The sequence below is a fragment of the Streptomyces enissocaesilis genome, from assembly GCF_039533765.1.
Classification (GTDB): domain Bacteria; phylum Actinomycetota; class Actinomycetes; order Streptomycetales; family Streptomycetaceae; genus Streptomyces; species Streptomyces enissocaesilis.
Map to the genome: position 1 here is coordinate 1 of NZ_BAAAUD010000051.1, position 114,212 is coordinate 114,212.

Genomic DNA, 114,212 nt, shown 5'->3' on the forward strand with positions numbered 1-114,212 from the left:
CCGACCCGAGGATCGCGGCCGCCCCCGCGGCCCCTGCGGCTCCCGCCGCCCCGCTCGCCGCCCCGGCCCCCGCCGCGAGCGGCAAGATCAACCTCGACAAGGGCCGGGTCAGCCTCCAGAAGAATCAGACGGTCTCCCTGGTCAAGGCCGGCAAGCCGCTGCTGTCCCAGGTCAAGATGGGCCTCGGCTGGGAGCCGGCGTTCCGGGGCAAGGACATCGACCTCGACGCGTCCGTCATCGCCTACGACGGGAACCGCAAGCACCTGGACAGCTGCTACTTCGGCAAGCTGTCGATCCTGAACGGCGCCGTCAAGCACTCCGGGGACAACCTGACCGGCGAGGGCGCGGGCGACGACGAGGTGATCACCGTCGACCTCGGCCGCATTCCCGCGGAGGCGACGGGCCTGGTGTTCACGGTGAACTCCTTCACGGGACAGAAGTTCACCGACGTGGCCAAGGCCTACTGCCGTCTGCTGGACGCGGCGACCGGTGAGGAACTGGTCCGCTTCGACCTGACGGGCGCCGAGCCGCAGACGGGGGTGATGATGGCGAAGCTGATCAAGCAGTTCTCAGGAGAATGGGAAATGACCGCGATGGGCGACTTCGTGAAGAGTCGCACCGTTCGCGGCATGGTCAAGCCGGCAGCCCAGGCCCTCTGACGCTCGCGCGCCGGAGGGACTAGAGCTTGGTCAGTTTGGTGAAGGGACTCAGGATGCGGCCTTGCCGCCCCGCGAAGTCGATGAGAACGGCTGCATCACCTTCGACTGCGATGACCCTCCCGAGTCCGAACTGATCATGCGAGACCCGGTCGCCCACCTCGAAAACCTCGATCGGGGGGGCGTCCGCGGCCGGGACGTTGAAGGGACTGGACGGCAGGTAGCGCCGGGCTCCGGCTGACTTTGTCATTAGTTGAGAGTATGCGCCCCGGGAGGCTGCCACGCCATGCCCGTCCATGATCACTTCACCCGGGGGCATCCGGTACCGGGTCGGCGGACACGTGCCGACCTGGTGTTCCGGACGGAGTGTGACCGGCCCGGCACCCAGCGAGATTCCGGGAGTGGGCCGGAATGTTCTCCGCCGACCGGGCCCCGTACGCGGGTCGCACGCCCTGGCGCCGGGGTTCACGCCCCGCCGTCCGCGACGGCCGCGACGGTGACGGGCAGCCCCTGCGGGGCCGGCCGCGAAGCCGCGGCAACCGACCGGCCCCCGTACGCGTCGCAGACGGTGTCCGGGACACTGGTCACGACCGAGGTGGCGATCACGACCGCGGTCGTCACCACGGGACACTGGACGGACCGGACGACCGGGACCGTACGACCGGGAGGGACCACGGCATGGCCGAGCGCGCGGAGTACCGCACCGTCTCCCTGATCGCAGAGGGCGGTACGGGCCGTGTCCACCTGGCGCGGGACCCCGCCGGGCGGCTGGTCGCCCTCAAGACCGTCCACGAGCACCTGACCGCCGCCCCGCGCTTTCGCGAGCGGTTCCGCCGCGAGGCCGCCGCCGCCCTCCGCGTCAAAGGCCCCTTCACCGCGACGGTGCTCGACGCCGGCCCGGAGGACCAGCGGCCCTGGCTGGCCGCCGAGTTCTGCGTGGGGCCACCGGTCGTCGAGGCCATCACCACGGTCGGCCCCCTGGGCCCCGCGGACCTCGGCACGTTCGGCTCGGCGCTCGCCGTGGCCCTGTCCGCCGTCCACGGCGCGGGGCCCGCCCTCCTCGACCTCAAGCCCGCCCACGTCCTGATCACCCGCCGGGGCCCGAAGATCGTCGACTTCGGTACGGTCGGCCGCTCCGCCGGGCTGAACCCGGCCGGTTCCGGTTTCCTCGGGTTCGTCGCCCCCGAGGAGCTGACGCCGGGCAGCCGGGCGGACACGCCCGCCGACGTGTTCGCGCTGGGGGCGCTCCTCGCGCTGTCCAGCACGGGGCGCAACCCGTTCGGGTCGGGCAGCCCCGAGCAGGTGACCCACCGGACCCTGCACGACGCCCCCGACCTCCTCGGCGTGCCGGGGACCGAGTGGCCCGGCTTCCTCGCCCGCTGCCTGGCCGCCGCCCCCGCGGACCGGCCGAGCATGCCCGAGGCCCTCGCCTGGTGCGCGGAGCGGGCCGCCCCCGTGCCGTGGTGGGAACAGGAACCGGCGGCCGGCCTGGTCCGCGAGCACGAGGAGGACCTGGCCGGGCTCCTCGCGGTCAGCGAGGGCGACGGCGCCGCCACGGACCGGTGATGGCGAGCAGGATGCCCGGCTTCTGGATACTGGCGTAGAGCGTCTTCCCGTCGGGCGAGAAGACGACCCCGGCGAACTCGCTGAACTCGGGCTCGGCCTCGCTCCCCACGTTGAGCTCGTTGCGGGCGATCGGGTACGTACGGCCGCTCTCCGTGGCGCCGAAGAGGTGCTGGCCGCCGTCGCCGTCCTCGGCGACGACCAGGCCGCCGTACGGCGAGACGGTGATGTTGTCGGGGCCGTCGAACCGCCCGCCCGTACCGAGCAGCACCTTCAGCGTGAGCGTGCGGCGCCTGGGATCGTAGAACCACACCTGCCCGTCGTGCGGCTCCCCCGGGCTCTCGTCACGGGCGTACGACGACACGATGTACGCACCGCCGTCGGTCCACCACATGCCCTCCAGCTTCCGGGCGCGCGTGATGTCCCCGTCGTCGAACTGCTCGCGCACCGGGACCGTCCTGCCGTCCCGGTCGGGCACGTCGATCCAGTCGACGCCGTAGACCGTGCCGATGCGCGTGGCGCGCGACAGGTCGTCGACGAACCGGCCGCCGGAGTCGAAGCACCTGGTGGCCTGGAGGGTGCCCGCGTCGTCGGCGAGTTCGCGGAGCTGCCCGCGACCGTGCGTGAAGCCGTGCGGCGGGACCCAGCGGAAGAGCAGCCCGTTGGGGGTCGAGGCGTCCTCGGTGAGGTAGGCGTGGCCGCGCCGGGGATCGATGACGACGGCCTCGTGGTCGAAGCGGCCGAACGCCTTGACGGGCCGGGGGTGGAGGTTCGCGCGGCGGTCGTGGGGGTCGACCTCGAAGACGTAGCCGTGGTCCTTGGTCATGCCGTTCTCGCCGGCCCGGTCGGAGTTCTCCTCACAGGTCAGCCAGGTGCCCCAACTGGTGCGCCCGCCCGCGCAGTTGGTCGAGGTCCCCGCGATGCCGACCCACTCGGCGACCTCGCCGCCGCGGTGCACCTCGACGACCGTGCAGCCGCCGGACGCGGCCGGGTCGTACACCAGGCCCTCGGCGAGCGGCACCGGGTGCTTCCACTGGGAGCGCACGCCCTTGAGCTCGTGGTTGTTGACGAGGAGCGTCACACCGCGCGGCCCCTCGAAGGCCGCGGTGCCGTCGTGGTTCGACGGCGTGTACTCGCCGGACTCCAGCCTGGTGACACCGGAGTGCGTGATGATCCGGTACGAGAAACCCGCGGGCAGGGCGACGACGCCCTCGGGGTCGGGGACGAGCGGCCCGTAGCCGGGGCCGTGCCCGCCCTTTCCGGCCTCGTCGCCGGCGCCCCCGCTCTCCGCCGGGTCGTCGGCGGCGAGGGCCCCGGGGGCGGTGGCGAGCGCGCCGACGCTGCCGACGAGCGCGACCGAGGCGCCCGTGAGCGCGGAGCGTCTGGCGAAGTCCCTGCGGGTGATCGTCATGCGTACCTCCTGAGGCCCGTGAGGGGCACGTGCTTTCGGCCCCAGGCTTCCGCGCGCGTATAAACGAGGGCTGAACAGCGTCCGACGTCCGAGAGGCCACCGTCATGCACGTGCCCCCGCAAGCTCCCCCTTCCGGCCGCCGCGTACTCGTCAGCGGCGCGTCGCGCGGTCTCGGCCGCGCCGTCGCCCACGCCTTCGCGGCGGGCGGCGACCGCGTCGCGGTCCACTACGGCTCCCGGCGCGAGGACGCCGAGCGGACCCTCGAAGGACTCGCCGGTACGGGCCACGTGCTGGTGGGCGGCGACCTGTCCGACCCGGCGGGCGCGGCCGCCGTGGCGGACCTGGCGGCGGAGGGGCTCGGCGGCATCGACGTCCTGGTGAACAACGCCGCCGTCAACGAACGCCACCCCCTCACCGAGACGCCGTACGACGAGTGGGCGGCGGTGTGGCAGCGCCACGTGGCCGTCAACCTGCTCGCCACGGCCAACCTCAGCCATCTCGCGGCCCGCCGCATGATCGACCAGGGCACGGGGGGCCGGATCGTCAGCATCGGCTCGCGCGGCGCCTTCCGCGGGGAGCCGGACCACCCGGCGTACGGGGCGACGAAGGCCGCGGTCCACGCGCTCGGCCAGTCGCTGGCGGTCTCCCTCGCGCCGTACGGCATCGGGGTGGCGTCCGTCGCACCGGGGTTCTTCGAGACGGAGCGGGTGGCGGACCGGTTGAACGGCGCGGAGGGCGAGGCGATCCGGGCGCAGAGCCCGTTCGGGCGGGTGGCGTCGGCGGAGGAGATCGCGGGCGCGGTGGTGTGGCTGGCGTCGCCGGGTGCGGAGTGGTCTTCGGGGGCGGTGCTGGACCTGAACGGTGCTTCGTACTTGCGGACTTGAGGTCGGCGGGGGGGCGGGGGCCCGGGGGCCCGGGGGCGACCCTGCGGGGCTTTCCCCTGTCCGCCCCTTCCCCGGCCGGGGGTCCNCCAGACCCCGCTCCTCAAGCGCCGGAGGGGCTGAGTTTGCCGCGTTGCGGCAACCTTCAGCCCGTCCGGCGCTTGAGGACACGCCCGAAGGGCGTCCGGGGACCTGGGGGCCTGCCCCAGTTTCGGGAAGGGACGGGCAGGGGAACAGCCCCGCAGGGCCCCGCACGCCGCACCCCGACCCGTCACCCGCAAACCCGTCGCCCCCTCAACCCGCCCGGCGCGACCTCGCCTTGAACGCCGCCTTCCGCGCCTCCTTCGCCGCCTTCTTGTCCGGGTGCAGCCGCCCCATCGCCTCCAGGACGTCCGCCGTCGCCGGGTGCTCCACCCGCCAGGCCGCGTCGAAGAAGCCGCTGTGCCGGCCGGTCAGACCCGCCACCAGCCCCTGGAGCTCGTCCGGTTCGCCGTCCGCGTCCAGCTGCGCGGCGATGGTGTCGATCGCGAGCCAGAAGATCATCGTCTCGGGCGGCGGCGGCACGTCCGAAGCGCCGTACTCGGCGAGCCAGACCCGGGCCAGGCCGCCCAGTTCCGCGTCGTCGAGCACCTCGCGGACCGCGCCCTCCGCCTCCGGGCCGACCAGCGACAGTGCCTGCTGGCTGCGGAGCCTGCGCAGCGGCGCGCCGGCGTCGGCGCCGCGCGCGGCGGCGAGCAGCTCCCGTGCCGCCTCTGCCGGTCCGCGGCGGGCGAGCCACAGCTGGGTCTCGGCGCCGGCCGCGGCCTCGGGGAAGTAGGCGATGCCGTCGAGCAGCGCCTCCGCGCCCTTTTCGGTGAGATCGCCGACGGCGGGCGCGTCGACGCCCGCTTCGAGCATGCGGGCCCGTACCCCGTACAGACCGAGCGGGGTGAGCGCGACCATTCCGTACCGGGAGACGTCCTCGTCGTCGACGGGCGGCTCGGGCTCCGCGCCCTCCTCCGCCATCAGCGCCTCGTCGACCGGCCGGTAGGCGACGAGGCCGATCGGCTCCAGCACCCTGAACTGGTCGTCGAGGCGCATCATCGCGTCCGACACCTGCTCCAGTACGTCGTCGGTGGGCTCGCCCATGTCGTCGGGCACGATCATCGAGGCGGCGAGCGCGGGCAGCGGCACCGGCCCGTCCGCCACACCCTCGGAGACGGTCAGCAGATACAGGTTGCCGAGTACGCCCTCCAGGAACTCGGCCTCCGCCTCCGGGTCCCACTCCAGCGCCTCGAAGTCGATCTGCCCGTCCTCGTCGACGATCCCGGCGAGGTCGTCCAGGACGGGCGCGGTGGCGTCGGCGAAGACGGCGTCGAAGGCGTCGAGCCAGACGGCGAGTACGTCCTGGGGGCTCCCGGAGGTGAGCAGCGCCAGGTTCTCGCCGGCCGCGGCGGTTCCGGTGGCCCCGGAGTCGCCCTCGGAGCCATCGGCGCCCTCAGCGGGGTCTGTCACGTCGACAAGTCCCGTATCGACGGCGAGCCGCCAGGCCTCGCTCGCCTCGGCCGCACCGTCCTCGTCGGCGGCGAGGCCGAGGTGCTCGGCGGCCTCGGGCAGCTGCTCGTCGGCGAGTTCACCACCCGCGCCGACCCGGGTCGCGGGCCCCGCCCACCGGGCGAGCCGTGCGGCGCGCGCGAGCAGGGGCGAGGTGAGCGCCTCACGCGCCAGCTCTGCGTCGGAGTGGAGCCGCGCCGGCGGCAGGGTGGGGCGTTCTCCGGACATCTGGGGGTTCTCCTTGGGCGCATGCGGGTCGGGCGGCCCCCAGCGTAGACGTATTTGCCCCCATGCCACCGGGTTCATGTACCCGTCAAGATCCGTACATCCTGAGCCCCTTGACAACCCCCGGGCCCACGCAAGAGATTGACGCGCGTAGAACTTCGATCGGCCCCCTCCTCCCTCGCACCCGGAGCCACGTGATGACAGCCCGTTCCTCCTCCCTCCCGAGATCCGCCGCAGTCGCGGCCGTCGTAGCCACCGCACTGGCGGGCGGACTGCTGGCAGGCTCGACCTCCGCGTCCGCCTCCGCCTCCGCCAACGCGTCCGCGTCCGCCACCGCGGAGGTACGGATCCACGACATCCAGGGCACCACCCGGATATCCCCGCTCGTGGGGCAGCGGGTCACCGACGTGTCCGGCATCGTCACGGGTGTGCGGACGTACGGCTCGAAGGGCTTCTGGTTCCAGGACCCGCAGGCCGACGCCGACGCCGCCACCAGCGAGGGCGTCTTCGTCTTCACCGGCTCCGCGCCGACCGTCGCCGTCGGCGACGCCGTCAAGGTGTCGGGCACGGTCGGCGAGTACGTCCCCGGCGGCACCTCGTCCGGCAACCAGTCGCTCACCCAGATCTCCAAGCCGGTCGTGACCGTCGTCTCCTCGGGCAACGCGCTGCCCGCTCCGGTCACCGTCTCGGCGAAGTCCGTTCCTTCCGCGTACGCCCCCGAAGGCGACCCGGCGGCGGGCGGCAGCATCAACGCGCTGCCGCTGGACCCGTCGGCGTACGCCCTCGACTACTACGAGTCGCTGGAGGGCACCAGCATCCGCATCGGGTCGTCGCGCGTGGTCGGCGCGACCGACCCGCACGCGGAGCTGTGGGTCACGGTGAAGCCCGGGGAGAACGACAACCGGCGCGGCGGCGCGGTGTACGGCTCGTACACCTCCCAGAACACCGGCCGGCTCCAGATCCAGCAGCTCGCGCCGGTCTCCCAGCAGCCGTTCCCCGAGGCGAACGTCGGGGACGTGCTGTCGGGCACGACCGAAGGGCCCCTGGACTTCAACCAGTACGGCGGCTACACGCTCACGGCCCGCACCCTCGGCACGGTCACCGACCGCGGCCTGGAGCGCGAGTCGACCCGGCCGCAGCGCCGCGGCGAGCTGGCGGTGGCGACGTACAACGTCGAGAACCTGGACCCCGGCGACCCGCAGGAGAAGTTCGACGCGCTGGCGGCGGCGGTCGTGGACAACCTCGCCTCGCCCGACATCCTCGCCCTGGAGGAGATCCAGGACGACAACGGAGCGAAGAACGACGGCACGGTCTCCGCCGGGGAGACGCTGGAGAAGTTCACGGCGGCGATCGCGGCGGCCGGCGGCCCGGCCTACGCGTGGCGCACGGTCGACCCGGTCGACAACAAGGACGGCGGCGAGCCCGGCGGCAACATCCGCCAGGTCTTCCTCTTCAACCCCGAGCGGGTCTCCTTCACCGACCGCGGGGCCGGCGACGCCACCACCGCGACCGGTGTCGTACGGGAGAGGGGCCGCGCGGCCCTGACCCACTCCCCCGGCCGGATCGACCCGGCGAACGCGGCCTGGGAGAACAGCCGCAAGCCGCTCGCCGGCGAGTTCACCTTCCGCGGCCGTACGGTCTTCGTGATCGCCAACCACTTCGGCTCGAAGGGCGGCGACGAGGGCCTGACCTCGCACCACCAGCCGCCGGTGCGCAAGTCGGAGGCCAAGCGGCTGGAGCAGGCGCAGTCGGTGAACGCCTTCGTCAAGGACATCCTGAAGGCGCAGCGCGACGCCGACGTGCTCGTCCTCGGCGACATCAACGACTTCGAGTTCTCGGCGACGACGAAGGCGCTGACGGCGGACGGCGCGCTCTACCCGGCGGTCGAGTCGCTGCCCCGCCCGGAGCGTTACTCGTACGTCTTCCAGGGCAACAGCCAGGTGCTGGACCAGATCCTGACCAGCCCGTCGATCGGGAGGTTCAGCTACGACAGCGTCCACATCAACGCGGAGTTCGCCGAGCAGAACAGCGACCACGACCCCCAGGTCATCCGCTTCCGCCCGTAGTCCCGGGAAGCCTCCTACCCGCCCGCGCTCAGGCTGAGCGCGGGCGTGTACCGCTTCACCCCGCCGCCCGTCACACCCGGGTAGCCGTGCACCTTCCGCCACTGCGGCGTCACCGAACCCACTCCGACGGGCCCGCCCAGCGCCTCGATGTGCGCCTCGACGCTCTCCCACTCCGCGTAGTTGAGCACGCGCGTCCCGTCCGTACTCACGTGGAAGTGACCGGCGATTCCGCCGGGGTGGAGGCCCTGATCGGTGCGGAGCGCCTCGAAGACGGTGTCGATCCAGTCCCGTTGCCGGGCCTCGTCGGGCCCGTCGAACTCGACGTCGACGATCACGACGGCTCCCGGCTCGCGCTCCCCGGCGCCGGGCGCGAGCGGCGTGCTCCGGTACAACTCGTACGCGTGGAGCCCGGCCCGCTCGATCCCGGGCACGGCCGCGTCGACCGCGGCGTTGCGGTCGTCCCTGGAGGTACGGAAGAACTCCCGGTAGTCCTCCATGCCGCGCCACTGCGAGTAGTGCAGCAGCGTGTCGCCGTCCTCTCCGACGTAGACGCTGTACGAGAGCAGCCCGGCGTCCGGCCAGGGCCGGCTCTGCCACGCCTCGGCGATGGCCTCGACGGCGGCCCGCTGCCGCTCGGGCGTACCGACCCGCCAGGTACTGGACATGACGACGCCGACGTCCGGCCGCCCCACCCGGGGAAGCGTGTCGACCTGTACGTTCCGCATGTTCCGCACGGACATGGTGGCTCCTCCTCGTCCGACGCACCACCGGGGCGCGTCCTCGTGCCCACCATGCTGAAACCTGAAGTCTGGTCGAGGTCAAGCGAACCGCCCACTACGGCTGTGCCAGAATCCGGGCCATGATCTTCCGCACCGCCACCCGCCAGGACCTGCCCGCCGTCCTGGTCCTCCTCGCCGACGAGGAGAAGGCCGTCGACCCGGCGTCCGTCGTCGTCGACGCGGTGCACGAGCAGGCTTTCGCGGCGATCGACAGCGACAGCCGCAACGAAATGCTGGTGCTGACCGACGGGTCCGGCACGGTGCTGGGCTGCCTCCAGGCGACGTACATACCGGGCCTCGGCAGGCACGGCGACGAGCGGGTCCTCGTCGAGGCGGTACGGATCAGGGCGGACCGGCGCGGGGAGGGGCTCGGGCGTGAGCTCATCACGCGGGCCGTCGAGCGGGCCCGCGAGCGTGGCTGCACGCTGGTCCAGCTCACCAGCCACAAGCGGCGCGGCGACGCGCACCGCTTCTACACCTCGCTCGGATTCTCGCGCAGCCACGAGGGGTTCAGGCTCGCCCTCTGAGGCCGGGAGAGGCCGGAGACCAGGCCGGGGAGAAGCCGGAGGCCGGGCGGCCTGCCGGCGGGCCCGGTCAGGGAACCGCTGCGGCCCGCCGACCTGACCACGGTCGACGGGCTGCTCACGGCGTACGGGGAACTCTCGGAATGCGCGGAACCGACAGGACCGGACCGGCCCCGGGTGCAGGTCAGTCCCAGACGTAGGTCCGCCCGAGGATGGCGGCGTGCTCCAGCACGTCCTCCGCCGGGTCGTCGATCTGGCCGGTGGAGAAGAGCATCACGCGGGGTGCGTTGTGCGAGTTGTTGTGCGTCTCGTCGGCGTGCGCCGCCCCGGCGGGCAGCCCCACCGCCATGAGTACCGCACCGCATCCGGTGATCCACCGGGCCAGCGCCCGTACCTGCCGCTCCTTCATACCGCTCCTTCGCCGTAACTCTTGTCACTCTTGTGACTCTTCGTCCAATGTGCCGACCTGCTTATCCACCCGAACGGCCCGGAAGTCACGCGGGTTCACCCGTCAGAGTGCGGTTCACGGCGGCGAGTACGGCCTACACGGACGCGGTCGGCCCGGAGGTGCCCCGGGCCCGCGCGCCTCGACAGGAGCAGCCCCGTGCCGCGAAGCCCAGGGTTCTCCGCCCTCGGCGAACGAGTCTCACGCAGGCCACTCGCCATCGGGTGTCCGCCGGTCCCCTCACCTCTCGCACCGGTTCGAAACATCCATGACTGACGTCGACGGCGCCCGACAGGGGGGCGATCACGAGCACCCCTGCCCGGTCGTCATGACGGGGGACCACAGCGGCCGGCACCGGCCCCGGCCGGACTCCTCATGCGGTACTCCACGCACGAGCGCCCTCCCGGGCCGTCCTGGGGACGCGGAAGGGCGCTCGATGGTGACCGGCGTCGACAGCCGGCGACAGCTCGGCAGCGGGTCGGAGTGTCGGTCGAAGGGGCGGCCGCAGGTCATGGCCGCCGGTGATCAGTTGTGGCTGTGCAGTACGTCGTTCAGGCCGCCCCAGACCGCGTTGTTCGGGCGGGCCTCGACGGTGCCGGTCACCGAGTTGCGGCGGAAGAGGATGTTGCTCGCGCCGGACAGCTCGCGGGCCTTGACGACCTGGCCGTCGGGCATCGTGACGCGGGTGCCCGCCGTCACGTACAGGCCCGCCTCGACGACGCACTCGTCGCCGAGCGCGATGCCGACGCCCGCCTCGGCGCCGACCAGGCAGCGCTCGCCGATGGTGATGCGGACGTTGCCGCCGCCCGAGAGGGTGCCCATGGTGGACGCGCCGCCGCCGATGTCGGAGCCGTCGCCGACGACGACGCCGGCCGAGATGCGGCCCTCGACCATGGAGGTGCCGAGCGTGCCGGCGTTGAAGTTCACGAAGCCCTCGTGCATGACGGTGGTTCCGGAGGCGAGGTGCGCGCCGAGACGGACGCGGTCGGCGTCGGCGATGCGGACGCCCTTGGGGGCGACGTAGTCCGTCATGCGCGGGAACTTGTCGACCGAGGTGACCTGGAGGTGCAGGCCCTCGGCGCGGGCGTTCAGCCGTACCGTCTCCAGCTGGTCGACGGCGACCGGGCCGAGCGAGGTCCAGGCGACATTGGCGAGGAGGCCGAAGACGCCGTCCAGGTTCTGGCCGTGCGGCTGGACCAGGCGGTGCGAGAGGAGGTGGAGGCGCAGGTACGCGTCGTGGGCGTCCAGCGGCTTGTCGTCGAGCGAGGCGATGACCGTACGGACGGCGACGACCTCCACGCCGCGGCGGGCGTCGGGGCCTGCGGCCTTCGGCGCGGCGGCGCCGAGCAGTTCGGCGGCGCGCTCGGCGGTGAGGCGCTCGGTGCCGGCGGGGCCGGGCTCGGCGACGAGCTCGGGGGCGGGGAACCAGGTGTCGAGGACGGTACCGTCCGCGGCGATGGTGGCGAGGCCGGCGGCGACGGCGCCGGTGGTGCGAGTAGCAGTCGTATCGGTCATGCCCGAACGCTAACCGGGACCGGCACGCCGAGGCGAACCGGTCCCGGATGCCGGGCGCCGACGCCTCCGGAAGACCCGTGGGCGTCGGCTCGCGGGGGGCCCGGCTCCGCCCCGTCCCGGAGTCCTCGGCCGCCGGGCGGGCTCCCCGTCGCCGCGCTGCGCCGCTCGGCCCTCCTGGTGAAGGGCTCCTGGTGGCGGATCTCCGGCATCACCATGCCGGCCTGGACCATCGCCGTGGCCGCGGGCTGCATCGTCCCGTTCCCGCTCACGGTCATCGGCGCGATGTCGAGCATGCCCGGCACGGCGGGCCTCGGCCCCGAACCCGGTGTCACGGAGGTCATCGCCCCGATGGGCACGTACCTGGTGTCCGTCCTGCCGGGCAGCGCCGTCAGCCAGACCGTCGCCACCCCTTTCCCCCAGCCGGTGACCGGTCTGCTCTACGTCGGCCGGCGCATCCGCAAGGAGGACCTGGCCCCGGTCCTCGCCGGGGCCGCGGCGGACCGACGACTCCGCCCGGCCGCTTCCGGCAGCACGCCGAGAGGCCCCCGGCGGAGTCCGCCGGGGGCCTCTCGCCCTGTGTACTGCTGCTGTACCGCTCTCAGACGTTGAAGCCGAGCGCGCGAAGCTGCTCGCGGCCGTCGTCCGTGATCTTGTCCGGACCCCACGGCGGCATCCAGACCCAGTTGATCTTCAGCTCGCTGACGATGCCCTCGGTCGCCGACTTCGCCTGGTCCTCGATGACGTCGGTCAGCGGGCAGGCCGCGGACGTCAGCGTCATGTCGAGCGTGGCGATGTTCGAGTCGTCGATGTGGACCCCGTAGATCAGGCCGAGGTTGACGACGTCGATGCCCAGCTCCGGGTCGACCACGTCGTACAGCGCCTCGCGGACCTCCTCCTCGGTGGCCGGGGCGGTCGTCACGACCTCGGTCCCGGTCTCGGCGGATGTCGCAGCGGTGGGTGTCGCGTTCTCGCTCATGCGGTCTTCCTCTCGGCGCTCTCGCCCAGTGCCTGGGCCGTCGCGTCCTTCCATGCCATCCAGCTCAGCAGAGCACACTTCACACGCGCCGGGTACTTCGAGACACCGGCGAACGCGACCGCGTCCTCCAGCACCTCCTCCATCGCGTCGTCCGGCTCGATCTGGCCCTTGGACTGCATCAGCTCCAGGAAGGCCGCCTGGATCCTCTGCGCGTCGGCCAGCTCCTTGCCGACCAGCAGCTCGTTCAGCACGGAGGCGCTGGCCTGGCTGATGGAGCAGCCCTGGCCCTCGTACGAGACGTCCTCGACGGTGTCACCGTCGTACTTCACGCGGAGCGTGATCTCGTCGCCGCACGTCGGATTGACGTGGTGCACCTCGGCGTCGCCGTCCCGCAAGCCCCGCCCGTGCGGGTGCTTGTAGTGGTCCAGGATGACTTCCTGGTACATCGAATCAAGCTTCACGGTCCCAGCCCTCAGCCGAAGAAGTTCCGGACGTGCTCCAGGCCTTCGACGAGGGCATCGACCTCGGCCGGCGTGGAGTACAGATAGAACGACGCTCGCGTGGTCGCAGGAATTCCGTACCGCAGGCAGACGGGCCGCGCGCAGTGGTGTCCGACCCGGACCGCGATGCCCAGCTCGTCGAGTACCTGGCCCACGTCGTGCGGGTGGATGTCGCCGAGCGTGAAGGAGATCGTCGCCCCGCGGTCCTCGGCCGTCGCCGGGCCGATGATCCGCAGGCCCTCGACCTCCTTGAGCCGCTTGATCGCGTACTCGGTGATCGCGTGCTCGTGCGCGGCGATCTTGTCCATGCCGATCGCGGTGAGGTAGTCCACGGCCGCGCCGAGGCCGACGGCCTGGGCGATCGGGGGCGTACCCGCCTCGAACTTGTGCGGAGCCGGAGCGTACGTCGACGAGCTCATCGACACGGTCTCGATCATCTCGCCGCCGCCCAGGAACGGCGGAAGGTCCTCAAGGAGCTCCTGGCGGCCCCAGAGCACGCCGATGCCGGTCGGGCCGACCATCTTGTGTCCGGTGAAGGCCACGAAGTCGGCCTGGAGCGCCTGCACGTCGAGCGCCATGTGCGGCGCGGCCTGCGAGGCGTCGATGCAGACCAGCGCGCCGACCTCCTGGGCGCGGCGGATGATCGCCTCGACCGGGTTGACCGTGCCCATGATGTTCGAGACCAGCGTGAAGGAGACGATCTTCGTCTTCTCGGTGATGATCTCGTCGATGTCCGACAGGTCGAGGCGGCCGTCGTCGGTGATGCCGAACCACTTCAGCTTCGCGCCCGTGCGCTGCGAGAGCAGCTGCCACGGCACGATGTTGGAGTGGTGCTCCATCTCCGTGATGACGATCTCGGTCTCGGCGTCCACGCGGTAGGGCTCGTCGGCCCAGCCCAGCATGTTCGCCACGAGGTTGAGCGACTCCGAGGCGTTCTTGGTGAAGATGACCTCGTCGCGGCTCGGCGCGTTGATGAAGGCGGCGACCTTGTCGCGGGCGCCCTCGTACAGCGCCGTGGCCTCCTCGGCGAGCACGTGGACGCCGCGGTGGACGTTGGCGTTGCTCTGCTCGTAGTACGCGTTCAGCGCGTCGAGGACCTGGCGCGGCTTCTGCGAAGTCGCCGCGTTGTCCAGGTAAACGATCTTCTTCCCGTCGTGGATCGTGCGATCCAGGATCGGGAAGTCCTTGCGGATCGCCTCGGTGTCGAGAAGGCCCGGCAGCTGTGTCACGCGACGTCCTCCTCCGAGTTCGCCCCGCTCACGGGGCCACCCTTCGTGTACTTCTCGTAGCCCTCGGCCTCGAGCTCGTCGGCGAGCTCCGGACCGCCGGACGCGACGATCCTGCCCTTGGCGAAGACGTGCACGAAGTCCGGCTTGATGTAGCGCAGGATGCGCGTGTAGTGCGTGATCAGCAGCGTGCCGACCTCGCCGCTCGCGTGGACGCGGTTGACGCCCTCGGAGACCTGGCGCAGGGCGTCGACGTCGAGGCCGGAGTCGGTCTCGTCGAGGATCGCGATCTTCGGCTTGAGGAGCTCCAGCTGGAGGATCTCGTGGCGCTTCTTCTCGCCGCCGGAGAAGCCCTCGTTGACGTTGCGCTCGGCGAAGGCCGGGTCCATCTGGAGCTGCTCCATCGCGGACTTGACCTCCTTCACCCAGGTGCGCAGCTTGGGGGCCTCGCCGCGGATCGCCGTCGCCGACGTACGCAGGAAGTTGGAGACCGAGACGCCGGGGACCTCGACCGGGTACTGCATGGCGAGGAACATGCCGGCGCGGGCGCGCTCGTCGACGGACATCTCCAGGACGTCCTCGCCGTCGAGCGTGACGGTGCCGCTGGTGATCGTGTACTTGGGGTGACCGGCGATCGAGTACGCGAGGGTGGACTTGCCGGAGCCGTTGGGGCCCATGATGGCGTGGGTCTCGCCCTGCTTCACGGTCAGGTCGACGCCCTTGAGGATCTCCTTGGTGGAGTGGTCGGCCTCGACGGAAACGTGCAGGTCGCGGATTTCAAGCGTTGCCATGGGTGTCTCAGGACTCCTGGGTGACGGAGACGAGCACATCGTCCCCTTCGATCTTGACGGGGTATACGGGGACGGGGCGCGTCGCGGGAAGGCCGGAGGGCTTGCCGGTGCGGAGGTCGAAGCTCGATCCGTGCAGCCAGCACTCGATCATGCAGTCCTCCACCTCGCCCTCCGAGAGGGAGACGTTCGCGTGCGAGCAGATGTCGTGGATCGCGAACACCTCGCCCTCGGTGCGGACGACGGACACCGGCGTGCCGTCGAGCTCCACCCGTTTCGGGGTGTCGCCCTCCAGCTCACTCAGCGCACAGGCTTTGACGAAGGCCATCAGACGGACGCCTCCAGCTCCGCGTCGATCTTGGCGAGGAGGCGCTCCTCGACGTCGGGCAGACCGATCTGCTGGACGAGCTCCGCGAAGAAGCCGCGGACGACGAGACGGCGGGCCTCACCGGCCGGGATGCCGCGCGACATGAGGTAGAAGAGCTGCTCGTCGTCGAAGCGGCCGGTCGCCGAGGCGTGGCCGGCGCCGACGATCTCGCCGGTCTCGATCTCCAGGTTGGGGACCGAGTCGACGCGCGCGCCGTCCGTGAGGACGAGGTTGCGGTTCATCTCGTACGTGTCGGTGCCCTCGGCGGCGGCCTCGATGAGGACGTCACCGATCCACACGGCATGGGCGCCCTCGCCCTGGAGCGCGCCCTTGTACACGACGTTCGACTTGCAGTGCGGCACGTTGTGGTCGACGAGGAGGCGGTGCTCCTGGTGCTGGCCCCGGTCGGTGAAGTACAGGCCGAACAGCTCGGCCTCGCCGCCGGTGCCGGCGTAGCTCACGCGCGGGTGGAGACGTACCACGTCGCCGCCGAAGGTCACCACGACCGACTTGAACGAGGCGTCGCGGCCGATCAGCGCGTTGTGCTGCGCGACGTGCACGGCCGTGTCGTCCCAGTCCTGGACGGTCACGACGGTCAGCTTCGCGCCGTCGCCGAGGACGTAGTCGACGTTGGCGGCGAGCACGGCGTCACCGGTGTGGTCGATGACGACGACAGCCTCGGCGAAGGCGCCCAGCTCCACGACCTGGTGGGAGAAGACGGTCCCGCCCTCGCCGTGCACGGCGATGCGGATCGGCTCGTCGAGGACCGTGTCCTTGGGGACGGTCACGACCGAGGCCTTCTCGAACGACGAGTACGCCTGGGCGGCGACCCGGTCCACCGGCTTGCCGGCCCTGCCCAGACGCGGGTCGTCACGGTCCACCGTCTCCTGGGTGACGCCCGCGGGGGTGGTCACCTCGACGCGGATGCCGCCGTCGGCGACCGCGGTCCCGTCGTGCAGTCCGCGCAGGCGCTCCAGCGGGGTGAACCGCCACTCCTCCTCGCGGCCGTGCGGGACGGGGAAGGCCGCCACGTCGTACGACGGAGGCGCACTCATGCGCGTGGCGACGGTGGACTCGGCGGCCACCGCGATCGAGCCGGCGGTGGTGGAGCCCACCGGTGGGGGTCCCCCCTGGACCGTAGCTTGCCGAAGGTCCTTGGGGGCGTTCTGAGCCTCAGCCATGGCTGTCGTAGTGCTCTCTCTCTGGGTCGTGAGGTAAGTCGCTGCGGGGGGGGTACGGGGCCTCAGCCGACCGAACCCTCCATCTGGAGCTCGATCAGCCGGTTGAGCTCCAGGGCGTACTCCATGGGCAGCTCCTTGGCGATCGGCTCGACGAAGCCGCGCACGATCATCGCCATGGCCTCGAACTCGGTCATGCCGCGGCTCATCAGGTAGAAGAGCTGGTCCTCGGAGACCTTGGAGACGGTCGCCTCGTGGCCCATGGACACGTCGTCCTCGCGCACGTCGACGTACGGGTACGTGTCCGAGCGGGAGATCGTGTCGACGAGCAGCGCGTCGCAGAGCACGTTCGACTTGGAGCCCGGGGCCCCCTCGCCGATCTCGATCAGACCGCGGTAGGAGGTGCGGCCACCGCCTCGCGCCACCGACTTGGAGACGATGTTGGAGGAGGTGTTCGGCGCCATGTGGACCATCTTGGCGCCGGCGTCCTGGTGCTGGCCCTCGCCCGCGAAGGCGATCGACAGGGTCTCGCCCTTGGCGTGCTCGCCCATCAGGTAGACGGCCGGGTACTTCATCGTCACCTTGGAGCCGATGTTGCCGTCGACCCACTCCATGGTCGCGCCCTCGTACGCCACGGCGCGCTTGGTGACCAGGTTGTAGACGTTGTTCGACCAGTTCTGGATCGTCGTGTAGCGGCAGCGGCCGCCCTTCTTCACGATGATCTCGACGACCGCGCTGTGCAGCGAGTCGGAGGAGTAGATCGGGGCGGTGCAGCCCTCGACGTAGTGGACGTAGGCGTCCTCGTCGACGATGATCAGCGTCCGCTCGAACTGGCCCATGTTCTCCGTGTTGATGCGGAAGTAGGCCTGGAGCGGGATGTCGACGTGCACACCCTTGGGTACGTAGATGAACGATCCGCCGGACCACACGGCCGAGTTCAGCGACGCGAACTTGTTGTCGCCGACCGGGATGACCGTGCCGAAGTACTCCTGGAAGAGCTCCGGGTGCTCCTTCAGCGCGGTGTCGGTGTCCATGAAGATGACACCCTGCTTCTCGAGCTCCTCGTTGATCTGGTGGTAGACCACTTCGGACTCGTACTGCGCGGCGACACCGGCGACCAGGCGCTGCTTCTCCGCCTCGGGGATGCCGAGCTTGTCGTACGTGTTCTTGATGTCCTCCGGCAGGTCCTCCCAGGACTCGGCCTGCTTCTCGGTGGACCGCACGAAGTACTTGATGTTGTCGAAGTCGATGCCCGACAGGTCGGAGCCCCAGCTCGGCATGGGCTTCTTGCCGAACAGCTTGAGGCCCTTGAGCCGCAGCTTCAGCATCCACTCCGGCTCGTTCTTCTTCGCCGAGATGTCGCGTACGACGTCCTCGGAGAGGCCGCGCTTGGCGGCGGCGCCGGCCGCGTCGGAGTCGGCCCAGCCGAATTCGTACGTACCCAGGCCCTCGAGTTCGGGGTGGGCAGTCTCCGTGGGGAGAGTCATGCGGGGTTCCTCCCGGCCGTACTTGCAGATGCTGAATGAGTGGTCTGTGCTGTGCCGCTACGCGGAATGAACGTCGTGCAGACCCCGTCGCCGTGGGCGATGGTGGCCAGACGCTGCACATGCGTCCCGAGGAGTTCGGAGAAGAACTCGGTCTCCGCCTCGCACAGCTGCGGATACTGCTCGGCGACATGGGCGACCGGGCAGTGGTGCTGGCAGAGCTGCTCTCCGACCGGTGCGCTGCGCGCCGTGGCAGCGTACCCGTCGTCCGACAAGGCCCTGGCAAGCGCCTCGGTCCGCTCCTCGGGGGCAGCCGCCCCGACCGCCTCGCGGTACGCCCCGGCCTGGGCGGCGAACCGCGCGCGGGCGAAGGCGGTGACCGCCGCCTCACCCTTTTCGCCGCCGCCCGCCGCCTGGGAGATCCAGTGCAGCGCGTCGGCGGCGAGCTTGTCGTAGGACTGGTCGAAGGCGTCCCTGCCGCAGTCGGTGAGTGCGAACACCTTCGCGGGCCTGCCCCGGGTCCTGGCGCCGTAGACGCGCTGCTCGCGGGGCTCGACGACGTTCTCGGCGACGAGCGAATCGAGGTGACGGCGGACGGCGGCCTGGGTGAGGCCGAGGCGCTTCGCGAGATCGGCGGCGGTGGACGGGCCGTGGTCCAGGACGGACCGCGCGATCCGGTTGCGCGTGGAGCGCTCACCGGTCGCGAGTTCCTCCTGCGGAGCCTCGCCCACGTTTTTCACAACGCCATTGTTGCGTAATTCGGAGGAGGGTGACAACCCACGTCCTGATCAAGCTCCGGTGGGGTGCATCACTTAGGTACACCTAACCTGACCTGCGGAAATGATCAGTCCGGCCTCGGCCGCGCGGTGGCACCGGGGCGCTGAACGCCTGGTCAGAGCGGGTGCTCCGGAGCCCCTCGCAGCGGGACCTGGCCCCCTCCTTAGACTTCACGTCATGAGAAGCGAGCCCGTCGTCCAGGTCACAGGACTGGTCAAGCGGTACGGAACCAAGACCGCGGTCGACGGCCTCGATCTGGAGGTCCGCGCGGGCACCGTCACCGCCGTCCTGGGCCCCAACGGAGCCGGGAAGACCACCACGGTCGAGACCTGCGAGGGCTACCGCAGGCCGGACGCCGGGACCGTACGCGTCCTCGGCCTCGACCCGGTCGCCGACGCGGCGCGGCTGCGTCCCCGGATCGGGGTGATGCTCCAGTCCGGCGGCGTGTACTCGGGCGCCAGGGCCGACGAGATGCTGCGCCACATGGCCGCCCTGCACGCCCACCCGCTGGACGTCGACGCGCTGATCGAGCGCCTCGGGCTCGGCGGTTGCGGCCGTACGACGTACCGGCGGCTCTCCGGCGGACAGCAGCAGCGGCTCGCCCTGGCGATGGCCGTCGTCGGCCGCCCCGAACTGGTCTTCCTCGACGAGCCGACCGCCGGTCTGGACCCGCAGGCCCGCCGGTCCACCTGGGACCTCGTCGGCGAGCTCCGCGAGGACGGAGTCAGCACCGTCCTCACCACCCACTTCATGGACGAGGCCGAACAGCTCGCCGACGACGTCGCGATCATCGACGCGGGCCGGGTCATCGCCCAGGGCAGCCCCGAGGAGCTGTGCCGCGGCAGCGCGGAGAACACGCTGCGCTTCACCGGGCGCCCCGGGCTCGACGTCGCGTCCCTGCTCAAGGCGCTGCCCGTGGACACCCTGGCGGCCGAGCTGACGCCCGGGACGTACCGGATCACCGGCAAGGTCGACCCCCAGCTGCTGGCCACCGTCACCTCCTGGTGCGCCCAGCACGGCGTGATGCCCAGCGGCATCTCCGTCGAGCGGCACTCCCTGGAGGACGTCTTTCTCGAGCTGACCGGTAAGGACCTCCGTTCATGAGCATCGGTACGTACACACCGCGCCCCGGGGCGGCCCCGCTGCCCCGGATGATCGCGGCGCAGACCGTCCTCGAGACGAAGATGCTGCTGCGCAACGGCGAACAGCTGCTGCTGACGGTGGTCATCCCGGCGCTGCTGCTGGTGCTGTTCTCGTCCGTCGACATCATCGACACAGGTACGGGCGAGGCCGTCGACTTCCTGGCCCCCGGCGTCCTCGCGCTCGCCGTCATGTCCACCGCATTCACCGGGCAGGCGATCGCGACCGGCTTCGAGCGCCGGTACGGCGTGCTCAAGCTGCTGGGCACCTCCCCGCTGCCCCGCTGGGCGCTGATGACGGCGAAGACCCTGTCGGTACTCGTCACCGAGGTCCTCCAGGTGGTCCTCCTCACCGCGATCGCCTTCGGCCTCGGCTGGTCCCCGCACGGCAGCCCGTTCGCCGTGTTCCTCCTCCTCGTCCTCGGCACGGCGGCCTTCTCCGGCCTCGGCCTGCTGATGGCCGGCACGCTCAGGGCCGAGGCGACACTGGCCGCCGCCAACCTGGTCTTCCTGCTGCTGCTGGTGGGCGGCGGTGTGATCGTTCCGCTCGACAAGTTCCCGGACGCGGTCCGACCGGTCCTCGGCCTGCTGCCGATCTCGGCGCTGTCGGACGGCCTGCGCGACGTGCTCCAGCACGGCGCGGCCGTTCCGTGGGGCGGCCTCGGCATCCTCGCGGCGTGGGCGGTCCTGGGACTGGGCGCGGCCGCCCGTTTCTTCCGCTGGGAGTGAGAAACGCCCCGTTCCGCACCCCCTCGTGAATTCCTGCACAAGCCCCGTCCTACGATGGTTGCCGTGTTGACCCCCCTCGCCCTCATCGCGCGGCGCTGGACGCCCACCCCCCGCACGCTCCAGCGCGCCGCGCTCGCCGCCGTCGTGATGACCGTCGTCATCATCGTCACGGGCGGCGCGGTACGGCTGACCGGTTCCGGCCTCGGCTGCGACACCTGGCCCAAGTGCACCGACGACAGTCTCTTCGCGACGCCCGCCCAGGGCATCCACGGCGCGATCGAGTTCGGCAACCGCATGCTGACGTACGTCCTGTCGGCCGCGGTCGGCTGGGCGATCGTCGCGGCCCGGTCCACGAAGCCCTGGCGGCGCGGTCTCACCCGCCTCGGCTGGCTCCAGTTCTGGATCGTGATGGGCAACGCCGTCATCGGCGGCATCACGGTCTGGGCGGGCCTCAACCCGTGGTCCGTCGCCGGTCACTTCCTCCTGGCCAACGCCCTGCTCACGGTCGCCGTGATCACCTGGCAGCGCACCCGCGAGGGCGACACCGCCCCCCGGCCGCGCGTCCCGCGCCCCGTCCGCAAGCTGTCCTGGGCGCTCCTCGTCACCTCGGGGCTGCTGATCGCCCTGGGTACGACGGTGACCGGTTCGGGCAAGCACGCCGGTGACAGCAGCGACGTGGCGCGCATGCCGTGGGACTGGATCGACGCCGCTCACGTGCACGCGGTGGCCGCCTGGGTCGTCTGCGCGCTGGCCATCGCCATGTGGTTCGTCCTGCGCGTGGTGGACGCCCCGGGCGACACCCGGGCGCGCGCCCGCGACCTGCTGGTCGTCCTGCTGGCCCAGGGCGCCGTCGGCTACGTCCAGTTCTTCACCGAGGTCCCCGAGATCCTGGTCGGCGTCCACATGCTCGGCTCGTCGCTGATGTGGATCGCGGTACTGCGGCTGGCGCTGAGCCTGCGCGAGCGCCCGCTCGAAGGCGCGGCTCCGCTGCCCGCCGCCGCTCGGCCCGGCTCATCGGTGACCGCCGCCGTCTGACGGCCGCCCCCGGCCGGGCAGCCCCCGGTCAGGCCAGCCCGTAGACGCGGCGGGCATTGCCCGCCGCGATCATCCCCGCCACCCGCTCGGCGTCCGTCCGCGACCACGCCCCGTCGCCGACCCAGCCGCCGAGCACCCTGCCCAGCGCCTCGCGGAACAGCCGGGCGCCGACGACGTGCAGCTCCGGCAGCCCCCGCGCGCCGCTGGAGAAGAGCAGCTTGCCGAAGGGCGCCAGCTCCAGGATCTCCGCGAGTACACCCGCGGCCCGCGCCCCGGTGTGGGCGAGTGCGGGCCCCAGATCGGCGTACACATGCGGGAAGGCACTCGCCAGGTGGGCGGCGTGCCGGTGGTACGGATAGCCGTGCAGCAGCACCAGGTCGGTGCCGAGGCCCGCGGTGGCGGCCGCGAAGTCTGTGAGCAGTACCGGGTCCGTGCGGTCGATGCGCAGACCGGGATCCGCGGCACCCGCGTGCAGCTGCAGGGGGAGCCCGGAGGCGACGGCGATCCACAGCAGGTGCCGCAGCACCACGGGGTCGGTCAGCCGGCCCCCGGCCCGGCGTCCGGCCAGCCAGCGCCCCGCCGCCCCGCGCACCTCGCCGGGGCCCGGCGGATGCGGCGCGAGGGCGAGTCCGTGCCGTACGCCTGCCACGGAGGTGAAGGCCACGGCGGTTCCCGCCGCGCTGTGCACGCCCTCGGCGAGGTTGACGAGGAAGTTCCCGACGGTTCCGGACGTGTCGGCGACCTGCTCGGCGAGCAGTTCCAGGCGCACGATCTCACGGGCCTGGGCCGCGCCGGCCGCCGCTGTCTCGGCGGGCCCCGTGAGGTCCCCCGGCAGCCCGGTGTCCACCAGGTAGGTGGCGATCCCGGTGCCCCTGAGCAGCCGCCTTGCGCTCTCCAGTACGCCCAGCTCCCGGCGGCGCGCGAGATAGCGCGCGGGCGGGCAGTGCGGTTCGAGGCCGAGGAGCGGCGGGCACCAGCGGCGTACGGCGAAGCCCGTCTGGGTGTCGAAGAAGGTGGTGCCGGGTGCGGGTGGCGCGGGGGTCGTGGCGAGGTGGGTCTCGAAGGTGCCGAGGCCCAGCTCCGTACGGAGCACTCCGTGGCAGTACTGGTCCACCAGGGGAGGCGTTTCGATCATCCGGGGCTCCTGTGGTGGACGTACTTCCACAGGCTCTAACGGGTGACCCCCGCGTCAGGTGTTGCTAGGCGCTGCGCGGCAGGTCGTTGGACGGGCCGCCGACCTGGATGCCGGCCATGCGGCTCCACTCGTACGGTCCCGTGCGCACCTTGGCCGCGAAGTCGCCGTCGAAGGACTCGTGGAGCGTGATCCCGGCCTTCTCGGCGGCGCTCCGCGCGACGGCGTGGGAGGGGGCCACGAGGTCGCCCCAGCCGCCGTCCCCGCCGACGAGCACGATGCGGGTGCCCATCTGTCCGAGGTACGCGAGCTGGCCCTCGGCGCCGCCGTGCCGCTTGGCGAAGGCGGTGATCTCCTTGGCGAGCTTCGCCGCCTTGCGCTCTGCCTGCTTCGTGTCTGCCATGCCCACGATGCTACCGACGGGTAGATCAGGGGTCCAGGGCAGGTTCTCTAGCGCAGGAAGGGGTCCACCGCGACGGCGACGAAGAGCAGCGAGACATAGGTGATGGACCAGTGGAACAGCCGCATCTCCTTGAGCTTGCCGCCGGTCACCCCGGACTTCGCGCGGGACTGGAGCCCGTGCGCCTCCTTGAGCCACCAGCCGCCGGACACCAGGGCGACCGTGGTGTAGAACCAGCCGGTGTAACCCAGCGGGGTCAGCAGCAGCGAGACGGCGACCATCACCCAGCTGTAGGCGACGATCTGGCGGGCCACGACCTTGTTGGAGGCGACGACGGGGAGCATCGGGACGCCCACCCGCGCGTAGTCCTCCTTCACCTTCATCGACAGCGGCCAGTAGTGCGGCGGCGTCCAGAAGAAGATGACCATGAACAGGATGACGGCGGCCCAGGACATCGAGTTGGTGACCGCGGACCAGCCGATGAGCACCGGCAGGCAGCCGGCGATGCCGCCCCAGACGATGTTCTGCGCGGTACGGCGCTTGAGGATCATCGTGTAGACGACGACGTAGAAGAGGAGGGCGCCGAGCGACAGCGCGGCGGACAGCCAGTTGACGAGGAGGCCGAACCAGAGGGTCGAGACCACGCCGAGGCCGATGCCGAAGACGAGGCATTCGCGCGGGCTGACCATGCCGGTGACCAGGGGCCGCTGCGAGGTGCGGTCCATCAGGGCGTCGATGTCGCGGTCGATGTACATGTTCAGCGCGTTGGCACCGCCGGCCGACAGGTAACCGCCGAGGCAGGTCACCAGGACCAGCCACAGGTCGGGCACACCCTGTTCGGCCAGGAACATGACCGGGACGGTGGTGATCAGCAGCAGCTCGATGATCCGAGGCTTGGTCAGCGCCACGAACGCCTTGACCCGGGCTCCGAACGGCCGGTGGCCTCCCGGGCTGGGAGTCAAGGCGACCCCTGCGGGTCGGGACTCGACGGCCGTCACGCACACCCCTGACAGAGAAATTCCAGCAAGCTCCGGACGTGAAGGCCCGGTAAAGACTTGCGCGTACCACGCCACTCTAGACGTTGCCCATACGTCGTTCTCCGCCGGGGTGGGGTCGTGTTGGGTGCGGTCTCCACCGGCCTCCCGGCAGGCTGCCCGGCCCGCCGGGAGGCGAAGAACGGGAACGCCCTGCACCCTGGGCCGTACCCGCTCTTTTGGAGGACGCAGGGCCGAAATGAGCGGGTTCTTGCGGGGGTAGGCTCGACATCGCCCGGTGCGCCTATCCAGTACCGGGATTCGACATGTGGAGAGGAGCCCTGACTCAGGGTGAGCACCAAGCCGACCACCACAGATCTCGAGTGGACCGAATTGGACCAGCGGGCTGTCGACACCGCCCGCGTCCTGGCCATGGATTCCGTACAGAAGGTCGGCAACGGCCACCCTGGTACGGCCATGAGCCTGGCCCCGGCCGCGTACGTGCTGTTCCAGAAGCTGATGCGGCACGACCCCAATGACGCGAACTGGACCGGCCGCGACCGGTTCGTTCTCTCTCCCGGTCACACCAGCCTGACGCTCTACATCCAGCTCTACATGGCCGGCTACGGCCTGGAGCTGGACGACCTGAAGGCGTTCCGTACCTGGGGCAGCCTGACGCCGGGTCACCCCGAGCACGGGCACACGACCGGGGTCGAGACCACGACCGGGCCGCTGGGCCAGGGCATCGCCAACGCCGTGGGCATGGCGATGGCCGCCCGCTACGAGCGCGGTCTGTTCGACCCGGAGGCCGCCGCCGGCGCCTCCCCGTTCGACCACACCATCTGGGCGATCGTCTCCGACGGCGACCTGGAGGAGGGCGTCTCGGCCGAGGCGTCCTCGCTCGCGGGCCACCAGAAGCTCGGAAACCTCGTCGCCCTGTACGACGACAACCACATCTCGATCGAGGGCGACACCGAGACCGCCTTCTCCGAGGACGTCCTCAAGCGGTACGAGGCGTACGGCTGGCACGTCCAGCGCATCGAGCAGAGCGCCAACGGCGACTTCGACGTCCAGGCGCTGCACGCGGCGCTGAAGGCCGCGCAGGACGAGACCGGGCGCCCGTCGCTCATCGCGGCGCGCACGATCATCGCCTGGCCCGCCCCCAACGCGCAGAACACCGAGGCCTCGCACGGCTCGGCGCTGGGCGAGGAGGAGATCGCGGCCACCAAGCGCGTGCTGGGCTTCGACCCCGAGCAGCACTTCCAGGTCGACGAGGACGTCTTCGCGCACGTGCGCAAGGCGGCCGAGCGCGGCCGTGAGGCGCACGCCGCCTGGGACAAGCAGTTCCAGGAGTGGCGCAACGCCAACGCCGAGCGCGCCGCCACGTTCGACCGCATCGCCGCGGGCGAGCTGCCCGAGGGCTGGGAGAAGTCGGTCCCGGTCTTCGAGGCCGGCAAGGCCGTGGCGACCCGCGCCGCGTCCGGCAAGGTCCTCCAGGCGCTCGGCGGTGTCATCCCCGAGCTGTGGGGCGGCTCCGCCGACCTCGCCGGCTCGAACAATACGACGATCGACAAGACGTCGTCGTTCCTGCCGGCCGGCAACCCGCTGCCGGAGGCCGACCCGTACGGCCGTACGGTCCACTTCGGCATCCGCGAGCACGCCATGGGCTCGACGATGAACGGCATCGCGCTGCACGGCAACACGCGCGTCTACGGCGGCACCTTCCTGGTGTTCTCCGACTACATGCGCCCCGCCGTCCGCCTCGCCGCGCTGATGAAGCTGCCGGTCACCTACGTGTGGACGCACGACTCCATCGGTCTGGGCGAGGACGGCCCGACGCACCAGCCGGTCGAGCACATGGCCGCGCTGCGCGCCATCCCGGGCCTGAACATGGTCCGCCCGGCCGACGCCAACGAGACCGCGATCGCCTGGCGCGAGATCCTGCGGCGCAACGACGCCCCGCACGGTCTGGCGCTGACCCGTCAGGGCGTGCCGACGTACGAGTGCAACGAGGACGCCGCGCGCGGCGGATACGTGCTCTTCGAGGCCGAGGGCGGCGCCCCGCAGGTCGTTCTGATCGGCACCGGCTCCGAGGTCCAGCTCGCCGTCGAGGCCCGCGAGCAGCTCCAGGCCGCCGGCATTCCGACCCGTGTGGTCTCCATGCCGTCGATCGAGTGGTTCGAGGAGCAGGACCAGGGGTACCGCGACAGCGTGCTGCCGCCGTCCGTCAAGGCCCGGGTAGCGGTCGAGGCGGGCATCGCCCTGACCTGGTACCGCTACGTCGGCGAGGCCGGCCGCATCGTCTCGCTGGAGCACTTCGGCGCTTCCGCGGACGCCAAGGTGCTCTTCCGGGAGTTCGGCCTGACCGCGGACGCGGTCACGGCCGCGGCCCGGGAATCGCTGGCTGCCGCCACCCGCTGACGCCGGTACAACGACAAGTAGGAGATGCAATTCTCATGACAGACGCACTCAAGCGCCTCTCCGACGAAGGCGTGGCGGTCTGGCTCGACGACCTTTCGCGCAAGCGGATCACGTCCGGCAACCTCGCCGAGCTGATCGACCAGCAGCACGTCGTGGGCGTCACCACCAACCCGTCGATCTTCCAGAAGGCGATCTCGCAGGGCGACGGTTACGACCAGCAGCTCAGCGACCTGGCCGCCCGCGAGGTCACGGTCGAAGAAGCCATCCGCATGATCACGACGGCTGACGTGAGGGACGCCGCCGACATCCTGCGGCCGGTCTTCGACGCGACCGGCGGCCAGGACGGCCGCGTGTCGATCGAGGTCGACCCGCGCCTGGCGCACAACACCAAGGCGACGACGGCCGAGGCCAGGCAGCTCGCCTGGCTGGTGGACCGTCCGAACACCCTGATCAAGATCCCCGCCACCGAGGCGGGCATCCCGGCGATCGCCGAGACCATCGGTCTGGGCATCAGCGTCAACGTGACGCTGATCTTCTCGCTGGAGCGCTACCGCAAGGTCATGGACGCCTACCTGACCGGTCTGGAGAAGGCGAAGGCCGCGGGCCTGGACCTCTCCCAGATCCACTCGGTGGCCTCGTTCTTCGTGTCCCGCGTGGACACCGAGATCGACAAGCGTCTCGACGGCATCGGCACGGACGAGGCCAAGGCGCTCAAGGGCAAGGCCGCCCTCGCCAACGCCCGTCTGGCGTACCAGGCGTACGAGGAGGTCTTCTCCTCGGACCGCTGGGCCGCTCTGGACCGGGCCGGCGCCAACAAGCAGCGTCCGCTGTGGGCCTCGACCGGCGTCAAGGACCCGGCCTACAAGGACACGCTGTACGTCGAGGACCTCGTCGCCCCCGGCACGGTGAACACCATGCCCGAGGCGACGCTGGAGGCGACCGCCGACCACGGCAACATCACGGGCAACACGGTCGCGGGCACCTACGAGCAGGCGCGCGCCGAGCTCGACGCCGTCGAGAAGCTCGGGATCGCCTACGACGACGTGGTGCGGCTGCTCGAAGACGAGGGCGTCGACAAGTTCGAGGCGTCCTGGAACGACCTGCTCAAGTCGACCGAGGCGGAGCTCAAGCGCCTCGCCCCTTCGGAGGCCTAAAAATTGTCCAGCAGCAATCCGCTGCGTGACGCTCAGGACCGACGGCTCCCGCGTATCGCGGGGCCGTCGGGCCTGGTCATCTTTGGCGTCACGGGCGATTTGTCCCGTAAAAAGCTGATGCCCGCCGTGTACGACCTGGCCAATCGCGGCCTGCTGCCACCGGGTTTCTCCCTCATCGGCTTCGCCCGGCGCGACTGGGAGAACGAGGACTTCACCCAGATCGTCCACGACGCCGTCAAGGAACACGCCCGCACGCCCTTCCGCGAGGAAGTCTGGCAGCAGCTGATCCAGGGCATGCGCTTCGTCCAGGGCGACTTCGACGACGACGCCGCGTTCGAGACGCTCAAGTCCACCATTCAGGAACTCGACAAGGCGCAGGGCACCGGCGGCAACTTCGCCTTCTACCTGTCCGTGCCCCCGAAGTTCTTCCCCAAGGTCGTCCAGCAGCTCAAGAAGCACGGCCTGGCCGACCAGAGGGAAGGCTCCTGGCGGCGGGCCGTCATCGAGAAGCCCTTCGGCCACGACCTGGCCTCCGCGCAGGAGCTGAACCGGATCGTCCACGAGGTCTTCCCGGCCAACGAGGTCTTCCGGATCGACCACTACCTGGGCAAGGAAACGGTCCAGAACATCATGGCGCTGCGCTTCGCCAACCAGATGTTCGAGCCGCTGTGGAACCGGTCGTACGTCGACCACGTCCAGATCACGATGGCCGAGGACATCGGCATCGGCGGCCGCGCCGGCTACTACGACGGCATCGGCGCCGCCCGCGACGTCATCCAGAACCACCTCCTCCAGCTGCTCGCGCTGACCGCCATGGAGGAGCCCGCCTCCTTCGAGGCGGACGCGCTGGTCGCCGAGAAGACCAAGGTGCTCGGCGCCGTCAAGCTCCCCAAGGACCTGGGCCGGGAGACCGTACGCGGACAGTACGCGGCGGGCTGGCAGGGCGGCGCGAAGGCCGTCGGCTACCTCCAGGAAGAGGGCATCGACCCCAAGTCGAAGACCGACACCTACGCCGCGATCAAACTGGAGATCGACAACCGCCGCTGGGCGGGCGTCCCGTTCTACCTCCGTACCGGCAAGCGCCTCGGCCGCCGCGTCACCGAGATCGCGGTCGTCTTCCAGCGCGCCCCGCACTCCCCCTTCGACCAGACGGCCACGGAAGAGCTGGGGCAGAACGCCCTGGTCATCCGCGTCCAGCCGGACGAGGGCGTCACGGTCCGTTTCGGCTCCAAGGTCCCGGGCACCTCGATGGAGGTGCGGGACGTGTCGATGGACTTCGCGTACGGCGAGTCCTTCACCGAGTCCAGCCCCGAGGCGTACGAGCGCCTGATCCTGGACGTCCTGCTCGGCGACGCCAACCTCTTCCCGCGTCTGGAGGAGGTCGAGCAGTCCTGGCGCATCCTCGACCCGATCGAGGAGTACTGGGACACCCACGGCAAGCCCGCGCAGTACCCGGCCGGTACCTGGGGCCCGGTCGAGGCGGACGAAATGCTCGCACGAGACGGACGGAGCTGGCGTCGGCCATGAAAATCGACCTGACGGACACCACGTCCAGCAAGATCAACAAGGCTCTCGTCCAGGGCCGCCGCGCCATCGGCACGCCGGCCGTGGGCATGGTCCTCACGCTGGTCATCGTCACCGACGAGGAGAACGCGTACGACGCGCTCAAGGCGGCCAACGAGGCCTCCCGCGAGCACCCTTCGCGCACCCTCGTCGTCATCAAGCGGGTCTCGCGCTCGCCGCGCGACCGCGCCAAGGCGCGCCTCGACGCCGAGGTGCGGGTGGGCACCGCGGCGGGCACCGGCGAGACGGTGATCCTGCGGCTGTACGGCGAGGTCATCGACCACGCGCAGTCGGTGGTACTGCCGCTGCTGCTGCCGGACGCGCCCGTCGTGGTGTGGTGGGCGGCCAACGCGCCGCTCGACCCGGCGAACGACCCGCTCGGCGCGCTCGCGCAGCGTCGCGTCACGGACACGTACGCCGCCGAGCACCCGGTCGATGAGCTGAGGGCGCGCGCCGAGGCCTACACACCGGGCGACACCGACCTGTCGTGGACGCGCATCACGCCGTGGCGCTCGATGCTCGCGGCCGCGCTGGACCAGGTGGAGTGCGAGGTCACCTCGGTGGAGGTGGAGGGCGAGGAGTTCAACCCGAGCGTGGAACTGCTCGGCATGTGGCTCGCCGACCGGCTCCACGTACCCGTGAAGCGTTCGGTGTCTTCCGGCCCGGGCCTGACCGGCGTACAGATGGAGACCAACTGCGGCCCGATCAAGCTCGACCGGGCGGACGGCTCGCTGGCCTCCCTGTCCATCGAGGGGCAGCCGGACCGCGCGGTGGCGCTCAAGCGGCGGGAGACCTCCGAGCTGATCGCCGAGGAACTGCGCAGGCTGGACCCGGACGACACGTACGCGTCGACGCTGAGGTTCGGTGTCGACCGGCTCGGTGAGGGGGCGAAGGGCAAGGCGGCCTCGCCGGCGGCGGAAGCGGACGAGCCCGCCGCCACCAAGCCCGCGAAGAAGTCGGCGCCGTCCTCGGCCCCGGCTTCCTCCTCGGCCTCCAAGAAGGCGGCGTCGAAGTGAGGGCACCTCAGCTCGTCGTCCACCACGACAAGGAGCTGATGGCGCAGGCCGCGGCGGCGCGGCTGATCACGAAGGTCGTGGACGCCCAGACCTCGCGCGGCTCGGCGTCGGTGGTGCTGACGGGCGGCCGCAACGGCAACGGCCTGCTGGCCGCGCTCGCCTCGGCCCCGGCCAGGGACGCGATCGACTGGTCGCGTCTGGACCTGTGGTGGGGCGACGAGCGCTTCCTCCCCGCCGGGGACCCGGAGCGCAACCACACCCAGGCGTGCGAGGCACTGCTGGACGCGGTGCCGCTGGACCCCGCCCGGGTCCACCCGATGCCGGCTTCGGACGGCCGGTTCGGGGCGGACGTGGACGCGGCGGCCGCTGCGTACGCCGCCGAACTGGCCGCGGCGGCGGGGCCCGAGGACCACGGCCCCGTCCCGGCGTTCGACGTCCTGATGCTGGGCGTGGGTCCCGACACGCACGTGGCGTCGCTCTTCCCGGAGCTCCCGGCGGTCCGTGAGACGGACCGTACGGTGGTGGGCGTCCACGGCGCCCCCAAGCCGCCGCCCACCCGCATCACCCTCACGCTGCCCGCGATCCGCGCGGCGCGCGAGGTGTGGCTGCTGGCGGCGGGCGAGGACAAGGCGAAGGCCGCGGTCGTCGCGCTGTCGGGCGCCGGGGAGATCCAGGCCCCGGCGGCGGGCGCGTACGGCCGCCGCCGGACGCTGTGGCTCCTGGACGACGCGGCGGCCTCCCAGCTCCCGCGCGACCTCTACCCGCCGGCTTCGGCCTGATCCGCCGCTGCGGCCCGGTTCGCCCTCGGGCGGCCGGGCCGCAGCTTTTCTCCCGTGTCCGCCCCTTCCCGGAGCGGGGGCGGCCCCCGGTGCCCGGACGCCCTGCGGGTGTTGTCCTCAATCGCCGGACGGCATGGGATTCCGGTTCCCGGGGCGGCGCCCCGGACCGGGAGGGGGCGGGCACGGGGAAAACTCCGCGCAGCGGACCCTGCCGCCCGGCCTCCGCTACCCCGGCCGCTCCAGGAACGGCTCCAGCAGTCCCGGCACCGCCGCCTCCGCGAAGGCCAGCGCCTCCGGTTCCCGCGCGTCGTAGACCGAGTAAGCCCCCGCTCCCGCCGCGGTGGTCGCCGTCAGCGTGATCAGGCCGGCCCGGCGCTGGAAGTACGACTGCTTCACCGTCCACCCGACGACTCCGCCCCGCTGGAGCGCGACCGTCGTACGCCGCACCGTTCCCGACCGCGCCACCAGGTAGCCACCGCTGATGGCGTGCCCGAGGCTGCGGTACGCGTCCAGTGCCAGGAGCACCGCGAGCGGCAGCAGCACCACCGCGCACGCCCCGGCGGCGTACAGCAGCAGGACGTCGGTCAGCACCGCGCCGAGGACGGCGAGGGCGAGCACCGGGACCAGTGCCGCGCCCACCGCCCAGCGCAGCCGGCGCGTACGGGCGGCCGGCGGGTGCGGCGTGAGGCCGGCCGCGCCCGTCGGTGAGACGGCCTCGCGCAGGACGTACGCCGCCACCCGCTCCGCGGTGGCCCGGGGCGCGGCCGGCAGCAGCGTCTTGTGGTCGGCGTGCCGGCTGTCCACGTCCGCCGCCAGCCCGGTGGCGACCGCGTCCACCCGCGCCGCCCCCAGCGTCCGCACCCCGAGCGGCTCGACGAGCTCCACACCGCGCAGCCTGCGCTCCTCGATGGAGATCGACCGCGTGGTGAACAGGCCGCGGCGGACCCGCAGCGTGCCTCCCGGCTCGCGCTCCAGCCGGTAGTTCCACCACATCTCGACCCACAGGCCGAGCGCCCCCACGACCCCCGCCGCACACGCTCCGGCGACGAGCACCACGACCATCCAGACGACCGGCGTGTCGTGGAACCGGTCCCGCACCCACTCGATCACCTCCCCCTGCGCGCCGAACCATTCGCTGACCTGCATCAGTCCGCCGGCCGCCGCGCCGCCCAGTGCGGGGGCGACGAAGGAGAGCGGGGCGTACCGGATCCACGCGGGGTCGATCGTGGCCAGTTCACCCTCCCGGTGGGGGCCGGGGCCCGCGGTGGTCCCGCGGTACAGCAGTTCCCTGCGCAGCCGTTCGCCCTCCTCCCGCGTCACCGGCTCGAGTTCGAGCGTGGACTCGCCTCCGCCGGTGTTCTCACCGGTGCCGATACGGACCTTCACGAGGCCGAGGACCCGCAGCAGCACATTGGCCGTCAGGTCGACGCTGCGGATGCGCTCACGGGCCAGCGAGCGGCGCTTGACCAGCAGCAGGCCCGTGTGGAGTTCGGCGCGCTCGGCGCCGATGCGGTACCGCGTCCTGCGCCAGCGCACGTAGTCGAGCGCGGTGCCGCCCGCGATCAGCAGGACGGCTCCGGTCCCCACCCAGGCGAACGCCTGCCCCACCGGCCTGCTCCCCGCCAGCCCGAGGAAGGCCGGCACTCCGGCGCCCACCGCGATGCCCGCCATGACCAGCGCGGCGGCCAGGACGGTGCGCGGGGCCAGTCGCCGCCAGCCGCCGCTCGGCCGCGCCCCATCTCCGGGGGCACCTCCCGGGGCGCTCACGTCGCGTCCCCGGGGGTGGCCCGCGTCATCAGGGTCAGCCGCTCCGCCAGCTCCGCGGCGAGCTCGTGGTCGAGCCCCTCGATCTTCACCGCGCCCTTGGAGGACGCGGTGGTGACGATGACCGTGGCGAGTCTGAACGCCTGTTCCAGCGGCCCGCGCACGGTGTCCACGGTCTGGATCCGCGACATCGGCGCGATCCGCCATTCCTGCCAGAAGAAGCCGGTACGCACGTACACCGCGTCGCCGGTGACTTCCCAGCGGTGCACCCGGAACCACCACAGCGGCAGGAACACCGCGGTGGCCGTGCCGAGCACCGCGAGCACGCCGGCGGACAGCAGCAGCCACGGCCGTGCGGGCACGACGAGCGTGCCCAGCACGGCCAGTACCGCCACCGGGACCGCGGTCAGCAGCAGCCACTGCGTCCGCCACCAGCCGATGACCCGCCGGTCGAGCGTGTTGTTCGGCGGCCTGAGCCGCGCACTCCCCGTCCCCCCGTCCATCGGCCCCGTCTCCCGTCCGTCGGCCGGTCAGCGACCGCGCAGGGTGCGGTACTCGGCGGCCAGGGTCGCGGTCGAGCTGTCCAGCTGCTCGCCGCCTGTGCCTTCCGTCAGGACCGGCTCGATCTTCTTGGCGAGGACCTTGCCGAGTTCGACGCCCCACTGGTCGAACGAGTCGATGTTCCAGATGGCTCCCTGGACGAACACCTTGTGCTCGTACAGCGCGATCAACTGGCCCAGCACGGACGGGGTGAGCTCGTCCGCGAGGATCGTCGTCGTCGGGTGGTTGCCGCGGAACGTCTTGTGCGGCACCAGTTCCTCGGCCACGCCTTCCGCCCGCACCTCCTCGGGTGTCCTGCCGAAGGCCAGTGCCTGCGTCTGGGCGAAGAAGTTCGCCATGAGCAGGTCGTGCTGCGCCTCCAGGCCCGGCATCAGATCGGCGACCGGCCTGGCGAAGCCGATGAAGTCGGCCGGGATCATCTTCGTGCCCTGGTGCAGCAACTGGTAGTACGCATGCTGCCCGTTGGTGCCCGGCGTGCCCCACACCACCGGTCCCGTCTGCCAGTCGACCGGGTTGCCCTCACGGTCCACGGACTTGCCGTTGGACTCCATGTCGAGCTGCTGGAGGTACGCCGTGAACTTCGACAGGTAGTGGCTGTACGGGAGGACGGCGTGCGCCTGCGCGTCGAAGAACTCCCCGTACCAGACGCCCAGCAGACCGAGCAGCAGCGGCGCGTTCTCCTCGGCCGGCGCGGTACGGAAATGCTCGTCGACCAGGTGGAAGCCGTCGAGCATCTCACGGAAGCGGCCGGGCCCGATGGCGATCATCAGGGACAGGCCGATGGCCGAGTCGTACGAGTACCGCCCGCCGACCCAGTCCCAGAACTCGAACATGTTGGCCGTGTCGATGCCGAAGTCCGCGACCTTCTCGGCGTTCGTGGACAGCGCCACGAAGTGCTTGGCGACGGCGCCGCTGTCCGCGCGGAGGTTCGTCAGCAGCCAGTCGCGCGCCGACGTGGCGTTGGTGATGGTCTCGATCGTGGTGAAGGTCTTGGACGCGATGACGAACAGCGTCTCGGCCGGGTCCAGGTCCCGCACGGCCTCGTGCAGATCGGCTCCGTCGACGTTCGACACGAAGCGGACCGTGAGATCCCGGTCGGTGAAGGAGCGCAGCGCCTCGTACGCCATGGCGGGACCGAGGTCGGAACCGCCGATGCCGATGTTGACGACGTTCTTGATGCGCTTGCCGGTGTGGCCGGTCCACTCCCCCGACCTGATCCGGTCGGCGAAGCCGGCCATCTTGTCGAGCACCGCGTGGACGGCGGGGACGACGTTCTCCCCGTCGACCTCGATCACCGCGTCGCGCGGCGCGCGCAGGGCGGTGTGCAGCACCGCGCGGTCCTCCGTGGTGTTGATCTTCTCGCCGCGGAACATCGCGTCCCGCAGCTCGGCGACCCCGGCTCCGCGGGCCAGGTCGCGCAACAGCCCCAGCGTCTCGTCCGTCACCAGGTGCTTGGAGTAGTCGAGGTAGAGGTCCCCGACCTTGACGGTGTATCCGGCACCGCGCCCGGAATCGGCGGCGAACAGTTCGCGCAGATGCGTCTGGCCCAGCTGCTCGCGGTGCTTCGCGAGAGCGGTCCACTCGGGCATCCGGTTGAGCCTGGTACGGCTTTCTGCGTTCATCTCGGACATCAGCCCACTTCTTCTCGTACCTGCGTGCATGCCCCGCTGCTCCTCCAACCTAATTGATCAGGGCGGCCAGCGATGCTGTGGCCGCCGCGAAGAGCGCCGCCGCCAGCAGGGCGGGGGTGTTCAGACCCCAGGCGGAGGCGGCCGCACCGCCCAGCAGTGCGCCGAGCGGCGCGCCGGCGACCGCGAGCGTACGGAAGGCCGAACCGATCCTTCCCAGCATGGCCTCCGGGCTGCGCTCCTGCATCAGCGTCACCTGGTTGGTGTTCCACACCAGCCCCATGAGTCCGAACAGCGCCATCGCCGTGACCGTCACCCACAGCTCGCGGACGAGTCCCAGCGCCGCCAGGCAGCAGATCTGCACGGCTCCGGCCACGAACACACTGCGTACCCGCCCGATCCGCCGGGAGAGCCGGCCGGCCAGCAGCCCGCCCGCCACACTGCCCACGCCGTACGCCGTGATGGCCGCCGCGTAACCGCCGTGTCCGGCGCCGAGCCAGCCGGTGACCTGGAGGACCAGGGTGGCGATGAGCGCGGCCATGCCGATGTTGCACAGCGTGGTGGCGACGCAGAGCCCGCGCAGCACGCGGTCACGCCACAGGGCCCGCAGCCCCTGCGCGATGTCCCCGCGCAGCGTGCTGCCCGGGGGTCTCGGTGCCCGCTCCGGCGCCGTCACCCGCAGCGAGGCGATCAGCACGGCCCCCAGGACGTATGTCGCGGCGTCCGCGGCGTACGGCACGGCCGCGCCCGCCAGCAGCAGCACCGGCACCAGCGGGGCGGCCAGGAAGCCTCCCGCGATCTGCTGTCCGGTCAGCAGCCGGGCGTTGGCGCTGCCCAGGGCGGCCTTGGGCACCAGCGAGGGCAGCAGGGCCGTGGCGGCGTTGTCGAAGAGGGTCTGGAGGGTGGTGAGCGCGAAGGCGAGCGCGACGAGCAGCGCGATCGAGGCGTGGCCGAGGGCGACCGCCACCGCGAAGGCGGCCATCAGCGCGGCCCGCACCAGGTCCACGGCCCACATCGCCCGTCGCTGGTCCACCCGGTCCGCCACCGCTCCGCCCAGCAGTCCGAACAGCAGCCACGGCAGGTAACCGCACGCCGTCACCAGCGCCACCAGCACGGGGTCGGACGTCAGCGAGGCTGCCAGCAGCGGCATCGCGGCCGTACGCAGCGAATCGCCGAACTTCGAGACGACAGCCGCGGTCCACAGCCGGCCGAACCCCCCGCGCCAGGCCGGGGCCCGCGCCTCTTCCACCGCCGGTTGCGCGGCCGCGGCCTCGTTCGTCGTCACAACTCCCCCTTCCGTTCCCGTGATTCAAGGACCGTAGAGGGTGCCACTGACAACCGGCCCGGGGAAGCAGTCCGGGGAAGCAGTCCGGCCGGGCACCCGAAGGTGTCCGGCCGGATCGCAATTCCTAGATCTCGCCCCGCAGTTTCGCGAGCGCCTCGGCGAGAATCGCCTCACCGTCCGCGTCGCTGCGCCGTTCCCGTACGTACGCGAGATGCGTTTTGTACGGTTCCGTGCGCGGCGGGGCCGGCGGGTTGTCCCGGTCCTGTCCGGCCGGGAACCCGCAGCGCGGGCAGTCCCACGTGTCCGGAACCTGAGCGTCATGGGCGAAGCTCGGCTGTGTCTCGTGCCCGTTGGAGCACCAGAAGGAGAGGCGGAGACGGGGTGCGGACTCGCCGCGCTCGGCCTCACCCATCGGCCCCGCTCCGACCCGGCTTCCCCGGATCGCGTTGCCACTTGCCACGGTCGTAACTCCCTGCGTGATGGTGCTGCGCTGCATCAATCAGCGGCTACCGCCGCGGAGTCGTCAAACAGCTCAGCTGCGAGCGCCCCACTCTACGCAGGGCCCAACGCGCGTCCAGGGACTGAAGTTGCGCCCCCGCCCCGCGAACGCGAGCCGCCGGGTCCATGATAGGCCGCGCTCCCGTCTGCGTACCGGACTACGGGTCAGGTGTCCAGCTTCATCAGCAGACCGAGCACGATGATGCAGGCAAACCAGATCAGGCCGATTACCACCGTGATGCGGTCGAGGTTGCGCTCGGCGACCGAGGACCCACCGACGGACGACTGCATGCCGCCACCGAACATGTCGGAGAGACCGCCGCCCTTCCCCTTGTGCATCAGAACCAGCAGCATCAGCAGCAGGCTGAAGACGATCAGGGCGATCGAGAACCCCATAACCACGGCTGGACCAACTTCCTCGGACTTCGGACTTCGGAGACGGACAACGGGGGCCGGACGGCTGTTGCGTAACAGCCCCGGCCCCCGCCAGGGTACGACGGATCGGCTCTACGGCCTACTCACTGGTCGCGGAACCGAATGATCTTGACGAACTCGTCTGCGTCCAGCGCCGCGCCGCCCACCAGGGCCCCGTCGACATCCGGCTGCGCCATGATCGCGGCGACGTTCCCGGACTTGACCGAGCCGCCGTACTGGATGCGGACCTTGTCGGCCAGCTCCTGCGAGTACAGCTCCGCGAGACGGCCGCGGATCGCTCCGCAGACCTCCTGCGCGTCCTCGGGGGTGGCGACCTCGCCGGTGCCGATGGCCCACACCGGCTCGTACGCGATCACGACGGACTCGGCCTGCTCGGCCGGGATGTCCTCGAGGCCGCCGTCGAGCTGGGCGAGCGTGTGCGCGACCTGGTTGCCCGCCTTGCGGACGTCGAGGCCCTCGCCGACGCACAGGATCGGGGTCAGGCCGTGCTTGTACGCGGCCTTCACCTTGGCGTTGCAGACCTCGTCGGTCTCGTTGTGGTACTGCCGGCGCTCGGAGTGCCCGACGGCGACGTACGCGCACTTGAGCTTGGCGAGCAGCACTCCCGAGATCTCACCGGTGTACGCGCCGGAGTCGTGCGCCGAGATGTCCTGGGCGCCGTATTTGATCTTGAGCTTGTCGGCGTCCACCAGCGTCTGCACGGACCGCAGGTCGGTGAAGGGGGGCAGGACCGCGACCTCTACGGAGTCGTAGTCCTTGTCGGTGAGCGCGAAGGCGAGCTTCTGGACGTGCGCGATGGCCTCGAGGTGGTTGAGGTTCATCTTCCAGTTGCCCGCCATCAGCGGGGTGCGGCCTTGGCCGATAACAGTCATTGAGGGTCAGTCCTCCAGTGCGGCGAGACCGGGAAGCGTCTTGCCCTCGAGGTATTCGAGGCTGGCGCCGCCACCGGTCGAGATGTGGCCGAATGCGTTCTCGTCGAAGCCCAGGATGCGGACGGCGGCGGCGGAGTCGCCACCACCGACCACCGTGAAGGCGGGGCTGTCGACGAGGGCCTGGGCGACCGCCTTGGTGCCCTCGGCGTAGTCGGGGTGCTCGAAGACGCCCATCGGGCCGTTCCAGAAGACGGTGGCCGCGTCGGCGAGCTTCGATGCGTACAGCTTGCGGGTCTCGGGACCGATGTCCAGACCCTCCTGGTCGGCCGGGATGGCGTCCGCGGCGACCGTCGTGGGGTTGGCCGGAGCCTTCGTCTTGAGGTCCGGGAACTCCGCGGAGACCAGGACGTCGACGGGGAGCACGAACTCCACGCCCTTGGCCTCGGCGCGCTCCAGGTACTCCAGGACCGTCGGGACCTGGTCCTCCTGGAGCAGCGAGATGCCGACCTCGTGGCCCTGGGCCTTGAGGAAGGTGTACGCCATGCCACCGCCGACCAGGATGCGGTCGGCCTTCTCCAGCAGGTGGTCGATCACGCCGAGCTTGTCGGAGACCTTGGCGCCGCCGAGGACCACGACGTACGGCCGCTCGACGTCCTCCGTCAGCTTCTTCAGGACGCCGACCTCGGTGGCGATGAGGCCGCCGGCGACGTGCGGGAGGCGGGCCGGAAGGTCGTAGACCGAGGCGTGCTTGCGGTGCACGGCGCCGAAGCCGTCGCCGACGTACACATCGGCGAGCTCGGCCAGCCGGTCCGCGAAGGCTCCGCGCTCGGCGTCGTCCTTCGAGGTCTCGCCGGCGTTGAAGCGGAGGTTCTCGATGACGGCGACCTTGCCGTTGCCGAGGCCCGCGACGACGGCCTCGGCGGACTCGCCGACCGTGTCGGTCGCGAAGGCGACCTCGGTACCGAGGAGTTCACCGAGGCGCGCGGCGGCGGGGGCGAGCGAGAAGGCCGGCTCCGGGGCGCCCTTGGGGCGGCCCAGGTGCGAGGCGACGACGACGCGGGCGCCCGCGGCGGCGAGCTTCTCGATCGTCGGCTGGACGGCCCGGATGCGGCCGTCGTCGGTGATGGTGGTGCCGTCGAGCGGCACGTTGAGGTCGGCGCGGACGAATACCCGCTTGCCCTCGACCCCTTCGGCGAGAAGTTCGTCGATCGTCTTCATCTGTTACTGGACTCCTTGGGAGACAAGACACGTGACAGGGCCCGGCCAGCGCCGCGTTGCGCTGGCCGAGCCCTGTGCTCACATCGAGGTGCCTGCCGGACGGGTCAGAGCTGGCTGCCGACGAAGACCGTGAGGTCGACGAGGCGGTTGGAGTAGCCCCACTCGTTGTCGTACCAGCCGATGACCTTGACCTGGGTGCCCTCGGCCATGGTCAGCGAGGAGTCGAAGGTGCAGGACGCCGGCTCGTTGACGATGTCGGAGGACACGATCGGGTCGACCGTGTACTCGATGATGCCCTTGAGCTCGCCCTCGGCGGCCTTCTGGAAGGCCGCGTTGATCTCGTCCTTGGTGACCTCGCGCTCCAGCGTGATGACCAGGTCGGTGACCGAGCCGGTCGGGACCGGGACGCGCATCGCGATGCCGTCGAGCTTGCCCTTGAGCTGCGGGAGGACCAGCGCGGTGGCCTTGGCGGCACCCGTGGTGGTCGGGATGATGTTCTCGGCGGCGGCGCGTGCGCGACGCAGGTCGGAGTGGGGGAAGTCCAGGATGCGCTGATCGTTGGTGTACGCGTGCACCGTCGTCATCAGGCCCTTGACGATGCCGAAGTTCTCGTCGAGAACCTTGGCCATCGGCGCCACGCAGTTGGTGGTGCAGGAGGCGTTGGAGATGACGTGGTGGTTGGCCGCGTCGTACTTGTCCTGGTTGACGCCCATCACGATGGTGATGTCCTCGTCCTTGGCCGGAGCCGAGATGAGGACCTTCTTCGCACCACCTGCGAGGTGCTTCTCGGCATCGGCCTTCTTGGTGAAGATGCCGGTGGACTCGATCACGACGTCGACGCCGAGCTCGCCCCACGGGATGTCCGCCGGGTTGCGCTCGGACAGCACCTTGATGGTGTGGCCGTCGACGGTGATGGTGTCCGCCGTGTGCGACACCTCGGCCCTGAGGCGGCCGAGAATGGTGTCGTACTTCAGAAGGTGTGCCGTGGTCGCAGTGTCACCCAGGTCGTTGACAGCCACGATCTCGATGTCCGCACCCTGCTCCAGCAGCGCCCGGAAGTAGTTGCGCCCGATGCGGCCGAAGCCGTTGATGCCTACGCGGATCGTCACGAAACCGATCTCCTCGTTGGTACGCCGGGTTTCGACGCCGGCGAGATGTATGGGATGTCCCCGACCGCTTCCGACCCTACCTCTACGTGGCGCTGTGGGTGACATCGAGCGGACCCGGACGCGGCCCGGCGGTCCGTACTCCCCAGTAGGAGTACGGACCGCCGGGACCTGCGGTCCTTCCGGGACCGGTTACGCAGAGTCAGCGCACAACCGTTGCGGGGTCAGCGCCGCAGCGAAGCCAGCGCCTTGCCCAGCAGCGCGTTCCGCTCCGCGGCGTCCGGCACGTGCTCCAGGCCGAACCCGAACAGAACGGTGTCACGCGTAGTGACTGCTGCATGGGACTTGAACAGCTCTCCCGACCGGGCCCAGTCGCCCCCGACAGCCGGACTTCCGGCCGGGGCCCCGGGAACCGTCCAGGCGCCGAGCGAGGTCTCGAAGCCCTCGCTCTCCCTGTCGGCCCCGCCGACGGCCAGCCGCGCGTCGTCCACGAAGACGCCGCGGCCGCCGCTGCCGGGGTCGGTGATGGAGCTGAGCGCCAGCTCGACCTTCTTGCCCGCGTAGGCGCTGAGGTCGAAGGAGACCTGCTTCCAGCCGCCGGACGAGCCGGTGAGGCTGTTCCAGGCACCGGTGGTGCCGGTCGCCCTGCAGCCGCCCGCCTCCAGGGTGAGGTAGTGCCGCAGGAAGGGGTGTCCGTTGATGAAGTAGCCCTGCTCGCACTCGGCCGGGACGGTCGTCCTGGTGGCGCCGCCCGCCTCGGGGAGCGTCGTCCAGTCCTCGGCGCCCTCGGTGTGCGCCTCCAGGACCGCGTGGTCGTAGGCGTCCTCGGTGTTCCAGTTGAGGGCGAGACGCAGCTGCGGCTTGTCGGCGGCGCTCACCGCGGTGAGGTCGACCGTACGGGCGAGGCGCTTCCAGTCGCCGTCCTCGTGCGCGGCGGCCGCCATCCACTGGCCCGTGTGCGGGGCGTACGGGTTGGTGATTCCGGCGTACCGGCCCGCCTGCGCGCTCCGGAACTGCGGGAACCGCTCCGCCGGCAGCGTGTCCGAGGTGACGGTGTACGCGCCCGCCGCGTCCAGCGGGTTTCCGGGCGCTCCCGTGAGCGGGCCGGCCGTTCCCGCGAGCGGTCCCGCGCCGGTGAATCCGGTGGCACCGCCGGCGTTCGTACGCCCGTAGGCACCCAGGTAGTACTGGCTGAAGTCGTTGGTGACGGCCGGACCGACGACCGCGTTGCCGCCCGCCATCTCACCGGCCTCGATCAGCTTGCCGCCCTCGTTGAGGAAGGCGCGTACGGCCAGCTGGGTGGGGCCGGCGGGCGCCTTGGCACCGGTGTAGTGGACAGCGGTGCGGAAGTGGGAGAGGACGCCGAGGGCGTGCGGCGCTCCCTGGGCGGCGACGTCCCAGACGGCGGCGGTGCGGCCGTTCGCCCTGAGGGCGTCGACATACTTCTGGGCGTGCTGCGCGGGTGCGCCCTCTTCGGCGATCACCAGGGTGTCCGCGCGGGAACGCTCGGCGACCGTGTACGTGAAGTGCTCGCTGGAGGTGCGCTTGCCCGCCCTGGTGCGGCCGGTGAACCAGACCTCCACCGTGTCGCCCGGTCCGGCGTCCTCGACCTCCGCGCGGTACTCGTCGAACCAGAGGTTGTCCTCGCCGCCGTACGTCTCGCCGCCCTTCCAGCGCTCCAGGTCCTCGTCCTGCGTACGGCCTCCGTTGACGCGGTAGTTGAGCTCCTTGTCGCGTACGGACCTGCGGGCCGTCACGGCGACCTCCTGGTCACCGCCGCGTGTCGCGTAGGAGGTCGTGAAGGTGTCGGGCGTGAAGTCGGGGGCGTCCATGCCGACGGGCGAGGACGGCCGGTCGGGGTGGGCGGCGGTCTCCGCGACGGAGAGGGCGAAGGGGACGTTCTTGGCGAACTCCGCCTGGATCAGTTCCTCGTCGTCGGGGAAGTTGAATCCGGACTGGCATTCCTCCGGCTTCCACCGGTCGTCGGGGTCGATGTTCGACGCCGTCTGGCAGGTGGTCATCTCGGGGGTGAACATCATCGTGCCGTTGACGTTGGCCGCGTGCCCGTCGGCTTCGCCGTTGGTGGTGTAGAGCTCGGAGGAGACCTGCGGGTGGTACCCGGGAACGGCGGGCTTCTCGGGCGTTCCCGCGAGCGCTCTGTAGAGCACGTCGTCGGGGGTCGGGGTGGCGACCTGCCAGCCGACGCCGTAGAGGATCAGTTCGGCGGCGGAGTGGTAGTTGATGCCGTACTCGAAACCGATGCGCTTCTGGAAGCGGTCGAGCGCCCGGGTCTCGGGCTCGGACATGGGGGACGCGCCGCGGTAGGTGGCGCTGGCGGGGTTCGGCGAGGAGCCCTCGTTGTCGTAGCCCCACTTGTACGCGAAGTTGCGGTTGAGGTCGACGCCGTCGCTCGCGGTGTACTTGCCGTCGGCGTCGATGTCGCGCATGTTCTTGCGCCAGAGCCGGTCGCCGTCCGGGTCGTGGGTCCAGTCGTAGCCGTCCGGGTTGGCGGAGAGCACGAACCACAGTTCGGTGGAGTCCACGATCTTCGTGATGCGGCGGTCCTTGCCGTACCGGTCGAGGTAGTGGTGCATCAGCCGCCGGGTCATCTCCGGGGTGATCCACTCACGGGCGTGCTGGTTGGACAGGTACAGCACGGAGGGCTTGGCGCCGTCCTTGGTCTTCTTCGCGCCCTTGGTGAGCTTGAGGGCGAGGATGTCCTTGCCCTGGAGGGTCTTGCCGATGGAGACGACCTGGGTGAGGCCCGGGTGCGCCTGCCCCGTCCTGACGATCTCCTCCTGGAGATTGCCCTTGCCGCTGTACGGGCGGTAGACGCCGTCCCCGGCGGCGGCGAGGCGCGACTGCGTCCTCGCCGAGACCTTGCGCTCGGTGAGGTTCCTGACGCCCTTGGCGGCCAGGTCCTGGGCCTGGGCGTCGGTGAGGAAGAGCTCGACGCGCGCCGTGCCCTTCTCCGGCGCCCGTTCGCCCATCTCGTGGGCGTCCTGACCGGCTGCCAGAAGCAGGGGGATCTGCTCCTTGGTGACGTCCGCGTTGAACACCTTGACCGCGTCGGCGCCGTCCGCTCCGGCGCTCGCCGATCCGGTGCTTCCCGAGCCGGTGTTCCCCGCCCCCTCCGCCTGCGCGACGGGTGCCACCGCCACACCGCCGAGCAGCAACGCGCCCGCTGCGAGGACCGATCTCGCTCTGCGTCTCATGAGCCACCCTTGCTGTTGTCTGCCACGTAAGTGAACAAGCGCCAGGCTCATGACAGTCCATGGTCATGTCAATAGCGCGTCAGGGGTGTGAAAAACCGCTGTCGGCACCCCGTGGGGCGCCGGCAGCGGCCAGTCGTACGGCAGGGGCGGATCAGCCGATCAGCCCGTCGGCCATTTCCTCGGTGATCGTGGACTCCGTACCGGGGATGCCGAGATCCTGGGCCCGCTTGTCGGCCATGGCCAGCAGACGGCGGATCCGGCCGGCGACCGCGTCCTTCGTCAGCGGCGGATCGGCCAGCGCGCCCAGCTCCTCCAGGGATGCCTGCTTGTGGTCCATGCGCAGCCGCCCGGCGGCGGCGAGGTGCTCGGGCACCTCGTCACCGAGGATCTCCAGCGCACGCCCCACCCGGGCGCCCGCGGCGACCGCGGCCCGCGCGGAGCGGCGCAGGTTCGCGTCGTCGAAGTTGGCCAGGCGGTTGGCGGTGGCGCGGACCTCGCGGCGCATCCGCCGCTCCTCCCAGGCCAGCACGGACTCGTGCGCGCCGAGGCGGGTCAGCAGGGCGCCGATCGCGTCCCCGTCCCGTACGACGACGCGGTCCACGCCGCGCACCTCGCGCGCCTTGGCCCCGATGGAGAGCCGGCGGGCGGCGCCGACCAGGGCGAGGGCGGCCTCGGGCCCCGGGCAGGTGACCTCGAGCGAGGAGGAACGGCCGGGTTCGGTGAGCGAACCGTGGGCGAGGAACGCGCCGCGCCAGGCGGCCTCGGCGTCGCAGGTGGCGCCGGAGACGACCTGCGGGGGCAGCCCTCGGATGGGCCGGCCGCGGCCGTCGACCAGGCCGGTCTGGCGCGCCAGCTGGTCGCCGCCCGCCACCACCCGTACGAGATAACGGGAACCGCGGCGCAGTCCGCTCGGCGCCATCACCACCAGCTCCGAGTGGTGCCCGAAAATCTCAAGAATGTCCTTCTTGAGTCTGCGGGCGGCGAAGCTCACGTCCAGCTCCGCCTCGATCACAATCCGGCCGCTCACCAGGTGCAGCCCGCCCGCGAACCGAAGAATCGCCGAGACCTCCGCCTTCCTGCAGCAGGTCCGGGTGACGGGGAGCCGGGAGATTTCGTCCTTCACCGCTGCCGTCATCGCCATGGGCCGATCCTTCCATGCATCCGAAAAATACGGTCGTACGCGGCGGCCAACAGCTCCGGATCGTGAACCGGGGAACCGTCGGGCGCGGCGACCGGCGCCAGCTCGACCGCGGCTCCGAACCGTTTGGCGGCATCGGCGAGGGACTCACGATCGGGCACGGCAGCCTCGTCGGCCAACACCACGTCCAGGGCGAGTTTAGGGGCGTGTCGTCCCAAAACCTCCAAATGACGCTGCGGAGAGAAGCCATCGGTTTCTCCGGGTTGCGGCGCGAGGTTGAGCGACAGGACCCGACGGGCCCGCGTCTCGACGAGGGCGTCGAGCAGCTCGGGCACCAGGAGGTGCGGAATCACGGAGGAGAACCAGGAGCCGGGACCGAGCACCACCCAGTCCGCGTCGAGGACGGCGGCGACGGCCTCCGGGACGGCCGGCGGGCCCTGCGGGACCAGGTGCACGGACTGCACCTCGCCGGGGGTGAGCGCCACGGTCGCCTGGCCGCGGACCGTGTCCACCTCGTCGGGGCGCCGGGGATCGTGCCCCCGTACGAGCGCCTGGAGCTCCAGCGGCACGGCGGACATGGGCAGCACCCGGCCGTGCGCGCCGAGCAGCTTGCCGACCAGGTCGAGGGCCTGGACATGGTCGCCGAGCTGCTCCCACAGGGCGACGATCAGCAGATTGCCGACGGCGTGGTCGTGCAGGTCGCCGCGGCTGGAGAAGCGGTGCTGGATGACGCGCGACCAGGTCTGGCCCCAGTCGTCGTCCCCGCACAGCGCGGCGAGCGCCTTGCGCAGGTCACCCGGTGGCAGTACGCCCAGCTCGTCGCGGAGCCGCCCGCTGGAGCCGCCGTCGTCGGCCACCGTGACCACCGCGGTCAGATCGCCGGTGATGCGGCGCAGCGCCGTGAGCGACGCGGAGAGACCCATGCCGCCGCCGAGGGCGACGACCTTGGGCTGGGCGCCGCGCTTGCGCAACGGCCGCGCGGCATCACTGCCGCGCAGCCGGCGCAGGCGGAAATTGCGTCCGGTCACTCGCGCCCCATGTCCCGGTGGACGAGGACCGTCTCGACGCCTTCGGAGGAGAGCCGGGCCGCCAGCTTCTCGGACATGGCGACGCTGCGGTGCTTGCCGCCCGTGCAGCCGACGGCGATGGTGACGTACCGCTTGCCCTCGCGGCGGTAGCCGGCGGCGATGAGCTGGAGCAGCTCGGTGTACTGGTCGAGGAACTCCTTGGCGCCCGGCTGGTTGAAGACGTAGCCGGAGACCTCTTCGTTGAGGCCGGTGAAGGGACGGAGCTCCGGGACCCAGTGGGGGTTCGGCAGGAAGCGGCAGTCGACGACGAGGTCGGCGTCGACCGGCAGGCCGTACTTGTAGCCGAAGGACATCACCGTGGCGCGCAGCTGCGGCTCGTCGTCGCCCGCGAACTGGGCGTCCATCTTGGCGCGCAGTTCGTGGACGTTGAGGCTGGAGGTGTCGATGACCAGGTCGGCGTCGCCCCGCAGCTCGCGCAGCAGGTCGCGCTCGGCCGCGATGCCGTCGGTGATCCTGCCGTCGCCCTGAAGCGGGTGGGGACGGCGTACGGACTCGAAACGGCGCACCAGGGCGTCGTCCGAGGACTCCAGGAAGACGATCCGGCGGGTGACCTCCTTGGCGTCCAGGTCGGCCAGGGACTCGCGGAGGTTGTCGAAGAAGCGCCGGCCGCGGACGTCCACGACGACGGCGATGCGGGCGACATTGCCCTGAGAGCGGGCGCCGAGCTCCACCATGGTGGGGATCAGCGCGGGCGGCAGGTTGTCGACGACGAACCAGCCGAGGTCTTCGAGGCACTTCGCGGCGGTACTGCGGCCCGCTCCCGACATGCCCGAGATGATCACCAGCTCGGGGATGGCCGGCTCGTTCGTCTCACCGTTGTGCCCGGTCTGCCCGGTCTCCCCGGTCGTGCCCGTACTCACGTGTGCTCCGTCTCCGTCGTGCTCGGTCATTCCTGCTGCCCCCGTTCCGACGGGGAGGCCGCGGATGCGTGCGCGACGGCGCCCGCTGCTTCCCCGACACCTTCCTCGTCGTCTTCAATGATCTCTCCTGTCGCCGTGTTCACGGCGGGCGCGGCCGGCGTGGCCTGCGCGAGGAACGCGGCGACGGTCTCGGCCGTCTTGCGGCCTATCCCCGGAACCTCGCAGATCTGGTCGATTGTCGCGGACCGAAGCTTTTTCACCGAACCGAAGTGCTTGACCAGGGCCTGCTTGCGCGTCTCACCGAGGCCGGGGACGGCGTCGAGCGGTCCTGCCCTGAAGCGCTTGGCGCGCTTGGTGCGCTGGTAGCGGATGGCGAAGTCGTGGGCCGTGTCACGCACTCGCTGGAGGAGGTAGAGACCCTCGCTGCTGCGGGGCAGCACCACCGGATCGTCCTCGCCCGGCAGCCAGACCTCTTCGAGGCGCTTGGCGAGACCGCAGACGGCGACGTCGTCGATGCCGAGCTCGTCGAGGGCGCGCTGGGCGGCGGCGACCTGGGGCTGCCCGCCGTCGACGACGACGAGCTGCGGCGGGTACGCGAAACGCCTGGGCCTGCCGTCGTCCTCCCCGTTCGGTTCCGGTTCGGCGGGGGCCTCCGTGGCCCCGTTCTCCTCGGTCCACTCCCCCGTCTTCTCCTTCTCCTGGAGATAGCGGCGGAAGCGGCGGGTGAGCACTTCGTGCATGGCCCGGACGTCGTCCTGGCCCTCGAAGCTCCTGATCTGGAAGCGGCGGTACTCGCTCTTGCGGGGCAGGCCGTCCTCGAAGACGACCATGGAGGCCACCACGTCGTCGCCCTGGAGGTGGGAGATGTCGAAGCACTCGATGCGCAGCGGGGCGGAGTCCAGGCCGAGCGCCTCGGCGATCTCCTCCAGGGCGCGGGAGCGGGTGGTCAGGTCGGACGCGCGCTTGGTCTTGTGCAGGACGAGGGCCTGCTGGGCGTTGCGCAGGACCGTCGCCATCAGGTCCTTCTTGTCGCCGCGCTGCGGGATGCGCAGCGACACGTTCGAGCCGCGCCGTCCGGTGAGCCACTGGGAGACCGCGGGGGCGTCCTCGGGCAGGGCCGGTACGAGGACCTCCTTGGGCACCGCGTCGCCCTGCTCCTCGCCGTACAGCTGCTGGAGCGCGTGCTCGACGAGTCCCGCGGTGTCCACGGCCTCGACCTTGTCGGTGACCCAGCCGCGCTGGCCGCGGACCCGGCCGCCGCGCACGTGGAAGATCTGGACGGCCGCTTCCAGCTCGTCCTCGGCGACGGCGATCAGGTCGGCGTCGGTGGCGTCGTTGAACACCACCGCGTTCTTCTCCAGGGCGCGGCGCAGGGCCCCTATGTCGTCGCGCAGGCGGGCCGCCTTCTCGTACTCCATGTCCTCGGCGGCCTCGTGCATCTGCTGTTCGAGGCGCTTGAGGTACTGGCCGGTGCGCCCGGCCATGAAGTCGCAGAACTCCTCGGCCAGCTCCCGGTGCTCCCCGGGTGTGACCCGGCCCACACAGGGCGCGGAGCACTTGCCGATGTATCCGAGGAGGCAGGGGCGGCCGGTCCTCGCGGCGTTCTTGAACACGCCCGCCGAGCAGGTGCGCACGGGAAAGACGCGGAGCATCAGGTCGACGGTCTCGCGGATCGCCCAGGCGTGTCCGTACGGGCCGAAATAGCGCACGCCCTTCTTCTTGGGGCCGCGCATGACCTGGACCCTGGGGAACTCCTCGCCCAGCGTCACCGCGAGGGACGGGTAGCTCTTGTCGTCGCGGTACTTGACGTTGAAGCGGGGGTCGAACTCCTTGATCCAGGAGTACTCCAGCTGGAGCGCCTCGACCTCCGTGGAGACCACCGTCCACTCGACGGACGCGGCCGTGGTGACCATGGTGCGGGTGCGCGGGTGGAGGTTGGCCAGGTCCTGGAAGTACGAGGAGAGGCGCGGGCGCAGGCTCTTCGCCTTCCCGACGTAGATCACCCGGCGGTGCTCGTCGCGGAATTTGTAGACCCCCGGCGAGTCGGGGATCTGTCCCGGCTTGGGGCGGTAGCTGGAGGGGTCTGCCATGCCACACACCCTACTTGCGGGCAGTGACAACGCGGTGCGACCGGAGGCCGGGAAGGCGGGTGGGAAAGCGGGTGGGGCGGACGGAGCGGGCGGGGCGGACGGAGCGGTGGGAGCGGGCGTTCGGAGCGGGCGGGGCGGATCAGGCTTCCGGGCCTGCGACGAGCTTGCCGCCCTCGACCTTGACCGGTATCGCGGGCAGGGGCACGGTCGCCGGGCCCTGGAGCACGTCCCCTGTCGTCACGTCGAAGCGGCTGCCGTGGCAGGGACAGTTGCCCTCCTGCTTCTCGATCTTGTCCAGGACGCAGCCCGCGTGCGTGCACTGCGCGCTGAACGCCTTGAATTCGCCCTCGGCCGGGCGGCTGACGATGATCCGCTGCTCGCGGTAGAGCTTGGAACCGCCGACCGGGACCTCGTCCGCCGCGCCGAGGCTCACGGGCGTGGACGGCAGCGGCTCGGCGTGGCCGAGCTTCGACTCGGTGGAGCAGGCCGCCACGCCCAGTCCTGCCGCGCCGGCGAGGACGGCGCCCTTCAGCACGGTACGGCGGGGGGCTGGCTGGCCGGACATGCGATCTCCACTGGTCAGGGGTGTGCGGCAGACGGGTGACAGACCCGACGATACCGGCGGAGACCGGCGGCTCTCGCGCGGGCCGTCCTGCGGTCGTCCTCCGGCTGTCCTGCGGCTGTCCCGCGGTTTCCCTCAAGCTGTTCTGCGGGCTGTCCCGTCGGGCTGCGATGGGTTACGTTCGGGCCCGTGATCGTCGTCGCCGGAGAGTCCCTGATCGACCTGGTGCCCCAGGGGGCGGGCGCGCTGGCACCGCTGGCGCCGCGGCTCGGCGGCGGACCGTACAACACCGCTGTCGCCCTGGGGCGGCTGGGCGCCCGTACCGCGTTCTGCTCCCGGGTCTCGACCGACGGCTTCGGCGAGGCTCTCGTCGAGGGGTTGCGGGCGGCCGGGGTGGACACCTCGCTCGTGCAGCGCGGCCCGGAGCCGACGACGCTGGCGGTGGCGTCGCTGGGCGCCGACGGGTCGGCCGGGTACGGCTTCTACGCCGAAGGCAGCGCGGACCGCCTCTTCGCTCTGCCGGCCGCGCCGCTCCCCTCCGGCGTACGGGCGCTGGCGCTCGGCACGTGTGCGCTGGTGCTGGAGCCGGGGGCGAGCGCGTACGAGGCGCTGCTGCGGCGTGAGGCGGAGCGCGGACTGTTCACCCTGCTCGATCCGAACGTCAGGGCCGGCCTGATCCCGGAGCCGGACGCCTACCGGGCCCGCTTCAGGAGCTGGCTGCCGTACGTCTCGCTGCTGAAGCTGTCGGAGGACGACGCGGCGTGGCTGGGCGGGTCGGTGGAGGAGTGGCTGGCGGCCGGGCCCGCGGCGGTGGTGCTGACGCGGGGCGCGGAAGGGCTGACGGTACGGACGCGGGGCGGGACGGCCCTGGACGTCCCTGCGGTACGGGGCGAGGTGGCCGACACGATCGGTGCGGGCGACACGGTGAACGCGGCGTTGCTGCACCGGCTCTCGGCCCACGGCGCGCTGTCGGCGGGGGCGCCGGCGGCGCTGCCCACGGCCGCCTGGACCGACATCCTGACCTTCGCGGCCCGCGCGGCCGCGGTCACGTGCTCCCGGCCGGGCGCGGATCCGCCGTACGCGACGGAACTGGCGCCGTAAGGGCGGCGCTTCCGAGGCGTCCGACGAGGTTGTCGGAGCCGATGGGGCCAGGAGCCGATGGGGCCGGAGCCCGGCGGCCTTTCCCCCTGCCCGTCCACGCGTGCGGCCCCTCACCCGGGATCGGGCGAGGGGCCGCAGAGAAAACGCGCGTCATGCCTTGCGGGAGCGTGCCGCCTTCGCCGGAGCGGTCGCGCCCGGGGCCTTCTTCGCGGTGCCCGTCTTCACCGTCGCCGACTTCCGCGCCGGGGCCGGTTTCGCCGCCGCCACCGCCCGCTTCGCCGGTGCCTTCTTCTTCGCCGGCGTCGCGTCGCTCACGCGGTCGCCCAGGATGTCCCGGAGGAACTTGCCGGTGTGGCTGGCCGGCTCCGCGGCCACCTGCTCGGGGGTGCCCTCGGCGACGACCAGGCCACCGCCGCTGCCGCCCTCCGGACCCATGTCGACCACCCAGTCGGCCGTCTTGATGACGTCCATGTTGTGCTCGATGACGATCACCGAGTTGCCCTTGTCGACCAGGCCCGACAGGACCTTGATGAGCTTCGAGATGTCCTCGAAGTGCAGACCCGTGGTCGGCTCGTCCAGGACGTACACCGTGCGTCCCGTGGAACGCTTCTGGAGCTCGGAAGCGAGCTTCACGCGCTGCGCCTCGCCGCCGGAAAGGGTCGGTGCCGACTGGCCGAGACGGACGTACCCGAGACCCACCTCGGTGAGGGTCCTGAGGTGACGGGCGATCGTCGGGACGGCCTCGAAGAAGTCCAGGGCCTCCTCGATCGGCATGTCCAGCACCTCGGCGATGGACTTGCCCTTGTAGTGGACCTCCAGGGTCTCCCGGTTGTAGCGCGCCCCGTGGCAGACCTCGCACGGGACGTACACGTCCGGCAGGAAGTTCATCTCGATCTTGATCGTGCCGTCGCCCGAGCAGTTCTCGCAGCGGCCGCCCTTGACGTTGAAGGAGAAGCGGCCCGGCAGATAGCCGCGCACCTTCGCCTCCATGGTCTCCGCGAACAGCTTGCGCACGTTGTCGAAGACACCGGTGTACGTCGCCGGGTTGGACCGCGGTGTCCGGCCGATCGGAGACTGGTCGACATGGACGACCTTGTCGACGAGGTCGTCGCCCTCCACGCGCGTGTGGCGGCCCGGCACCGTACGGGCGCCGTTCAGCTCGCGTGCCAGGTGCGTGTAGAGGATGTCGTTGACCAGCGTCGACTTTCCGGACCCGGAGACGCCGGTGACGGCCGTCAGCACGCCGAGCGGGAACGACACGTCGATGTCGCGCAGGTTGTTCTCACGGGCGCCGTGGACGGTGAGCTGCCGCGCGGGGTCCACGGGGCGGCGGACGTCCGGCATGGCGATGGACTTCTCGCCGGCCAGGTACTGGCCGGTGACGGACGCCTTGTTGTCCAGCAGTTCCTTGAGGGAGCCGCTGTGGACGACCTTTCCGCCGTGCTCGCCCGCGCCCGGACCGATGTCGACGATCCAGTCGGCCACCTTGATGGTGTCCTCGTCGTGCTCGACGACGATCAGGGTGTTCCCCATGTCGCGCAGCCGGACCAGCGTCTCGATGAGGCGGTGGTTGTCGCGCTGGTGCAGGCCGATGGACGGCTCGTCCAGGACGTACAGCACGCCGACGAGGCCGGAGCCGATCTGGGTGGCGAGCCGGATGCGCTGGGCCTCGCCGCCGGACAGGGTGCCGGCCGCGCGGTTGAGCGACAGGTAGTCGAGGCCGACGTCGACCAGGAACTTCAGCCGCTCGTTGACCTCCTTGAGCACGCGCTCGGCGATCTTCTTGTCACGGGCGTTCAGCGTCAGCTTGCCCAGGAACTCCGCGCAGTCGCTGATCGACATCGCCGCGACCTCGGCGATGGACTTCTCCATGACCGTGACGGCGAGGACCAGGGGCTTGAGGCGGGTGCCGTGGCAGGTCGGGCAGGGCACCTCGCGCATGTAGCCCTCGAAGCGCTCCCGGCTGGAGTCGCTCTCGGCCTCGGAGTGGCGCCGCTTGACGAACGGCACCGCGCCCTCGAAGGACGTGGTGTACGCCCGCTCGCGCCCGTACCTGTTGCGGTAGCGGACTTCGATCTGAGTCTTGTGCCCGTGCAGCAGGGCCTTCTTGGCACGCTGCGGCAGTCCCGCCCACGGGATGTCCGTACGGAAGCCGAGGGCGTCGGAGAGCGCGCCGACGAGGCGCGCGAAGTAGTCCTTGGACTGCCCGTGGGACCAGGGGCTGATCGCGCCCTCGTCGAGGGACTTGTCCTCGTCCGGGACGATCAGCTCCGGGTCGACCTCCATGCGCGTACCGATGCCGGTGCAGTCCGGACAGGCGCCGAAGGGCGAGTTGAAGGAGAAGGACCTCGGCTCCAGCTCCTCGAACGACAGGTCGTCGTAGGTGCAGTAGAGGTGCTCGGAGTACATCCGCTCACGCTCGGGGTCGTCGGCGGGAAGGTCGACGAAGTCGAGGATGACCATGCCGCCGGCCAGCCCGAGGGCGGTCTCCACCGAATCGGTGAGCCGGCGCTTGGCGCTGTCCTTCACCGTCAGGCGGTCGATGACCACCTCGATGGTGTGCTTCTCCTGCTTCTTGAGCTTGGGCGGCTCGCTCAGCTGGATGGTCTCGCCGTCGACCCGGGCGCGGCTGTACCCCTTGGTCTGGAGGTCGGCGAAGAGGTCGACGAACTCGCCCTTGCGCTCGCGCACCAGTGGGGACAGGACCTGGAAGCGGCTGCCCTCGGGCAGCTCGAGCACCTTGTCGACGATGGCCTGCGGCGACTGGCGCGTGATCGGACGGCCGCACTCGGGGCAGTGCGGCTTGCCGATACGGGCGAACAGCAGGCGGAGGTAGTCGTACACCTCGGTGATCGTGCCGACCGTCGAGCGCGGGTTGCGCGAGGTCGACTTCTGGTCGATGGACACCGCGGGCGACAGACCCTCGATGAAGTCCACGTCGGGCTTGTCCATCTGGCCCAGGAACTGACGGGCGTAGGAGGAGAGCGACTCGACGTACCGGCGCTGCCCCTCGGCGAAGATCGTGTCGAACGCGAGGGAGGACTTGCCCGATCCGGAGAGCCCGGTGAACACGATGAGGGAGTCACGCGGGAGGTCGAGCGAGACGTTCTTGAGGTTGTGCTCGCGAGCGCCACGAACGATGAGACGGTCGGCCACGCCGGTCCGCACCTTTCTTGAGAGAGGCAGAGAGGACTGAGCCCCCGGTTCTCAGACTATGGGGGTAACCACAGCGAGGTGGTAAGGATTCCTGATGCCTCCGACGAGCCTATAGCACGTGCATTCGATTTACGGCCTCACCCGAACAGCTTCACCCGATCGTGTGGCCGGACTATCGTCGGAGCCATGAACGATCACGTGCGCGACCTGGTCTCTGTACGCGAAGCGACCGACCGGCTCCTCGCCGCGACCGGCAAGCTGGACAACGCCGCTGTGACGCAACCGTCACGGCTGCCCGGCTGGACCCGCGGTCACGTGCTGGCCCATGTCGCCCGCAACGCGGACGCCCTCGTGAACGTTCTCGAGGGCCGGCCCATGTACGCCGACGCCCAGGTCCGCGACGCCGACATCGAGCAGGGCGCCCCGCGTCCGCTCGCCGCACAGCTGGAGGACGTGCGCGACAGCGCGGCGCGTTTCCAGGAGGCGGCCGCCGCTCCTGCCGACTGGTCCCGCACGGTCGCCCTGCGCAACGGCGTCACGGACGCGGCCTCCCGCATCCCCTTCCGCCGTCTCGTCGAGGTCGAGCTGCACCATGTCGACCTGGGGGTCGGCTACGAACTGGAGGACCTGCCGGAAGACTTCACGGAACGCGAGATCGCGTTCCTCGCGGAACGCTTCTCCGGGCACCCCGACGTGCCCGCGATCGCGTTGAACAGCACCGACGGACGGCAGTGGCGTACGGGAAGCACGGAAGGCGGTCCCGTGACCGTCACCGGCACCGCCCCCGGTCTGCTGGGCTGGCTCGCGGGCCGCCGCGACGGGGCCGCGCTCGACGCCGCCGGGGCCCCGCTGCCGGCACTGCCCCCGCTATAGGCTGACTCCATGACGTACAGCGGAGCGGTCAGGGTCGGCGGTCCTGCGGATGTGCACGAGCTCAAGGACCTGATGATCTCCAAGGTCGCGGTCGGGGCCATGCACAACAACGCGTATCTGCTGCGCTGCCGGGAGACCGACGAGCAGCTGCTGATCGACGCGGCCGCCGAACCGCACACCCTCCTCCGGCTGATCGGTGACGACGGCATCACGTCCGTCGTCACCACCCACCGGCACGGCGACCACTGGCAGGCCCTTGCCGAGGTCGTCGAGGCGACGGGGGCGCGTACGTACGCGGGCCGGTACGACGCGGAAGGCATCCCCGTCCCGACCGATGTCCTGCTCGACGACGGCGACACCCTCCAGGTCGGACACGTGAGGCTCACCGCCCGTCATCTGGCCGGGCACACCCCCGGCTCCGTCGCCCTGGTCTACGACGACCCGCACGGACACCCGCACGTCTTCACCGGGGACTGCCTGTTCCCCGGCGGTGTGGGCAACACGTGGAAGGACCCGGCGGCCTTCGCGAGCCTGATCCGGGACGTCGAGGAGAAGCTGTTCGGCCGGCTTCCGGACGAGACCTGGGTCTACCCCGGCCACGGCAACGACACCACGCTCGGCAACGAGCGCCCGCACCTGCCCGAGTGGCGCGAACGCGGCTGGTAGAGCGCGCACCGGCTCGTGAAGTGCCTCACGAACCGGTGGGACTGCTTCCGTTGCTTCCACGCGCCCCGTAACCGCAGTTCGCGGCGGGCAGTTGTGGCCGCATGCACCAAGAACGACCTCCCTCCATGGCCCGCCTCGCCACCGCGTCGCTCGCCGGAACAGCCATCGAGTTCTACGACTTCTTTGTCTACGGAACGGCCGCCGCGCTCGTTCTCGGGCCGCTCTTCTTCCCGACCTTTTCACCGCTCGCGGGAACGCTCGCAGCGTTCGGCACCTTCGCCGTCGGTTTCATTTCACGACCGCTCGGGTCTGTCGTCTTCGGGCACATCGGCGACCGTTACGGACGCCGTCCTGTCCTTTTCGCCTCACTGTTGCTCACGGGAATCGCGACCGTCGCCGTCGGTTGCGTACCGACGTACGGGTCGATCGGAGTCGCGGCGCCCGTACTCCTTCTGGTGCTGCGCTTTCTGCAGGGTCTGGGACTCGGCGGCGAGTGGGGCGGCGCGGTGCTGCTGACCGCCGAGCACGCCCCCGCGAACCGCCGCGGACTGTGGGCGAGTTTCCCCCAGATCGGCCCCTCCGTCGGTTTCCTCCTGGCCAACGGCGTGATGCTGGCCCTCTCGGCCTCACTGACCGACGCGCAGTTCGCGGCGTGGGGATGGCGCGTGCCGTTCTGGGCGGCCGGCCTGCTGGCCGCGGCCGGACTCCTGCTGCGTACGTCCGTACCGGAGACCCCGCAGTTCAAGCAGCTCGCCGAGACGGGGCAGCGCGCGAGTGCCCCGCTCACCGAGGTCGTACGCGGCCACTGGCGGCTCGTTCTGCTCACGGCGGGCGCGCTTGCCGTCGGATACGCGTTGTTCTACGCCGTGTCGACCTGGTCCCTCTCGTACGCCACGGAGCACCTCGGCGTCAGCCGTACGGTGATGCTCACCTGCATCATGGCGGCCGTGGCGGTCAAGGGCGCGGCCACTCCGTTCGCCGCGATGCTCGGCGACCACTACGGCCGCAAACCACTGTGCCTGGCGGGCTGCACGGCGGCAGCGCTGTGGATGTTCCCGATGGTGGCGCTGCTGCACACCGCCGAGCCGCTGCTGATGTTCCTCGGCTTCCTGGGGGCGATGCTGGCCTTCATCACCATGTTCGCGGTGGTCGCCGCCTATCTGCCGGAGCTGTACGAGCCGAGGGTGCGCTGCACGGGCGCGGCTGTCGGCTACAACCTGGCAGGGGTCCTCGGCGGCGCTCTGACCCCGCTCGTCGCGACGGCGATGGCACACGGCGAAGGGCCTCCGTGGGGCGTCGCCGCGTATCTCACCGCCCTCGCACTGCTGAGCCTGGCGTGCTTCGCGCTGTTGCCGGAGACCAGGCCCGTGCCCGCTCCGGTGGTGGAGGCCGCCCCGGCCTGATCCCCCGCGCCCCCTGCACACAGCGGCCGGTGCGGGCGGATCGCTCCGCCCGCACCGGCCGGTGCGGGAAACCCGGGTGTCGCGAGCGGTCAGGACTCGACGCTCTCCTTGTCGGCCGCCTCGGCCGTCCCGGCCTCCGCGGCGCGCTGTTCCGTCTTCTTGTTGGCGATGAGGCTGGTGATCGTGGTGATGATCAGCACGCCGCAGATGACCGTCAGCGAGAAGGGGATGGAGATCTCGGGAACGTGCACCCCGGACTCGTGCAGGGCGTGCAGCACGAGCTTGACGCCGATGAAGCCCAGGATGACCGACAGGCCGTAGCTCAGGTGGACCAGCTTCTTGAGCAGTCCGCCGATGAGGAAGTACAGCTGCCGCAGACCCATGAGAGCGAAGGCGTTGGCGGTGAAGACGATGTACGGGTCCTGGGTGAGGCCGAAGATCGCCGGGATCGAGTCCAGCGCGAACAGCACATCGGTGGTACCGATGGCGAGCATGACGACCATCAGGGGCGTCAGAACGCGCTTGCCGTTGTTCCGGATGAAGAGCTTGGTGCCGTGGTACCTGTCGGCGACACCGAAGCGGTTCTCGATCGACTTGAGGAGACGGTTCTCCTCGAAAGCCTCTTCCTCCTCGTCCGCGCGCGCCTCCTGGATGAGCTTCCAGGCGGTGTAGATCAGGAACGCGCCGAAGATGTAGAAGACCCACGAGAAGTTGGCGATGACCGCGGCACCGGCGGCGATGAAAATCGCACGCAGCACCAGGGCTATCAGCACACCGATGAGCAGCACGCGCTGCTGGAGCTGGGACGGCACCGAGAACTTCGCCATGATCAGGACGAAGACAAAGAGGTTGTCCACGCTGAGCGACTTCTCGGTGATGAAGCCGGCGAAGAACTCTCCGGACGCCTGCGCGGTGCCGAATATCAGCAGCCCCAGGCCGAAGAGCACGGCCAGGACGATCCAGACGACCGTCCAGGTTCCGGCTTCCTTGATCGATACGTCATGGGGCTTGCGCCCGATGAGGAAGTCGACGGCGATCAGGGCGACCAGACCAAGAATGGTCAGTGCCCAAAGGGTCATAGAAACGTCCACTGCGCCTCCGGCAGGTAGCTACGGCAACTCATTCAGCGTCGTCGCTGCCGGAGGTCTCTTCCACCCGGGCGCTTCCCGCGCCCCGGGCCGACGCCCCGGGACCGATGGCGGTCCGTATTGACGAGTACGTCGCAGCCGGGAGTACTCCCCTCCGCTCCTGGAAGGGTACAGGAAAACCCAAGAGAAGGTAAAGGGATGACTAAGGGGAACTCAAAAGCGCTGGTCAGTGGGGAGTTTGCAGTTATCGCCTCGCCGCCGCCACCTGTGCCAGCACCTGCCGTACCACCTGGCTGCCCACTGGCGGCAGCAGCGGTTCGTACGTCCAGGTGTGACCGACCCACGGGTCGATCAGGTGGTCGTCGGGCACCGGTGTGACACGCAGCAGCGCCCGCCACAGCGGGTCGAGCACCGGGCCGTACGCGCTCGCGTCCTCGCGGTCGGCAACCATCATCAGATGCACGCCGACCGACGGCCCCTCGTCGGCCAGATAGCGGAGTTGGGTCACGGCTCGGTCGTCGAAGCCGTGCGGGAAGTCATTGACGATCAGGAGCTGCTCGGCCGTGTCCAGGCCGGGCGGGAGTGAGTCCGCCGCCCCGCCCCGGATCGCCATCTGGACCAGGTCCACGCGCTGCGTGAGCTCGGCCAGCACCGCCGCCACGCCCTGGGCACCGGCCGCGGGCGGCGCGTCGAGCACCCCCGATTCGGTCAGCGGGGCGAGCGCGGGGGCGCCCGTGCCCGCCGGGTCGATGACATGGACCGTGAAGCCATCCGCGGGATACACCGCCAGCAGGCGTGCCGCGTGCGCGACAGCCGACTCCATGGCCGCCCTGCGCAGCTGGTCGGACTCCAGCATCAGCGCGGCCCCGGAACCGGAGCGGCCGCTGTCGATCCACAGGCCGCGCTCCAGCGGCAGGCGCAGCAGCATGGGAATGCGCAGGTCCGGGCGTTCGGGCAGGTGCAGGTCGCCGACGCGCAGCGCCATCGGGATCTCCATGGGGACCCGGTAGCCGTGCCAGACCGGGTTGTCCCAGGAGGCGAAGGCGGGGGGCAGGGCGGGTTCGACGACGTCGGACTCGGCGGCGAGCTGGGACAGGTCGCGCTCCAGTGCGTCGCGGGCCCGGCCGACGAGTTCGTCGTGCTTGGCGCGGGCCGTCGCGCGAGCGGTGTCACCGGCGGTGCCGATCCGGCTGCGCGGGTCGGAGAGGGCCTTGTCGAGCTCCTGCTCCATCCGGGACTCGGCGAAGTCCACCGCGCTGCGGTACGCCGCGGTGGTGCGGGCCAGGTCCTCGAACATGCCCCACACCTGGTTGTACAGCCGCTCGTCCATGGACCAGCCGGCCGCGTCGCCCGCGACGGGCTGCGGGTGCTGTCCCGGCGGGGCCGGCGGCGCGGTGGGCTGCGGGGGCGGGGGCGCGGTGTTCCGGCGGCGCGGATGCGCGTAGTCGATGGGGCTGCCGGGCGCTGTCTGCGGCGCACCGCTGTCCGGGCCGCTCGCCGCCGCGGGCGAGGGGGCGGGAGCGTGCGGCGGCGCGGGAACAGCTGTGGGCGGTGGCGGGGCGTCGGTCTGCGCGTCGTGTCCGCCGTTCGCCGTCCGGGACGGCGTACGGCGTGTCCGGTCACCGTCCTGGGAGCGGGGCGGGGGCGCCGCGACCGAGCGGGCCATACCGCTGCTGACCGCGTCCTGGATGGCGGCGGCGAGCTCGTGGGCCTGTGCGAGGCCCTGGTCGCCCAGCATCTCGGCGAGACCGCCCGCGTAGCCCTGTCCGACGGCGCGCACCTTCCAGATGCCCTGCCTGCGGTAGAGCTCCAGTACGACGACCGCCGACTCGCTGTCCAGCCCGGTCACGGTGTAACTGGCCACCTCGGAGCCGTCGAGCCCGGTGACGGAGACGAAGGGCGCCGCGAGGGCGCCGAAGCGGTCCGGACCGCCCGCGCCCGGGGAAAGGGCGAGCAGGATGGTCACCCGGTGCACGGTCTCGGGCAGTGCGCCGAGGTCCACGGCGAGCCGGTGGTCGGCCGCGGCCTGCCGGGACACTTCGAGCCCGGGGAGGTTCGGCGAGCCGGGGTGGGCGACCCACTCCGTACCGCGTACGGTGCCCTGCTCGTCGCCGAGGGTGGCACCGGCCACGACCGGCTTGCCGGCCGACACCCGGATCTCCAAACGGGCCTGGGGCAGGGGGTGGTTCTGCCCCCGGACCAGCTCGGCCGTCATCGCCTGTCTCCCCCGCGTCACATCGTCGGCGGCCACAGCGGTGGCCGGTGGTGGCAAGTGGTGCAGCTCCCGGCGGCACGGTGCCTCCGGGAGCTGCGTGTACTGCGGCAGAGGCCTGCTTACAGGTGCGGCAGGATCGACGGCATCAGGTCCTGGAAGGTGCGGCCGTTGGCGGGGTTGCCGATGGCCGTCATCTTCCAGCCGGCGCCGGCGCGGTGCACCTTGGCCATGATCTGGGCGGTGTACTGGCCGCCGCCGTCGAGCGTGTAACGGGCCATCTCCTGGCCGTTGGTCTCGTCGACGATGCGGCAGAACGCGTTCTGCACTTCCTGGAACGTCTGGCCGGTGAAGGAGTTCACCGTGAAGACGATCTGGTCGATGTGGACCGGCACACGCTGGAGGTCGACGAGGATCGCCTCGTCGTCCCCGCCCTGACCGGCGCCGCCGACCAGGTTGTCACCGGTGTGCTTCACCGAGCCGTCGTCGCTGACGAGGTGACGGAAGAAGACGACGTCGACCGGCTGCTTGTCCGCGAACAGGACCGCCGAGGCGTCGAGGTCGACCTCCCGGGTGCGCGAGCCGAACAGCCCGCGACGCGGCGCGGCCTGCCACCCGAGCCCCATGCGCACAGCGGTCAGGGTGCCCCCGTCGCTCTTCTGCAGGCTGATGGCCTGACCCTTGGTCATGTTGACCGTCACGCGCTGTCCCCTCTCCACAAACGCCACCGCCGCCCGTGTGTGCGGCTGTCCAGCACCCTACGCAGTCACGCCGAGGCCGACACAACCCGCGGGTACTTCGTGTCGGTCTTGCAACACACCAGGTGCCGTCCCGTCAGGCCTGCCCCGCCTCCCTCATCTGTCGCAGCTCCTTCTTCAGCTCGCCCACCTCGTCGCGCAGCCGCGCGGCCACCTCGAACTGCAGCTCGGCGGCGGCCGCCCGCATCCGTTCGGTCATCTCCTCGATGAGCGCGGCCAGTTCGGCTGCCGGGCGGTCGGTGAGCACTTCGCCCTTCTTGCCCGCCCTGCCGCCGGCCTTGGCCGCCTTGCCGCCGAGCGCCGGGACCGGAGCCTTGGCGCCCTTGCCGTCCTTCGCCTGCCGGAAACCGGAGCCGAGGAGCTCCTCGGTGTCGACCTGTTCGCGCGCGATCGTCGCGACGATGTCGTTGATCTTCTTGCGCAGCGGCTGCGGATCGATCCCGTGCTCCGTGTTGTACGCGATCTGCTTCTCCCGGCGCCGGTTGGTCTCGTCGATGGCCTTCTCCATCGCCGGGGTGATCCTGTCGGCGTACATGTGGACCTGGCCGGAGACGTTGCGCGCCGCGCGGCCGATGGTCTGGATCAGGGAGGTTCCGGAGCGCAGGAAGCCTTCCTTGTCGGCGTCGAGGATGGCCACCAGTGAGACCTCGGGCAGGTCGAGGCCCTCGCGGAGCAGGTTGATGCCGACCAGGACGTCGTACTCACCGGCGCGCAGCTCGCGCAGCAGCTCGACGCGGCGCAGGGTGTCGACATCGCTGTGCAGGTAGCGGACCTGGATGCCGAGTTCGAGGAAGTACTCGGTGAGGTCCTCGGCCATCTTCTTCGTGAGGGTCGTGACCAGGACGCGCTCGTCCTTGTCGGTGCGCTTCCTGATCTCGTGCACCAGGTCGTCGATCTGGCCCTCGGTTGGCTTGATGACCACCTCGGGGTCGATGAGACCGGTGGGACGGATGATCTGCTCCACGAAGCCGTCGGAGCGCGAGAGTTCGTACGCGCCGGGGGTGGCCGAGAGGTAGACCGCCTGGCCCACCCGCTGCTGGAACTCCTCCCACTTCAGGGGGCGGTTGTCCAGGGCGGACGGCAGCCGGAAGCCGTGGTCGACGAGGGTCCGCTTGCGGGACGCGTCGCCCTCGTACATCGCGCCGATCTGCGGCACGGTGACATGCGACTCGTCGATGACCAGCAGGAAGTCCTCGGGGAAGTAGTCGATGAGGGTGTGGGGCGCGGTGCCGGGCGCGCGGTCGTCCATGTGCATCGAGTAGTTCTCGATGCCGGAGCAGCTGCCGATCTGGCGCATCATCTCGAGGTCGTACGTGGTGCGCATGCGCAGACGCTGGGCCTCCAGCATCTTGCCCTGCTTCTCCATCTCGGCGAGCCGCTCCTCCAGCTCCTTCTCGATGCCCCTGACGGCCTTCTCCATGCGCTCGGGTCCGGCGACGTAGTGGCTGGCCGGGAAGACGTACAGCTGCCGGTCCTCGCTGATGATCTCGCCGGTGAGCGGGTGGAGGGTCGAGAGGGCCTCGATCTCGTCGCCGAACATCTCGATGCGGACGGCCAGTTCCTCGTAGACCGGGAAGATCTCGACGGTGTCGCCGCGGACCCGGAAGGTGCCGCGCGTGAAGGCCATGTCGTTGCGGGTGTACTGGATGTCGACGAAGCGGCGCAGCAGCTGGTCGCGGTCGATCTGCTCGCCGACCTTCAGGGGCACCATGCGGTCCACGTACTCCTGCGGCGTACCGAGGCCGTAGATGCAGGAGACGGAGGCGACCACGATGACGTCGCGGCGGGTGAGCAGCGAGTTCGTCGCGGAGTGGCGCAGCCGCTCGACCTCCTCGTTGATCGAGGAGTCCTTCTCGATGTAGGTGTCCGACTGCGGGACGTACGCCTCGGGCTGGTAGTAGTCGTAGTAGGAGACGAAGTACTCGACGGCGTTGTTCGGCAGGAGTTCGCGGAACTCATTGGCCAACTGGGCGGCGAGGGTCTTGTTCGGCGCCATGACGAGCGTGGGGCGCTGAAGCTTCTCGATCATCCAGGCGGTGGTCGCCGACTTGCCGGTGCCGGTCGCGCCGAGCAGGACGACATCCTTCTCACCTGCGCGGATGCGCCGCTCCAGCTCGGCGATGGCCGCCGGCTGGTCGCCGCTGGGCTGGTAGGAACTGACGACCTCGAAGGGCGCCACCGTACGTTCGATCTTGGAAACGGGCCGCATGCATCAACCGTACGGCCCGGCACCGACACTCACGCGGCGATCGGGCCGGGTCACCGGCGCCGCGAGGCCGCGTCCGGGACCGGGCGCAGGGCGTCCGCTCCGGCCGGACGCTGCCGGCCGGGGCGTGCCCTCAGCATCAGCGGATCGAACATCACGACCGCGCCCGCCAGGAACAGGAAGATCACCGGACCGATCAGCATGGGCGCGAGGAGCAGGAGGGACGCCTCGCCGCCGACGGCGCCCGAGGACTCGTGGAGATGGACGCTGAGCGCCGCCATGCCGGTGTAGTGCATGACGCTCACGGCGAGGCCCATGACGAGGCCGGCACCCAGGCCGGGCAGGAGCCCGCGGATCGAAACGGCGGCCCAGAGCGCGGCGGTCGCGGCCACCACCGCGATCACCACGGAGAGCCCGACGGTGAGGGTGTCGTACTCGAGCCGGCCGCGCAGACGCATTCCGGCCATGCCGAGGTAGTGCATGGAAGCGATCCCCAGGCCGGTGACGGCGCCGCCCGTGACCAGGCCCATCGGAGTGGCCCCCTGGTACCCGACGATGAAGACGCCGATGCCGACCATGACGACGGCGACACCGAGACTGGCGTACGTCAGGGAGGCGTCGTAGGTGATCGGGGTCTCCTGCACCGTGAAGCCCGTCATCGCGATGAAGTGCATGGTCCAGACGCCCGAGCCGATGGCGGTCGCACCGAGCGCGAGCCAGCCGGGCTTCCAGCCGCGCTCGTGCATGAGCGAGCGCGCGATGCAGCGCAGTCCGAGCGCGCCGCCGAGGCACGCCATGAGGTACGCCGCGACCGGGGTGACGAGGCCGTGGCTGAATCCGTCGACAGTGCCCTGCATGCCCTGTGTGCCCTTCGGCTGCGGTGGCTGGGGGGAGAGAGCCCTGCCGGTGGTACGGAGGCCCGGTCGGGCGAGAGTAGGCCGGGCCGGGTGGCCCGCACACCTTCTTTCAGCAATTCATGGAGGGCAAGACTGCGGTGCGACGCGACACGGGTGGTTTCGTTCATTTCGTGGCCATCCTTCGCCTGTCCATCGTTGGTCATTTGCTGTCACTCTCGGACTGTCTGTGATCACTCGATGTGAGGAGTCCTTGTGTACGCACGCACCGCCTCGGCCAGGGCCGCCGCACTCCTGGGCGCCGCCGCACTGCTGCTGTCCGGTACGGCCGCACAGACAGCCACTGCCGCCGGCCCCCACGACGAGCCCACCGTCATCGCCCACCGGGGCGCTTCCGCGTACGCGCCCGAGAACACGCTGGCGGCGGTCGACCTGGCCGACCGGATGGGCTTCGCGTGGGTCGAGAACGACGTCCACCGCACCAAGGACGGCGAACTGGTGGTCGTGCACGACGACAGCCTCGCCAGGACCACCAACGTGGAACAGGTGTTCCCCGGCCGGTCGCCCTGGAAGGTCAAGGACTTCACCGCGGCGGAGATCGCCGCGCTGGACGCGGGCAGCTGGTTCGGCCCGCAGTTCACGGGCGCGCGCGTGCCGACCCTGAAGCAGTACGTGAACCGGGTCGAGCACAACCGCCAGAAGCTGCTCCTGGAGATCAAGAAGCCCGAGATCTACCCGGGCATCGAGAAGGACACCCTGCGCGTACTGCGCGAGGAGGGCTGGCTGAACCGCCACCACGTCAAGCACAAGCTCGTCATCCAGAGCTTCGGAGCGGACAGCGTGGAGACGGTGCACGAGCAGCGGCCCGACGTCAGGACGGGCTTCCTCGGTACGCCCCCGGTCGCCGACCTGCCGAAGTACGCGGAGTTCACGGACCAGATCAACCCGACGCACACCTCGCTCACGGCCGACTACGTGGCAGCCGTGCACAAGCTGAAGGGCGCACACGGCAAGCGGCTCCAGGTCAACACCTGGACGGTGAACACGGCGGCGGCCGCGGCGCGGGTCGACGGCTTCGGCGTGGACGGGATCATCACCAACAACCCCGACATCGTCCGGGACGCCGTCGGCCGGTGAGGTCCGGAACCGGCCGGGCTGTCAGTGCCCGGCCGTACCGTGGTGCGCATGGACAGCGACGGGCAGTTCGTGGAATGGGCGGTCGTCGGCAGTGGCGACAGCGGCGTCGGGTCGCTGTTGCTCGCCGCCACCGGTGAGGGGCTGGTGTGCGTGGTCTTCCACGCCGGTCCCGAGGTGCGGGAGAAGACGCTCGGCCGGCTGCGGGCGCGGCTGGGCGCCGAGGTGGCGCAGGCACCGGCCTCCGCGCGGCTGGCCGAGCCCATACGGCAGCTCACGGCGTACTTCGCGGGTGACCTGCGCGACTTCACCCTGCCGCTGGACTGGTCGCTCACCTCCGGATTCAACCGGCAGGTGCTGCGCGAGCTGGCGACCGGTGTTCCGTACGGCACGGTCGTCGGCTACGGCGATCTGGCGGGGCGGGTCGGGCAGCCCGGTGCGGCGCAGGCGGTGGGCGCGGCGATGGGGTCGAATCCGCTGCCCGTGGTGGTGCCCTGCCACCGGGTGGTGGAGAGCGACGGCGGGCTCGGCGGGTTCGGCGGCGGCCTGGAGACCAAACGGGCGCTGCTGGCTCTCGAAGGAGTGCTGCCGCGACCACTGTTCTGAGCCGGGGCGGACTTCGCGGAGGTTTTCTCGGTTCCGTACGTTCGTAAGGGCTGGCACACTGCGGCGGTGACTGCCCTCCCTGCCGCGCACGAGCCAGGATCCGGTTCCTTCGCCGACCGTCTGCCGATCGGTGAGAGCCTGCCGGTCTCCGAGGATTCCTTTGTCACCGGGGACACCTCCCCGGTGAAGGGGGAGATGCGGGTCAAGCCCCTCCAGGCGCCCGTGCTGCCCGAGCCCCCGCGCGACGGCGAGGACGGGCCCGAGGACCGCGGGGTGTGCGGACGGCCGGTGGAGGACGTGCTGGGGGCGGACGAGCACGGGCGGGTGGACATGGCCCCGGGTTCCTCCGGACTGCTCGGACTGCCCGCGCTCGTGATGCTCCAGCCGCGCGGCCCCTACGACCTGTCGGACCTGCCTGCGGGCCGGGCCGCCGGTGTCGGTCCGATGCTCCAGCGGGTGGAGCGCGCGATCATGCCGCTGGGCGGCATCGCGCGCGTACACCTCAGCAAGGGCGGCGGCGGGGCCCGCTTGCGCTTCTGGCTGCCCGGCCGCCCGGCCGGGATGATGCGGCTGCGCAAAACCGCGCTCTCCCTCCGGGAGGGGCTGTTGCCCAAGGTGTCCGACGAGAAGCGGCGCAGCACGAACCGCCGTATCGCCGCAACGCTCGCGGCCGACGGGGGAAAGGCGTGCATACGGTGAGCACGGCCGACAAGACGACCGGCGGGACAGCCGGCACAACAGCCGCGCCAGCGGCCGTGCCCGGGCCCGAGGCACTGCGCGCACTCCAGCGGCGCACCTCGGCCGTACTCGTCGTGAGCCAGATCCTGGGCGGTCTCGGCGTGCCCATCGGCATCGCCCTCGCGCCCGTCCTGGCGGTCGAGGTCAGCGGCACGGAAGCCGTGTCGGGACTCGCTCCGACCGCCTCCGTCGTCGGCACGGCCCTGCTGTCGATCCCACTGGCCTCCTTGATGACCTCGCGCGGCCGGCGCCCGGGACTCGTCCTCGCCTATCTGATCGGCGCACTGGGCGCGGCGCTCGTGGTCGTCGCCGCCGTCATCGGGAGCTTTCCGCTGCTGCTGGTCGGCATGGCCGGATTCGGTGCCGCGTCCTCGGCCAACCTCCAGGCGCGTTTCGCCGCCGCCGACCTGGCGGAGCCGGACCGGCGTGCCCGCGCCATCTCGACGGTGGTCTGGGCCACGACGATCGGCGCGGTGCTCGGCCCCAACATCGCGGCCCCGGCGGGCCGGTCCTTCACCGGCACCTCCATACCCGAGACGGCGGGTCCGTTCCTGTGGGCTGCCGGAACCTTCCTCGTCACGGGACTGGTCGTCGCCGTACTGCTGCGCCCCGATCCGCTCCTCACCGCCAGGGCCCTGGCCCCGGAGGGGTCACAGTCCGCGCAGAGCCGTTCCCTGCGCGCCGGGATCGCGGCGGTGGCCGCGTCACCACGGGCCAGGCTCGCCCTGGTGACGGTGGCCGTCACGCACACCGTCATGGTCTCGATCATGGTGATGACCCCGGTCGACCTGGGCCACCACGGAGCCCGTCTGGAACTCGTCGGCCTTGTCATCAGTGGTCACATCGCCGGTATGTACGCGTTCTCCCCGGTCATGGGCTGGCTGTCCGACCGGGGCGGGCGCCTCGCGGTCATCGGCCTGGCGGCCGGACTGCTGTGCCTCGCCGCCCTGCTGGCCGGCACGGCGGGCCCCAGCCACGCCCAGACCGCCGCCGGTCTCTTCGTGCTCGGCCTCGGCTGGTCCGCGGGCCTGGTCTCGGGCTCCGCCCTGCTCACCGACTCGGTGCCGCAGCCCGCCCGCGCCGCGGCCCAGGGCCTGTCCGACCTGACCATGAACTCGGCGGCGGGTATCGGCGGCGCGGCCGCCGGCCTGATCGTCTCGCAGGCGGGCTACGGCTGGCTCAACGCGATCGGCGCCTGCCTGCTGCTGCCGATGGCCGTGCTCGCCCTGCTGGCGGCCCGCAGCCGCGCGGCCGCCGCCACCGGGACAGCCGACCCGGCCGACCCGATCGACTCCATCGATGGGAGCAGGGGAACCGACCGAACCGGCGGAACCGACCGCTAAAGGCTGATGTGGTAGGCCTTGCGCAGCGTCTCGTGCACGGTCCAGGTCGTACGGTCCCCCTCGCGCAGCACACACGCGTCCCCCGGCCCGATCTCCAGGGTGTCGCCGCCGTCCACCTCGACCGTCGCACGCCCGCTGACCACCACGAACAGTTCGTTGGCCTCGGTGTCGGTGACCACGCCGGGCGTGATCTGCCAGATGCCGCGCAGTTGCTTGCCGTCGGGCGACTCCCACAGCACCTTGCCCGTCACCACCGGCTCGCCGGAGACGATCTGGTCGGGGTCGAGCGGCTCGGGCTGGAGGTCGGCGTCCGGAATGTGTACGGAGAACGAGGCGGGGGATTGATCAATTGTCGTCATGGCGCGCCACCTTAGCGGGCGTCATTGCCGCTGAATTTGTCAGTACCGGTCAGCCGTCCGTACTGGCGGGAGGAAACCCGTACGTACGGTCCGGCTCGTTCCAGGTGTGGGCAGTCCGCCGTAGAAGTGATGTGCCGTGCGTCCATGCGCCGATGCCGGTTCCCCGCCGAGGGCCGACTGTCAGTGGTCGCCTCTACTTTGGGATCAGTGGAGACCGGCCACCACGGACGGTCCTCGGGGAGGGGTGTGCCATGTCCGCTGCTGCGGCGCGGGGAACGCGGGAGACGACGTATCTGGAGCTGTCCCAGGACGGCGGCGGCGCGCACAAGTTCTACGAGATCACCGTGGACGGGACGACCGTGGCCGTGCGGTACGGGCGGATCGGCGCGGACGGACAGCGGCAGACCTCGGCCTTCCCGTGGGGAGTTGTGACACACCGCCACCACGGGGAACGTCCTGTTCGGCTGGCAGGAGGACACCGCCGTGCACGCGGGCACAGGCCGGCACGTCGTCGAGCCGCTGTCCAAGGCGACCGGCCGGGTCGAGGCGACATACCGGTGCGACACGTCGGTGTAGTCCTGTGCCACCTCGCCCGGCGGCCGCTACGTCTTCGCGGGTGACTCGTCCTCGTCCGTGTACTGCTTCGACGCCGACGGCACCCGGCTGTGGAAGCTCGGCACGGGCAGCGGCTCGGCGCTGTCCGTGCAGTACCGCGACGAGAAGCTGTACATCGTCACCACCGACGGCTCACTGGCGTGCGTCGACGCGAGCGAGGCGGCGATCTCGGCGGCCCAGTCCGGTTCGGTGCCGGTCGCCCTCGACATCAAGCAGGCTGCGGCGCTGCCCGCTTATGTGCCGACGGCGACCGTTGCCACGGTCGGTTCCGTACCTTCGCCGGGGGCCGGAGTGGTCGACGAATGCGTCCGGGGGGGCGGGCGGCCGGCTGCGGGTCCACGTGGTGTCCGACGGTTGCGATCCCTCCTGGAACGTCCAGTTCCCGCGCTCCGTGTGCCAGGTCGGTGCCCGCCATGTCGTGGACGCGCTGCACACCTCGCAGGGCGGGCTCTACCGGGTGCGGGGCGAGATGAAGCGCCTGGTGCAGGCCACGCACCAGCCCTTGCTCGTCGCCCTTGCCCGTTGCCCGTCACTCGTCACTCGTCGTAATGGCGGGCCTCGATGATGTTCCCGTCGGGGTCGCGGAAGTAGAAGGAGCGGGGAGCGGCACCACGAGCGCCGAAGCTGTTGTGGGAGTACGGCGAGACGGCGACGCCGCTGTCCGCCAGCCGGCCGTGCAGGGCCTCGAACGCCTGCTTGTCCATGGCGAGGCAGACGTGGTTCACCGGGTGGCCTGCCGTGCCCCCGGCGCCGGGGATGGCGTCCATGGCCCCGGCCATGGTGATCGGGGCGAGGTCGAGCAGTGATTGCGCGGAGACGCGCACGGAGGGGAAGGGCACTTCGCCCTCCGCGAACTCGGCGCCTCGTACGCCTGTCAGGCCGACGGTCTTCTCGTAGAACTCCAGCGAGGCAAGGGGGTCGTTCACCCACAGCACGACGTGATCGAGATGCGTTTCTGTCATCCACACAGGCTGCGGCGTGATCGTCGGCGGACGCAAGGGACGCGCCGCGGGACGTTTGCGGGCCCGGCCGGTGCGCCAGGAATGGGGGCATGCCTGACACCACGCTGCTGCTGTCCGGGGAGGTGCGGGAGGCGCTGGAACGGCGTCGCCCCGTCGTGGCCCTCGAATCGACGATCATCGCGCACGGCCTGCCGCGCCCGCGCAATCTGCGGGTCGCGGAGGAGCTGGAGGAGGTGGTACGTACCGTCGGAGCCGTTCCCGCGACCATCGCCGTCCTTGACGGCAGGGCACATGTCGGCCTGGACAAGGCCCAGTTGGAACAAGTGGCGAACGACGATTCGGTGCGCAAGCTGGGTCATCGCGATCTCGCACCGGCGCTGGCGACGGGGGCGAACGGGGCGACGACCGTGTCGGCGACGGCGTTCCTGGCCGCACGGGCCGGCCTGCGCGTCTTCGCCACCGGCGGGCTCGGCGGCGTACACCGCGAGTGGACCGAGACGCAGGACGAGTCGGCGGATCTGGGGCTGCTGGCGCGGACGCGGATCACGGTGGTGTGCGCGGGGGTGAAGTCGATCCTCGACGTCCCGGCGACGTTGCAGCGGCTGGAGACGCTGGGGGTCGGCATCCTCGGGTACGGCACGGAGCGCTTTCCGGGGTTCTATCTGAGCAGCTCGGGGGAACCGGTCGACTGGACGGTGCGGACGCCCGGTGAGGTGGCTGCGGTGATGCGCGCCCAGGACGCGCTCGGCGGGCCGGAAGCGGCGCTGCTCGTCGCCAACCCCGTACCGGAGGCCGAGCAGCTCGATCCGGCGCTGCACGACCGGGTACTGGCTCAGGCACTGGAGGAGTGCAGGGAGCGCGGACTCGCGGGTCAGGGGGTCACGCCGTTCCTGCTGGACCATCTGGTGCGGGGCACGGAGGGCGCCTCCCTGGAGGCCAATCTGGCGGCGGTGCGCGGCAACGTACGGCTGGCGGCGCAGATCGCGGCCGCGTGGACGCGGGCATGAGCCGGGCAGCGGGAGGAGGTGCCGGAAGGAACGTGGGAGGAGGTGTGAGAGGAGGTGCGAGCGAGGGTGGCGACGAGGACGGGACCGAGGACAAGCGCTTCGGTTCGGGCGGCGCACTGCTGGTGGTCGGCGACGTGGTCACCGATGTCGTGGCCCGCCACCGCGCACCGCTCGCGCCGGCGACCGACACGGCGGCGGACATCAGGACACTGCCGGGCGGGGCGGGTGCCAACGTGGCCTGCTGGGCGGCGTACTCGGGGCTCGCGGACGTACGGCTGCTGGCGCGGGTCGGCGCGGACGCGGGTGCCTGGCACGAGGAACGGTTGCGGCGTGCGCGGGTGCGCCCGCAGGTCGTACTCGACGAGGAGGCGGTGACGGCCACCGTCATATCCCTGGTCGACGCCGCCGCCGAGCGCACGTTCCTCACCGACAGCGGCGCCGCCCTGCGGCTCTCTCCCGCCGACTGGTCCGCGTCGTTTCTGGACGGCGTCGCCCATCTCCATCTCTCCGGCTACCTCTTCTTCGCGGATACGAGCCGGCGGACGGCCCGCCTCGCCCTTCTGGAGGCCCGGAAGCGAGGGGTGACGGTGAGCGTGGACCCGGCGTCGGCGGGGTTCATCGCCGGGCTGGGGGCGGGCCGTTTCCTGGAGGCGGCAGCGGGGGCGGACGTACTGCTGCCCAACGCGGACGAGGCCCGGCTGCTCACCGGACTGCCGGAAGCGGCGGACGCCGCAGCCGAGTTGAGCCGCCGTTTTCCACTCGTCGCCGTCACTCTGGGCTCCGGGGGTGCGCTGCTGGCCGCAGCCGGCAGCGTACGGGACCGCGTCCCGGCCACCCTGGTGGAGGCGGTGGACTCGACGGGCGCGGGTGACGCGTTCAGCGGGGCGTTCCTTGCGGCACGCCTCGCCGGGGCGGACGATGCGCAGGCCGCGGCGGCGGGATGCGCGGCCGGAGCGCACGCCGTGACGGTGGTGGGCGGGCGACCGCCTCTCCCGTGAACCGGCTCTTTTGATGTGACTCGTCGCTCTCGCGGTGGCTTGCTGTGCTCGCGGTGGCTCGTAGCGCTTCCGGTGGCCGTCTGCCGGTGTTCGACTCGGCCGTGCGACCGGCGGGCAGGGCCCTCTTCCGCCCGGTGCCAGAGGTACGGCTGGGAGGACGCCCGTGTCGTGCGCTGCCCGGTCGAGTGAGAGCGAGAGTTATGGACGGCTCTACAGGGTCGGCGTGGAGGCGGAAGTGGAAGTGGACGGACGGACGAACCCCGAACCCCGCACCGCGTCCGCCGCACCCACGGCGCCCCGCACCCCGTCACCCCGTGACGGCCCGCATCACCTCTTCGCGAACCGGGACTCCGACGGACAGAACACGCCCTAACCACGCAGCCCCGTCCACGCCGGATGCCTCGGATCATCGGCCCGTACGAGCACATCGGCGGTCTCCCCCGGCCGCACCTCCCGCTCGTAACGGGCGAAGACGGGCAGTGTCCACTTCGCCCTCTCCTCGGTCCGGCGCTCCAACGCCCCCGCGGACAACCGCACATGCACCGTCAGGTCGAACGGAAAACAGTGCCGCAGAAGCATCGGCCCGTGCAGCAACAGCACACCACCGGCCGGCAGCCGTACGTACGGACTGCGCGTCGCGCGGTCCGTGGCCGGGTCCCACAGGTCGGGCAGAACGCGCCCGGTCCCGCCGGGCTCCAGGGGCCCGAAGACCTCACGCCGCAGGGCGCCGACGTCGAACCAGCCGTCGTAGTACGAGTCGGGGTCCTCCTTGCCGAACTCGTAGCGGAGCGACGCCGGCCGCAGAAATCCCTCCGCGCCGACGACCACGACCGTCCGGCCGCGCAGCCGCAACGCCTCGGCGAGGCGCCCGGCGATCTCGCCGGTACGGGCGGCGGGCGCGCCGTCGACGGCGGCCTTGAGCCACGGCGACGGCTCCCCGCCCGCCGCCGACTCCGGACTGCCCGGGTGGCCCGGATCGCCCGGGTCACCCCCGTGTCCCAGGTGTCCCCTGTGACCCAGATGGTCGGCGAGGGCGTCGGTCAACCGTTCCCAGGTGATCGCTTCGAACTGCACAGCCCCATCATGCAGGCGGCACGGGCCGGCCTGCCTCATCCGCCTCATCCGGCCCGCCCCGCTCGTCGAACCGGTCGGCGAGCACGACACCGCGCTCGGCGATCACGTCCTGACAGGCGCGCAGTCCCGGCCTCGGCGTGACGCCGGAGGAACGTATGGCGAAGACGGCCTGGACCGACCGCCCCTGAACGACGAGTTCGTCGACTTTCTCGCGTACGGCGGCGGGCAGCGAGGCCCAGAGGTCCGAAGTCATACAACCGACCCTAGCCGCAGCCACCACGCCCGCAGTCGCGGCCCCATGAGCAACACCGGGCAGCACCGAGCAGCACCTCCACCACGCGTCGCCTACTCCCCTGCCGTCCCCGTCCCCGTCCCACCCGTCTCGCACGCCGGCGCGTCGGCGTCGACGGAGAGCGGACTGCCGGTGGGCAGCATGTAGGTCACGTACAGCACCACAGGCTCGCTCCCCAGGTTGCGCCCGATGTGCCGGTGCTTGACTCCGGACGGTTCGATGAAGGACTGGCCCGCTGTCGTCGTCTCGACGGAGCAGTCCTCCAGCGTCCGGGACAGCGTGCCCTTCTGCACGACGGCTATGAGCTGTCCGGGGTGGTGGTGCCAGCCGGTGGAGCCGCCCGGAGCAATGGTGATGGTGCGTACGACCACATCGGTGGGCCCCTTGGTCTTCACCTTCATCGTCCCGGCGGAGGTACCGGTGGCGAGCACCGTGCCGCTCACTCCGCTCCCGGGCGTCGCGAGTGCGGCGGACGGCACCATGCCGAGCGCCGCCAGGCACCCGCCAAAGACCATGCCCTTGCGCCCCCGCACCTGCTTACCGCTCCGCATCAACCCCAAGAATCCCAAGAATCCCATGCGAAACCCTCCAACTCCCGGGCAGATTCCAGGGATTCGATCGGAGTCCCCGCCGCCGCGATCACTGAAATCACCGAAATCGCCTCACCGTATCCGAGACCCACCACGCGCCCCAGGGGTTGCGCACGACGGTTTTCGAAAGATCGGGAACACGCTTCGACCGGCCGCGCCTCGGCCCGCCCGAGCCCGAAGGAGGCGGACCCGGGGACATGGCCGGCCCCCGAGCCCTGATCGAAGCTCTGCGGGCCGGAATCGAACCGGCATCTCGACGCGCATGGCCCCGGCCCGGTCGGTACGGCGATCGGCGGCGAATGAGGTGTCCGTCAGCAGCGCCGGCTTCCGGAGCCCGTGGTGGGCTGCCGTCAGGTCCTGCTGCGCCTTGGCCTTGACGCCTTTCTCCACTGCGATGATCTGATTGAGTTTCGCCACGTCCACGACGCCCACAACGTCGCCTGCCCGCACTCGAACGATTATTTGGGACTTCCGGGGAGTACGCACATGGGGACAGCCCTCGTCGCCGTCATAGGCACCCTGCTCGGCTCGGTGGTGACGCACTTCTTCCAGCGTCAGACGGCAGAGCGCACCGCCGCCCTGGCCCGCGCCGAACAGCTCCGTCAGGAGCGGATCTCCGCGTACAGCGCCTTCGCCGGCGCGGTCGTCGACTACCGGCGCGGCCAGAACGACCGCTGGCACCGCCAGAGCGAGGCGCCGGGCAGCGACAGCGCCGAATCGGCCCGCATGGAGTCGTACCGGCTGCGTGTGGCCGCCCGGCAGGCGCTCTACCGCGTCCAGTTGGTGTGCGACGACAACGCCGCCGTGGACCTGGCGGTCTCGGCCTTCGAAGCCACGAACCGCATGCACGAGGCGACGGACGAGGCCGAGCGCTCGCTGCGCTCGGAAGAGGCGCAGGAGGCGGTGCGCGCGTTCATCGCGACCGCGGCGCCGGGGGTCCGCTGACGTGCCCGGCGCCGAGCCGGTGGTCGTCGCTCCCCTCGTACCGCGCCTCCACTGCGCGGAGTGCCACCGGGGCCCACTCCCCCTCCTCGTCCTGGAGCACAACGCCCCGTACTGCCTCGACTGCGCCGACCTGGGCCACCTCGTCCACCTCCCGCGCGGCAACGCGGCCCTCACGCGCCGGGCCCGCGAGTCCAGTTCGCTCTGGGCGGTCGTCGTCCGCCACAACAGGCGCCGCACCCGGTACGAACGCCAGGGCATCCTCGTGGAGGAGGCGGCCCTGGTCCGTGCCGAGGCCGCCTGCCTGGCGGACGCCGACGCCCGCGCCCGCCGCCGCGAACGCGACGCGGCACGCCGCGCGGCCGAGGACGTACGCTTCACCGCCGCCCTGGCCGCCGAGATCCTGCGCCTCTTCCCGTCCTGCCCGCCGTCCCGCGCCCGGGCGGTCGCCACCCACACCTCGGAACGCGGCAGCGGCCGGGTCGGCCGCAGCGCGGCGGGCCGCTCCCTGGACGAGGGCGCGGTGACGGCGGCGGTACGGGCGTCCGTACGGCACGTCGACACGGCGTACGACGCGCTGCTGATGAGCGGCGTACCGAGAGGGAAGGCGCGGGCGAGGGTGGCAGCCGCGACAGACGCGGTCCTCACCGTCTGGCGAACACCGCCGGCGCCGCCGGGACTCACTCGAACGGCCTGTTCCTCCGGCTGACCGAGCGGTTCGTCCACGCGCACGGACAGAAGCAGTGGAGCAGTGCTACGCCGGAGGTGATCTGCGAAAACGCCGCATCGCGCGTCATGCACCCCGACGTGCACCGTGCGCGCGGGCTTTCCGATCCGCGCGAGCGGCTCGCACCCGCCAGCGCCGCCGGCCCGTCGTGGACGTGTGCGCCTCGTCGGCCGCGGGACCACCGCAGGGGCGACTGCGCCGCGCCGTCTCAGGTGTCGAGCAGCGCGGTGAGCGCGTCCACCGGGTCCCTGTCCGGGGTGCCGGTCGGCCACCAGTCGTCCGTGCCGGGGTCCGATTCGTAGGGGTACCAGCGGTCGTCCTGGCCCAGACGGAGCTGGATGCCGCGTTCCGCGTCGCCGAGGCGGTTGCGGTGCGGGCGCAGGCGGGGGAGGCCGGCGGCGGCCAGGGCCGGGCGGGCCCGGTCGAAGGGGCCCGCCGGGGGGTCCCAGGGGGTTTCGAGGACGGACAGGCCGGTCGGGCCGCCCTGTTGCCAGGCGGCCACCGCGCGGGCCAGGTCGGTGGGGGTGCGGCCGGTCGCGCGGGCGAGTGCGGCGTACAGGGTGCGGGTGGCGGCTGTCAGGCCCGAGCCGGGCTGGGCGGCCGCCAGGCGGACCGCGTCCTGCCAGGGGGTGAGCGTCGCGACGGGGTCGGTGCCGCTGGTCAGGAGCGTGTGGGCACGGGCCGCCGCGTCCGTCACCAGGAGGTCCAGGGTCAGCGGGTCGGGTGCGCCCCGGGTGCCCGGGTACGCGCCACAGGCGTGGCCGGGGTGCGGGGGTACGGGCAGCGGGCCCGGCAGCGGCGGGAGTGTGCGCGGGCCCAGGGCGGCGGCGGCCGGGACGCCGGGGAAGGGCGGCGGCGCCGGCTTCTCGCGGACGGAGAGGGCGGCGTTGCGGCGGGCGAGGTCGTCGAGGAGGTCGCGCTCGGCCCGGCCGCGCATCAGGAGCAGGACGAAGGGGTCGGCGTCCAGCAGGCGGGCGGTCTCGTAGCAGAGAGCGGCCGCGTGCTTGCAGGGGTGGCCGCGGTCCGGGCACGAGCAGGAGGGCACCAGGTCGCCGGGGGCCGGCAGCAGGTCCACGCCCGCCTCGGCCGCCGAATCGACCAGGGAGTGCGGCATGTCCTTGTCGAGCAGGGCCGCGATGTGGGCCGGGTTGGCCGCCGCCGTCGCCAGGAACCGTTCCCAGTCCTCGTCGTCGAGTGCGCGCAGGCGGATCTCCGTGCGGTAGGGGCGGGGTCGGCTACCCCGTACGTACGTGACGATCCGGCCCGGCGCCACGCTGATGGCGCCGACGTTGCCCTCACTGGCGTACGTACGGCCGCGGGCGAGGCGGGCCGGGTCGAGCGACAGCGCTTCGAGCGCCTCGGTCCAGGCGCTGCCCCACCAGCTGCTGCCGGGCTTGGCGCCGCTCGCGCTCATGCCGGCCTCCGCAGCGAGACCAGGTCGGCCAGCTCGCGGTCGGTGAGCTCGGTCAGGGCCGCTTCCCCGCCGCCCAGGACCGCGTCCGCCAACGCCCGCTTGGACGCGATCATTTCGGCGATGCGGTCCTCCACCGTGCCCTCCGCGATCAGCCGGTGCACCTGCACGGGCTGGGTCTGTCCGATGCGGTACGCCCGGTCGGTCGCCTGGTCCTCGACCGCCGGGTTCCACCAGCGGTCGTAGTGGATCACGTGGGCGGCGCGGGTGAGGTTCAGTCCGGTGCCGGCCGCCTTGAGGGAGAGCAGGAAGACGGGAACCTCGGCGGACTGGAAGCGGTCCACCATCTCCTCGCGCCGGGCGACGGGCGTTCCGCCGTGCAGGAGCTGGGTACGGACCGCGCGGGCCGCCAGGTGGTCGGCGAGCAGGCGCGCCATGGTCACGTACTGGGTGAAGACCAGGACCGAGCCGCCCTCCGACAGGATCGTGTCGAGGAGCTCGTCGAGGAGTTCGAGCTTGCCGGAACGGCCGGTGAGGCGCCGGGTGTCCTCCTTCAGATACTGCGCGGGGTGGTTGCAGATCTGCTTGAGGGAGGAGAGGAGCTTCATGACGAGACCTCGGCGCGCGATGCCCTCCGCCCCCTCGATGGCCGCCATGGACTCCCGTACGGACGCTTCGTAGAGGGACGCCTGCTCACGGGTGAGGGAGACGGGGTGGTCGGTCTCCGTCTTGGGCGGCAGCTCCGGCACGATGCCCGGGTCGGACTTCTTGCGGCGCAGGAGGAAGGGACGTACGAGACGGGCGAGGCGCTCGGCCGCCTCGTCGTCCTCGCCGCTCTCGACCAGGCGCGCGTGGCGGGCGCGGAAGGACGTGAGCGGGCCGAGCAGGCCCGGCGTCGTCCAGTCGAGGAGGGCCCACAGCTCGGAGAGGTTGTTCTCCACGGGCGTGCCGGTCAGGGCGATGCGCGCGGGGGCGGGGATGGTGCGCAGCGCCTTCGCCGTGGAGGAGTACGGGTTCTTGACGTGCTGCGCCTCGTCGGCGACGACCATCCCCCAGGTGTGCGCGGCCAGTTCGGGGGCGCTGGTGCGCATCGTGCCGTACGTCGTGAGAACGAAACCGCCGCCGGGTCCGCCGGTGTCGTGGAGCGTGCGGGCCGCTCCGTGGAAGCGGCGGACGGGGACGCCCGGTGCGAAACGGGTGATTTCGCGCTGCCAGTTGCCGAGGAGGGAGGCGGGGCAGACGACGAGGGTGGGGGCGCTGCGGGCGCGCCGCAGATGGAGGGCGATGACCGTGATCGTCTTGCCGAGGCCCATGTCGTCGGCGAGGCAGCCGCCGAGCCCGAGGGAGGTCATCCGGTCCAGCCAGGCGAGACCGCGCAGCTGGTAGTCGCGCAGGGTGGCGTCGAGGCCGGGCGGCTGGGGCACGAGCGCCCCCTCGCCGGTGCCGGCCGCGAGGCGGTCGCGGAGGGCGGCCAGGGCGCCCACGGGGACCGCTTCGACCTGCTCGCCGTCGACCTCCGCACTGCCCGTGAGGGCTGCGACCAGCGCGTCCACCGGCTGCAGCAGGCCCAGTTCACGCTTGCGCGCCTTGCGCACGAGCTCCGGGTCGACGACGACCCACTGGTCCCGGAGGCGGACGATCGGGCGGTGCGCCTCGGCGAGCGCGTCCATGTCCGCCTCGCTGAGCGGCTCGCCGCCGACCGCCAACTGCCAGCTGAAGGAGAAGAGTTCCTGCGCGTCGAAGAAGGAGGTGCCGTCGGTCGCGGACCCGGGCGCGGGGCGTACGACCGCGGTGGCCGTGAGCGTACGGGCCAGCTCGCGGGGCCAGTGGACGGCCACGCCGGCAGCGCCGAGTCTGGCCGCCGCCGGGCCCAGGAGCTCGTACAGCTCGTCCTGCGACAGCGGCAGTACGTCGGGGACCGGGCGGCTCAGGAGGCGGCCGAGCGGCGGCCACACACGGGCCGCGCGGCGCAGCGCCAGCACCGCGTCGACGCGGGCTCGGGGACCGAAGCCTTCGCTGCCGCCGTCGGCCCACAGGGCGGCCGCGTCGATGACGTGCGTCGGGTCGGCCAGGCTGTGCACCTGGACCAGGGCCGCGCCCGCCCGGCGCTGCTCGCCGCCGTCCCCGTCGACGGCCCTGTCCGTCTCCTCGCTTCCTCCGCCCGCTTCGTCCGGTGATCCGTGGTCGTGGTCCGTGCTGTCGAAGATCCGGAACTGGGACAGGTCGAGGCGCAGTGACACCCGCACCCCCGCGTCCACCCCGGCCGCGACCTCCGCCGCCCACTCCCGCAGCTCCGGAAGGTGCTGGGCGGCGCGGGCCGCGAAGGGCGCTCCCACGGCGTACGCCGCGGAAGGCGTCCGGGGCAGCATGTCCGCGACCGCGTCGAGGAACGCCTTCACCAAGGTTTCGGGGTCGGGCAGCTGAAGCGGTGTCCGCCCGGCGAGCGGGACCGCGTGCGCCTCGGCGGGCATGGCCGCGGCGATGGCCCGTACCTGCGCGACGTCGTCGGCGTCGAGCGGCCCGGCACGCCAGGCGTCGTGGTCCCCGGAGGTCAGGCCGGGCAGCAGCCGGCCCCGCGCGGCGAGGTGCAGGGCGTGCAGCGCCGCCGCGCCCCAGCAGCGGGCGGCGGGATGGGCTGCGGGATCGTGGCGGGCCCGGACCAGCAGCGGCAGCGCGTCGGAGAGGGGGAGGAGAACGGCGGGCACGGTGTGGCGGCGTACGGCGGTGCCCCGGAGCCCGTGCCGTCGTACGACCGTGATCTCCGTGGAGGTCTCGGGCAACGCGGAAACCTCGGGCAGGGCAGAGGTCTCGGGCAGGGTGCCGCCCTCGGGGTCCCAGAGGGCGATCCTGCCTTCGCGCGGCAGCTCCGCGGGGAGGAAGACCGCGGCGCGTCGTCCCATGCCTGCCATCGCTTCACCCCCCGTCCCGCACATCCCGCGTCCCGCTCGCCGCGCTCGTCTCCGTCCACGTGCGAGTTTACGGGTGGGGTCCGACACTGGTCCCCGGCCGACGCCGCGCGGGCGCGGGAACGGTGTGCGCATGAACCTCACGGGACGAGGCACCCGGCCCGGACCGATCCGGTCGTCCGGGGAAAAGGGGCACCCCCATTGACCGAACACCGCGACAGACCCGCCACCGCCGCCGACGGGTTCGCGGAGGAGATCAAGCAGTCGGGGCCCCACACGGCGGAGAGGGACCCCGCGCGGGGAGGCCGACGGCGAGGGCGGCGACGCCCTGTGGCCCAGTCTGGGCGCCCAGGAGTCCGCCCACCGCCACGACGAGCACGGCAAGAGCGGGAGCCGGCGCGGCCACTGGGGCCACTGGGGCCGAAGGGGGCGCCGCTGAACGAGTGCCGCGGCCCCGCCGCCGTCAAAGCCGTCAGCGCGAAGACCGACGACGCACCAGTGCGACGAGCTCCGCGTTGTGGTGGCGGCGGGACCAGGCGACGGCGACGAGCGGCACCAGCAGGGTCAACGGCGTCGCGGCGTTCCCGCCGTCGAAGACCGTCAGCTGGGTGAAGAACGCCCCGGCCATCAGCGCACCGAGAGCGAGCGCCGCCACCCCGGACAGGACGGGAATCAGCAGCGCGATCGCGCCCGCCAGCTCCAGGCCCCCGACCAGGTACATGAACCAGTCGCCGAAGCCGATCCTGTCGAAGCTCTCCGCCGCCGAGGAGTGACCGACCAGCTTGGGACCCGCGCTGGGCACGGCGAAGAACAGGGCCAGCAGGATCTGAAGGGCGCGCACCGTGATCCGTACGCGTCGGCCCGGCGCGGCCGGTGCGTCACCCGGCCCCCGGGAGGCGGTGGTGGTGGCGGCGACAGTGGTCGTTGCGTCGGACATCGTGGTCTCCCCCGGAAGCGGTGCGGCGTGTGTTCTCACAGATACCGACCGCCCCGCGTCCCGGAACTCATCGCCGGACAGCCTGTGAATCTGCGGACCGGGTACCCGCCTGCGGGGATCGTGGGGAAGAGGCGATTGATCATGATCATGCGTACCGGGAGTGAACCGAGAACCGCACGCAGCCCCCTCCGGCTGCGGCTCTGGCTGAGCCTGTGGGGCCTGCTCTGGGCCGTCGGCGGAACGGTCGCCCTCGCGGCCGCCGGCCGCACCGGCTGGGCCGTCGCCTGTGGCTGCCTCGCCGTCGTGGTCACCGCGGACCTGGTGACGGTCGTACGCCACCTCCGTCAGGGCGCGCACTACCAGCCCGGCCGCGACATCCCGCCGTACGATCCGCCGCACCCGTGAAGACGTCCGCCGCACCCGTGAACGCGCGCGGCCGCACGGCCGCCCACTCGCCTCACTCGTCCGCGTCGAACCGCGCCGCCGCCAGGTACTCCGGCTTCGGGTCGAGCGCCGCCGCCAGCCTGAAGTGGCGTTTCGCCCGGTCCGCATGCGAGGCACGCTCGTACGTGCGCGCAAGGGCGAAATGAGCGAAGGCGTTGTCGGGCTCACGCTCCAGTACGAGCTGGAATTCGAGCTCGGCGGAGCGCAGTTGGGCCGACGCGAAAAAGGCACGGGCGCGCAACAGCCGAGCCGCCGTGTTCTCCGGATGGGCCGCTATGACCGAGTCCAGGAGTTTCACGGCTCCGCGCGGATCACGCGCGGCCAACAGGTGCTCCGCCGCGCGGTAGTCGATGATGTGGGTTTCCGGGCTGCTTTCGGGCACGCTGAAATCCTTCCGCTCGCCCCTCAATCCTTTCCAACGGCCCCGGCAGTATGCTGTATTCCGTCTTCCGCCTTCTGTCAGGGCGCCGGCCGCGCGGCCCGTTCGGTCAGTTCCGCCCAGACCTTGCGCACCTGCGGCTCGAGCGCCGGCAGCGGTCCGTCGTTGTCGATCACCAGGTCCGCGATCGCCAGCCGCTGCTCCCGCGTCGCCTGGGCGGCCATCCTGGCGCGCGCCTCGTCCTCGGTCATGCCGCGCAGCCGTACGAGCCGGTCCAGCTGTGTCTGCGGGGACGCGTCCACCACGGCCACCAGGTCGTACAGGGGCGCCAGGCCGTTCTCGGTGAGCAGCGGTACGTCGTGGACGACGACGGCGTCCGTGCCCGCCCCGCCCTCCAGCTCCGCCGACCGGGCGCCCACCAGCGGGTGGACGATCGTGTTCAGCGTCGCCAGACGGGCGGCGTCGGCGAAGACGATCGAGCCGAGTTTCGGACGGTCCAGGGTCCCGTCCGGAGCGAGGACGCCCTCGCCGAAAGCTTCGACGACGGCCGCGAGCCCCGGTGTTCCGGGCTCGACGACCTCTCGCGCGATCTTGTCGGCATCGATCAGCACGGCCCCGTACGAGACGAGCAGCCGCGACACTTCGCTCTTTCCGGCGCCGATTCCGCCGGTCAGGCCCACTTTCAGCATGCGCGGAAGCCTAGACCAGCGGCCGGGGCGGGCCTAGACGTCGCCCTCCCGCTCCGCGAGAAAGCGTTCGAATTCGAGGCCGATCTCGTCGGCCGACGGCAGATCGACGGGTTCGGCGACCAGGTTGCCCCGCGCCACCGCGCCCGCCACCGCGTCGTACTGGTGCTCCAGGCCCTGCACGAGCGAGACGAGTTCCTCGTCGCCCTCACCGACCTGCCGGTCGATCTCGTCCTGGGTGCGCCTGGCCTCCGTACGCAGCGCGTGGGCGACGCCGGGCAGCACCAGACCGGTCGCCGCCGTGATCGCCTCCAGGGCGGTCAGCGCGGCGTCGGGGTACGAGGAACGCGCGACGTAGTGCGGCACGTGCGCCGCGACACCGAGCACGTCGTGCCCGGACTCCGCGAGCCGGAACTCGACGAGCGCCTCCGCGCTGCCGGGCACCTGCGCCTCGTCGAACGGGCTGCGGTGGCCTGGCATGAGGTCGGTGCGGTTGCCGTGCGGGGTGATGCCGACGGGACGGGTGTGCGGGACGCCCATCGGTATGCCGTGGAAGTTCACCGAGAGCCGCACACCGAGCCGCTCGACGATCTGCCGTACGGCGAGGGCGAACCGCTCCCACTCCACGTCCGGCTCGGGGCCCGAGAGCACCAGGAAGGGCGCCCCGGTCGCGTCCTGGACGAGCCGGACGTCGATCTCGGGTGCCTCGTACTCGGACCACTTGTCGCGCCGGAAGGTCAGGAGCGGGCGGCGGGCGCGGTAGTCCACCAGCCTGTCGTGGTCGAACCTGGCCACGACCTGGTGGGGCAGGGTGTCCAGCAGTTTCCCGACGATCTGCTCGCCGGTCTCGCCCGCGTCGATGTAACCGTCGAAGTGGTAGAGCATGACCAGTCCGGCCGATTCCTGCGCGAGCGCCATGTCGACAGCGGCCACGCCCTTCGGCTCCCACTCGTACAAATCCTGCGGTTCAAGCACGATTACCGCTCCTCCTCGTGTTCCTACGGAAGAACGTGCCGCAGGGCACAGGCATTCCCGTTCACGCCCCCTTCGGTGAAGCGCGCGGTCTGCCGGCTCCCGTACGGCCGTGGTCCGCCTTCCCCGGTCCGTACGCCGCTGCCGGGCCGGCGTGCCCGCGCCGACGTCCACGACCTCGGCCCGGGCATGAGCAAGGCCCGCCCCCCAAGGGGAGCGGGCCTTGCTTTCAGCCGGTTACCAGCTGGAGGTCAGAGCGTCAGCTCTGGCCGCCGGCCAGCTTCTCGCGGAGCGCGGCCAGGGCCTCGTCCGACGCCAGGGCGCCGGAGTTGTCCGCCGACTCCGAGGAGTAGGAACCGCCGCCACCGCTGCCGCCGGAGGCAGCCGGAGCGCTACCGGCCGGGGCGGCAGCGCCCTCGGCAGCAGCGGCCTCGTCGGCCTCGCGGGACTTGATGACCTGGGCCTGGTGCTGCTCGAAGCGCTGCTGCGCCTCGGCGTACTGGGTCTCCCAGGCCTCGCGCTGGGTCTCGTAGCCCTCGAGCCAGTCGTTGGTCTCGGGGTCGAAGCCCTCGGGGTAGATGTAGTTCCCCTGGTCGTCGTACGACGCGGCCATGCCGTACAGCGTCGGGTCGAAGTCGACCGAGGCCGGGTCGGCACCGAAGGACTCGTTGGCCTGCTTCAGCGAGAGGCTGATGCGGCGGCGCTCGAGGTCGATGTCGATGACCTTGACGAAGATCTCGTCGTTGACCTGGACGACCTGCTCCGGGATCTCCACGTGGCGCTCGGCCAGCTCGGAGATGTGGACCAGACCCTCGATGCCCTCGTCGACGCGCACGAACGCACCGAACGGAACGAGCTTCGTGACCTTACCGGGAACGACCTGCCCGATCTGGTGCGTGCGGGCGAACTGCTGCCACGGGTCTTCCTGCGTCGCCTTGAGCGACAGCGAGACGCGCTCGCGGTCCATGTCGACGTCGAGGACCTCGACGGTGACTTCCTGGCCGACCTCGACAACCTCGGAGGGGTGGTCGATGTGCTTCCAGGAGAGCTCGGAGACGTGCACGAGACCGTCGACGCCACCGAGGTCCACGAACGCACCGAAGTTGACGATCGAGGAAACGACGCCGGAGCGGACCTGGCCCTTCTGCAGGGTCGTGAGGAAGGTCTGACGGACCTCGCTCTGGGTCTGCTCGAGCCAGGCACGGCGGGACAGGACCACGTTGTTGCGGTTCTTGTCCAGCTCGATGATCTTGGCCTCGAGCTCCTTGCCCACGTAGGGCTGGAGGTCGCGGACACGCCGCATCTCGACGAGGGAGGCCGGCAGGAAGCCACGGAGGCCGATGTCGAGGATGAGACCACCCTTGACCACCTCGATGACGGTGCCGGTGACGATGCCGTCCTCTTCCTTGATCTTCTCGATCGTGCCCCAGGCGCGCTCGTACTGCGCGCGCTTCTTGGACAGGATGAGGCGACCTTCCTTGTCCTCCTTCTGGAGAACAAGGGCTTCGATCTCGTCGCCGACCTTGACGACCTCGTTGGGGTCGACGTCGTGCTTGATCGAAAGCTCGCGGGAGGGGATGACGCCTTCGGTCTTGTAACCGATGTCGAGCAGGACCTCGTCCCGGTCGACCTTCACGATGACGCCGTCGACGATGTCGCCGTCGTTGAAGTACTTGATCGTCTCGTCGATCGCGGCGAGGAAGGCTTCCTCGTTACCGATGTCGTTGACCGCTACCTGCGGGGTGGTGGTGGCGGTGGTCTCGGTGCTGCTCGTCATGTGGGTAAGGGCTCCGGTACGGACAGTAAGTCGTAGGTACTGCTACGCCGGGAGCCCGTATCGGCACCTGCTGACGCCGGGCAGCCTAGGAGGCGCGATTCCGCGTGACGGAAACGCCTCGACAACCGAGAGGACATACAACCGGTGCAAGCGCAGCCTGCTCTGTCTGAGGTGCGCAGGCTCGCAGCGCAACTTGTAGCATACGGGGGCAGCCGGGCAGGGTCAATGCGCGAAGGCGCACACCCGGGGCGGAACGTCCCATACCCGGCACAACTAAGGTTCGGCGAGGCCACAACGGCCGCACCGCACTCTGCGGCTACCGGTTCGACGGAGCCTACGCAGACGAGACAGACGGGCGCAATGAGCCACAGCAAAGACGCCGCAGACGCTTTCGAGGCCCTCGACACCTACGTCCCGGACGGTGCGGACGAGGGGGAGGCGACCCGGCGCCAGGCCTCGGAGGCCGAGAGCAGCCGGGCCAGCCGGGGCTGGTGGGACCGCAACGCCGACGCGTACCAGAGCGAACACGGAGCGTTCCTCGGTGACGACCGTTTCGTGTGGGGCCCGGAAGGACTGGACGAGGCGGAGGCGGGTCTCCTGGGGCCTGCGGCGTCCCTGAAGGGACTCGACGTTCTGGAGATCGGCGCGGGCGCGGCGCAGTGCTCGCGCTGGCTCGCCGCGCAGGGCGCGCGTCCGGTGGCCCTGGACCTCTCGCACCGCCAGCTCCAGCACGCCCTGCGGATCGGCGGCGGTGTTCCCGGCGTACCCCTGGTGCAGGCGGACGCCGCGACGCTGCCCTTCGGGGACGCGTCCTTCGACCTCGCGTGCTCGGCGTACGGGGCGGTGCCCTTCGTCGCCGATCCGGTGGAGGTCTTCCGCGAGGTACGGCGTGTCCTGCGGCCCGGCGGGCGGTGGGTATTCTCCGTCACGCACCCCGTCCGCTGGGCCTTCCCCGACGAGCCCGGCCCCGAGGGCCTGTCGGTCGCCGCCTCCTACTTCGACCGCACGCCCTACGTCGAGCAGGACGACCAGGGGCGCGCGGTCTACGTGGAGCACCACAGAACGATCGGCGACCGGGTACGGGACGTGGTGGCGGCCGGCTTCCGCCTGGTCGACCTGGTCGAGCCGGAGTGGCCCTCCTGGAACAGCCAGGAGTGGGGCGGCTGGTCCCCGCTGCGGGGAAACCTGATCCCGGGAACGGCGATTTTCGTGTGCGTACGAGACTAGGGGCGTGATCCGCACCGACGCTCTGGGGCAGCTGCCCGTACGTACCGTTGTGCCCGCCCTGGAGCGCGCTCTGGACGCGCACGGAACGGCGGTGCTGTGCGCGCCGCCGGGGACGGGCAAGACGACGCTGGTGCCGCTGGTGCTGGCCGGGCTGCTCGACGGGGGACGGCCCGTGCGGAGGGTCGTCGTCGCGGAGCCCCGGCGGATCGCGGCGCGGGCCGCGGCCCGGCGGATGGCGTGGCTGCTGGGCGAGAGCGTCGGGGGACGCGTGGGCTTCACCGTGCGCGGGGAGCGCGTGGTGGGGCGCGACACGGTGGTGGAGGTCGTGACCACCGGTGTGCTGCTCCAGCGCCTCCAGCGCGACCAGGAGCTCGCCGGGGTCGATGTCGTCGTCCTGGACGAGTGCCACGAGCGGCACCTGGACGCGGACACCGTCGCCGCGTTCCTCCTCGACGTACGGGCCGCCCTGCGGCCGGAGCTGCGGCTCCTCGCCGCCTCCGCGACGACGGACGCCGAGGGCTGGGCGCGGCTGCTGGGCGACGCGCCGGTGGTGGAGGCGCAGGGGGTCTCCCACCCCGTGGAGACGGTGTGGGCGCCGCCCGCCCGTCCGGTGCGGCCGCCGCACGGCATGCGGGTGGATCCGGCGCTGCTGGCGCATGTGGCCGCCGTGGTGCGCAGGGCGCTCGCCGAGCGGGAGGGCGACGTGCTGTGCTTCCTGCCCGGCGTGGGCGAGATCGCGCGGGTGGCCGGACAGCTGTCCGGGGCCGGCGCCGAGGTGTTCCAGGTGCACGGGCGGGCTCCGGCCGCGGTGCAGGACGCCGTACTGGCCGGTTCCGCGGGCGCGCGCAGGGTGGTGCTGGCGACCTCGGTGGCCGAGTCGAGCCTGACCGTGCCCGGTGTACGGGTCGTCGTGGACTGCGGGCTCGCGCGTGAGCCCCGGACGGACCATGCGCGGGGGCTGGGCGCGCTCACGACCGTACGGGCCTCGCAGGCGGCCTCACGGCAGCGCGCGGGGCGGGCGGGGCGCGAGGCGCCGGGTGCGGTCTACCGGTGCTGGGACCGGGCCGACGACGTACGGCTGCCGCGCTTCCCCTCCCCCGAGATCAAGGTCGCGGACCTGACGGCGTTCGCCCTCCAGGCGGCGTGCTGGGGCGACCCCGACGCGAGCGGTCTCGCCCTGCTGGACCCGCCGCCGGGCGGGGCCATGGCGGCGGCCCGTGCGGTACTGGCCGCGATCGGCGCGGTGGACGGTGCCGGCCGCGCGACCGAACGGGGCGTACGGATGGCCCGCCTCGGCCTGCACCCCCGGCTCGCGCGGGCGCTCGTCGACGGCGCGCGGGAGGTCGGGGCGCGCCGCGCGGCGGAGGTGGTCGCCCTGCTGAGCGAGGAGCCCCCGAGGGAGTACGGCGACGACCTGGCCGCGGCCTGGCGCGCGGCCCGCCGCGGCGACGACGCGTACGGGGCCCGGTGGCGCCAGGAGGCACGGCGGCTGGCTTCGGCGGCGGGTGGTTCCGGGAGTGCTGGGAGTGCTGGGAGTGCTGGTGGTTCCGGGGCTTCTGGGAGGACGGGCACAGCCGGGGGTTCCGGCACGGCCGGCGCGGAGGCAGGGGCCCCCGGGGCCGGTGGTGACGACGCCGTTGCCGGGTTGGTGGCCGCCTTCGCGTTTCCCGAGCGGGTCGCCAGGGGCCGGGGCGAGGGGACCTTCCTCATGGCCTCCGGAACCGGGGCCGAACTCGGCGACGGGTCCCGGCTGCGCACCGCTCCGTGGCTGGCGGTCGCCGTCGCCGACCGTCCCGTCCACGCCGCCTCCGCGCGCGTACGCCTCGCCGCCGTCATCGACGAGGACACGGCGAAACTGGCCGCCGAGCATCTGCTCGTGTCCGGCGAGGAGGTGCACTGGGAGGACGGGGACGTCGTCGCGCGGCACGTGGAGCGACTGGGTGCGGTCGAACTGACCGTGCGGGCGCTCGCAAAGCCGGATCCGGAGCGGGTACGGGAAGCACTGCTCGACGGCCTGCGGCGCGAGGGCCTCGGTCTGCTGCGCTGGACACGGGACGCGCGGGGGCTGCGCGAGCGCCTCGCCTTCCTGCACCGGGTGCTGGGCGCTCCGTGGCCGGACGTGTCGGACGCGGCGCTCACGGACCGTACCGACGCATGGCTGGAACCGGAGCTGTCACGGGCGCGCAGGAGAGCCGACCTCGGCCGGATCGAGGCGGGGCAGGCGTTGAACCGGCTGCTGCCGTGGGCGTCCGGCGACGCGGCCCGGCTGGACGAGCTGGCGCCGGAGCAGATCGAGGTGCCGAGCGGGTCGCGGATCCGCGTGGAGTACGGCGGTGAGCAGCCCGTACTGGCGGTGAAGCTCCAGGAGATGTTCGGGCTGGCCGAGACGCCGCGGGCGGCCGGCGTACCGGTGCTGGTGCACCTGTTGTCCCCGGCGGGGCGTCCGGCGGCCGTCACCGCCGATCTGGCGTCCTTCTGGCGGGACGGGTACCGCGCGGTACGGGCCGAACTGCGCGGCCGCTACCCGAAGCACCCGTGGCCGGAGGACCCCGCGACGACGGCGCCCACGCGTCACACGAAGGCGCGGCTCGGGCGGGGTTGAGTCCGGGGAAGCCTAGGCAGAGGACCCCGGTGTACGTGACGGCCGCGATGCGTCCGTCCGGCAGGGGGGCACAGGCACTGCGCTGGCGAGCCCATGAAGTTCCGGCACACCTCACGGTCGTCCCTCATGTCGAATCCAGGGGCGACTCCGCCGGCCGGGTGGCCCGGCGGATCCGGGTGACGTGCCGCCGCCCCGTCCGGAACACGGTCCGGACGGGGCGGCGGCGGCAGGGCCGAGGAGCGGTTACGCGACGGGGGTGGTGGAGGAAGAGGGAGCGGAGGGAGCCGGAGGGGTCTTCGACGGGTCGGTCGTCGGGTCGGTCGACGGCACGGTGGTGGCCGCGGTGACGGTCAGTTCGACCATGAGGACCACACCGTCGGCGGTGGTGAGACGCAGCCTGTACGTCCCCGCGTTGCCGTCGGTGTAGATCTTCGGAAGGGCCACCAGGCCGTTGGCGTCCGTCCTGAGAGCGGTCAGGGTACGGAACGCCTTGCCGTCGGCGCCCTTGAAGTACGGGCCCTTGCCGTTCTCCGCGGACGTGCCGGCGTCGCCCGTGACCATCGTCGCGGTCACTGCGACACCCGCCGCGGCCCTGCCCTTGTACGTCGCCCTCACCTCGACCGGGTCGGCGAAGGAGCCGCCGGCCTCTGCCTTCAGCTCCTTGTCGGAGGTACGGACCAGGGCGTCGGACCGCGGCGCCGGCGCCGGCCTGGCCTTGACGTCGGCGGTGAAGTCCGCGGCGGGGGCGCTGGTGCCCAGCGCCTCGGCGCGCACGGTGAACGTGCCCGTCCGCCGGCCCGCGCCGAGCGTGGGGGCGGTGGCGATGCCGTCGGCGCCGGTGATGACGGTGAAGCGGGTCCGGGCGCCGGGGAAGCGCGCGTCCGTGTCGCCGACGATCCGGAACTGGATCCGGGCGCCCACCGCCGTCTTGCCCGCGGAGGTCTTGGCCCGTACGCGCAGCCGGTCGGTGAACTTCTCGCCCTCGGTGGCGGTCACGGTCGCGGTGCCGAGCCGCTCCAGGGCGGCGACGGGCGCCGGGGCCGGGGGCGGCGTGGGCGGAGACGGAGTCGTCGGGGGCGGAGTCGTCGGCGGATTCGTCACCGGGGGCGGCGTCGTCGGGGGATTCGTCACCGGGGGCGGCGTCGTCGGGGGCGGGGACGTCGGCGGAGTGGTCGTCGGCGGGGTCGGGGTGCCGCCGCCGACTCCCGGAGCGCCCGGGCCGGCCGGCGGAGTCGTCCCGCCGGGAACGCCGGGGAGGGTGCCGCCGCGGCCGTTGTGGTGGCTGTCGGGTTCGCCGCTGCCCGGCAGGACTCCGGAGCCGTCCGGCACCTCGTGGCTGCCGCGCCGGTAGTAGTCGAACCAGGACATGACCGTACGCAGGTACTCCCGCGAGCGGTTGTAGCCGAGGACCGCCTGGTCGAGATCGGCCTGGACGGACAGGTCGCGGTCGTGGGCGCAGAGGTAGCGGCCGGCGGCGAGGGCCGCGTCGTAGATGTTGTTCGGGTCCTTGCGGCCGTCGGCGTTGCCGTCCTGGCCCCAGGTCGCCCAGGTGGACGGGATGAACTGCATCGGACCGACCGCGCGGTCGTGCGTCGAATCGCCGTCGTACGCGCCGTTGTCGGTGTCGGAGATGTTGGCGAAGCCGACGCCGTTGAGCTGCGGGCCGAGGATCGGTGTCAGCGTCGTTCCGTCGTCGTCGACCCGGCCGCCGCGCGCCTGGCCCGACTCGACCTTGCCGATCGCGGCGAGCAGCTGCCACGGGAGGCGGCAGCCGGGGTCGGTGCCCTTGACGGTCCCTTCCGCACGCTTGTACGCGGTCAGGACCGTGGCGGGTATGCCTGCTTCCGCCGGGCCGGTGACGACGGGCAGATCGATCGAAGTGTCCGGTTTATTCGGGGTGTTCAGGGGCGGGAGGGCGGTGAAGTACGGCGAATTGCCCGTCACCGGGGTGCCGGGGGGGTCGGTCGCCTTCGCGGCCCTCTCGTCACCGGGCCCCACAGTGGAGCCCGGCGCCTGCGAGGCGGAGAGCGCCGCCACTACGAGCGCCGCCACCGTGGTGGCTGTCGCTCCTTTGCGCAGCCTGCGACCGAATTGCGCTGCCATACGTCTGGCCCCTCCCGTCAACGGCTGTTCGCGCTCCCCAGCGCGAGGACTCAGGCGACACTACGACAACTCCCCGCGCCGGAACACCGGCCGCCCGCGCCTTATTACCGGTTGTTCACCGAAATACATCTCGAAACACAGGACGGCATACTGATCGTCACCGATCAGAAGCGGGCCAAGGGGGACTTTTGCCGTTCACACTGAGCCATGCCGCGGCCGTACTGCCGGGCATCCGACAGAACGGTACCGCGCGCGGACCGCTGCTCGCATCGGCGCTCGTCGCCGGGTCGTTCGCGCCCGACATGACCTACTTCGCGGCCACCGCCGCCCCGGCCGCGATGGCCTTCGGGGACGTCACCCACTCCCTGCCGGGCCTGGTCACTGTCGACGTGCTCATCACGGCGGCGCTCGTGGGCCTGTGGCTGCTGCTGCGGGAACCCCTGCTGGCCCTGGTGCCGCGCCGCCGGCAGGCCCGCTTCCACGGCTTCGTGCGCGGCGAGGACTGGACCGGGTTGCAACTCCCGTCGCTGGCCTGGCGATTCTTCCTCTCGGCGGTCATCGGCGCGTGCACGCACGTCTTCTGGGACACCTTCACGCATCTCGACCGGTGGGGCACGGAGGTCCTGCCGGTGCTCGGTGAGGTCGTCGCCGGCTTCCCGGTGTACTGGTACGCGCAGTACGGCGGCTCGGCCGTCGCCCTCGCGGTGATCGTGTGGTTCACGGCCTCGGCGCTGCGGCGCCGCCCGGACGGGCCCGCCCCCGCCTCCGTACCGCTGCTGGACGCGCGCGGGAGGTGGGCGGCCGGGGGGCTGCTCGCGCTGTGCGTGCTGATGGGCGTCGTGCACCGGTGCGTGCGCTGGTACGCCGCGCAGACCGTGCGGCTGAAGCCGCTCGACTACGTCCCGACCGTGTGCTTCGGCGCCGGCTCGGGACTCGCCGTGGGGCTGGTGCTGTACGCCGTGGGAGTGCGGCTGTGGCTGCGCGCCGCGCCGGCCCGGGGGCCGGAACAGGGCGCGGCCCCGGGCCCCGGGCCCCAGTCGCCGGACGGAACGGACGGGCCGGGCGTTCCGGCCCGGGCAGGCACGTCAAGCCCGTCCGGCGACTGAGGGCACGCCCGTGGGGCGTCCCGGGGACAGTGCGCGTCAGTGCGCGGCGGACTCCCAGTCGGGGCCCACACCCACCGACACGTCGAGCGGCGCGCGCAGCGTGACGGCGCCGGCCATCTCGCGGCGGACGATCTCCTCCACCGGCTCGCGCTCGCCCGGCGCGATCTCCAGCACGATTTCGTCATGCACCTGGAGGAGCATCCGGGAGGTCATCCCGGCCTCCTCCAGGGCCCGGTCGACGTTCAGCATGGCGACCTTGACGATGTCCGCGGCCGTGCCCTGGATCGGGGCGTTGAGCGCCATCCGCTCGGCCATCTCACGACGCTGGCGGTTGTCGCTGTTGAGGTCGGGGAGGTAGCGGCGGCGGCCGAGCATCGTCTCGGTGTAACCCGTGGCGCGGGCCTCCTCGACGGCGCGCTGGAGGTAGTCCCGCACGCCGCCGAACCGCTGGAAGAAGGTGTCCATCAGGCCGCGGGCCTCACCGGCGTCGATGTTCAGCTGCTGGGACAGGCCGAACGCCGACAGGCCGTACGCCAGTCCGTACGACATGGCCTTGATCTTGCGGCGCATCTCCGGGTCGACCTGGGACTTCTCCACGCCGAACACCTGGGAGGCGACGGTGGTGTGCAGGTCCTCGCCGGACAGGAACGCCTCGATCAGGCCCTCGTCCTCCGACAGGTGGGCCATCACCCGCAGTTCGATCTGACTGTAGTCGGCGGTCATCAGCGATTCGTAGCCCTCGCCGACGACGAAGCCGCGGCGAATGGCCCGGCCCTCGTCCGTACGCACCGGAATGTTCTGGAGGTTGGGGTCGGTGGAGGAGAGCCGTCCGGTGGCCGCCACCGTCTGGTTGTAGGTGGTGTGGATCCGGCCGTCCGGCACGATGGACTTGACGAGGCCCTCGACGGTGACCCGCAGCTTCGCCTGCTCGCGGTGGCGGAGCATGATCACCGGCAGCTCGTGCTCGGTCTGCGCCGCCAGCCACGCCAGGGCGTCGGCGTCCGTGGTGTAACCCGTCTTGGTCTTCTTCGTTCTGGGCAGCGCGAGCTCGCCGAAGAGGATCTCCTGGAGCTGCTTGGGCGAGCCGAGGTTGAACTCCCGCCCCGCCGCGTCGTGCGCCTCCTTCACCGCCTGCTGCACGGCCGCCGCGAACTGCTGCTCCATGGCTTCCAGGTGGGCGCGGTCGGCGGCGATGCCGTGCCGCTCCAGACGGGCCAGCAGGACGGAGGTGGGCAGCTCCACACTGTGCAGCAGGTCGGTGGCGCCGACCTCGTCGAGACGCTCGCCGAAGGCCTCGCCGAGGTCGAGGACCGCGCGGGCCTGCGTCATCAGGGCGTCGGCCTCGGCCCGCTCGTCCGCACCGAACGCGAGCTGCCCGTCCGCGGCGGCCACGGGGGCCAGCTCGCGGTGGAGGTACTCCACGGACAGGGCGTCCAGCGCGAAGGAACGGCGGCCCGGCTTGACCAGGTAGGCGGCGAGCGCGGTGTCCATGGTGACGCCGTCGACCCGCCAGCCGTGCTCGGGGAAGACCCGCATGGCGCCCTTGGCGTTGTGCATGACCTTGGGCTTCGTGGGATCGGCGATCCAGGCGGCGAACGCCCTGTCGTCGGCCTCGTCGAGCTGGGAGGTGTCGAACCAGGCCGCCGCACCGTCGGCCGCGGCCAGCGCGATCTCGCTGACACTGCCGGAGCCCAGCGCCCACGCGTCGACGGTGGCGACCCCCAGCGGCTGCCCGCCGTGCTGCTCCAGCCAGGGCGCGACCTCGCCGGAGCCGAGCACCGTGCCGTCGATCTCCACACCGGCGGCCGGGGCCGGGGCCTCTTCCTCGCCGGCGCCCGGGTCGACGGCGAGCAGGCGCTCGCGCAGGCTCGGGTTGCGGATCTCCAGTACGTCGAGGACACCGGTCAGCGCCGCACGGTCGTACGGGGCGCGCTCCAGGTCGAGCGGCCCCTTGGGCAGCTCGACGTCACGCACCATCTCGGTCAGGCGGCGGTTGAGCTTCACGGCCTCCAGGTGGTCCCGGAAGTTCTGCCCGGCCTTGCCCTTGACCTCGTCGGCGCGGGCCACCAGCTCCTCGAACGAACCGAACTGGTTGATCCACTTCGCCGCCGTCTTCTCCCCGACCCCCGGGATGCCCGGCAGGTTGTCGGACGGGTCGCCGCGCAGCGCCGCGAAGTCCGGGTACTGCTGCGGGGTCAGTCCGTACTTCTCCTGGACCTTCTCCGGAGTGAAACGGGTCAGCTCCGAGACGCCCTTGGTCGGGTACAGCACGGTGACGCGGTCGCTGATCAGCTGGAACGAATCCCGGTCGCCCGTGACGATCAGCACGTCGAAGCCGGCCGCCTCGGCCTGGGTGGCGAGCGTCGCGATGACGTCGTCCGCCTCGAACCCGTCGACCGCGAACCGGTCCGCGTGCATCGCGTCGAGCAGCTCGCCGATCAGCTCGACCTGCCCCTTGAACTCGTCGGGCGTCTTCGAACGGGTCGCCTTGTACTCGGGGAACTCCTCGGATCGCCACGTCTTGCGCGACACGTCGAAGGCCACCGCGAAATGCGTGGGCGCCTCGTCGCGCAGCGTGTTCGCCAGCATCGACGCGAAGCCGTAGACGGCGTTCGTCGGCTGGCCGCTCGCGGTCGTGAAGTTCTCCGCGGGCAACGCGAAGAACGCCCGGTACGCCAGGGAGTGCCCGTCCATGAGGAGCAGGCGAGGACGGTGGTCTGCGGTCTTCTTCGATGCTGTCTCTGACACGTCCCCGATCCTAGGCGCCGCCACTGACAATCCGGCCCCACGCCCTCGCACGGTGTCAGTGGGGCGTGACAGGATCGAAGACGTACGGAACAGAACCGCCCGCTCGAAGGGGAGCGCCATGGCTGCCAAGCCGCCCGCAGGTGACCCGGTCCAGGACGCTCCGCAGGTCGCGGCACCCCGGCACGCCGCCGCAGGGCTTCCCGCCATCGGGCACACGCTGAAGATGGCCCGGCAGCAGATGGGGATCCGCCGCACCGCGCAGACGCTCCTCAAGGTCAATCAGAAGGACGGCTTCGACTGTCCCGGCTGCGCCTGGCCCGAGGAGGACAAGCGGCACACGGCGGAATTCTGCGAGAACGGCGCCAAGGCCGTCGCCGAGGAGGCGACGCTGCGCCGCGTCACACCCGACTTCTTCGCCGCGCACCCCGTCGCCGACCTGGCCACGCGCAGCGGGTACTGGCTGGGCCAGCAGGGCCGCATCACCCAGCCGGTGTACTTGGCGGAAGGCGCCGACCGGTACGACGCGGTGACCTGGGAGCGGGCCTTCCAGATCCTCGCGGAGGAGCTCAAGGCACTCGGCTCCCCCGACGAGGCCGTCTTCTACACCTCGGGCCGCACCAGCAACGAAGCGGCGTTCCTGCTCCAGCTCTTCGCCCGCGAATTCGGCACGAACAACCTGCCGGACTGCTCCAACATGTGCCACGAGTCGTCGGGCTCGGCCCTGACGGAGACCATCGGCATCGGCAAGGGCAGCGTCTCCCTGGAGGACCTGCACCGGGCCGACCTGATCGTCGTCGCCGGGCAGAACCCGGGCACCAACCACCCGCGGATGCTCAGCGCCCTGGAGAAGGCCAAGGCCGCCGGCGCGAAGATCATCTCGGTGAACCCGCTGCCCGAAGCCGGACTCGAACGGTTCAAGAACCCGCAGACCCCGCAGGGCATGATCAGGGGCACGGCCCTCACCGATCTCTTCCTCCAGATCCGCCTCGGCGGCGACCAGGCCCTCTTCCGCCTGCTCAACAAGCTGATCATCGAGGCGGAAGGCGCCGTCGACGAGGAGTTCGTACGCGAACACACCCACGGATACGAGGAGTTCGCGGCCGCCGCCCGCGACGCCGACTGGGACGAGACCCTCGCCGCCACCGGCCTGGAGCGCACGAAGATCGAGCAGGCCCTCGCCATGGTCCTCGCCTCCCGGCGCACCATCGTGTGCTGGGCCATGGGCCTGACCCAGCACAAGCACTCCGTGCCGACCATCCGCGAGGTCGTCAACTTCCTGCTGCTGCGCGGCAACATCGGCCGCCCCGGCGCCGGCGTGTGCCCCGTGCGCGGACACTCCAACGTGCAGGGCGACCGCACCATGGGCATCTTCGAACGCCCCGCCCCCGCCTTCCTCGACGCCCTCGACAAGGAATTCGGGATCAGCTCGCCACGCCACCACGGATACGACGTCGTACGGTCCATCCAGGCGCTGCGCGACGGCGACGCCAAGGTCTTCTTCGCCATGGGCGGCAACTTCGTCGGCGCCACCCCCGACACCGCCGTCACCGAAGCCGCGATGCGCAAGGCGCGCCTGACCGTCCACGTGTCGACGAAGCTCAACCGCTCGCACGCCGTCACCGGCGCCCGCGCGCTGATCCTGCCCACCCTCGGGCGCACCGACAAGGACGTACAGGCCGGGGGCAGGCAGTTCGTCACCGTCGAGGACTCCATGGGCATGGTGCACGCCTCCCGCGGCAACCTCACCCCCGCGAGCCCGCACCTGCTGTCCGAGCCGGCCATCGTCGCCCGGCTGGCACGCGCCGTCCTCGGCCCCGCGTCCGCCACCCCCTGGGAGGACTTCGAGAAGGACTACGGCAGCATCCGCGACCGGATCTCCCGTGTCGTCCCCGGCTTCGAGGACTTCAACGCGCGCGTCGCCCGGCCCGGCGGCTTCACCCTGCCGCACGGCCCGCGCGACGAACGCCGCTTCAACACCCCCACCGGCAAGGCCAACTTCACCGCCGCACCGGTGGAGCACCCGCGTCTGCCCGAAGGCCGGCTGCTGCTCCAGACACTGCGCTCGCACGACCAGTACAACACCACCATCTACGGCCTCGACGACCGCTACCGGGGCATCAGGGGCGGCCGCCGCGTCGTCCTCGTCAACCCGGACGACGCCCGCGAGCTCGGCCTCGCCGACGGGGCGTACACCGACCTCGTCAGCGAGTGGAAGGACGGCGTCGAGCGGCGCGCGCCCGGCTTCCGCGTGGTGCACTACCCGACCGCGCGCGGCTGCGCCGCCGCCTACTACCCCGAGACCAACGTGCTGGTGCCCCTCGACGCCACCGCGGACACCAGCAACACCCCCGCGAGCAAGTCCGTGGTCGTACGTCTGGAACAATCACCCACCGCCTAAGCGTTCGCTCAAGGACGATGGACGCCGTACGACGATCGGAGCCGGGCCCCCATGGGCGAGCAGACAGCTGTGAAGTTCCCGCAAGAGGTCATCGACGAGTACGCCCGGCTGGGCGTCGACCTTCCCGCCCTCTTCTCCGCCGGAGACCTCGGCACCCGCATGGGCGTGCAGATCGTCGAGGCGTCCGCCGAGCGCGTCGTCGGCACCATGCCCGTCGAGGGCAACACCCAGCCCTACGGCCTGCTGCACGGCGGGGCCTCCGCCGTGCTCGCCGAGACCCTCGGCTCCGTCGGCTCCATGCTCCACGGCGGCTCCTCCAAGCTCGCCGTCGGCGTGGACCTCAACTGCACGCACCACCGGGGCGCCCGCAGCGGCCTGGTGACCGGCGTGGCCACCCCCGTCCACCGCGGACGCTCCACCGCGACGTACGAAATCGTCATCACCGACGAGCAGGACAAGCGCGTCTGCACGGCCCGCCTGACCTGCATGCTGCGCGACCTGGGCGGCAACGGCGCCCAGGGCTGACCGCCGGGCGGCCGGGCGGCTCCACACGCCGCACGCGACACGCCGCCGGCCCCGGCCCGGACGCGGAGAGCGTCCGGACCGGGGCCGGGGTGACGATCAGAGGCGACAGCGGGCCCGGGCACGGACACGGCCCGCCCGCACCAGCGACCACCTCACGCGGCCACCTCACCCAGGTACGCCGCCCGGATCCGCGGGTCCGCCAGCAGATCCTGCGCCGGCCCCGAGACCGCCACCGAACCCGTCTCCAGCACATAACCGCGCTGCGCGAGCCCCAGTGCCTGGGTGGCGTTCTGCTCCACCAGGAGCACCGTCGTGCCCTGCTCGTTGATCTCCCGGATGATCACGAAGATCTGCTCCACGATCAACGGCGCCAGACCCATCGACGGCTCGTCGAGCAGCAACAGCTCCGGCCGGCTCATCAGCGCGCGGCCGATCGCCAGCATCTGCTGCTCACCGCCCGACAGCGTGCCCGCGAGCTGGCTCCTGCGCTCCGCGAGCCTCGGGAAGAGCGTGTACACCCGGTCCATGTCGGCCGAGTCCACGCCCTTGAAGCGGTACGCGCCCATCTCCAGGTTCTCGCGCACGCTCATCCGCGCGAACACCCGGCGCCCCTCGGGCACATGACCGATCCCGAAGTCGACCAGCTCGTGCGACTTGATGCCGTCGATCCGCTCCCCGCGCAGACGCACCTCACCCTGACGCGGCGACAGCATCCCCGAGACCGTACGCAGCGTCGTCGTCTTGCCCGCACCGTTGCCGCCGAGCAGGGCCACGATCTCACCCTCGCCGACCGTCAGGTCGATCCCCTTCAGGGCCTCGATCGCACCGTAGGCCACCCGCAGCCCGCGCAGCTCCAGCAGCGGCACCGCGACCGGCCCGCCGGTCTCCTTCTGCAGCTCGGTCGTCGTGCTCACTGAGTGCTCTCCTCGTCCGGCGCCGAACGCTGCTCGGCAATGATGTTCCGCACCGCGTCCGCGTCGGCGGCCGACGTACCCAGGTACGCCTCCACCACCGCCGGATGCTGCTGCACCTCGCTCGGCGTCCCCTCGGCGATCTTCTTGCCGAAGTTCAGGACCATCACCCGGTCCGCCACCGACATCACCAGCCGCATGTCGTGCTCGATCAGCAGCACACTGACACCCATTTCGGTGTTGATGCGCCGGATCAGCCGCTCGAGCTCCAGCTTCTCCGTCGGGTTGGTACCCGCCGCCGGCTCGTCCAGGAGCAGCACCTGCGGCTCCGTGGCCAGCGCCCGTGCGATCTCCAGGCTGCGCTGATCGCCGTAACACAGCGACCCCGCCACCTCGTTGAGCTTGTCCTGCAGCCCCACGAACTTCAGCAGCCGGATCGAGCGCTCGTCGCTCTCCCGCTCCGCCTTCCGCGCGCTCGGCAGCCCCAGCATGATCGACACCGGACCGGCCTTCAGCCGCGTCTCCGCCGCGATCTTCACGTTCTCCAGAGCCGTCAGCGCACCGAACAGCCGGATGTTCTGGAACGTGCGCGCCAGACCGTACCGGTTGACCAGATGCGGCTTGCTGCCCAGCAGGGACCTCTCCCCGCCGTCCTTCGGCAGGAAGGCGATCCGACCCTCCTGCGGGGTGTACGCCCCCGTCAGCGAGTTGAAGAACGACGTCTTGCCCGCACCGTTCGGACCGATCACCGCGAGGATCTCGCCCCGCCGCATCTGCATCTCGACCTTGTCGAGCACGGTCAGCCCGCCGAACCGCAACGTCACGTCCGACGTCCGGAGGACGAGATCCTCCTCGGCGGCCGCAGCCGCCCCGGAACCACCCGCACCATGTGTCACATCGGTGGACATCAGACCTTGCCTCCCACCGGCTCGGACATCGCATCCGCGTCGCCCAAGCCCTCTTCCGCCATCTTCAGCTCCCGCTGACGACGCCTGGACGGCCACACACCCTGCGGCCGGTAGATCATCATGACCACCAGCAGCGCACCCAGGTACATGTACCGGTCCGACGGATCCACGTAGTCACGCAGCACCTCCGGCAGCCACACCAGGATCGCCGCGCCGATCAGCACACCCGGGATCGACCCCATGCCACCGAAGATCACGTACGCCAGAACCAGGATCGAGTTCAGGATGACGAAGTTCTCCGGGTTGAAGTAACCCACCTTGCTCGCGTACACCACACCCGCGATGCCCGACGTCGACGCACCGATCGCGAACGCCATCAGCTTGAACCGCACCGTGTCCACACCGTTGGCGGCGGCCGCCACCTCGTCCTCACGGATCGCCGTCCACGCCCGGCCCACCCGCGAGTGCTCGAGACGCACGAAGACGATGATCAGAACGACGATGACCGTCACCAGCAGATACCAGTACGGCATCCGCTCCAGACCCCACTCGTACCCGAACGCCGAGAACTTCGGAATCTGCCGCGCACCGGCCGAACCGCCCGTGAAACCGTCCGCGTTCTTCGCCACGATGTACACGATCTCGTGGAAGCCCAGCGTCACGATCGCCAGATAGTCACCGCGCAGCCGCAGCGTCGGCGCACCCAGCAGCACACCCGCGATCAGACAGGTGAGCACCGCGACCGGGATCACCAGGAAGTTGTTCAGCACCACCGGCGGATCCACCGGCAGCGCACCGGTCCAGAACGCCGCGCTGTACGCACCCACCGCGAAGAACGCCACGAACCCCAGGTCCAGCAGACCCGCCCAGCCGATCACCACGTTCAGCCCGATGGCCAGCAGCGCGTACGTCGCCACCTGGTCCACCAGCACCGTCTGCCAGTAACCCGTCAGGTTGTACGGGGCGAACAGCGCCAGCAGCAGCCCCGCCACCACCAGCGCCCACTTCAGCTTCGGCTGCGTACGCAGCAGCGTCCGCACCCGGTCCACCGGCAGCGCACGGCCGGCCGCCACCGCGGAACCCGCCGCCTTCGACACGGACGCGCCCGCGAACTCGCGCACCGCCCAGATCGCCACCGCCAGACCCACGCACACCCACAGGTTCACACCCGTGAAGCTGGTCTCCAGCGAGTAGAAGATGTCACGCGTGTTGCCCTGCTCGCCCACCATCATCGTGAGCACCACACCCAGCGCCAGCATCGCGCCGAGCCGCTTCACCCGCGGCTGCTGGTACCACGCCACACGGCGCAGCCGCGCCGCCCTGGCCGCCGGATCCTTCACCGACACATCAGCGCTCATGCCGTCCTCCCCACTCGCTCACCGAGGATGCCGGTCGGCCGGAACATCAGCACACCGATCAGTACGACGAACGCGCCCACGTGCCGCCACTCGCCGCCGAACACCGGCACCGTCAGCGTCTCCACGACGCCCAGCATCATCCCGCCGAGCATCGCCCCACGGATGTTGCCGATACCGCCGACCACCGCCGCTGCGAACGCCGTGATGCCCGGGATGAAGCCCATGTCGAACTTGACCTGCGTGAACGTGCCGTACAGATAACCCGCCGCACCACCGAGCACACCGCCGATGACGAACGTCCGCGAGATCACCTTGTCGATGTCCACACCCATCAGACCGGCCACCTCGGCGTCCTGCGACACCGCACGGATGCCGGAACCGAGCTTGGTGCGGTTCACCATCAGGTCGAGACCGATCATCATGACCACGGCCGCCCCGAGCAGCAGCAGCTGCGTGACGTTCAGGTCCGCCCCGAAGAGCGTGAAGACCTTCTTGTTCTCGTACGCGTCGGGCATCGGCAGCGGGTCGCGCCCGAAGAGCTTGCCCGCCAGGTTGTAGAGGAAGAACGAGGCGCCGATCGCGGTGATCAGGAAGATCAGCCGCGGCGCGCCGCGCCGACGCAGCGGCCGGTACGCCACCTTCTCCAGGCCGTACGCGGTGACGGCTCCGAAGAGCCCGCCCGCCGCGAGGCCGAGCGCCACATAACCGACCGAGGCGAGCGCCGAGGGGCTGTCACCCGGCGCGATGATCGTGAGGGATATCAGGCCGCCGTACGCACCGAGCATGAAAACCTCGCTGTGCGCGAAGTTGATCAGCTGGAGCACGCCGTAGACCAGGGTGTAACCGATGGCGATGACGGCGTAGATCGAGCCGAGCACCACCCCTAGGACCAAATAGTCCCAGAACTCATTGAGGGACATCGAGCTGACTTCCTTGTGGGAGCTGTACCAGACCGGCCGACCGGTGCGATCGGCACCGGAACCGGCCGTGCTGAGCAGACAGGTGCGGTGGGTGACAACGGGCCGCGTCCCCCCACCGGGAAGGACGCGGCCCCGTGCCGGATCAGCTTCCGGCCAGCTCCTCGACGGCGCCCTGGTACTCGATCTTGCCGTCCTTGACCTGGTACAGGTACACGCTCTGGATCTTCAGTTCACCCTTGTCGTCGAAGGAGAACTCCTTGGTCAGACCCTTGTACGTGGCCTTCTGCAGCGCCTGGTGCAGGCTCTCCCGGTCGACCTTGTCGCCCAGCTTCTTCATCTCCTGGATGATCATGTTCGCCAGGTCGTACGCCTCGGCCGAGTACGTACCCGGGTTCACCTTGAACTTCTTCTTGTACTCCGTGGCGAATTCCTTGGTCGCCGACTCGACGTTGGCGTCGGTGCACGGGCACGTCAGGTACCAGCCCTCGGTGGCCTTGCCCGCGAGCTCGATGAACTTCTCGTCCTTCGTGCCGTCACCGGAGATCGCCGCGCCCTTGTAGCCGGCCTCGTCCAGCTTCTTCGCGAACGGCGCGCCGTCCTGGTAGTAACCCGCGTAAATCAGCGCGTCCGCCTTGGAGTTGACGACCTCCTTGGCCGCCGCGCTGTAGTCCGGGGTCTTCGCCGGAACGGACTTCTTGATGACCTTGACGCCCGCGGCCTTCAGTTCCTTCTCGGCCACGGCGGCCAGACCCACGCCGTAGTCCGACTTGTCGTCGAGCAGGTAGACCGTCTTCGCCTTCAGCTTCTTGGCGTAGTACGTCGCCATGCCGGCGCCCTGGGCGCTGTCGTTCGGCACACCGCGCAGGAAGGTCTTGAAGCCCTGTTCGGTCAGGGTCGGGTTGGTGGCCGACGCCGACAGCGCGGTCAGCCCGGCGTCACCGAAGAGCGGAGCGGCCGAGTTCGTCGGACCCGAGAACGCCGGACCCACGACCGCCATCACGTCCGGGTCGTCGATGGCCTTCTGAGCGGCGGCGGTCGCCTTCTCCGGCAGACCCTGGTCGTCGACCGGCAGGTACTCCAGCTTGAACGGCAGATCGCCCTTGGCGTTCGCCTGCTCGATGGCCAGCCGGACACCCTTGTCCTCGTTCTCACCCAGCGCGGTGTTGTCACCGGAGAGCGGACCCTGGAAAGCGATCTTGTACGAGCCGCCGTCACCGGCCTCGGAGTCCCCAGCACAACCAGTCAGCGCCAACGCGCCGATGACCACCGGAATAGCCACCTTGACGATAGTTTTATTCAGCACTACGAACCCCCTGGGGCAGCCACAGCGATCTTGTAAAACAAGGGGAGTTGACCCCCCGTGTGCACGCGTCGGCACAACACCGCGTGATGTGCGGGGAATCTACTCAGCCTTCACGTCACCCGCATAGGTGACGAACGGATGTGTGATCGCCCTGTGACCTCGGTCATGTGCCGGAAAGAGAACACTCCTTACCCGTGAGCGGACATGTCGCTCATGCGGTACAAGATCAGGGCGTCTTGGATCCGGACCGCTCCGAAGGCCGGACACGACGAGAACGGCCTGCTCACCCCCGGTCCGCACCCAAACGAAAAGGGCCCGTACCGCCCACCGGGCGGTACGGGCCCCGACGCACGGGCGCCGCGGAATGCGGAACTACGAGGACTGCTCCTTGGCGGCCTTCTTCTCCTCGGCATCCTGGATGACCGCCTCGGCCACCTGCTGCATGGACAGACGGCGGTCCATGGACGTCTTCTGAATCCACCGGAACGCGGCCGGCTCCGTCAGCCCGTACTGCGTCTGCAGCACCGACTTCGCCCGGTCCACCAGCTTCCGCGTCTCCAGCCGCTGCGTGAGGTCCGCGACCTCGTCCTCCAGCGCCCTCAGCTCCGTGAACCGCGACACCGCCATCTCGATGGCCGGTACGACGTCACTCTTGCTGAACGGCTTCACCAGGTACGCCATCGCCCCGGCGTCCCGCGCCCGCTCCACCAGATCGCGCTGGGAGAACGCGGTCAGCATGAGGACGGGAGCGATGGACTCCTCGGTGATCTTCTCGGCGGCGGAGATCCCGTCCAGGACGGGCATCTTCACGTCGAGGATCACGAGGTCGGGCCGGTGCTCGCGGGCGAGCTCGATGGCCTGCTGCCCGTCACCGGCCTCGCCCACGACCGCGTAGCCCTCCTCCTCGAGCATCTCCTTGAGATCGAGGCGGATGAGGGCTTCGTCCTCGGCGATGACGACGCGGGTCGTCAGCGGCGGGACGTGCGACTTGTCGTCGTCGTCGGCGACGGGCTGGGGCGACTCGGGGGTGGTCACGGGACTCCTCGTTCCACGGCAGGTACAGCTCTCCAAGAGCCTACCTAGCTGCGGTATGGTGGACGCGCAGCGGGTCGAGATCAATCTTCGATTCCCTGAGCCCCGGTAGTCCAATTGGTCAGAGACAATGGATTCAAAACCCATCCAGTGTCGGTTCGAGTCCGACTCGGGGCACTTTTCCTTAGATTCGAAGGCCGCAGAAGAACCGTCGGATTTCACGTAAACGCGTGAACGCGGCGCTGCTCCGACCTTGAGCCGACAAGACCCGGTCAGGCTCGGTCGCATGTACGACCTCGACACGCGCAAGAACGCCCTGGCACTCGTCGCGCAAGGCCACAGCCTCAGCTCCGCGAGCAGGCGGACCGGCATCTCCCGGTCCGCGATCCGTGAATGGCAGGCCCGTGTCGAACCGCTGCCGCGCATGTCCGGACAAGCCGCACCGTGCCTTCGGTGCCTGCCCGTACCGGAAGTTCCGGCCGACACCGCCGCGTACGCGTACCTCCTGGGCCTCTACCTCGGTGACGGCTGCATCAGCCCGCACCGCCGCGGCGGCCACTACCTGCGCATCGCGTGCGCCGATGCCTGGCCGGGCCTGATCGATCTGTGCCGGAACGCCATCACAGCCGTCCGTCCCGAGGACTCCGTCTACGTCCTCCGGCGGGAGGGCTGCGTGATGGTCACCAGTTACGGCCGCCATTGGCCATGCCTCTTCCCCCAGCGCGGGCCGGGCAAGAAGCACGAGCGGGCGATCGTGCTCGAAGCCTGGCAGCAGGCCGCTGTGGGCGACCGTCCATGGGAATTCGTCCGGGGGCTCATCCACTCGGACGGGTGCCGGATCACCAACTGGACCACCCGCCTCATCGGCGGCGAGCAAAAGCGCTATGAATACCCGCAGTACTTCTTCACCAACACATCCGCCGACATCCTGCGCCTCTTCACCGACACCCTCGACGCACTCGACGTCGGGTGGAAGCCGTCACACCAGAGCCGTGCCGCCCAGAACATCTCGGTCGCCAAGCGCGCCTCCGTAGCCCTCATGGACGCGCACGTCGGACCGAAGCACTGAGATCCGGCGACATCCGCACCACGGGGAAGGGCCCCTCCCCGGAGGGGCCCTTTGCGGCGGTCAGCTCGGTGGGGCGTCGTTCTCGCCGATGTGGTGGACGCGGACGAGGTTGGTGGAGCCCGCGACACCGGGCGGGGAGCCGGCGGTGATGATCACGACCTCGCCCTTCTTGCAGCGGCCGATGCGCAGGAGGTGCTCGTCGACCTGGGCGACCATGGCGTCGGTGGAGTCGACGTGGGGGCCGAGGAAGGTCTCGACGCCCCAGGTGAGGTTGAGCTGGGAGCGGGTCGCCGGGTCGGGGGTGAAGGCGAGCAGCGGGATGGGTGAGCGGTAGCGGGAGAGCCGCTTGACGGTGTCGCCGGACTGGGTGAAGGCGACGAGGAACTTCGCGCCGAGGAAGTCGCCGATGTCGGCGGCGGCGCGGGCGACGGCTCCGCCCTGGGTGCGGGGTTTGTTGCGTTCGGTGAGCGGCGGGAGCCCCTTGGCGAGGATGTCCTCCTCCGCGGCTTCGACGATGCGGCCCATGGTCCTGACCGTCTCGATGGGGTATTTGCCGACGCTGGTCTCGCCGGAGAGCATGACGGCGTCGGTGCCGTCGATGACGGCGTTGGCGACGTCGGAGGCTTCGGCGCGGGTGGGGCGGGAGTTCTCGATCATCGAGTCGAGCATCTGGGTGGCGACGATGACCGGCTTGGCGTTGCGCTTGGCGAGTTTGATGGCGCGCTTCTGGACGATCGGGACTTGTTCGAGTGGCATTTCGACGCCGAGGTCGCCGCGGGCGACCATGATGCCGTCGAAGGCGGCGACGATGTCGTCGATGTTCTCGACGGCCTGGGGCTTTTCGATTTTGGCGATGACGGGGAGGCGGCGGCCTTCTTCCTTCATGATGCGGTGGACGTCTTCGATGTCGCGTCCGCTGCGTACGAAGGAGAGGGCGACGATGTCGGCTCCGGTGCGCAGGGCCCAGCGGAGGTCTTCGATGTCTTTCTCGGAGAGCGCGGGTACGGAGACGGCGACGCCGGGGAGGTTGAGGCCCTTGTGGTCGGAGACCATGCCTCCTTCGATGACGAGGGTGCGGACGCGGGGTCCGTCGACGCCGGTGACTTCGAGGGTGACTTTTCCGTCGTCGACGAGGATGCGTTCGCCCGTGCTGACGTCGGTGGCGAGGCCCTGGTAGGTGGTGCCGCAGGTGTGGCGGTCGCCTTCCATGGGTTCGACGGTGATGGTGAACTCGTCGCCTCGTTCAAGGAGTACGGGGCCTTCGCGGAAGCGTCCGAGGCGGATCTTCGGGCCTTGAAGGTCGGCGAGTACGCCGACGCTGCGGCCGGTTTCGTCGGAGGCTTTGCGTACGCGCTGGTAGCGCTCTTCGTGTTCGGCGTAGGTGCCGTGGCTGAGGTTGAAGCGGGCTACGTCCATTCCGGCTTCGACCAGTGCCTTGATCTGGTCGTACGTGTCGGTGGCGGGCCCCAGGGTGCAAACGATTTTGGCTCGGCGCATGGTCCGAGCCTAGGGCTTACCAGTCAGTAGACAATTAGACGCTCGTGACTGCTCAACAACCTTTGCATGAAAGGTTGTTGACAAGTGTTGAATGTGCAGGGGGGTGCTCCGATGAGCAGGTGGAGAGGGGGTGTTCCGGAGTCTCAGAGCTGGGGCGGGGTCATGATGAAGCGGGCGTGCACGAGGGCGTGGAGGGTCTGGCGTTGGGGTTCGAGGTCGAGGGCGGGGGCAGGGGCGTCTTCCGCCCTTTCGAGTACGGCGGAGCGCATCCGGCCGGCGAAGGCGGGTGGTGCGGGGTGGGGGGTTTCGGCGCCGGGGTCGGCCAGTTCGACGAGGGCGGTGAGGCCGGCGTCGAGGGCCTGGGCGTATTCGCGGGCGCGTTTGACGGCTTCGCGTACGGCGTGGCGGCGCACTTCGGCGTATGCGGGTGAGTCGGGGCGCATGGCCCACCAGGGGCCGTCGACCCGGGTGAGTTCGAGGTCGGCGAGGCGGGTGGTGAGTTCGCCGAGCGCGGTGAAGTCGGTGAGGGCGGCGGTGATGCGGACGCTTCCGTGGTAGGCGCGGACGCGTTCGCCGCGGCCGCGTCGGGCGAGTTCGGGGCTGATGGAGAAGGCGCCGGTTTCGAGCTCTTCGACGGCGTCGCCGTAGGTCTTGACGAGGTCGAGGGCGAGGCTGTTGCGGCGGGTGAGGTCTTCGAGTGCGGTGCGGCGGTCCGTGCCGCGGGCGTTGACGGTGATGCCGATGCGGGCGATTTCGGGGTCGAATTCGAGGCGGGCTTCGCCCTGGACGGCGAGGCGGGGCGCTTCGGGGGTGCCGTACGGGGGGTGTGGGGTGTGCGGGGTCGGGGGGCTCGGTTCGTCGGTCACTTTTCCACTGTCGCACCCGGGGGTGACAACGGGCGGTCATCAGATCGAAATGTGAAAGGGGTGTTGCCGGTGTGACGGGCTGGGCCAGAATCTACGCGCGTCACACAGCGCAACGGAACGAGGAGACGACAAGATGCCGCTGAACCGTAGGACGTTCCTGGGCCGCTCGGCCGCCGCAGGAGCCGGTGTTGCCGTGGCCGGCGGGGCCGTCGCCGCCCCCGCCACCGCCGCCGGAGCGCGCGGGAAGGGGCGGGCGCCGAAGCGGTACTCCTTCACCGTGATGGGCACGACGGACCTGCACGGCAATGTCTTCAACTGGGACTACTTCACGGACAAGGAGTTCGACGACAAGGCCCACAACGATGTGGGCCTGGCGAAGATCTCCACCCTGGTGAACCGGATCCGTGAGGAGAAGGGCCGCGGCAACACGCTGCTCATCGACGCGGGCGACACCATCCAGGGAACACAGCTGTCGTACTACTACGCCAAGGTCGACCCGATCACGGCGGCCCACGGCCCCGTGCACCCGATGGCGCAGTCGATGAACGCCATCGGCTACGACGCGGCCGCTCTCGGGAACCACGAGTTCAACTACGGCATACCGGTGCTGCGGAAGTTCGAGGAGCAGTGCGACTTCCCGCTCCTCGGTGCGAACGCCCTGGACGCGAAGACGCTGCGCCCGGCCTTCCCCCCGTACTTCATGAAGAGGCTGCGTACGCCGCACGGCCGTGATGTGCGGGTGGCGGTGCTCGGTCTGACGAACCCGGGCATCGCGATCTGGGACAAGCAGAACGTGCAGGGGAAGATGACGTTCCCGGGTCTGGAGGAGCAGGCGGCGAAGTGGGTGCCGAAGCTGCGTTCCATGGGTGCGGACGTGGTCGTCGTGTCGGCGCACTCGGGCTCCAGCGGCACGTCGTCGTACGGTGACCAGCTGCCGTACGTCGAGAACGCGGCGGGTCTGGTGGCCGAGCAGGTCCCCGGCATCGACGCGATCCTCGTCGGGCACGCGCACACGGAGATTCCCGAGTACTTCGTGGAGAACAAGGAGTCGGGCCGGAAGGTCGTCCTGTCGGAGCCGCTCAAGTGGGGGCAGCGGCTGACGCTGTTCGACTTCGGTCTGGTGTGGGCGAAGGGCCGCTGGACGGTGGAGAGGGTGGGGGCGAGGGTCCTCAACTCCAATACGGTCGCCGAGGACCCGAAGATCGTGAAGCTGCTCGGTGACGAGCACCGGAAGGTCGTGGCGTACGTGAACCAGGTCATCGGTACGTCGACGGCCGCGATGACGACGGCGCAGGCGGCGTGGAAGGACGAGCCGCTGATCGATCTGATCAACCACGTGCAGGTGGAGACGGTGCGGGCGGCGCTGGCGGGCGGGGCGTACGCGGGGCTGCCGGTGCTGTCGCAGGCGTCGTGCTTCTCGCGGACGGCGGCGGTTCCGGCGGGCGAGGTGACGATCAAGGACGCGGCGGGTCTGTATCCGTTCGAGAACACGCTGGAGGCGCGGGTGCTGACCGGCGCGCAGCTGAAGGAGTACCTGGAGTTCTCGGCGAAGTACTACGTGCAGACGCCGGCGGGGGCCGCGGTGGACACGTCGAAGCTGACGAACGCGGGGAACACGCCGGACTACAACTACGACGTGGTGTCGGGTGTGACGTACGAGGTCGACATCGCGAAGCCGGCCGGTTCGCGGATCGTGAATCTCGCGTTCGGGGGTGAGCCGGTGGATGCGGCGGCGGAGTTCGTGCTGGCGGTCAACAACTACCGGGCGAGTGGTGGCGGGGCGTTTCCGCACATCGCGGACGCGAAGCAGGTGTGGGTGAATTCGGAGGAGATCCGGAACACGATCATCACGTGGGTGCAGGCGAAGGGGGTGCTGGATCCGGCGGAGTTCGCTTCGGTGGGCTGGAAGCTGACGCGGGACGGTGTGCCGGTGTTCTAGGGGCGGTGGGCGCGGTCCGCCCTGCGGGGCTCCGTTCCGTACCCCGGTCCCCCGGTCCCTGGATGTCGGATGACGGACGGGCTGGACGTTCTCGCTCAGCGGGAGGGTTCCAGCCCGTTCGGCGTCTCTAGCGGCCCTGGGTCAGCGGGGTGAGGGCCGGCTGCTGGGCGGGGATCCTGGGTGCCTCGCGGCGTTCGAGGCCGAAGCTGGTGAACGCGGTGCGCCTCGGCAGTGGGTAGGGGTCGGTGCCGGTGAGGGAGTTGAGGATCGTCGCGCTGCGCCATGCGGCGAGGCCGAGGTCGGGTGCGCCGACGCCGTGGGTGTGCCGTTCGGCGTTCTGCACGTAGACGGATCCGGTGACGGCGGGGTCGAGGACGATGCGGAACTGGTCGTCGATGCGGAGGCGTTCGGAGGCGTCGCGGCGGATGTAGGGGTCGAGTCCGGCGAGGAGCTGTCCGAGGGGGCGTTCGCGGTAGCCGGTGGCGAGGACGACGGCGTCGGTGGTGAGGCGGGAGCGGGTGCCCTGCTGGAGGTGTTCGAGGTGGAGTTCGACCTTGGTGGTGCCGACGCGGCCGGCGGTGCGTACGGAGACTCCGGGGGTGAGGACCGCGTCGGGCCAGCCGCCGTGGAGGCTGCGCCGGTAGAGCTCTTCGTGGATGGCGGCGATGGTGTCGGCGTCGATGCCTTTGTGGAGTTGCCACTGGCGGGGGCCGAGGCCGTCGCGTACGGACTCGGGGAGGGCGTGGAAGTAGCGGCTGTAGTCGGGGGTGAAGTGCTCCAGGCCGAGTTTGGAGTACTCCATGGGGGCGAAGGCCTCGGTTCTGGCCAGCCAGGTGATCTTCTCGCGGCCCGCGGGGCGGGCGCGGAGCAGGTCGAGGAAGATCTCGGCGCCGGACTGTCCTGATCCGACGACGGTGATGTGTTCGGCGGCCAGGACCCGTTCGCGGTGGTCGAGGTAGTCGGCGGAGTGGATGACGGGGACGGTGGGGGCTTCGGCGAGTGGTTTGAGGGATTCGGGGATGTGGGGCTGGGTGCCGACGCCGAGGGCGACGTTGCGGGTGTAGGCGCGGCCGAGGGCTTCGGCTTCGCCTTCGGCGTCGAGTTGGGTGAAGTCGATCTCGAAGGCGTCGCGCTCGGCGTTCCAGCGGACGGCGTCGACCTGGTGGCTGAAGTGGAGTCCGGGGAGGTGGGTGCTGACCCAGCGGCAGTAGGCGTCGTATTCGGCGCGTTGGATGTGGAAGCGCTCGGCGAAGTAGAAGGGGAAGAGCCGGTCGCGGGTGCGCAGGTAGTTGAGGAAGGACCAGGGGCTGGCGGGGTCGGCGAGGGTGACGAGGTCGGCCAGGAAGGGGACTTGGAGGGTGGCGCCTTCGATGAGGAGGCCGGGGTGCCAGTGGAAGGCGGGGCGCTGTTCGTAGAAGGCGGTGGTGAGGCCGCCGTGTACGCCGTCGGCGAGGGCGGCGAGGGAGAGGTTGAACGGGCCGATGCCGATGCCGACCAGGTCGTGGGGCTGGTCGGGTGCTTGGGGCTGGGGGGAGGCGGTCATCGGTGGGTGCTGCCTTCCGGGAGTGACAGGTGTGAGAGGAGCGAGAGGAGTGCTTCGAGGTCGCTGGGGGTGGTGTGGGGGTTGAGGAGGGTTGCTTTGAGCCAGAGGCGGTCGTCGGCGCGGGCGCGGCCGAGGACGGCGCGGCCTTCGGTGAGGAGGGTGCGGCGGATGGTGGCGATGTCGTCGTCGGTGGCGCGGGTGGGGCGGAAGAGGACGGTGCTGATGGTGGGGCGGTCGTGGAGTTCGAGGCCGGGGGTGTTCTCGATGAGGTCGGCGAGGTGCTGGGCGGCGGCGCAGGTGCGGTCGACGAGGTCGGCGAGCCCTCGGCGGCCGAGGGCGCGGAGGGTGACGGCGATCTTGAGGACGTCGGGGCGCCGGGTCGTACGCAGGGAGCGGCCGAGGAGGTCGGGGAGGCCGGCTTCGGTGTCGTCGTCGGCGTTGAGGTAGTCGGCCTGGTGGCCGAGGGGGGCCAGGGTGGTGGCGTCGGGGACGGCGAGGAGTCCTGCGGCGACGGGCTGCCAGCCGAGTTTGTGCAGGTCGAGGCTGACGGTGTGGGCGCGGGAGAGACCGTGGAGGCGGGCTCTGTGGACGTCGCTGAAGAGCAGGGGGCCGCCGTACGCGGCGTCGATGTGGAGTTCCGCGTGGTGGCGTGCGCAGAGGTCGGCGATGTCGGGGAGGGGGTCGATGCCGCCGGTGTCGGTGGTGCCCGCGGTGGCGGTGACGAGGAGGGGGTGGTGGAGGTCGGTGAGGGCTTCGTCGAGTGCGGCGGGGTCGACGACACCGGTGGGGGCGGGGACGGCCACCGGTTCGGGAAGGCCGAGGAGCCAGGCGGCGCGGTGCAGTGAGTGGTGGGCGTTGGCGCCGCAGACGAGTTGTACGGGGCCGTGGCGTTCGCGGGCGAGGAGGAGGGCGAGCTGGTTGGCTTCGGTGCCGCCGGTGGTGAGGAGGGCGTCGGGTGCGGGTTCCCGGGGGTAGACCTCGGCGGCGAGCGCACGGGCGACGTGGGTTTCCAGGGCGGAGGCCGCGGGTCCCTGGTCCCAGGAGTCCATGGACGGGTTGAGTGCGGACGCGGCGAGGTCGGCCGCGGTGGCGACGGCGAGCGGCGGGCAGTGCAGGTGGGCGGCGCACCGGGGGTCCGCGGGGTCGGCGGCGCCTTCGGCGAGGGCGCGGACGAGGGTGCGGAGGGCTTCCTCGGCTCCGGTGCCGGTGGCGGGCAGCGCGGGTCCGACGGCGTCGAGGAGCCGCTCGGTGACGGGGCCGGGGCCGCCGGCGGGGAGCGGTCCGCCACGGGCGAGGGCGCCCTGGTGGAGGGCGTCGAGGACGGTGTCGAGCAGGGGCCGCAGGGCGGCGGGCCCTCCTGTGCCGCCGGCGAGGGGCGGGAGGGGGGTGCCGGGGGGCGGCGTACTCATGCGTGGTCCTTCGGGTGCGCTGGGCTGGCACACCAGCGTGTACAGGCGTGAGCCGGTGCGTCCGGAGTGCTCGACGATCTCAACCCGAAAGTGGTACTGCCGCGTGGGAGAGCGGAGGTGGCCGCGTGCAGCTGGTATGGGGCCCGGTCCGGTGCTGGTGGGCGGTGGCGGGCAGTGGCGTGGTGCCGGACCGGGCCCCGGTGGGTCAGCTTTCCCGTACGGCGATGGCGCGGCGAAGGTCGTCGAGCTGGTCGACGAGTTTGCGGCGCAGGGCCGGGATCATCTCGGTGTCGCGCAGGAAGTCCTCGCCGAGGCGCAGGGAGTCCGTGTCGACGGCGAAGTGGGGGAAGGCGTGGCGCCCCGCGGCTTCGGCGATGGCGGGTCCGCGGCGGTCGGCGACGGCTTTGGCGTCGCGGTAGTAACGGGGGACGTAGTCGCGTACGAGGGTGGCCTGTTCGGGTTGCCAGAAGCCCTGGGCGGTGGCGGTGAAGAGGTAGTTGGAGAGGGTGTCGTCCTCGAACATGCGGGACCAGGCGGCGGCTTTGGCCTCGGGTGCGGGGAGGGCGGCGCGGCAGCGGGCGGCGCCTTCCTGGCCGGTGGCGCTGGGGTCGCGGCCGAGTTCGGCGGCGATGGCGGTTTCGTCGGTGGCGCCGAGTACGGCGAGGCGGCGCAGGATGCGCCAGCGCAGGGCGGGGTCGAGTTCGGGGCCGCCGGGGACGCCGCCGCTGTGGAGCCAGTCCTGGATGCCGTCGGGCTGGGTGGCGGCGTCGATGAAGTGGCGTACGGCGGTGAGGCGCAGGCCGGGGCTGCTGCCGTCCTCGGTGCGGCGGATGAGGTCGCGGCACAGGGAGGTGAGGGTGGCGAGGCCGGTGGGGCGTTCGGCCGGGGAGAGGTAGCGGTCGGTGATGTGGGTGGCGGCGAAGGCGAGTACGCCCTGGACGATGGCGAGGTCGGTTTCGTCCGGGAGGTGGGCGCGGGCCGTCTCCAGGTAGGCGACGGGTTCGAGCTCGCCGTCGCGGACCATGTCGCGCAGGCAGTTCCACACGACGGCGCGGGTGAGGGGGTCCGGGATGCCGGAGAGGGTGCGCAGTGCGCGTTCCTCGGACTCCTTGTCGAGGCGGATCTTGGCGTAGGTGAGGTCGCCGTCGTTGAGGACGACGAGGGCGGGGCGGCGGCCGGCTCGTACGGTCACGGACTCGGACTCGGACTCGGACCCCGACCCGGAGTCGGAGTCGGAGTCGGGCTGGGTCCGGACCTGGGCCTGGGGCAGGTCGATTTCGAACCGCTCGCGCAGAACGAGGCTCCGGCTGTCGACCAGGTCGTGGTCGTAGACGCCGACGGCGATGCGGTGGGGGCGGCTGCCGTTCCGGCCGACGGTCAGGTGCCAGTGGCCCTCGGCCTCGGCGGGCTGGGGGGTGAGCGTGTCGACGCCGGTGGTGCGCAGCCACGCCCCGGCCCAGGCGTGGACGTCCCGGTCGGTGGCGGAGGCGAGGTTGTCGATGAAGTCGGCGAGGGTGGCGTTGGCGAATTTGTGGCGGGCGAAGTGGGTGTTGATGCCGGTCAGGAAGTCCTTCTCGCCGAGCCAGGCGACGAGCTGGCGCAGGGCGGAGGCGCCCTTGGCGTAGGAGATTCCGTCGAAGTTGAGCAGGGCGGACGCGGTGTCGGGGACGGCGTCCGGGTCGGGGGCGACGGGGTGGGTGGAGGGACGCTGGTCGGCGTCGTATCCCCAGCCCTTGCGGGCGACGGCGAAGTCGGTCCAGGTGTCGGTGAAGCGGGTGGCTTCGGTGAGGGTCTGGTAGCCCATGTACTCGGCGAAGGACTCGTTGAGCCAGATGTCGTCCCACCACTGGAGGGTGACGAGGTCGCCGAACCACATGTGGGCCATTTCGTGGGCGATGACCATGGCGCGGGTCTGGCGTTCGGTGTCGGTGACGGCGGAGCGGTAGACGAACTCGTCGCGGAAGGTGACGAGGCCG

The 114,212-nt window shown here is 71.0% G+C and carries 99 protein-coding genes, 1 tRNA gene and 2 pseudogenes (1 of these 102 running past the window's edge); 37 read left to right on the forward strand and 65 right to left on the reverse strand.

Annotation, left to right across the window (positions count from 1 at the left end; translation table 11 throughout):
• On the forward strand, positions 1-659 hold a 659-nt coding region (locus tag ABD374_RS25820), incomplete at its 5' end, for a TerD family protein (protein ID WP_344498010.1).
• A gap of 19 nt (positions 660-678) precedes the next feature.
• Here the strand turns inward: ABD374_RS25820 and ABD374_RS25825 are convergent.
• Positions 679-906 (reverse strand): hypothetical protein, encoded by a 228-nt coding sequence (locus ABD374_RS25825; RefSeq protein ID WP_214899643.1) that lies wholly within the window; start codon positions 904-906, stop codon positions 679-681.
• A gap of 215 nt (positions 907-1,121) precedes the next feature.
• On the reverse strand, positions 1,122-1,277 hold the full coding sequence (locus ABD374_RS25830) for a hypothetical protein (protein ID WP_344498011.1): 156 nt from the start codon (positions 1,275-1,277) through the stop codon (positions 1,122-1,124).
• Positions 1,278-1,334: 57 nt separating this feature from the next.
• Between ABD374_RS25830 and ABD374_RS25835 the strand changes: the two genes are divergently transcribed.
• On the forward strand, positions 1,335-2,222 hold the full coding sequence (locus ABD374_RS25835; RefSeq protein ID WP_344498012.1) for a protein kinase domain-containing protein: 888 nt from the start codon (positions 1,335-1,337) through the stop codon (positions 2,220-2,222).
• On the opposite strand, the gene ABD374_RS25840 is transcribed toward ABD374_RS25835, so the two are convergent.
• Positions 2,188-3,630 carry an alkaline phosphatase PhoX gene (locus tag ABD374_RS25840; RefSeq protein WP_344498013.1) on the reverse strand — a complete coding sequence of 481 codons (1,443 nt, stop codon included), beginning with the start codon at positions 3,628-3,630 and terminating at the stop codon, positions 2,188-2,190. The genes ABD374_RS25835 and ABD374_RS25840 overlap by 35 nt on opposite strands.
• A gap of 110 nt (positions 3,631-3,740) precedes the next feature.
• Between ABD374_RS25840 and ABD374_RS25845 the strand changes: the two genes are divergently transcribed.
• On the forward strand, positions 3,741-4,514 hold the full coding sequence (locus tag ABD374_RS25845; RefSeq protein WP_425577352.1) for an SDR family NAD(P)-dependent oxidoreductase: 774 nt from the start codon (positions 3,741-3,743) through the stop codon (positions 4,512-4,514).
• A 291-nt stretch (positions 4,515-4,805) separates the two neighbouring features.
• Here the strand turns inward: ABD374_RS25845 and ABD374_RS25850 are convergent, their stop codons facing one another.
• Positions 4,806-6,272: a hypothetical protein gene (locus tag ABD374_RS25850; RefSeq protein WP_344498015.1), complete on the reverse strand. Its 1,467-nt coding sequence runs from the start codon at positions 6,270-6,272 to the stop codon at positions 4,806-4,808.
• Between the two features lie 194 nt (positions 6,273-6,466).
• Here ABD374_RS25850 and ABD374_RS25855 point away from each other — a divergent pair, with 194 nt between their 5' ends.
• Entirely contained in the window at positions 6,467-8,335 is a 1,869-nt protein-coding gene (locus ABD374_RS25855) for an endonuclease/exonuclease/phosphatase family protein (protein WP_344498016.1), read from the forward strand.
• Positions 8,336-8,349: 14 nt separating this feature from the next.
• Here ABD374_RS25855 and ABD374_RS25860 read toward each other — a convergent pair whose 3' ends face one another.
• Entirely contained in the window at positions 8,350-9,075 is a 726-nt protein-coding gene (locus ABD374_RS25860; protein ID WP_344498017.1) for an antibiotic biosynthesis monooxygenase, read from the reverse strand.
• Positions 9,076-9,194: 119 nt separating this feature from the next.
• Between ABD374_RS25860 and ABD374_RS25865 the strand changes: the two genes are divergently transcribed.
• Positions 9,195-9,641, forward strand: coding sequence for a GNAT family N-acetyltransferase (locus tag ABD374_RS25865; protein WP_344498018.1), 447 nt, complete (start codon positions 9,195-9,197; stop codon positions 9,639-9,641).
• Positions 9,642-9,822: 181 nt separating this feature from the next.
• Here ABD374_RS25865 and ABD374_RS25875 read toward each other — a convergent pair whose 3' ends face one another.
• Entirely contained in the window at positions 9,823-10,047 is a 225-nt protein-coding gene (locus tag ABD374_RS25875) for a hypothetical protein (protein ID WP_344498019.1), read from the reverse strand.
• A gap of 561 nt (positions 10,048-10,608) precedes the next feature.
• Positions 10,609-11,598, reverse strand: a complete 990-nt coding sequence (dapD, locus tag ABD374_RS25880) for a 2,3,4,5-tetrahydropyridine-2,6-dicarboxylate N-succinyltransferase (protein ID WP_344498020.1) — start codon at positions 11,596-11,598, stop codon at positions 10,609-10,611.
• Between the two features lie 177 nt (positions 11,599-11,775).
• On the opposite strand from dapD, the gene ABD374_RS25885 reads away from it, so the two are divergent.
• Positions 11,776-12,207 carry a hypothetical protein gene (locus tag ABD374_RS25885; RefSeq protein WP_344498021.1) on the forward strand — a complete coding sequence of 144 codons (432 nt, stop codon included), beginning with the start codon at positions 11,776-11,778 and terminating at the stop codon, positions 12,205-12,207.
• Here ABD374_RS25885 and ABD374_RS25890 read toward each other — a convergent pair.
• From ABD374_RS25890 to ABD374_RS25925, 8 genes are all read right to left on the reverse strand, one after another.
• Complete coding sequence (locus ABD374_RS25890; protein WP_344498022.1) at positions 12,197-12,574, reverse strand: metal-sulfur cluster assembly factor; 378 nt, start codon at positions 12,572-12,574, stop codon at positions 12,197-12,199. The two genes, ABD374_RS25885 and ABD374_RS25890, sit on opposite strands and share 11 nt — an antisense overlap.
• Positions 12,571-13,035, reverse strand: a complete 465-nt coding sequence (sufU, locus tag ABD374_RS25895; RefSeq protein WP_344498023.1) for a Fe-S cluster assembly sulfur transfer protein SufU — start codon at positions 13,033-13,035, stop codon at positions 12,571-12,573. The genes ABD374_RS25890 and sufU overlap by 4 nt, the downstream gene beginning before the upstream one ends.
• Before the next feature lie 11 nt (positions 13,036-13,046).
• Positions 13,047-14,303, reverse strand: a complete 1,257-nt coding sequence (locus ABD374_RS25900) for a cysteine desulfurase (protein WP_344498024.1) — start codon at positions 14,301-14,303, stop codon at positions 13,047-13,049.
• Entirely contained in the window at positions 14,300-15,091 is a 792-nt protein-coding gene (gene sufC, locus ABD374_RS25905) for a Fe-S cluster assembly ATPase SufC (RefSeq protein ID WP_344498025.1), read from the reverse strand. The genes ABD374_RS25900 and sufC overlap by 4 nt, the downstream gene beginning before the upstream one ends.
• A 7-nt stretch (positions 15,092-15,098) precedes the next feature.
• Positions 15,099-15,416 (reverse strand): non-heme iron oxygenase ferredoxin subunit, encoded by a 318-nt coding sequence (locus ABD374_RS25910; RefSeq protein ID WP_344498026.1) that lies wholly within the window; start codon positions 15,414-15,416, stop codon positions 15,099-15,101.
• Positions 15,416-16,636, reverse strand: a complete 1,221-nt coding sequence (gene sufD / locus ABD374_RS25915) for a Fe-S cluster assembly protein SufD (RefSeq protein ID WP_344498027.1) — start codon at positions 16,634-16,636, stop codon at positions 15,416-15,418. The genes ABD374_RS25910 and sufD overlap by 1 nt, the downstream gene beginning before the upstream one ends.
• A 62-nt stretch (positions 16,637-16,698) precedes the next feature.
• Positions 16,699-18,120 (reverse strand): Fe-S cluster assembly protein SufB, encoded by a 1,422-nt coding sequence (gene sufB / locus ABD374_RS25920; protein ID WP_093801406.1) that lies wholly within the window; start codon positions 18,118-18,120, stop codon positions 16,699-16,701.
• On the reverse strand, positions 18,117-18,857 hold the full coding sequence (locus ABD374_RS25925) for a helix-turn-helix transcriptional regulator (protein WP_344498028.1): 741 nt from the start codon (positions 18,855-18,857) through the stop codon (positions 18,117-18,119). The genes sufB and ABD374_RS25925 overlap by 4 nt, the downstream gene beginning before the upstream one ends.
• A gap of 214 nt (positions 18,858-19,071) precedes the next feature.
• Here ABD374_RS25925 and ABD374_RS25930 point away from each other — a divergent pair, with 214 nt between their 5' ends.
• The 3 genes from ABD374_RS25930 to ABD374_RS25940 are packed head-to-tail and all read left to right on the forward strand — an operon-like array spanning position 19,072 to position 21,797.
• Entirely contained in the window at positions 19,072-19,998 is a 927-nt protein-coding gene (locus tag ABD374_RS25930; RefSeq protein WP_344498029.1) for an ABC transporter ATP-binding protein, read from the forward strand.
• Positions 19,995-20,762, forward strand: a complete 768-nt coding sequence (locus ABD374_RS25935) for an ABC transporter permease (RefSeq protein ID WP_344498030.1) — start codon at positions 19,995-19,997, stop codon at positions 20,760-20,762. The genes ABD374_RS25930 and ABD374_RS25935 overlap by 4 nt, the downstream gene beginning before the upstream one ends.
• 54 nt (positions 20,763-20,816) lie before the next feature.
• Positions 20,817-21,797, forward strand: coding sequence for a COX15/CtaA family protein (locus ABD374_RS25940; protein WP_344498031.1), 981 nt, complete (start codon positions 20,817-20,819; stop codon positions 21,795-21,797).
• Between the two features lie 28 nt (positions 21,798-21,825).
• Here ABD374_RS25940 and ABD374_RS25945 read toward each other — a convergent pair whose 3' ends face one another.
• The 3 genes from ABD374_RS25945 to ABD374_RS25955 form a co-directional block, all read right to left on the reverse strand.
• Positions 21,826-22,932 carry an amidohydrolase family protein gene (locus ABD374_RS25945; RefSeq protein ID WP_344498032.1) on the reverse strand — a complete coding sequence of 369 codons (1,107 nt, stop codon included), beginning with the start codon at positions 22,930-22,932 and terminating at the stop codon, positions 21,826-21,828.
• Between the two features lie 64 nt (positions 22,933-22,996).
• The gene (locus ABD374_RS25950; RefSeq protein ID WP_344498033.1) at positions 22,997-23,332 is read right to left on the reverse strand and encodes a hypothetical protein; all 336 of its coding nucleotides are present in this window, start codon (positions 23,330-23,332) and stop codon (positions 22,997-22,999) included.
• 47 nt (positions 23,333-23,379) lie between these two features.
• Positions 23,380-24,333 carry a heme o synthase gene (locus ABD374_RS25955; protein WP_344498034.1) on the reverse strand — a complete coding sequence of 318 codons (954 nt, stop codon included), beginning with the start codon at positions 24,331-24,333 and terminating at the stop codon, positions 23,380-23,382.
• Between the two features lie 321 nt (positions 24,334-24,654).
• On the opposite strand from ABD374_RS25955, the gene tkt reads away from it, so the two are divergent.
• The 5 genes from tkt to pgl are packed head-to-tail and all read left to right on the forward strand — an operon-like array spanning position 24,655 to position 31,236.
• The gene (gene tkt / locus ABD374_RS25960; RefSeq protein ID WP_344498035.1) at positions 24,655-26,724 is read left to right on the forward strand and encodes a transketolase; all 2,070 of its coding nucleotides are present in this window, start codon (positions 24,655-24,657) and stop codon (positions 26,722-26,724) included.
• Between the two features lie 35 nt (positions 26,725-26,759).
• A complete protein-coding gene (gene tal / locus ABD374_RS25965) occupies positions 26,760-27,878 on the forward strand; it encodes a transaldolase (RefSeq protein WP_344498036.1) in 1,119 nt (372 codons plus the stop codon).
• Between the two features lie 3 nt (positions 27,879-27,881).
• Positions 27,882-29,405, forward strand: a complete 1,524-nt coding sequence (gene zwf, locus ABD374_RS25970) for a glucose-6-phosphate dehydrogenase (protein WP_344498037.1) — start codon at positions 27,882-27,884, stop codon at positions 29,403-29,405.
• The gene (gene opcA, locus ABD374_RS25975; protein ID WP_344498038.1) at positions 29,402-30,457 is read left to right on the forward strand and encodes a glucose-6-phosphate dehydrogenase assembly protein OpcA; all 1,056 of its coding nucleotides are present in this window, start codon (positions 29,402-29,404) and stop codon (positions 30,455-30,457) included. The genes zwf and opcA overlap by 4 nt, the downstream gene beginning before the upstream one ends.
• On the forward strand, positions 30,454-31,236 hold the full coding sequence (gene pgl, locus ABD374_RS25980; protein WP_344498039.1) for a 6-phosphogluconolactonase: 783 nt from the start codon (positions 30,454-30,456) through the stop codon (positions 31,234-31,236). The genes opcA and pgl overlap by 4 nt, the downstream gene beginning before the upstream one ends.
• Positions 31,237-31,461: 225 nt before the next feature.
• On the opposite strand, the gene ABD374_RS25985 is transcribed toward pgl, so the two are convergent.
• The 15 genes from ABD374_RS25985 to ABD374_RS26055 form a co-directional block, all read right to left on the reverse strand.
• Positions 31,462-33,003 (reverse strand): PH domain-containing protein, encoded by a 1,542-nt coding sequence (locus ABD374_RS25985; protein ID WP_344498040.1) that lies wholly within the window; start codon positions 33,001-33,003, stop codon positions 31,462-31,464.
• Positions 33,000-33,503: a PH domain-containing protein gene (locus tag ABD374_RS25990; protein ID WP_344498041.1), complete on the reverse strand. Its 504-nt coding sequence runs from the start codon at positions 33,501-33,503 to the stop codon at positions 33,000-33,002. Before ABD374_RS25990 ends, ABD374_RS25985 begins: the two co-directional genes overlap by 4 nt.
• Positions 33,504-33,530: 27 nt before the next feature.
• Positions 33,531-35,183 carry a glucose-6-phosphate isomerase gene (gene pgi, locus ABD374_RS25995; protein ID WP_344498422.1) on the reverse strand — a complete coding sequence of 551 codons (1,653 nt, stop codon included), beginning with the start codon at positions 35,181-35,183 and terminating at the stop codon, positions 33,531-33,533.
• Between the two features lie 58 nt (positions 35,184-35,241).
• Complete coding sequence (locus tag ABD374_RS26000; RefSeq protein ID WP_344498042.1) at positions 35,242-36,474, reverse strand: MFS transporter; 1,233 nt, start codon at positions 36,472-36,474, stop codon at positions 35,242-35,244.
• Positions 36,475-36,598: 124 nt separating this feature from the next.
• The gene (locus tag ABD374_RS26005) at positions 36,599-36,934 is read right to left on the reverse strand and encodes an RNA polymerase-binding protein RbpA (protein WP_344498043.1); all 336 of its coding nucleotides are present in this window, start codon (positions 36,932-36,934) and stop codon (positions 36,599-36,601) included.
• Between the two features lie 203 nt (positions 36,935-37,137).
• Positions 37,138-37,368, reverse strand: coding sequence for a preprotein translocase subunit SecG (secG, locus tag ABD374_RS26010; RefSeq protein ID WP_344498424.1), 231 nt, complete (start codon positions 37,366-37,368; stop codon positions 37,138-37,140).
• Positions 37,369-37,490: 122 nt separating this feature from the next.
• Positions 37,491-38,279, reverse strand: coding sequence for a triose-phosphate isomerase (gene tpiA / locus ABD374_RS26015; RefSeq protein ID WP_344498044.1), 789 nt, complete (start codon positions 38,277-38,279; stop codon positions 37,491-37,493).
• A 6-nt stretch (positions 38,280-38,285) separates the two neighbouring features.
• The gene (locus ABD374_RS26020; protein ID WP_344498045.1) at positions 38,286-39,497 is read right to left on the reverse strand and encodes a phosphoglycerate kinase; all 1,212 of its coding nucleotides are present in this window, start codon (positions 39,495-39,497) and stop codon (positions 38,286-38,288) included.
• Positions 39,498-39,601: 104 nt separating this feature from the next.
• The gene (gene gap, locus ABD374_RS26025) at positions 39,602-40,606 is read right to left on the reverse strand and encodes a type I glyceraldehyde-3-phosphate dehydrogenase (protein ID WP_344498046.1); all 1,005 of its coding nucleotides are present in this window, start codon (positions 40,604-40,606) and stop codon (positions 39,602-39,604) included.
• Between the two features lie 221 nt (positions 40,607-40,827).
• A complete protein-coding gene (locus tag ABD374_RS26030; RefSeq protein WP_344498047.1) occupies positions 40,828-43,818 on the reverse strand; it encodes a M14 family metallopeptidase in 2,991 nt (996 codons plus the stop codon).
• A 151-nt stretch (positions 43,819-43,969) separates the two neighbouring features.
• Positions 43,970-44,959 (reverse strand): DNA-binding protein WhiA, encoded by a 990-nt coding sequence (whiA, locus tag ABD374_RS26035; RefSeq protein WP_093801389.1) that lies wholly within the window; start codon positions 44,957-44,959, stop codon positions 43,970-43,972.
• On the reverse strand, positions 44,950-45,984 hold the full coding sequence (locus ABD374_RS26040; RefSeq protein WP_344498048.1) for a gluconeogenesis factor YvcK family protein: 1,035 nt from the start codon (positions 45,982-45,984) through the stop codon (positions 44,950-44,952). Before ABD374_RS26040 ends, whiA begins: the two co-directional genes overlap by 10 nt.
• Positions 45,981-46,934, reverse strand: a complete 954-nt coding sequence (gene rapZ / locus ABD374_RS26045; protein WP_344498049.1) for an RNase adapter RapZ — start codon at positions 46,932-46,934, stop codon at positions 45,981-45,983. Before rapZ ends, ABD374_RS26040 begins: the two co-directional genes overlap by 4 nt.
• Positions 46,931-48,994: an excinuclease ABC subunit UvrC gene (gene uvrC, locus ABD374_RS26050; protein WP_344498050.1), complete on the reverse strand. Its 2,064-nt coding sequence runs from the start codon at positions 48,992-48,994 to the stop codon at positions 46,931-46,933. Before uvrC ends, rapZ begins: the two co-directional genes overlap by 4 nt.
• 139 nt (positions 48,995-49,133) lie before the next feature.
• The gene (locus ABD374_RS26055; RefSeq protein WP_344498051.1) at positions 49,134-49,559 is read right to left on the reverse strand and encodes a Rieske (2Fe-2S) protein; all 426 of its coding nucleotides are present in this window, start codon (positions 49,557-49,559) and stop codon (positions 49,134-49,136) included.
• Positions 49,560-49,745: 186 nt separating this feature from the next.
• Here ABD374_RS26055 and ABD374_RS26060 point away from each other — a divergent pair, with 186 nt between their 5' ends.
• Positions 49,746-50,657, forward strand: coding sequence for a carbohydrate kinase family protein (locus ABD374_RS26060; protein ID WP_344498052.1), 912 nt, complete (start codon positions 49,746-49,748; stop codon positions 50,655-50,657).
• Positions 50,658-50,807: 150 nt separating this feature from the next.
• Here ABD374_RS26060 and uvrA read toward each other — a convergent pair whose 3' ends face one another.
• Positions 50,808-53,813 (reverse strand): excinuclease ABC subunit UvrA, encoded by a 3,006-nt coding sequence (gene uvrA, locus ABD374_RS26065; protein ID WP_344498053.1) that lies wholly within the window; start codon positions 53,811-53,813, stop codon positions 50,808-50,810.
• A gap of 186 nt (positions 53,814-53,999) precedes the next feature.
• On the opposite strand from uvrA, the gene ABD374_RS26070 reads away from it, so the two are divergent.
• The 3 genes from ABD374_RS26070 to ABD374_RS26080 all read left to right on the forward strand — a co-directional run bounded on the left by ABD374_RS26070 (position 54,000) and on the right by ABD374_RS26080 (position 56,755).
• On the forward strand, positions 54,000-54,686 hold the full coding sequence (locus ABD374_RS26070; protein WP_344498054.1) for a maleylpyruvate isomerase family mycothiol-dependent enzyme: 687 nt from the start codon (positions 54,000-54,002) through the stop codon (positions 54,684-54,686).
• A 9-nt stretch (positions 54,687-54,695) separates the two neighbouring features.
• Positions 54,696-55,352 (forward strand): MBL fold metallo-hydrolase, encoded by a 657-nt coding sequence (locus ABD374_RS26075; RefSeq protein ID WP_344498055.1) that lies wholly within the window; start codon positions 54,696-54,698, stop codon positions 55,350-55,352.
• Positions 55,353-55,477: 125 nt separating this feature from the next.
• A complete protein-coding gene (locus ABD374_RS26080; RefSeq protein ID WP_344498056.1) occupies positions 55,478-56,755 on the forward strand; it encodes an MFS transporter in 1,278 nt (425 codons plus the stop codon).
• Between the two features lie 89 nt (positions 56,756-56,844).
• On the opposite strand, the gene ABD374_RS26085 is transcribed toward ABD374_RS26080, so the two are convergent.
• The 5 genes from ABD374_RS26085 to ABD374_RS26105 form a co-directional block, all read right to left on the reverse strand.
• Positions 56,845-57,846: a TerC family protein gene (locus ABD374_RS26085; RefSeq protein ID WP_344498057.1), complete on the reverse strand. Its 1,002-nt coding sequence runs from the start codon at positions 57,844-57,846 to the stop codon at positions 56,845-56,847.
• Between the two features lie 241 nt (positions 57,847-58,087).
• Positions 58,088-60,058: a TerD family protein gene (locus ABD374_RS26090; protein WP_344498058.1), complete on the reverse strand. Its 1,971-nt coding sequence runs from the start codon at positions 60,056-60,058 to the stop codon at positions 58,088-58,090.
• A 119-nt stretch (positions 60,059-60,177) separates the two neighbouring features.
• Positions 60,178-60,756, reverse strand: coding sequence for a TerD family protein (locus tag ABD374_RS26095; RefSeq protein WP_344498059.1), 579 nt, complete (start codon positions 60,754-60,756; stop codon positions 60,178-60,180).
• A 133-nt stretch (positions 60,757-60,889) separates the two neighbouring features.
• On the reverse strand, positions 60,890-63,022 hold the full coding sequence (gene uvrB / locus ABD374_RS26100; RefSeq protein WP_344498060.1) for an excinuclease ABC subunit UvrB: 2,133 nt from the start codon (positions 63,020-63,022) through the stop codon (positions 60,890-60,892).
• Positions 63,023-63,072: 50 nt separating this feature from the next.
• Positions 63,073-63,876 (reverse strand): MHYT domain-containing protein, encoded by an 804-nt coding sequence (locus ABD374_RS26105; protein WP_344498061.1) that lies wholly within the window; start codon positions 63,874-63,876, stop codon positions 63,073-63,075.
• A 252-nt stretch (positions 63,877-64,128) separates the two neighbouring features.
• Here ABD374_RS26105 and ABD374_RS26110 point away from each other — a divergent pair, with 252 nt between their 5' ends.
• From ABD374_RS26110 to ABD374_RS26125, 4 genes are all read left to right on the forward strand, one after another.
• Positions 64,129-65,010 carry a glycerophosphodiester phosphodiesterase gene (locus ABD374_RS26110; protein WP_344498062.1) on the forward strand — a complete coding sequence of 294 codons (882 nt, stop codon included), beginning with the start codon at positions 64,129-64,131 and terminating at the stop codon, positions 65,008-65,010.
• Positions 65,011-65,058: 48 nt separating this feature from the next.
• The gene (locus tag ABD374_RS26115; RefSeq protein ID WP_344498063.1) at positions 65,059-65,613 is read left to right on the forward strand and encodes a methylated-DNA--[protein]-cysteine S-methyltransferase; all 555 of its coding nucleotides are present in this window, start codon (positions 65,059-65,061) and stop codon (positions 65,611-65,613) included.
• 66 nt (positions 65,614-65,679) lie between these two features.
• The gene (locus ABD374_RS26120) at positions 65,680-66,312 is read left to right on the forward strand and encodes a hypothetical protein (RefSeq protein WP_344498064.1); all 633 of its coding nucleotides are present in this window, start codon (positions 65,680-65,682) and stop codon (positions 66,310-66,312) included.
• A gap of 56 nt (positions 66,313-66,368) precedes the next feature.
• Positions 66,369-67,694 carry an MFS transporter gene (locus ABD374_RS26125; protein WP_344498426.1) on the forward strand — a complete coding sequence of 442 codons (1,326 nt, stop codon included), beginning with the start codon at positions 66,369-66,371 and terminating at the stop codon, positions 67,692-67,694.
• On the opposite strand, the gene ABD374_RS26130 is transcribed toward ABD374_RS26125, so the two are convergent.
• Entirely contained in the window at positions 67,691-68,053 is a 363-nt protein-coding gene (locus tag ABD374_RS26130) for a cupin domain-containing protein (protein ID WP_344498065.1), read from the reverse strand. The genes ABD374_RS26125 and ABD374_RS26130 overlap by 4 nt on opposite strands.
• A 251-nt stretch (positions 68,054-68,304) precedes the next feature.
• Here ABD374_RS26130 and ABD374_RS26135 point away from each other — a divergent pair.
• Both ABD374_RS26135 and ABD374_RS26140 read left to right on the forward strand, forming a co-directional pair.
• A pseudogene (locus ABD374_RS26135) lies at positions 68,305-68,457 on the forward strand (WGR domain-containing protein); the annotation flags it as partial.
• Positions 68,458-68,485: 28 nt separating this feature from the next.
• Positions 68,486-69,152 (forward strand): annotated as a pseudogene (locus ABD374_RS26140) (WGR domain-containing protein); the annotation flags it as partial.
• A 52-nt stretch (positions 69,153-69,204) separates the two neighbouring features.
• Here the strand turns inward: ABD374_RS26140 and ABD374_RS26145 are convergent.
• Positions 69,205-69,630, reverse strand: a complete 426-nt coding sequence (locus tag ABD374_RS26145) for a VOC family protein (protein ID WP_344498066.1) — start codon at positions 69,628-69,630, stop codon at positions 69,205-69,207.
• Between the two features lie 89 nt (positions 69,631-69,719).
• Here ABD374_RS26145 and ABD374_RS26150 point away from each other — a divergent pair, with 89 nt between their 5' ends.
• On the forward strand, positions 69,720-70,637 hold the full coding sequence (locus ABD374_RS26150; protein ID WP_344498067.1) for a pseudouridine-5'-phosphate glycosidase: 918 nt from the start codon (positions 69,720-69,722) through the stop codon (positions 70,635-70,637).
• On the forward strand, positions 70,634-71,635 hold the full coding sequence (locus tag ABD374_RS26155; protein WP_425577353.1) for a carbohydrate kinase family protein: 1,002 nt from the start codon (positions 70,634-70,636) through the stop codon (positions 71,633-71,635). Before ABD374_RS26150 ends, ABD374_RS26155 begins: the two co-directional genes overlap by 4 nt.
• 369 nt (positions 71,636-72,004) lie before the next feature.
• Here the strand turns inward: ABD374_RS26155 and ABD374_RS26160 are convergent, their stop codons facing one another.
• From ABD374_RS26160 to ABD374_RS34905, 4 genes are all read right to left on the reverse strand, one after another.
• Positions 72,005-72,709 (reverse strand): nucleoside/nucleotide kinase family protein, encoded by a 705-nt coding sequence (locus ABD374_RS26160; RefSeq protein ID WP_344498068.1) that lies wholly within the window; start codon positions 72,707-72,709, stop codon positions 72,005-72,007.
• Between the two features lie 7 nt (positions 72,710-72,716).
• The gene (locus tag ABD374_RS26165; protein ID WP_344498069.1) at positions 72,717-72,962 is read right to left on the reverse strand and encodes a hypothetical protein; all 246 of its coding nucleotides are present in this window, start codon (positions 72,960-72,962) and stop codon (positions 72,717-72,719) included.
• Positions 72,963-73,054: 92 nt separating this feature from the next.
• Positions 73,055-73,552, reverse strand: coding sequence for a cupin domain-containing protein (locus ABD374_RS26170; protein WP_344498070.1), 498 nt, complete (start codon positions 73,550-73,552; stop codon positions 73,055-73,057).
• 111 nt (positions 73,553-73,663) lie between these two features.
• The gene (locus ABD374_RS34905; RefSeq protein WP_486388636.1) at positions 73,664-74,134 is read right to left on the reverse strand and encodes a DUF7873 family protein; all 471 of its coding nucleotides are present in this window, start codon (positions 74,132-74,134) and stop codon (positions 73,664-73,666) included.
• Between ABD374_RS34905 and ABD374_RS26175 the strand changes: the two genes are divergently transcribed.
• Positions 74,078-74,536 (forward strand): hypothetical protein, encoded by a 459-nt coding sequence (locus ABD374_RS26175; RefSeq protein WP_344498071.1) that lies wholly within the window; start codon positions 74,078-74,080, stop codon positions 74,534-74,536. The genes ABD374_RS34905 and ABD374_RS26175 overlap by 57 nt on opposite strands.
• Before the next feature lies 1 nt (position 74,537).
• The gene (locus ABD374_RS26180; RefSeq protein ID WP_344498072.1) at positions 74,538-75,242 is read left to right on the forward strand and encodes a DUF2293 domain-containing protein; all 705 of its coding nucleotides are present in this window, start codon (positions 74,538-74,540) and stop codon (positions 75,240-75,242) included.
• A 226-nt stretch (positions 75,243-75,468) separates the two neighbouring features.
• Here the strand turns inward: ABD374_RS26180 and ABD374_RS26185 are convergent, their stop codons facing one another.
• From ABD374_RS26185 to ABD374_RS26195, 3 genes are all read right to left on the reverse strand, one after another.
• Positions 75,469-76,674, reverse strand: coding sequence for an SWIM zinc finger family protein (locus tag ABD374_RS26185; RefSeq protein WP_344498073.1), 1,206 nt, complete (start codon positions 76,672-76,674; stop codon positions 75,469-75,471).
• Positions 76,671-79,571 carry a DEAD/DEAH box helicase gene (locus ABD374_RS26190; protein ID WP_344498074.1) on the reverse strand — a complete coding sequence of 967 codons (2,901 nt, stop codon included), beginning with the start codon at positions 79,569-79,571 and terminating at the stop codon, positions 76,671-76,673. Before ABD374_RS26190 ends, ABD374_RS26185 begins: the two co-directional genes overlap by 4 nt.
• 478 nt (positions 79,572-80,049) lie before the next feature.
• Entirely contained in the window at positions 80,050-80,514 is a 465-nt protein-coding gene (locus tag ABD374_RS26195; protein WP_344498075.1) for a DoxX family protein, read from the reverse strand.
• A gap of 147 nt (positions 80,515-80,661) precedes the next feature.
• Here ABD374_RS26195 and ABD374_RS26200 point away from each other — a divergent pair, with 147 nt between their 5' ends.
• Positions 80,662-80,919 (forward strand): DUF6343 family protein, encoded by a 258-nt coding sequence (locus ABD374_RS26200; RefSeq protein ID WP_344498430.1) that lies wholly within the window; start codon positions 80,662-80,664, stop codon positions 80,917-80,919.
• Between the two features lie 52 nt (positions 80,920-80,971).
• On the opposite strand, the gene ABD374_RS26205 is transcribed toward ABD374_RS26200, so the two are convergent.
• The 4 genes from ABD374_RS26205 to rpsA form a co-directional block, all read right to left on the reverse strand.
• Positions 80,972-81,340: a tetratricopeptide repeat protein gene (locus ABD374_RS26205; RefSeq protein WP_344498077.1), complete on the reverse strand. Its 369-nt coding sequence runs from the start codon at positions 81,338-81,340 to the stop codon at positions 80,972-80,974.
• Positions 81,341-81,417: 77 nt separating this feature from the next.
• Positions 81,418-82,026 carry a dephospho-CoA kinase gene (gene coaE / locus ABD374_RS26210; RefSeq protein WP_344498079.1) on the reverse strand — a complete coding sequence of 203 codons (609 nt, stop codon included), beginning with the start codon at positions 82,024-82,026 and terminating at the stop codon, positions 81,418-81,420.
• A gap of 33 nt (positions 82,027-82,059) precedes the next feature.
• Positions 82,060-82,941 (reverse strand): PAC2 family protein, encoded by an 882-nt coding sequence (locus ABD374_RS26215; RefSeq protein ID WP_425577364.1) that lies wholly within the window; start codon positions 82,939-82,941, stop codon positions 82,060-82,062.
• A 313-nt stretch (positions 82,942-83,254) separates the two neighbouring features.
• Entirely contained in the window at positions 83,255-84,772 is a 1,518-nt protein-coding gene (rpsA, locus tag ABD374_RS26220; protein WP_344498083.1) for a 30S ribosomal protein S1, read from the reverse strand.
• A gap of 360 nt (positions 84,773-85,132) precedes the next feature.
• On the opposite strand from rpsA, the gene ABD374_RS26225 reads away from it, so the two are divergent.
• Entirely contained in the window at positions 85,133-85,999 is an 867-nt protein-coding gene (locus tag ABD374_RS26225) for a class I SAM-dependent methyltransferase (RefSeq protein WP_344498085.1), read from the forward strand.
• A 4-nt stretch (positions 86,000-86,003) separates the two neighbouring features.
• Entirely contained in the window at positions 86,004-88,601 is a 2,598-nt protein-coding gene (gene hrpB / locus ABD374_RS26230; RefSeq protein WP_344498087.1) for an ATP-dependent helicase HrpB, read from the forward strand.
• A gap of 243 nt (positions 88,602-88,844) precedes the next feature.
• Here hrpB and ABD374_RS26235 read toward each other — a convergent pair whose 3' ends face one another.
• Positions 88,845-90,704 (reverse strand): lytic transglycosylase domain-containing protein, encoded by a 1,860-nt coding sequence (locus tag ABD374_RS26235; protein WP_344498089.1) that lies wholly within the window; start codon positions 90,702-90,704, stop codon positions 88,845-88,847.
• A 188-nt stretch (positions 90,705-90,892) separates the two neighbouring features.
• On the opposite strand from ABD374_RS26235, the gene ABD374_RS26240 reads away from it, so the two are divergent.
• Entirely contained in the window at positions 90,893-91,810 is a 918-nt protein-coding gene (locus ABD374_RS26240; protein ID WP_344498091.1) for a DUF4184 family protein, read from the forward strand.
• A 36-nt stretch (positions 91,811-91,846) separates the two neighbouring features.
• Here ABD374_RS26240 and polA read toward each other — a convergent pair whose 3' ends face one another.
• The gene (gene polA, locus ABD374_RS26245; RefSeq protein ID WP_344498093.1) at positions 91,847-94,558 is read right to left on the reverse strand and encodes a DNA polymerase I; all 2,712 of its coding nucleotides are present in this window, start codon (positions 94,556-94,558) and stop codon (positions 91,847-91,849) included.
• A 118-nt stretch (positions 94,559-94,676) separates the two neighbouring features.
• On the opposite strand from polA, the gene ABD374_RS26250 reads away from it, so the two are divergent.
• Positions 94,677-96,956, forward strand: a complete 2,280-nt coding sequence (locus tag ABD374_RS26250) for an FdhF/YdeP family oxidoreductase (RefSeq protein ID WP_344498095.1) — start codon at positions 94,677-94,679, stop codon at positions 96,954-96,956.
• Positions 96,957-97,007: 51 nt separating this feature from the next.
• The gene (locus tag ABD374_RS26255; protein WP_344498097.1) at positions 97,008-97,481 is read left to right on the forward strand and encodes a PaaI family thioesterase; all 474 of its coding nucleotides are present in this window, start codon (positions 97,008-97,010) and stop codon (positions 97,479-97,481) included.
• Positions 97,482-97,633: 152 nt separating this feature from the next.
• Here ABD374_RS26255 and ABD374_RS26260 read toward each other — a convergent pair whose 3' ends face one another.
• The 6 genes from ABD374_RS26260 to ABD374_RS26285 form a co-directional block, all read right to left on the reverse strand.
• A complete protein-coding gene (locus tag ABD374_RS26260; RefSeq protein ID WP_425577365.1) occupies positions 97,634-98,347 on the reverse strand; it encodes an ABC transporter ATP-binding protein in 714 nt (237 codons plus the stop codon).
• Positions 98,348-98,391: 44 nt separating this feature from the next.
• Positions 98,392-99,300 carry an ABC transporter ATP-binding protein gene (locus ABD374_RS26265; RefSeq protein ID WP_344498101.1) on the reverse strand — a complete coding sequence of 303 codons (909 nt, stop codon included), beginning with the start codon at positions 99,298-99,300 and terminating at the stop codon, positions 98,392-98,394.
• Positions 99,300-100,658 carry a branched-chain amino acid ABC transporter permease gene (locus tag ABD374_RS26270; protein ID WP_344498103.1) on the reverse strand — a complete coding sequence of 453 codons (1,359 nt, stop codon included), beginning with the start codon at positions 100,656-100,658 and terminating at the stop codon, positions 99,300-99,302. The genes ABD374_RS26265 and ABD374_RS26270 overlap by 1 nt, the downstream gene beginning before the upstream one ends.
• On the reverse strand, positions 100,655-101,578 hold the full coding sequence (locus tag ABD374_RS26275; protein ID WP_344498105.1) for a branched-chain amino acid ABC transporter permease: 924 nt from the start codon (positions 101,576-101,578) through the stop codon (positions 100,655-100,657). The genes ABD374_RS26270 and ABD374_RS26275 overlap by 4 nt, the downstream gene beginning before the upstream one ends.
• Before the next feature lie 142 nt (positions 101,579-101,720).
• The gene (locus tag ABD374_RS26280) at positions 101,721-102,881 is read right to left on the reverse strand and encodes a branched-chain amino acid ABC transporter substrate-binding protein (RefSeq protein ID WP_344498107.1); all 1,161 of its coding nucleotides are present in this window, start codon (positions 102,879-102,881) and stop codon (positions 101,721-101,723) included.
• Positions 102,882-103,253: 372 nt separating this feature from the next.
• The gene (locus tag ABD374_RS26285; RefSeq protein ID WP_344498109.1) at positions 103,254-103,916 is read right to left on the reverse strand and encodes an ANTAR domain-containing response regulator; all 663 of its coding nucleotides are present in this window, start codon (positions 103,914-103,916) and stop codon (positions 103,254-103,256) included.
• Between the two features lie 99 nt (positions 103,917-104,015).
• Here ABD374_RS26285 and ABD374_RS26290 point away from each other — a divergent pair.
• A tRNA-Leu gene (locus ABD374_RS26290) sits at positions 104,016-104,090 on the forward strand.
• Between the two features lie 109 nt (positions 104,091-104,199).
• A complete protein-coding gene (locus ABD374_RS26295) occupies positions 104,200-104,982 on the forward strand; it encodes a helix-turn-helix domain-containing protein (protein ID WP_344498111.1) in 783 nt (260 codons plus the stop codon).
• Between the two features lie 60 nt (positions 104,983-105,042).
• Here ABD374_RS26295 and pyk read toward each other — a convergent pair whose 3' ends face one another.
• Both pyk and ABD374_RS26305 read right to left on the reverse strand, forming a co-directional pair.
• Entirely contained in the window at positions 105,043-106,479 is a 1,437-nt protein-coding gene (gene pyk, locus ABD374_RS26300; RefSeq protein WP_344498113.1) for a pyruvate kinase, read from the reverse strand.
• A 143-nt stretch (positions 106,480-106,622) separates the two neighbouring features.
• The gene (locus ABD374_RS26305; protein WP_344498114.1) at positions 106,623-107,345 is read right to left on the reverse strand and encodes an SIMPL domain-containing protein; all 723 of its coding nucleotides are present in this window, start codon (positions 107,343-107,345) and stop codon (positions 106,623-106,625) included.
• Between the two features lie 133 nt (positions 107,346-107,478).
• Here ABD374_RS26305 and ABD374_RS26310 point away from each other — a divergent pair, with 133 nt between their 5' ends.
• Positions 107,479-109,284 carry a bifunctional metallophosphatase/5'-nucleotidase gene (locus ABD374_RS26310; RefSeq protein ID WP_344498116.1) on the forward strand — a complete coding sequence of 602 codons (1,806 nt, stop codon included), beginning with the start codon at positions 107,479-107,481 and terminating at the stop codon, positions 109,282-109,284.
• A 127-nt stretch (positions 109,285-109,411) separates the two neighbouring features.
• On the opposite strand, the gene ABD374_RS26315 is transcribed toward ABD374_RS26310, so the two are convergent.
• The 3 genes from ABD374_RS26315 to pepN all read right to left on the reverse strand — a co-directional run.
• Complete coding sequence (locus tag ABD374_RS26315) at positions 109,412-110,827, reverse strand: lysine N(6)-hydroxylase/L-ornithine N(5)-oxygenase family protein (RefSeq protein ID WP_344498118.1); 1,416 nt, start codon at positions 110,825-110,827, stop codon at positions 109,412-109,414.
• The gene (locus tag ABD374_RS26320) at positions 110,824-112,236 is read right to left on the reverse strand and encodes a pyridoxal phosphate-dependent decarboxylase family protein (protein WP_344498120.1); all 1,413 of its coding nucleotides are present in this window, start codon (positions 112,234-112,236) and stop codon (positions 110,824-110,826) included. Before ABD374_RS26320 ends, ABD374_RS26315 begins: the two co-directional genes overlap by 4 nt.
• Positions 112,237-112,441: 205 nt before the next feature.
• Positions 112,442-114,212, reverse strand: partial view of an aminopeptidase N gene (gene pepN / locus ABD374_RS26325; RefSeq protein WP_344498122.1) — the 3' portion only. Its footprint extends 782 nt past the window's final position; 1,771 of the gene's 2,553 nt are visible here — the last part of the coding sequence; its start codon lies off the right edge, out of view; its stop codon occupies positions 112,442-112,444.

Bases quoted from the DNA above. Each gene is read 5' to 3' on its own strand.
- ABD374_RS25825 (WP_214899643.1), bottom strand. From the start codon at position 906: ATGACAAAGTCAGCCGGAGCCCGGCGCTACCTGCCGTCCAGTCCCTTC.
- ABD374_RS25835 (WP_344498012.1), top strand. From the start codon at position 1,335: ATGGCCGAGCGCGCGGAGTACCGCACCGTCTCCCTGATCGCAGAGGGC.
- ABD374_RS25840 (WP_344498013.1), bottom strand. From the start codon at position 3,630: ATGACGATCACCCGCAGGGACTTCGCCAGACGCTCCGCGCTCACGGGC.
- ABD374_RS25850 (WP_344498015.1), bottom strand. From the start codon at position 6,272: ATGTCCGGAGAACGCCCCACCCTGCCGCCGGCGCGGCTCCACTCCGAC.
- ABD374_RS25855 (WP_344498016.1), top strand. From the start codon at position 6,467: ATGACAGCCCGTTCCTCCTCCCTCCCGAGATCCGCCGCAGTCGCGGCC.
- ABD374_RS25860 (WP_344498017.1), bottom strand. From the start codon at position 9,075: ATGTCCGTGCGGAACATGCGGAACGTACAGGTCGACACGCTTCCCCGG.
- ABD374_RS25865 (WP_344498018.1), top strand. From the start codon at position 9,195: ATGATCTTCCGCACCGCCACCCGCCAGGACCTGCCCGCCGTCCTGGTC.
- ABD374_RS25875 (WP_344498019.1), bottom strand. From the start codon at position 10,047: ATGAAGGAGCGGCAGGTACGGGCGCTGGCCCGGTGGATCACCGGATGC.
- dapD (WP_344498020.1), bottom strand. From the start codon at position 11,598: ATGACCGATACGACTGCTACTCGCACCACCGGCGCCGTCGCCGCCGGC.
- ABD374_RS25890 (WP_344498022.1), bottom strand. From the start codon at position 12,574: ATGAGCGAGAACGCGACACCCACCGCTGCGACATCCGCCGAGACCGGG.
- sufC (WP_344498025.1), bottom strand. From the start codon at position 15,091: ATGGCAACGCTTGAAATCCGCGACCTGCACGTTTCCGTCGAGGCCGAC.
- ABD374_RS25910 (WP_344498026.1), bottom strand. From the start codon at position 15,416: ATGGCCTTCGTCAAAGCCTGTGCGCTGAGTGAGCTGGAGGGCGACACC.
- sufD (WP_344498027.1), bottom strand. From the start codon at position 16,636: ATGGCTGAGGCTCAGAACGCCCCCAAGGACCTTCGGCAAGCTACGGTC.
- sufB (WP_093801406.1), bottom strand. From the start codon at position 18,120: ATGACTCTCCCCACGGAGACTGCCCACCCCGAACTCGAGGGCCTGGGT.
- ABD374_RS25930 (WP_344498029.1), top strand. From the start codon at position 19,072: ATGAGAAGCGAGCCCGTCGTCCAGGTCACAGGACTGGTCAAGCGGTAC.
- ABD374_RS25935 (WP_344498030.1), top strand. From the start codon at position 19,995: ATGAGCATCGGTACGTACACACCGCGCCCCGGGGCGGCCCCGCTGCCC.
- ABD374_RS25940 (WP_344498031.1), top strand. From the start codon at position 20,817: ATGGTTGCCGTGTTGACCCCCCTCGCCCTCATCGCGCGGCGCTGGACG.
- ABD374_RS25945 (WP_344498032.1), bottom strand. From the start codon at position 22,932: ATGATCGAAACGCCTCCCCTGGTGGACCAGTACTGCCACGGAGTGCTC.
- ABD374_RS25950 (WP_344498033.1), bottom strand. From the start codon at position 23,332: ATGGCAGACACGAAGCAGGCAGAGCGCAAGGCGGCGAAGCTCGCCAAG.
- tal (WP_344498036.1), top strand. From the start codon at position 26,760: ATGACAGACGCACTCAAGCGCCTCTCCGACGAAGGCGTGGCGGTCTGG.
- opcA (WP_344498038.1), top strand. From the start codon at position 29,402: ATGAAAATCGACCTGACGGACACCACGTCCAGCAAGATCAACAAGGCT.
- ABD374_RS25990 (WP_344498041.1), bottom strand. From the start codon at position 33,503: ATGGACGGGGGGACGGGGAGTGCGCGGCTCAGGCCGCCGAACAACACG.
- pgi (WP_344498422.1), bottom strand. From the start codon at position 35,183: ATGAACGCAGAAAGCCGTACCAGGCTCAACCGGATGCCCGAGTGGACC.
- secG (WP_344498424.1), bottom strand. From the start codon at position 37,368: ATGGGGTTCTCGATCGCCCTGATCGTCTTCAGCCTGCTGCTGATGCTG.
- tpiA (WP_344498044.1), bottom strand. From the start codon at position 38,279: ATGACTGTTATCGGCCAAGGCCGCACCCCGCTGATGGCGGGCAACTGG.
- ABD374_RS26020 (WP_344498045.1), bottom strand. From the start codon at position 39,497: ATGAAGACGATCGACGAACTTCTCGCCGAAGGGGTCGAGGGCAAGCGG.
- ABD374_RS26030 (WP_344498047.1), bottom strand. From the start codon at position 43,818: ATGAGACGCAGAGCGAGATCGGTCCTCGCAGCGGGCGCGTTGCTGCTC.
- whiA (WP_093801389.1), bottom strand. From the start codon at position 44,959: ATGGCGATGACGGCAGCGGTGAAGGACGAAATCTCCCGGCTCCCCGTC.
- rapZ (WP_344498049.1), bottom strand. From the start codon at position 46,934: ATGACCGAGCACGACGGAGACGGAGCACACGTGAGTACGGGCACGACC.
- uvrC (WP_344498050.1), bottom strand. From the start codon at position 48,994: ATGGCAGACCCCTCCAGCTACCGCCCCAAGCCGGGACAGATCCCCGAC.
- ABD374_RS26055 (WP_344498051.1), bottom strand. From the start codon at position 49,559: ATGTCCGGCCAGCCAGCCCCCCGCCGTACCGTGCTGAAGGGCGCCGTC.
- ABD374_RS26070 (WP_344498054.1), top strand. From the start codon at position 54,000: ATGAACGATCACGTGCGCGACCTGGTCTCTGTACGCGAAGCGACCGAC.
- ABD374_RS26075 (WP_344498055.1), top strand. From the start codon at position 54,696: ATGACGTACAGCGGAGCGGTCAGGGTCGGCGGTCCTGCGGATGTGCAC.
- ABD374_RS26080 (WP_344498056.1), top strand. From the start codon at position 55,478: ATGGCCCGCCTCGCCACCGCGTCGCTCGCCGGAACAGCCATCGAGTTC.
- ABD374_RS26090 (WP_344498058.1), bottom strand. From the start codon at position 60,058: ATGACGGCCGAGCTGGTCCGGGGGCAGAACCACCCCCTGCCCCAGGCC.
- uvrB (WP_344498060.1), bottom strand. From the start codon at position 63,022: ATGCGGCCCGTTTCCAAGATCGAACGTACGGTGGCGCCCTTCGAGGTC.
- ABD374_RS26105 (WP_344498061.1), bottom strand. From the start codon at position 63,876: ATGCAGGGCACTGTCGACGGATTCAGCCACGGCCTCGTCACCCCGGTC.
- ABD374_RS26115 (WP_344498063.1), top strand. From the start codon at position 65,059: ATGGACAGCGACGGGCAGTTCGTGGAATGGGCGGTCGTCGGCAGTGGC.
- ABD374_RS26130 (WP_344498065.1), bottom strand. From the start codon at position 68,053: ATGACGACAATTGATCAATCCCCCGCCTCGTTCTCCGTACACATTCCG.
- ABD374_RS26145 (WP_344498066.1), bottom strand. From the start codon at position 69,630: ATGACAGAAACGCATCTCGATCACGTCGTGCTGTGGGTGAACGACCCC.
- ABD374_RS26150 (WP_344498067.1), top strand. From the start codon at position 69,720: ATGCCTGACACCACGCTGCTGCTGTCCGGGGAGGTGCGGGAGGCGCTG.
- ABD374_RS26155 (WP_425577353.1), top strand. From the start codon at position 70,634: ATGAGCCGGGCAGCGGGAGGAGGTGCCGGAAGGAACGTGGGAGGAGGT.
- ABD374_RS26165 (WP_344498069.1), bottom strand. From the start codon at position 72,962: ATGACTTCGGACCTCTGGGCCTCGCTGCCCGCCGCCGTACGCGAGAAA.
- ABD374_RS26170 (WP_344498070.1), bottom strand. From the start codon at position 73,552: ATGCGGAGCGGTAAGCAGGTGCGGGGGCGCAAGGGCATGGTCTTTGGC.
- ABD374_RS26175 (WP_344498071.1), top strand. From the start codon at position 74,078: ATGGGGACAGCCCTCGTCGCCGTCATAGGCACCCTGCTCGGCTCGGTG.
- ABD374_RS26185 (WP_344498073.1), bottom strand. From the start codon at position 76,674: ATGAGCGCGAGCGGCGCCAAGCCCGGCAGCAGCTGGTGGGGCAGCGCC.
- ABD374_RS26190 (WP_344498074.1), bottom strand. From the start codon at position 79,571: ATGGGACGACGCGCCGCGGTCTTCCTCCCCGCGGAGCTGCCGCGCGAA.
- ABD374_RS26195 (WP_344498075.1), bottom strand. From the start codon at position 80,514: ATGTCCGACGCAACGACCACTGTCGCCGCCACCACCACCGCCTCCCGG.
- ABD374_RS26200 (WP_344498430.1), top strand. From the start codon at position 80,662: ATGCGTACCGGGAGTGAACCGAGAACCGCACGCAGCCCCCTCCGGCTG.
- coaE (WP_344498079.1), bottom strand. From the start codon at position 82,026: ATGCTGAAAGTGGGCCTGACCGGCGGAATCGGCGCCGGAAAGAGCGAA.
- ABD374_RS26215 (WP_425577364.1), bottom strand. From the start codon at position 82,941: ATGGCGCTCGCGCAGGAATCGGCCGGACTGGTCATGCTCTACCACTTC.
- rpsA (WP_344498083.1), bottom strand. From the start codon at position 84,772: ATGACGAGCAGCACCGAGACCACCGCCACCACCACCCCGCAGGTAGCG.
- ABD374_RS26225 (WP_344498085.1), top strand. From the start codon at position 85,133: ATGAGCCACAGCAAAGACGCCGCAGACGCTTTCGAGGCCCTCGACACC.
- ABD374_RS26235 (WP_344498089.1), bottom strand. From the start codon at position 90,704: ATGGCAGCGCAATTCGGTCGCAGGCTGCGCAAAGGAGCGACAGCCACC.
- ABD374_RS26250 (WP_344498095.1), top strand. From the start codon at position 94,677: ATGGCTGCCAAGCCGCCCGCAGGTGACCCGGTCCAGGACGCTCCGCAG.
- ABD374_RS26255 (WP_344498097.1), top strand. From the start codon at position 97,008: ATGGGCGAGCAGACAGCTGTGAAGTTCCCGCAAGAGGTCATCGACGAG.
- ABD374_RS26265 (WP_344498101.1), bottom strand. From the start codon at position 99,300: ATGTCCACCGATGTGACACATGGTGCGGGTGGTTCCGGGGCGGCTGCG.
- ABD374_RS26270 (WP_344498103.1), bottom strand. From the start codon at position 100,658: ATGAGCGCTGATGTGTCGGTGAAGGATCCGGCGGCCAGGGCGGCGCGG.
- ABD374_RS26275 (WP_344498105.1), bottom strand. From the start codon at position 101,578: ATGTCCCTCAATGAGTTCTGGGACTATTTGGTCCTAGGGGTGGTGCTC.
- ABD374_RS26295 (WP_344498111.1), top strand. From the start codon at position 104,200: ATGTACGACCTCGACACGCGCAAGAACGCCCTGGCACTCGTCGCGCAA.
- pyk (WP_344498113.1), bottom strand. From the start codon at position 106,479: ATGCGCCGAGCCAAAATCGTTTGCACCCTGGGGCCCGCCACCGACACG.
- ABD374_RS26310 (WP_344498116.1), top strand. From the start codon at position 107,479: ATGCCGCTGAACCGTAGGACGTTCCTGGGCCGCTCGGCCGCCGCAGGA.
- ABD374_RS26315 (WP_344498118.1), bottom strand. From the start codon at position 110,827: ATGACCGCCTCCCCCCAGCCCCAAGCACCCGACCAGCCCCACGACCTG.
- ABD374_RS26320 (WP_344498120.1), bottom strand. From the start codon at position 112,236: ATGAGTACGCCGCCCCCCGGCACCCCCCTCCCGCCCCTCGCCGGCGGC.